This window comes from Streptomyces shenzhenensis (assembly GCF_021462265.1).
GTDB lineage: Bacteria > Actinomycetota > Actinomycetes > Streptomycetales > Streptomycetaceae > Streptomyces > Streptomyces shenzhenensis.
Genome location: NZ_JAJONF010000018.1, coordinates 1 through 112,512, shown reverse-complemented (window position 1 = coordinate 112,512; position 112,512 = coordinate 1). Strand labels below are relative to the sequence as shown.

The 112,512-nt window shown below is 71.8% G+C and carries 109 protein-coding genes (1 of these 109 only partly in view); 65 read left to right on the top strand and 44 right to left on the bottom strand.

Annotation, left to right across the window (positions count from 1 at the left end):
* The 4 genes from LQ326_RS48755 to LQ326_RS23450 all read left to right on the top strand — a co-directional run.
* A protein-coding gene (locus tag LQ326_RS48755; RefSeq protein ID WP_372496930.1) for a helix-turn-helix domain-containing protein crosses the window boundary here: on the top strand, positions 1-158 show its 3' portion. Its footprint begins 130 nt before the window's first position; 158 of the gene's 288 nt are visible here — the last part of the coding sequence; the start codon falls outside the window, past its left edge; its stop codon occupies positions 156-158.
* Entirely contained in the window at positions 155-535 is a 381-nt protein-coding gene (locus LQ326_RS23460) for a hypothetical protein (protein WP_234539440.1), read from the top strand. The genes LQ326_RS48755 and LQ326_RS23460 overlap by 4 nt, the downstream gene beginning before the upstream one ends.
* Complete coding sequence (locus tag LQ326_RS23455; RefSeq protein WP_234539439.1) at positions 525-4,169, top strand: phage tail protein; 3,645 nt, start codon at positions 525-527, stop codon at positions 4,167-4,169. Before LQ326_RS23460 ends, LQ326_RS23455 begins: the two co-directional genes overlap by 11 nt.
* Before the next feature lie 72 nt (positions 4,170-4,241).
* Positions 4,242-4,802 (top strand): hypothetical protein, encoded by a 561-nt coding sequence (locus LQ326_RS23450; RefSeq protein ID WP_234539438.1) that lies wholly within the window; start codon positions 4,242-4,244, stop codon positions 4,800-4,802.
* A 93-nt stretch (positions 4,803-4,895) separates the two neighbouring features.
* On the opposite strand, the gene LQ326_RS23445 is transcribed toward LQ326_RS23450, so the two are convergent.
* The 5 genes from LQ326_RS23445 to LQ326_RS23425 all read right to left on the bottom strand — a co-directional run bounded on the left by LQ326_RS23445 (position 4,896) and on the right by LQ326_RS23425 (position 7,251).
* Positions 4,896-5,099: a hypothetical protein gene (locus LQ326_RS23445; protein ID WP_234539436.1), complete on the bottom strand. Its 204-nt coding sequence runs from the start codon at positions 5,097-5,099 to the stop codon at positions 4,896-4,898.
* Entirely contained in the window at positions 5,096-5,320 is a 225-nt protein-coding gene (locus tag LQ326_RS23440) for a hypothetical protein (RefSeq protein ID WP_234539434.1), read from the bottom strand. Before LQ326_RS23440 ends, LQ326_RS23445 begins: the two co-directional genes overlap by 4 nt.
* Positions 5,317-5,514, bottom strand: coding sequence for a hypothetical protein (locus LQ326_RS23435; protein WP_234539432.1), 198 nt, complete (start codon positions 5,512-5,514; stop codon positions 5,317-5,319). Before LQ326_RS23435 ends, LQ326_RS23440 begins: the two co-directional genes overlap by 4 nt.
* Positions 5,515-5,669: 155 nt before the next feature.
* Entirely contained in the window at positions 5,670-6,509 is an 840-nt protein-coding gene (locus LQ326_RS23430; RefSeq protein ID WP_234539430.1) for a helix-turn-helix domain-containing protein, read from the bottom strand.
* A gap of 10 nt (positions 6,510-6,519) precedes the next feature.
* Complete coding sequence (locus LQ326_RS23425; RefSeq protein ID WP_234539428.1) at positions 6,520-7,251, bottom strand: DUF6879 family protein; 732 nt, start codon at positions 7,249-7,251, stop codon at positions 6,520-6,522.
* 320 nt (positions 7,252-7,571) lie between these two features.
* Here LQ326_RS23425 and LQ326_RS23420 point away from each other — a divergent pair, with 320 nt between their 5' ends.
* Positions 7,572-7,952, top strand: coding sequence for a hypothetical protein (locus LQ326_RS23420; protein WP_234539426.1), 381 nt, complete (start codon positions 7,572-7,574; stop codon positions 7,950-7,952).
* Positions 7,953-8,325: 373 nt separating this feature from the next.
* On the opposite strand, the gene LQ326_RS23415 is transcribed toward LQ326_RS23420, so the two are convergent.
* The 13 genes from LQ326_RS23415 to LQ326_RS23355 form a co-directional block, all read right to left on the bottom strand.
* Positions 8,326-10,404, bottom strand: a complete 2,079-nt coding sequence (locus tag LQ326_RS23415; protein WP_234539424.1) for a cell division protein FtsK — start codon at positions 10,402-10,404, stop codon at positions 8,326-8,328.
* A gap of 94 nt (positions 10,405-10,498) precedes the next feature.
* Positions 10,499-10,699 carry a DUF6257 family protein gene (locus LQ326_RS23410; RefSeq protein WP_234539423.1) on the bottom strand — a complete coding sequence of 67 codons (201 nt, stop codon included), beginning with the start codon at positions 10,697-10,699 and terminating at the stop codon, positions 10,499-10,501.
* Complete coding sequence (locus LQ326_RS23405) at positions 10,699-10,899, bottom strand: hypothetical protein (RefSeq protein ID WP_234539421.1); 201 nt, start codon at positions 10,897-10,899, stop codon at positions 10,699-10,701. The genes LQ326_RS23410 and LQ326_RS23405 overlap by 1 nt, the downstream gene beginning before the upstream one ends.
* Positions 10,900-10,939: 40 nt before the next feature.
* On the bottom strand, positions 10,940-11,158 hold the full coding sequence (locus LQ326_RS23400; RefSeq protein ID WP_234539419.1) for a hypothetical protein: 219 nt from the start codon (positions 11,156-11,158) through the stop codon (positions 10,940-10,942).
* A gap of 87 nt (positions 11,159-11,245) precedes the next feature.
* On the bottom strand, positions 11,246-11,662 hold the full coding sequence (locus LQ326_RS23395; RefSeq protein ID WP_234539416.1) for a hypothetical protein: 417 nt from the start codon (positions 11,660-11,662) through the stop codon (positions 11,246-11,248).
* Positions 11,659-11,835 (bottom strand): hypothetical protein, encoded by a 177-nt coding sequence (locus LQ326_RS23390; protein WP_234539415.1) that lies wholly within the window; start codon positions 11,833-11,835, stop codon positions 11,659-11,661. Before LQ326_RS23390 ends, LQ326_RS23395 begins: the two co-directional genes overlap by 4 nt.
* Positions 11,835-12,974, bottom strand: a complete 1,140-nt coding sequence (locus tag LQ326_RS23385; RefSeq protein ID WP_234539413.1) for a conjugal transfer protein — start codon at positions 12,972-12,974, stop codon at positions 11,835-11,837. The genes LQ326_RS23390 and LQ326_RS23385 overlap by 1 nt, the downstream gene beginning before the upstream one ends.
* A complete protein-coding gene (locus tag LQ326_RS23380; RefSeq protein ID WP_234539411.1) occupies positions 12,971-13,168 on the bottom strand; it encodes a hypothetical protein in 198 nt (65 codons plus the stop codon). The genes LQ326_RS23385 and LQ326_RS23380 overlap by 4 nt, the downstream gene beginning before the upstream one ends.
* Complete coding sequence (locus LQ326_RS23375; protein WP_234539410.1) at positions 13,165-13,545, bottom strand: DUF6907 domain-containing protein; 381 nt, start codon at positions 13,543-13,545, stop codon at positions 13,165-13,167. Before LQ326_RS23375 ends, LQ326_RS23380 begins: the two co-directional genes overlap by 4 nt.
* Positions 13,542-14,060 (bottom strand): hypothetical protein, encoded by a 519-nt coding sequence (locus LQ326_RS23370; protein ID WP_234539409.1) that lies wholly within the window; start codon positions 14,058-14,060, stop codon positions 13,542-13,544. Before LQ326_RS23370 ends, LQ326_RS23375 begins: the two co-directional genes overlap by 4 nt.
* On the bottom strand, positions 14,057-14,203 hold the full coding sequence (locus tag LQ326_RS23365; RefSeq protein WP_234539407.1) for a hypothetical protein: 147 nt from the start codon (positions 14,201-14,203) through the stop codon (positions 14,057-14,059). The genes LQ326_RS23370 and LQ326_RS23365 overlap by 4 nt, the downstream gene beginning before the upstream one ends.
* Positions 14,200-14,427 carry a hypothetical protein gene (locus tag LQ326_RS23360; RefSeq protein WP_234539406.1) on the bottom strand — a complete coding sequence of 76 codons (228 nt, stop codon included), beginning with the start codon at positions 14,425-14,427 and terminating at the stop codon, positions 14,200-14,202. The genes LQ326_RS23365 and LQ326_RS23360 overlap by 4 nt, the downstream gene beginning before the upstream one ends.
* Positions 14,424-14,819: a hypothetical protein gene (locus LQ326_RS23355; RefSeq protein WP_234539405.1), complete on the bottom strand. Its 396-nt coding sequence runs from the start codon at positions 14,817-14,819 to the stop codon at positions 14,424-14,426. Before LQ326_RS23355 ends, LQ326_RS23360 begins: the two co-directional genes overlap by 4 nt.
* 149 nt (positions 14,820-14,968) lie before the next feature.
* On the opposite strand from LQ326_RS23355, the gene LQ326_RS23350 reads away from it, so the two are divergent.
* The 5 genes from LQ326_RS23350 to holA all read left to right on the top strand — a co-directional run bounded on the left by LQ326_RS23350 (position 14,969) and on the right by holA (position 20,854).
* Positions 14,969-17,551, top strand: coding sequence for a ComEC/Rec2 family competence protein (locus tag LQ326_RS23350; protein WP_234539403.1), 2,583 nt, complete (start codon positions 14,969-14,971; stop codon positions 17,549-17,551).
* Positions 17,552-17,564: 13 nt separating this feature from the next.
* Positions 17,565-18,434 carry an arylamine N-acetyltransferase family protein gene (locus LQ326_RS23345; protein WP_234539537.1) on the top strand — a complete coding sequence of 290 codons (870 nt, stop codon included), beginning with the start codon at positions 17,565-17,567 and terminating at the stop codon, positions 18,432-18,434.
* Between the two features lie 174 nt (positions 18,435-18,608).
* On the top strand, positions 18,609-19,490 hold the full coding sequence (locus LQ326_RS23340) for a YceI family protein (RefSeq protein ID WP_234539401.1): 882 nt from the start codon (positions 18,609-18,611) through the stop codon (positions 19,488-19,490).
* Positions 19,491-19,519: 29 nt separating this feature from the next.
* A complete protein-coding gene (locus LQ326_RS23335; RefSeq protein ID WP_234539399.1) occupies positions 19,520-19,765 on the top strand; it encodes a hypothetical protein in 246 nt (81 codons plus the stop codon).
* Positions 19,766-19,861: 96 nt separating this feature from the next.
* On the top strand, positions 19,862-20,854 hold the full coding sequence (holA, locus tag LQ326_RS23330) for a DNA polymerase III subunit delta (RefSeq protein WP_234539397.1): 993 nt from the start codon (positions 19,862-19,864) through the stop codon (positions 20,852-20,854).
* A gap of 236 nt (positions 20,855-21,090) precedes the next feature.
* Here holA and rpsT read toward each other — a convergent pair whose 3' ends face one another.
* Positions 21,091-21,357 carry a 30S ribosomal protein S20 gene (gene rpsT, locus LQ326_RS23325; protein ID WP_181805217.1) on the bottom strand — a complete coding sequence of 89 codons (267 nt, stop codon included), beginning with the start codon at positions 21,355-21,357 and terminating at the stop codon, positions 21,091-21,093.
* Positions 21,358-21,578: 221 nt separating this feature from the next.
* Here rpsT and lepA point away from each other — a divergent pair, with 221 nt between their 5' ends.
* The 5 genes from lepA to LQ326_RS23300 all read left to right on the top strand — a co-directional run bounded on the left by lepA (position 21,579) and on the right by LQ326_RS23300 (position 30,136).
* On the top strand, positions 21,579-23,453 hold the full coding sequence (lepA, locus tag LQ326_RS23320) for a translation elongation factor 4 (protein ID WP_234539395.1): 1,875 nt from the start codon (positions 21,579-21,581) through the stop codon (positions 23,451-23,453).
* 273 nt (positions 23,454-23,726) lie between these two features.
* Complete coding sequence (locus LQ326_RS23315) at positions 23,727-25,601, top strand: AMP-dependent synthetase/ligase (protein ID WP_234539393.1); 1,875 nt, start codon at positions 23,727-23,729, stop codon at positions 25,599-25,601.
* A gap of 507 nt (positions 25,602-26,108) precedes the next feature.
* Positions 26,109-28,121 carry a SpoIIE family protein phosphatase gene (locus LQ326_RS23310; RefSeq protein WP_372496928.1) on the top strand — a complete coding sequence of 671 codons (2,013 nt, stop codon included), beginning with the start codon at positions 26,109-26,111 and terminating at the stop codon, positions 28,119-28,121.
* A gap of 100 nt (positions 28,122-28,221) precedes the next feature.
* Complete coding sequence (gene hemW / locus LQ326_RS23305) at positions 28,222-29,454, top strand: radical SAM family heme chaperone HemW (RefSeq protein ID WP_234539391.1); 1,233 nt, start codon at positions 28,222-28,224, stop codon at positions 29,452-29,454.
* Between the two features lie 103 nt (positions 29,455-29,557).
* The gene (locus LQ326_RS23300) at positions 29,558-30,136 is read left to right on the top strand and encodes a Uma2 family endonuclease (protein ID WP_234539390.1); all 579 of its coding nucleotides are present in this window, start codon (positions 29,558-29,560) and stop codon (positions 30,134-30,136) included.
* Here LQ326_RS23300 and LQ326_RS23295 read toward each other — a convergent pair.
* Together LQ326_RS23295 and LQ326_RS23290 are read right to left on the bottom strand one after the other, a co-directional pair.
* A complete protein-coding gene (locus tag LQ326_RS23295; RefSeq protein ID WP_234539389.1) occupies positions 30,114-30,929 on the bottom strand; it encodes a DUF3097 domain-containing protein in 816 nt (271 codons plus the stop codon). The genes LQ326_RS23300 and LQ326_RS23295 overlap by 23 nt on opposite strands.
* A 34-nt stretch (positions 30,930-30,963) precedes the next feature.
* Entirely contained in the window at positions 30,964-31,686 is a 723-nt protein-coding gene (locus LQ326_RS23290; RefSeq protein ID WP_234539388.1) for an MBL fold metallo-hydrolase, read from the bottom strand.
* 180 nt (positions 31,687-31,866) lie between these two features.
* Here LQ326_RS23290 and hrcA point away from each other — a divergent pair, with 180 nt between their 5' ends.
* The 10 genes from hrcA to LQ326_RS23240 all read left to right on the top strand — a co-directional run bounded on the left by hrcA (position 31,867) and on the right by LQ326_RS23240 (position 43,194).
* The gene (gene hrcA / locus LQ326_RS23285; protein ID WP_181807191.1) at positions 31,867-32,883 is read left to right on the top strand and encodes a heat-inducible transcriptional repressor HrcA; all 1,017 of its coding nucleotides are present in this window, start codon (positions 31,867-31,869) and stop codon (positions 32,881-32,883) included.
* Entirely contained in the window at positions 32,884-34,020 is a 1,137-nt protein-coding gene (gene dnaJ / locus LQ326_RS23280) for a molecular chaperone DnaJ (RefSeq protein ID WP_234539387.1), read from the top strand.
* Between the two features lie 505 nt (positions 34,021-34,525).
* Positions 34,526-35,617 carry a nitronate monooxygenase gene (locus tag LQ326_RS23275; protein ID WP_234539386.1) on the top strand — a complete coding sequence of 364 codons (1,092 nt, stop codon included), beginning with the start codon at positions 34,526-34,528 and terminating at the stop codon, positions 35,615-35,617.
* A complete protein-coding gene (locus LQ326_RS23270; protein WP_234539385.1) occupies positions 35,614-36,372 on the top strand; it encodes a 16S rRNA (uracil(1498)-N(3))-methyltransferase in 759 nt (252 codons plus the stop codon). Before LQ326_RS23275 ends, LQ326_RS23270 begins: the two co-directional genes overlap by 4 nt.
* A 27-nt stretch (positions 36,373-36,399) precedes the next feature.
* Positions 36,400-36,792, top strand: a complete 393-nt coding sequence (locus LQ326_RS23265) for a VOC family protein (RefSeq protein WP_234539384.1) — start codon at positions 36,400-36,402, stop codon at positions 36,790-36,792.
* A gap of 102 nt (positions 36,793-36,894) precedes the next feature.
* On the top strand, positions 36,895-37,503 hold the full coding sequence (locus LQ326_RS23260) for a hypothetical protein (RefSeq protein ID WP_234539383.1): 609 nt from the start codon (positions 36,895-36,897) through the stop codon (positions 37,501-37,503).
* A gap of 46 nt (positions 37,504-37,549) precedes the next feature.
* On the top strand, positions 37,550-40,798 hold the full coding sequence (locus LQ326_RS23255) for a S41 family peptidase (protein WP_234539382.1): 3,249 nt from the start codon (positions 37,550-37,552) through the stop codon (positions 40,796-40,798).
* Between the two features lie 117 nt (positions 40,799-40,915).
* A complete protein-coding gene (locus tag LQ326_RS23250) occupies positions 40,916-41,269 on the top strand; it encodes a histidine triad nucleotide-binding protein (protein WP_234539381.1) in 354 nt (117 codons plus the stop codon).
* Between the two features lie 6 nt (positions 41,270-41,275).
* On the top strand, positions 41,276-42,181 hold the full coding sequence (locus LQ326_RS23245) for a ribonuclease Z (protein ID WP_234539379.1): 906 nt from the start codon (positions 41,276-41,278) through the stop codon (positions 42,179-42,181).
* A 20-nt stretch (positions 42,182-42,201) separates the two neighbouring features.
* On the top strand, positions 42,202-43,194 hold the full coding sequence (locus LQ326_RS23240) for an adenosine deaminase (RefSeq protein ID WP_234539378.1): 993 nt from the start codon (positions 42,202-42,204) through the stop codon (positions 43,192-43,194).
* 65 nt (positions 43,195-43,259) lie between these two features.
* Here the strand turns inward: LQ326_RS23240 and LQ326_RS23235 are convergent, their stop codons facing one another.
* Positions 43,260-44,036, bottom strand: coding sequence for an IclR family transcriptional regulator (locus LQ326_RS23235; protein WP_234539377.1), 777 nt, complete (start codon positions 44,034-44,036; stop codon positions 43,260-43,262).
* A 222-nt stretch (positions 44,037-44,258) separates the two neighbouring features.
* On the opposite strand from LQ326_RS23235, the gene LQ326_RS23230 reads away from it, so the two are divergent.
* Positions 44,259-45,434 carry a carbohydrate kinase family protein gene (locus tag LQ326_RS23230; RefSeq protein WP_234539376.1) on the top strand — a complete coding sequence of 392 codons (1,176 nt, stop codon included), beginning with the start codon at positions 44,259-44,261 and terminating at the stop codon, positions 45,432-45,434.
* Between the two features lie 187 nt (positions 45,435-45,621).
* Here LQ326_RS23230 and LQ326_RS23225 read toward each other — a convergent pair whose 3' ends face one another.
* Positions 45,622-46,311 (bottom strand): FAD binding domain-containing protein, encoded by a 690-nt coding sequence (locus LQ326_RS23225; protein ID WP_234539374.1) that lies wholly within the window; start codon positions 46,309-46,311, stop codon positions 45,622-45,624.
* A gap of 264 nt (positions 46,312-46,575) precedes the next feature.
* On the opposite strand from LQ326_RS23225, the gene LQ326_RS23220 reads away from it, so the two are divergent.
* From LQ326_RS23220 to LQ326_RS23180, 9 genes are all read left to right on the top strand, one after another.
* Positions 46,576-47,643: a PhoH family protein gene (locus tag LQ326_RS23220; RefSeq protein WP_234539373.1), complete on the top strand. Its 1,068-nt coding sequence runs from the start codon at positions 46,576-46,578 to the stop codon at positions 47,641-47,643.
* Positions 47,644-47,657: 14 nt separating this feature from the next.
* Positions 47,658-48,155, top strand: a complete 498-nt coding sequence (ybeY, locus tag LQ326_RS23215; RefSeq protein WP_234539372.1) for an rRNA maturation RNase YbeY — start codon at positions 47,658-47,660, stop codon at positions 48,153-48,155.
* A gap of 15 nt (positions 48,156-48,170) precedes the next feature.
* On the top strand, positions 48,171-49,472 hold the full coding sequence (locus tag LQ326_RS23210; protein WP_234539370.1) for a hemolysin family protein: 1,302 nt from the start codon (positions 48,171-48,173) through the stop codon (positions 49,470-49,472).
* Complete coding sequence (locus LQ326_RS23205) at positions 49,469-49,828, top strand: MmcQ/YjbR family DNA-binding protein (protein ID WP_234539368.1); 360 nt, start codon at positions 49,469-49,471, stop codon at positions 49,826-49,828. Before LQ326_RS23210 ends, LQ326_RS23205 begins: the two co-directional genes overlap by 4 nt.
* Before the next feature lie 119 nt (positions 49,829-49,947).
* Entirely contained in the window at positions 49,948-50,247 is a 300-nt protein-coding gene (locus LQ326_RS23200; RefSeq protein WP_234539367.1) for a hypothetical protein, read from the top strand.
* A 61-nt stretch (positions 50,248-50,308) separates the two neighbouring features.
* A complete protein-coding gene (locus LQ326_RS23195; RefSeq protein ID WP_234539364.1) occupies positions 50,309-50,659 on the top strand; it encodes a cytidine/deoxycytidylate deaminase family protein in 351 nt (116 codons plus the stop codon).
* A 456-nt stretch (positions 50,660-51,115) separates the two neighbouring features.
* The gene (locus tag LQ326_RS23190) at positions 51,116-51,583 is read left to right on the top strand and encodes a hypothetical protein (protein ID WP_234539362.1); all 468 of its coding nucleotides are present in this window, start codon (positions 51,116-51,118) and stop codon (positions 51,581-51,583) included.
* 155 nt (positions 51,584-51,738) lie between these two features.
* A complete protein-coding gene (locus tag LQ326_RS23185) occupies positions 51,739-53,073 on the top strand; it encodes a beta-xylosidase (protein ID WP_234539361.1) in 1,335 nt (444 codons plus the stop codon).
* 91 nt (positions 53,074-53,164) lie between these two features.
* Positions 53,165-54,262, top strand: coding sequence for a WxL protein peptidoglycan domain-containing protein (locus tag LQ326_RS23180; protein ID WP_234539359.1), 1,098 nt, complete (start codon positions 53,165-53,167; stop codon positions 54,260-54,262).
* Here the strand turns inward: LQ326_RS23180 and LQ326_RS23175 are convergent.
* Positions 54,156-54,494: a P-II family nitrogen regulator gene (locus LQ326_RS23175; protein ID WP_234539357.1), complete on the bottom strand. Its 339-nt coding sequence runs from the start codon at positions 54,492-54,494 to the stop codon at positions 54,156-54,158. The genes LQ326_RS23180 and LQ326_RS23175 overlap by 107 nt on opposite strands.
* Entirely contained in the window at positions 54,491-55,801 is a 1,311-nt protein-coding gene (locus tag LQ326_RS23170) for an ammonium transporter (protein ID WP_308402000.1), read from the bottom strand. The genes LQ326_RS23175 and LQ326_RS23170 overlap by 4 nt, the downstream gene beginning before the upstream one ends.
* A gap of 143 nt (positions 55,802-55,944) precedes the next feature.
* On the opposite strand from LQ326_RS23170, the gene era reads away from it, so the two are divergent.
* Positions 55,945-56,913 carry a GTPase Era gene (gene era / locus LQ326_RS23165; protein WP_234539356.1) on the top strand — a complete coding sequence of 323 codons (969 nt, stop codon included), beginning with the start codon at positions 55,945-55,947 and terminating at the stop codon, positions 56,911-56,913.
* 142 nt (positions 56,914-57,055) lie between these two features.
* On the opposite strand, the gene LQ326_RS23160 is transcribed toward era, so the two are convergent.
* Positions 57,056-57,694, bottom strand: a complete 639-nt coding sequence (locus LQ326_RS23160) for a response regulator (protein WP_234539354.1) — start codon at positions 57,692-57,694, stop codon at positions 57,056-57,058.
* Positions 57,691-58,905: a sensor histidine kinase gene (locus LQ326_RS23155; RefSeq protein WP_234539353.1), complete on the bottom strand. Its 1,215-nt coding sequence runs from the start codon at positions 58,903-58,905 to the stop codon at positions 57,691-57,693. The genes LQ326_RS23160 and LQ326_RS23155 overlap by 4 nt, the downstream gene beginning before the upstream one ends.
* Positions 58,906-59,078: 173 nt before the next feature.
* Here LQ326_RS23155 and LQ326_RS23150 point away from each other — a divergent pair, with 173 nt between their 5' ends.
* Together LQ326_RS23150 and LQ326_RS23145 are read left to right on the top strand one after the other, a co-directional pair.
* A complete protein-coding gene (locus tag LQ326_RS23150) occupies positions 59,079-60,167 on the top strand; it encodes an ABC transporter permease (RefSeq protein WP_234539351.1) in 1,089 nt (362 codons plus the stop codon).
* The gene (locus tag LQ326_RS23145) at positions 60,164-60,889 is read left to right on the top strand and encodes an ABC transporter ATP-binding protein (RefSeq protein WP_234539350.1); all 726 of its coding nucleotides are present in this window, start codon (positions 60,164-60,166) and stop codon (positions 60,887-60,889) included. The genes LQ326_RS23150 and LQ326_RS23145 overlap by 4 nt, the downstream gene beginning before the upstream one ends.
* Before the next feature lie 239 nt (positions 60,890-61,128).
* Here the strand turns inward: LQ326_RS23145 and LQ326_RS23140 are convergent, their stop codons facing one another.
* Positions 61,129-61,977: a helix-turn-helix transcriptional regulator gene (locus LQ326_RS23140; protein ID WP_234539348.1), complete on the bottom strand. Its 849-nt coding sequence runs from the start codon at positions 61,975-61,977 to the stop codon at positions 61,129-61,131.
* A 122-nt stretch (positions 61,978-62,099) separates the two neighbouring features.
* Here LQ326_RS23140 and LQ326_RS23135 point away from each other — a divergent pair, with 122 nt between their 5' ends.
* Positions 62,100-62,957 (top strand): NAD-dependent epimerase/dehydratase family protein, encoded by an 858-nt coding sequence (locus LQ326_RS23135; RefSeq protein ID WP_234539346.1) that lies wholly within the window; start codon positions 62,100-62,102, stop codon positions 62,955-62,957.
* A 7-nt stretch (positions 62,958-62,964) separates the two neighbouring features.
* Here the strand turns inward: LQ326_RS23135 and LQ326_RS23130 are convergent, their stop codons facing one another.
* The 4 genes from LQ326_RS23130 to LQ326_RS23115 form a co-directional block, all read right to left on the bottom strand.
* On the bottom strand, positions 62,965-64,221 hold the full coding sequence (locus LQ326_RS23130) for an MFS transporter (protein WP_234539344.1): 1,257 nt from the start codon (positions 64,219-64,221) through the stop codon (positions 62,965-62,967).
* Positions 64,218-65,552, bottom strand: coding sequence for a GH1 family beta-glucosidase (locus tag LQ326_RS23125; RefSeq protein ID WP_234539342.1), 1,335 nt, complete (start codon positions 65,550-65,552; stop codon positions 64,218-64,220). The genes LQ326_RS23130 and LQ326_RS23125 overlap by 4 nt, the downstream gene beginning before the upstream one ends.
* A gap of 71 nt (positions 65,553-65,623) precedes the next feature.
* Entirely contained in the window at positions 65,624-65,890 is a 267-nt protein-coding gene (locus LQ326_RS23120; protein ID WP_234539340.1) for a protealysin inhibitor emfourin, read from the bottom strand.
* Between the two features lie 21 nt (positions 65,891-65,911).
* On the bottom strand, positions 65,912-67,000 hold the full coding sequence (locus LQ326_RS23115; protein ID WP_234539338.1) for a M4 family metallopeptidase: 1,089 nt from the start codon (positions 66,998-67,000) through the stop codon (positions 65,912-65,914).
* A 320-nt stretch (positions 67,001-67,320) separates the two neighbouring features.
* Between LQ326_RS23115 and leuA the strand changes: the two genes are divergently transcribed.
* From leuA to LQ326_RS23090, 5 genes are all read left to right on the top strand, one after another.
* Entirely contained in the window at positions 67,321-69,051 is a 1,731-nt protein-coding gene (leuA, locus tag LQ326_RS23110) for a 2-isopropylmalate synthase (protein WP_234539337.1), read from the top strand.
* A 185-nt stretch (positions 69,052-69,236) separates the two neighbouring features.
* The gene (locus tag LQ326_RS23105; RefSeq protein WP_181808728.1) at positions 69,237-69,932 is read left to right on the top strand and encodes a TerB family tellurite resistance protein; all 696 of its coding nucleotides are present in this window, start codon (positions 69,237-69,239) and stop codon (positions 69,930-69,932) included.
* 456 nt (positions 69,933-70,388) lie between these two features.
* Positions 70,389-71,564 (top strand): sialidase family protein, encoded by a 1,176-nt coding sequence (locus tag LQ326_RS23100; protein WP_372496936.1) that lies wholly within the window; start codon positions 70,389-70,391, stop codon positions 71,562-71,564.
* A 70-nt stretch (positions 71,565-71,634) separates the two neighbouring features.
* Complete coding sequence (locus tag LQ326_RS23095; RefSeq protein WP_181809333.1) at positions 71,635-72,168, top strand: SigE family RNA polymerase sigma factor; 534 nt, start codon at positions 71,635-71,637, stop codon at positions 72,166-72,168.
* Positions 72,165-73,100, top strand: a complete 936-nt coding sequence (locus LQ326_RS23090) for a hypothetical protein (protein WP_234539335.1) — start codon at positions 72,165-72,167, stop codon at positions 73,098-73,100. Before LQ326_RS23095 ends, LQ326_RS23090 begins: the two co-directional genes overlap by 4 nt.
* On the opposite strand, the gene LQ326_RS23085 is transcribed toward LQ326_RS23090, so the two are convergent.
* Positions 73,055-73,354: a hypothetical protein gene (locus LQ326_RS23085; protein WP_234539334.1), complete on the bottom strand. Its 300-nt coding sequence runs from the start codon at positions 73,352-73,354 to the stop codon at positions 73,055-73,057. The two genes, LQ326_RS23090 and LQ326_RS23085, sit on opposite strands and share 46 nt — an antisense overlap.
* Positions 73,355-73,487: 133 nt before the next feature.
* On the opposite strand from LQ326_RS23085, the gene LQ326_RS23080 reads away from it, so the two are divergent.
* From LQ326_RS23080 to LQ326_RS23040, 9 genes are all read left to right on the top strand, one after another.
* Complete coding sequence (locus tag LQ326_RS23080) at positions 73,488-75,092, top strand: ABC transporter substrate-binding protein (RefSeq protein ID WP_234539332.1); 1,605 nt, start codon at positions 73,488-73,490, stop codon at positions 75,090-75,092.
* A gap of 4 nt (positions 75,093-75,096) precedes the next feature.
* Positions 75,097-76,056: an ABC transporter permease gene (locus LQ326_RS23075; RefSeq protein WP_234539330.1), complete on the top strand. Its 960-nt coding sequence runs from the start codon at positions 75,097-75,099 to the stop codon at positions 76,054-76,056.
* Positions 76,053-78,086, top strand: coding sequence for a dipeptide/oligopeptide/nickel ABC transporter permease/ATP-binding protein (locus tag LQ326_RS23070; RefSeq protein ID WP_234539329.1), 2,034 nt, complete (start codon positions 76,053-76,055; stop codon positions 78,084-78,086). Before LQ326_RS23075 ends, LQ326_RS23070 begins: the two co-directional genes overlap by 4 nt.
* A complete protein-coding gene (locus LQ326_RS23065) occupies positions 78,083-79,081 on the top strand; it encodes an oligopeptide/dipeptide ABC transporter ATP-binding protein (RefSeq protein WP_234539327.1) in 999 nt (332 codons plus the stop codon). The genes LQ326_RS23070 and LQ326_RS23065 overlap by 4 nt, the downstream gene beginning before the upstream one ends.
* Positions 79,081-80,007 (top strand): dihydrodipicolinate synthase family protein, encoded by a 927-nt coding sequence (locus LQ326_RS23060; protein ID WP_234539325.1) that lies wholly within the window; start codon positions 79,081-79,083, stop codon positions 80,005-80,007. Before LQ326_RS23065 ends, LQ326_RS23060 begins: the two co-directional genes overlap by 1 nt.
* Before the next feature lie 112 nt (positions 80,008-80,119).
* A complete protein-coding gene (locus LQ326_RS23055; protein WP_234539324.1) occupies positions 80,120-80,335 on the top strand; it encodes a hypothetical protein in 216 nt (71 codons plus the stop codon).
* 144 nt (positions 80,336-80,479) lie between these two features.
* The gene (recO, locus tag LQ326_RS23050) at positions 80,480-81,229 is read left to right on the top strand and encodes a DNA repair protein RecO (RefSeq protein WP_181803750.1); all 750 of its coding nucleotides are present in this window, start codon (positions 80,480-80,482) and stop codon (positions 81,227-81,229) included.
* Between the two features lie 30 nt (positions 81,230-81,259).
* Positions 81,260-82,111, top strand: a complete 852-nt coding sequence (locus tag LQ326_RS23045) for an isoprenyl transferase (protein ID WP_234539322.1) — start codon at positions 81,260-81,262, stop codon at positions 82,109-82,111.
* A 162-nt stretch (positions 82,112-82,273) separates the two neighbouring features.
* Positions 82,274-82,813: a YcxB family protein gene (locus LQ326_RS23040; protein WP_234539321.1), complete on the top strand. Its 540-nt coding sequence runs from the start codon at positions 82,274-82,276 to the stop codon at positions 82,811-82,813.
* A gap of 1 nt (position 82,814) precedes the next feature.
* On the opposite strand, the gene LQ326_RS23035 is transcribed toward LQ326_RS23040, so the two are convergent.
* The 4 genes from LQ326_RS23035 to LQ326_RS23020 all read right to left on the bottom strand — a co-directional run bounded on the left by LQ326_RS23035 (position 82,815) and on the right by LQ326_RS23020 (position 85,933).
* Complete coding sequence (locus LQ326_RS23035) at positions 82,815-83,237, bottom strand: Fur family transcriptional regulator (RefSeq protein WP_234539320.1); 423 nt, start codon at positions 83,235-83,237, stop codon at positions 82,815-82,817.
* 61 nt (positions 83,238-83,298) lie between these two features.
* Entirely contained in the window at positions 83,299-84,201 is a 903-nt protein-coding gene (locus LQ326_RS23030) for a metal ABC transporter permease (RefSeq protein WP_234539318.1), read from the bottom strand.
* The gene (locus LQ326_RS23025; protein ID WP_234539317.1) at positions 84,201-84,962 is read right to left on the bottom strand and encodes a metal ABC transporter ATP-binding protein; all 762 of its coding nucleotides are present in this window, start codon (positions 84,960-84,962) and stop codon (positions 84,201-84,203) included. The genes LQ326_RS23030 and LQ326_RS23025 overlap by 1 nt, the downstream gene beginning before the upstream one ends.
* Positions 84,963-84,976: 14 nt before the next feature.
* Positions 84,977-85,933: a metal ABC transporter substrate-binding protein gene (locus tag LQ326_RS23020; RefSeq protein ID WP_234539316.1), complete on the bottom strand. Its 957-nt coding sequence runs from the start codon at positions 85,931-85,933 to the stop codon at positions 84,977-84,979.
* A 202-nt stretch (positions 85,934-86,135) separates the two neighbouring features.
* Here LQ326_RS23020 and LQ326_RS23015 point away from each other — a divergent pair, with 202 nt between their 5' ends.
* From LQ326_RS23015 to LQ326_RS23005, 3 genes are all read left to right on the top strand, one after another.
* Positions 86,136-87,518: a glycine--tRNA ligase gene (locus LQ326_RS23015; protein ID WP_234539314.1), complete on the top strand. Its 1,383-nt coding sequence runs from the start codon at positions 86,136-86,138 to the stop codon at positions 87,516-87,518.
* 187 nt (positions 87,519-87,705) lie between these two features.
* A complete protein-coding gene (locus tag LQ326_RS23010) occupies positions 87,706-88,728 on the top strand; it encodes an aldo/keto reductase (protein WP_234539312.1) in 1,023 nt (340 codons plus the stop codon).
* A gap of 26 nt (positions 88,729-88,754) precedes the next feature.
* Positions 88,755-89,357, top strand: a complete 603-nt coding sequence (locus LQ326_RS23005; RefSeq protein ID WP_234539310.1) for a TetR/AcrR family transcriptional regulator — start codon at positions 88,755-88,757, stop codon at positions 89,355-89,357.
* 326 nt (positions 89,358-89,683) lie between these two features.
* Here LQ326_RS23005 and LQ326_RS23000 read toward each other — a convergent pair whose 3' ends face one another.
* Positions 89,684-89,902 carry a hypothetical protein gene (locus LQ326_RS23000; RefSeq protein ID WP_181803756.1) on the bottom strand — a complete coding sequence of 73 codons (219 nt, stop codon included), beginning with the start codon at positions 89,900-89,902 and terminating at the stop codon, positions 89,684-89,686.
* 326 nt (positions 89,903-90,228) lie between these two features.
* On the opposite strand from LQ326_RS23000, the gene LQ326_RS22995 reads away from it, so the two are divergent.
* On the top strand, positions 90,229-92,520 hold the full coding sequence (locus LQ326_RS22995; RefSeq protein ID WP_234539309.1) for a SpoIIE family protein phosphatase: 2,292 nt from the start codon (positions 90,229-90,231) through the stop codon (positions 92,518-92,520).
* Positions 92,521-92,547: 27 nt separating this feature from the next.
* On the opposite strand, the gene LQ326_RS22990 is transcribed toward LQ326_RS22995, so the two are convergent.
* Positions 92,548-93,975 (bottom strand): MFS transporter, encoded by a 1,428-nt coding sequence (locus LQ326_RS22990; RefSeq protein ID WP_234539307.1) that lies wholly within the window; start codon positions 93,973-93,975, stop codon positions 92,548-92,550.
* Between the two features lie 101 nt (positions 93,976-94,076).
* Here LQ326_RS22990 and LQ326_RS22985 point away from each other — a divergent pair, with 101 nt between their 5' ends.
* Together LQ326_RS22985 and LQ326_RS22980 are read left to right on the top strand one after the other, a co-directional pair.
* On the top strand, positions 94,077-94,967 hold the full coding sequence (locus tag LQ326_RS22985) for a helix-turn-helix transcriptional regulator (RefSeq protein WP_234539306.1): 891 nt from the start codon (positions 94,077-94,079) through the stop codon (positions 94,965-94,967).
* Between the two features lie 136 nt (positions 94,968-95,103).
* Positions 95,104-95,445: an SCO4225 family membrane protein gene (locus tag LQ326_RS22980; protein ID WP_234539304.1), complete on the top strand. Its 342-nt coding sequence runs from the start codon at positions 95,104-95,106 to the stop codon at positions 95,443-95,445.
* Between the two features lie 140 nt (positions 95,446-95,585).
* Here LQ326_RS22980 and LQ326_RS22975 read toward each other — a convergent pair whose 3' ends face one another.
* Entirely contained in the window at positions 95,586-97,037 is a 1,452-nt protein-coding gene (locus LQ326_RS22975) for an MFS transporter (RefSeq protein WP_234539303.1), read from the bottom strand.
* A gap of 95 nt (positions 97,038-97,132) precedes the next feature.
* On the opposite strand from LQ326_RS22975, the gene dusB reads away from it, so the two are divergent.
* Positions 97,133-98,344, top strand: coding sequence for a tRNA dihydrouridine synthase DusB (gene dusB / locus LQ326_RS22970; RefSeq protein WP_234539301.1), 1,212 nt, complete (start codon positions 97,133-97,135; stop codon positions 98,342-98,344).
* On the opposite strand, the gene LQ326_RS22965 is transcribed toward dusB, so the two are convergent.
* The 3 genes from LQ326_RS22965 to LQ326_RS22955 form a co-directional block, all read right to left on the bottom strand.
* Complete coding sequence (locus LQ326_RS22965) at positions 98,341-100,149, bottom strand: sulfatase-like hydrolase/transferase (protein ID WP_234539532.1); 1,809 nt, start codon at positions 100,147-100,149, stop codon at positions 98,341-98,343. The two genes, dusB and LQ326_RS22965, sit on opposite strands and share 4 nt — an antisense overlap.
* Before the next feature lie 845 nt (positions 100,150-100,994).
* A complete protein-coding gene (locus LQ326_RS22960) occupies positions 100,995-102,932 on the bottom strand; it encodes an amylo-alpha-1,6-glucosidase (protein WP_234539299.1) in 1,938 nt (645 codons plus the stop codon).
* A 64-nt stretch (positions 102,933-102,996) separates the two neighbouring features.
* On the bottom strand, positions 102,997-104,457 hold the full coding sequence (locus tag LQ326_RS22955) for an MGH1-like glycoside hydrolase domain-containing protein (RefSeq protein ID WP_234539297.1): 1,461 nt from the start codon (positions 104,455-104,457) through the stop codon (positions 102,997-102,999).
* Between the two features lie 120 nt (positions 104,458-104,577).
* On the opposite strand from LQ326_RS22955, the gene LQ326_RS22950 reads away from it, so the two are divergent.
* From LQ326_RS22950 to LQ326_RS22940, 3 genes are all read left to right on the top strand, one after another.
* On the top strand, positions 104,578-105,798 hold the full coding sequence (locus LQ326_RS22950; protein ID WP_234539296.1) for an ROK family transcriptional regulator: 1,221 nt from the start codon (positions 104,578-104,580) through the stop codon (positions 105,796-105,798).
* Between the two features lie 420 nt (positions 105,799-106,218).
* A complete protein-coding gene (gene ppdK, locus LQ326_RS22945; RefSeq protein ID WP_234539295.1) occupies positions 106,219-108,939 on the top strand; it encodes a pyruvate, phosphate dikinase in 2,721 nt (906 codons plus the stop codon).
* 259 nt (positions 108,940-109,198) lie between these two features.
* Positions 109,199-109,420 carry a hypothetical protein gene (locus LQ326_RS22940; RefSeq protein ID WP_234539293.1) on the top strand — a complete coding sequence of 74 codons (222 nt, stop codon included), beginning with the start codon at positions 109,199-109,201 and terminating at the stop codon, positions 109,418-109,420.
* 349 nt (positions 109,421-109,769) lie between these two features.
* On the opposite strand, the gene LQ326_RS22935 is transcribed toward LQ326_RS22940, so the two are convergent.
* Entirely contained in the window at positions 109,770-110,498 is a 729-nt protein-coding gene (locus LQ326_RS22935) for a rhomboid family intramembrane serine protease (RefSeq protein ID WP_234539292.1), read from the bottom strand.
* Between the two features lie 174 nt (positions 110,499-110,672).
* Between LQ326_RS22935 and LQ326_RS22930 the strand changes: the two genes are divergently transcribed.
* Together LQ326_RS22930 and LQ326_RS22925 are read left to right on the top strand one after the other, a co-directional pair.
* The gene (locus LQ326_RS22930) at positions 110,673-111,833 is read left to right on the top strand and encodes a lactate 2-monooxygenase (protein ID WP_234539531.1); all 1,161 of its coding nucleotides are present in this window, start codon (positions 110,673-110,675) and stop codon (positions 111,831-111,833) included.
* Between the two features lie 85 nt (positions 111,834-111,918).
* On the top strand, positions 111,919-112,497 hold the full coding sequence (locus LQ326_RS22925) for a YciI family protein (RefSeq protein WP_234539291.1): 579 nt from the start codon (positions 111,919-111,921) through the stop codon (positions 112,495-112,497).
* The last annotated feature ends 15 nt before the right edge of the window (positions 112,498-112,512 follow it).

Sequence of the window (112,512 nt, the reverse complement as noted above, 5' to 3'; positions counted from 1 at the left end):
GCGTGGACCCCAGCACGGTTCGCCGATGGCGGCAGGCGCCTGACTTCCGGGGCGAGGTGGCGCAGCTGCGGATGCGGCTGGTCGGTCACGACCCGGTGGGCGCGCTTGCGGCCCTGTCCGGGCGGTCGGCGGGCGGGGAGCGGGGGGCGGGCGAGTGAGCCGGCGGAAAGCGCGTAAGCCGCGCAGGCAGCGGTCTGAGGGCGCAGGCAAGGTCACCATCCGCATCGAGTGCGGGCCAGGGGCCACCGTCGAGGTGGTGCTGCCCGGCTACACGGGCGACGACTACCGGCAGGCGAAGGAGAAGGCGCAGGCCGGTGACTACCGGGCCCCGGAGATCTGGCGCCTGATCCGGGCGGTGGATGCCGCGGTCGACCACGAGGGCGCCGCACCGCTCGATCCGTCGCTGTGGGGTGACGCCGACTTCCTGAAGGTTCTCGCCTACCTGGGACTCGTCGACAAGGGCGAGTGGGGTGCGGCGGACGATGCCGCGGTGGCGGCGTGGCTCGGCGGGGAGGGGGCCGACGATGGCCGGTGATGAGGTAGAGATCCGTGTCCGGGTGACAGCTGATCAAGCTCACCGTGCCTTCCGGGATCTCAAGACTGAGGCGTCCAACCTGCGGGGATCGCTGATCCCGCTCGCGACCGCCGCCGCGCCGCTCGCGGCCGCCATGGCACCGGTCGCGGCGAAGGCCGCCGGCGCCGGGGTGGCGGTAGCTGCATTCGGAGCCGCGCTGAAGCCGCAGATCACGAACATGGCCGCCGCGGCGAAGGCGCAGGACGCGTACACGACCGCGGTCACCAAGTACGGGGCCGGCAGCAAGCAGGCGTTGCAGGCGCAGCAGTTCATCGCGGACACGCTGAAGGGGATGCCGGCGGCGACGCAGCGGGCGGCCGCCGCCTACTCGAGCCTGCGAGACGAGTTCAAGGCGTTCTCCGACAGCACTGCGAAGTTCACGATGGTCCCGGTCGAGCATTCCTTCGCGGTCCTGGGCCAGCTGATCCCGAAGCTGACGCCCATGGCGGAGTCGGCGGCCGGACAGCTGGACCGGCTGGTGAAGGTGGCCGGCGGTGCGGTCGCCTCGCCCGGGTTGGATGCGCTGGCGGGCAGGCTCGACACGTTCGCGAACCAGTCGCTGAAGGAAGCGACTGACGAGGCGATCCACTTCATGCGGGTGCTGTCGGAGGGGGGTACGTCAGGCCCGCTGAAGACGTTCATGGAGTATGCGGCCAAGGAAGGCCCCGCCGTGCGGGAGACGCTCCGCAACGTCGGGGAGGCGGTCAAGACGCTCGTGGAGGCGTCTTCGGAGGCCGGGCCCGGGATGCTGTCGCTGGTGAACGCGGCGGCCAAGCTGGTGGCCGCGCTGCCGCCCTCTTTGGTGGCGACGATGATGCAGGCCGCGGTCGCGTTGAAGGCGATGCGGCTCGCTGGGGCCGGGTTTGATGTGGCGGCTGCTGGGGTGGCGGTGTTCTCGGCTCGGCTGGCGGCGCTGCGGGCCGTGTCGACGGCTGCCGGTGGTGGTGTCACGGGGTTGAATGCGGCGTTGGCGTCGATGTCGACGAAGGCGAAGATCGGGCTGGCGGCGGGTGCTGTCGGCGCGCTGGTGCTGGCGCTGCATGAGCTGTCGGACAACAAGCCTGCGGTGGCGGTGGATGCGCTGTCGACGTCGCTGAACACGCTGGTGACGACGGGCAAGGTCACGGGTGCGCTGAAGACGAACTTCACGGAGATGTCCGAGTCCATCGCGATGGTGTCGAAGGGCGCCTCGGACAACAAGTTCACTCAATTGATCTCGGACTTCGGGACGTTCGTGGGGATCTCGACGGGGCCGGGGATCTCGGACGCGCGGAAGAACGTGGACGCCTGGGACAAGTCCATGGCGAACCTCGTCAAGTCCGGGAACAGCAAGGAGGCTGCCGCCCAGTACGACCTGCTGAAGAAGGCCTGGGTTGCTGGCGGCGGGGATCTGAAGCGGCTGGGGAAGTTCACCGACGACTACCACAACGCGCTTGCGGACCAGAAGTTCGAGTCGAAGCTGGCTGCCGAGGGCATGGGCTTGTTCGGTGAGCAGGCGCAGAAGACGGCGGCCACGCTCGACCAGCAGAAGGCTTCGGCTGATGGGCTGCGGCAGTCGATCGAGGCACTGAACGACGCCAACCGGGCCAGTCTCGGCGGGATGATCGGGTTCGAGCAGGCCATCGACGACACAGCGAAGGCGGCCAAGGCGAATCACGGCGCTCTGTCGATGACGAACGGCGTGCTGAACCTGAGCAGCCAGAAATCCCGGGACGCGGCCAGCGCGTTGCAGGACCTGGCTGACAAGACCAGCGCTGCGGGCACCGCGCAGCGTGAGGCGGGCGCGAGTTGGGAGACGGTCAACGGGGTCTATGCGCGGGGCCGGGCGAACCTGATCAAGAACGCTGAGGCGATGGGCCTTTCGAAGGATCAGGCGAAGGCGCTTTCCAGTCAGTTGTTGCAGATTCCGGCGGACGTGGTCTCCAAGGTCAGGATGAACACCGAGGACGCCAAGGCTGGGCTGGAGTCGTTCAACGCGGCGCTGAAGCGGACGCCGGGCGCGAAGAGCGTGACGCTGAAGGCTCTGTCCGCGTCGGGCGAGCAGGTGCTGGAGGCGTTCGGTCTGAAGGTGAAGCGCCTTCCGAACGGCAAGGTCAAGGTCACCGCGGCGGCTGGCGGCGCACTGGCGGCGATCAGCAACGTTGCGGGGGCACTGAACTCCCTCGATGGGAAGACCGCGCACACCTACGTCATCCAGGCGACGAAGACGTCGAACGCGGGCACGGTCTACCACGAGGGTGGCAAGTACGCGCGCGGCGGCCTGGTGCGCCGGATGGCCGACGGGGGCGCGATCGAGGGCGGCTCGGGCACGCAGGACGATGTGCCGCTGCTTGCGATGGGCGGTGAGTTCATCGTCAGCAAGAAGCAGACGCAGAAGTATCGCGCCATGCTGGAGGCGATCAACGAGGACCGGGTGCCGCACTTCGCGAAGGGCGGCCTGACGCAGGCGCAGAAGGACGCCCGCGGGCAGTTGCGGGGGCAGTTCGGGATCTCCTCGTTCGGCAGGCTGGCGGGCTACGAGCGGACGCCGTTCGAGCGGTCGCTGGGCGCGCCGTCGGACATGTCGTCGCTGGTGTCGGCGCTCAACAGTGTGGCGGGGCAGATCCGGGCGGCGTTCTCGGGGCATACGGAGTCGTCGCTGCTGCACCGGCTGTCGAGCGTCGGGAAGTCGCTGATCGGCTACGAGAAGCAGCTCAACAGCGTCACCAAGAGCCTCGCGTCGGCGAAGGACAAGCTCAACTCGCTGAAGGACGCCTCGTCGCAGCTCGCGTCGTCGGTGAAGTCCGGGATCCTGTCGTCGGCGAACATCACCGCAGGCGCGGCCGGAACTACGCAGACGGTCGCCTCGATCATGGGCGGCCTCACCCAGTCCCGGGACCAGGCGACCGCGTTCGCGTCCGCGCTGAAGCAGCTCAAGGCCAAGGGCCTCTCGGCCAGCCTGATCCAGCAGATCGGCGAGGCCGGCATCAGCGGCGGCGGCCTGGAGACTGCGGGCGCCCTGCTGGGGGCGTCGTCGTCGGAGATCTCTTCCCTGAACTCGTTGCAGGGGCAGATCAATTCGGCGGCCGGCAGCGCGGGGAAGACGACCGCCGACAGCGTGTACGCGAAAGCGATCAAGGATCAGACGGGCGTGGTCACCAAGCTCACCCACCAGCAGGAGAAGCTCGAAGGGGCCATGGCGTCGCTGGCGAAGACCATGGAGAAGCTGATCAAACAGGCGCTCAAGGGCAAGGCGAGCGGGGGCATCGTCGGGGCGGCCGCGTCGGGCGGCCTGCGGTCGGATCTGACGTGGGTGGGCGAGCACGGCCCGGAGTTGCTGGATCTGCCGGCGGGGGCGCGGGTGTGGTCGAACCCGGATTCGCGGCGGCTGGCGGCCGGGCAGGCGCCGTGGGCGTCGATGCTGAACAGCCCCCGCCGGGCGGGCGGTAGCGCTGCATCAGGCGGGCGTGAGCAGGTGGTCAGGGTGGAGGTGGAGATCGTCCCGCCGCGCGGCGGCGAGCACGGTATTCAGGACGCCTTCCTGAAGATCATTCGTCAGTCCATCCGGCTGCGCGGCGGCAACGTCCAAAGGGTGCTGTCGGGCGGATATCGGTAGCGAGTAGCGAAGGGCGGGAGTCGGCGCCGACGCCTGTGGTGTAAGCGGAGAGAGGGCGCGTCCAGCGCGCGTGTGGGCCCCGGCGCAGGTTCCAGCCGGGGCCCACCGCGTTCAGGGCGCTGCCGTCACCTCGTCGAGGATGGTGAGTATCGCGTCCGGCTTCCGCGTGAGGAGCGGCAGGAAGTCGTCGCCTCGCTGCGCGACAGCGGACTGAGCACGCGGGCCATCGCCAGCGCAACGGGTATCGCCCAGGACACCGTCAGGCGCGACCTCGCGGCAGGTGAACGATTTCGTTCACCTGACTCCGCACAGATCACGGGCACGGACGGCAAGACGTACACCGTCACCCGCGAGCCGGAGGTCATCGACGCCGAGCTGGTCGACGAGCCCTCCCGTCCCGAGCCGCCTAAGACCAAACGGCGCCCACTGCCAGAGGCGTTCACCGACGCCGGCCGCGACCTCACCCGAGCCGCCGAACGTCTCGCCCGGCTCACCGAAGACGACCGGTTCGGAGTTCCTCCGGGAGGCCGTGAACGAGGCGCACAGGCCCGTTCGGGCATGGGTTGGCCCCGGCCGGACGTGCTCGGCCGGGGCCAGGAACCCGCCCACTCCGTTGTCGCCTGGGGAGCGTAGAGCGGGCGGGCGATGGGGTGGCGGCCGCCTGCTCGGGGGAACAGGCGGCCGCCGTACCGGCCCCGGCACGCCGTCTGCGCCGGGACCGGGGCTCTACCAGCGCAGACCGACAGCGTCCGCGAAGTGCTTCCGGATGTAGGGGTTGCTGTGCTTGCCGGTGCCGTGGCCGTCCTTGGCGCTGCGAGTGCACAGCGCGCCGCTGGAGTGCTGGGATGCGCAGAGGCCGGCCGCCCGGTAGCCCTCGCCGCTGGCGTTGGCCACGCGGTCCTTCGTCTCCGGACTGATCGTCGTCTTCATCGCGAGGCACCTTCCGGGAGTTGTTCGGTGAGGCCCAGTTCGAGCGCGCAACTGGGGCACGCGTAAACGTCGATGCTCAGGTCGTGGACGCCGAGGTGCCCCTCGGCCCGGCCGGCCAGGACGGCGCCCTTCGACAGCGGGGCGCGGCAGAAGACGCACGCCCATCCAGAGTGCTGCGCGCGGGTCAGCTTCGTGGCGTCGGGCAGCGTGTAGGGCTTCACGGCTGGTCGGCGAACGGAACCAGGTTGCGGCGCGCACGGCAGCGGGCGCATGCGGAGAGCTTGGCTCCCGGACCGGATCCGGCCTCGACCACCTGGGTCACTCGGACGTCTTCGCCCACGCCCTTGTGCCAGTGACACCAGCCGCTTGCGGTGGGGCTGGTCGGGGGTGTCTCGGCCTGCGTAGTCTCTGGCACGTCGGCGCTCCTCAGCAGCGTTGGCCACGCCCCGGGAGGCTCCGCCGCCTCGCCGGGGTTTCGTCGTACCTGCCGAAGCTAGGGACGGGCGAGAATCGCCGTCCGACATGATTCGAGAATATTCGCCGATCGGTCCGGCTGATTCGCGGTAATGCTCACGCGAGGTCGGAGACCTGCGCTCGCGCCCTCGTGAGCAGGCGGCGGGCGTGCGTCCCGTAGACCGCAGCGTTGGCGAGGGTGTCCCACACCCGCCGGTACACGCCCACGGTGTCGGCGTCGTCCAACCACAGCTCGGCGTGCCAGTCCTCAACGATCACGAGCCGCTCGTCATACAGCCAGAACGCGTTAGCTGGCGGGATCCGCAGCTGCGCGCCGAGGGGCACGATGCCGAGCCGTACGGTCTCCAGGCCGATAACGGACATGAGCCGGTCCATCTGCGCGGCGAGCACCTCGCGGGGCGCTACAGCGGCGTACAGGGCCGCTTCCCACATCAGGATGTGGAACACCCGGTCCGGCTCCCACAGTAGGGATTGGCGGCGGGTACGGGCCCGCACGGCGTCCTCGATGTCCTTCGGGGCCTGCTGGAGTTCGGCGAACCTGGTGAAGACGTGCCGGGCGTAGTCCGGGGTCTGGAGCATCCCAACGACCATCGACCCCTGCCACGCCCGTAGCTCGGTGGACCGTTCGTATTCGATGGTGAGGACGTCCTGTACGGGGCGGTGTCCGGCCCGTAGTTGGCGTCTCCAGGACCGTGTGTGAGTCTCCAGGCCCTGAAGCCGCGCGGTGAGTTCCCCGACCGTCTCCGGGGCGCCTACGGCTTCGGCCCACGCGGTGACGTCGTCGGCGGTCGCGGTCTGCCGTCCGGTCTCCAGCTTCGAGACCTTCGCCTGCGGCCACTCCAGCAGGGCGGCGAGGGCCCGTTGGGTGCGCTGGCCGCGCAGCTCACGGAGCCGACGACCGAGCGCCTCGCGGGCCTGCTGGAAGTCCGTGGTCACACTGGGAAAGTTACCCGCCGAACTGGTCGTACGGCATGGCGAAGTGCCAGGCAGCCTCACGGGCTTGTGCGTAGCGGAGCACCTCGGCGGGCGTTGTGATCAGCTCCACGCCGGTCATCTCGTCTGCGTCGTTGAAGTGGAGCAGAGCGACCACCCGGGCGTCGAACAGCCAGAAGTCCTCACGGGGCAGGCCGAGTGCGTCAGCCCTGCTGCGGGTCAGGACGCGGATGGTCTCGCCGACGGCGGTGTTGCGGCGGGCGTTGTCGAGGAGGTACCGCTGTCCCGGGGTAGGGGGCTCATCGAGAATCCGCACCCGCTCGAACCTCTTGCCGGCCGCGGTCTGCTCGCGCCGGTTGACGCACCACGGGTCGTCCAGGTCCCACGTCACCGGCTGTCCGGCGGCGAACTGCCGGTAGGTGTCTGTCGCCTCGTCCTCGGCGTACCGGCCGCGGGTCTCCAGCCGCCACGCCGAGTGCCGGAGCGTGGTGAACATCCCGCCGAACTCGGCGAAGCTGATCGGCTGCGGCACGTGCACGGTCTCCTTCGGGCCGAAGTTCGCGAGCAGCTCGCGGGGCACGGTCACGGCGGCCTCGCCGTCCGCGAGGTCGAGCTGACCCAGCTCTGCGGGGTCGGTGACCGGGTCGCCCTGGACGACGTACGTGTCCGTGCCGGGCTCGGTGTACAGCGTGGGGCATCCGTCGTTGCCGCTGTTGGTACCGACCTTCCACAGTCGCCTGGTCATTGCGGGTCCCTTCGTCGGTCGAGGTGATTTGATCTGCCGCGCACCGTAGTGGCCGCGGGTTCGTCTGCGACAGGGCGTCAGCCGCGCCGCTCCGTGCCGTGTGGGTGACTTCGTGTCACGAAAAGGCCACAACGCATCCTTGAGGTCATGCGACGGAGCAGCATCCCTCATCTGACTCATCTGTCCTTGGGGGGACCATGCGTGCCAGGACTGCCGCTGCAACAGCCGGTGTCGCTCTCACTCTCATGCTCACGGGCTGCGGCGGCGCGAGCACCGCGCCCAAACAGCCACCGACGACGTCAGCGTCCGCAAGCCCCAGCATGGACCTCGCAGCCAAGGTCCGCGCCTGGGCAAGCGCAGGCGGCACTGACATGCTCAGCACCCTCGCGAAGAGCCTGAGCCAGGTCGACAAGGACTCTCACCCGGTCGACCTGGCAGCGCTCCAAACCAGCTGCGCGCAGCTCACCGCTGATGTCGAGGCGGCGCAGGGGGAGGCCCCAATGCCAGACGAGACGCTGGCTAAGCGCTGGAAGCTCGCGCTCGATCATCTGGGCAAGTCCGCGTCGGCGTGCACGGTGGGCGCGGCCAGCGAAGACCAGGCGTCGTTCGACCTCATGTCCGCCGAGATGTCCATCGGCAACGATCACTTGAACGCCGTGGTGAAGCGAATCAATGAGATCACCGCGAGCACCGACGGCTAGCGGATGCCGGCGTCGTTCGTCCGGCGCCATCCGTTGTGGGCGCGCCGACCGAGACGCAGCCGGAGCCGCCGGCCGTGGCAGCGCGGGCACGTCCGCGGCTTCCCGAACCGCGCGGTCTCGCCCGCACCCTTGCAGCGCCGGCACAGCCCGAACGGCTTCACCGCGCACAACACTGCGTAACCGCCAAGCCAGGCGATCAGGGCTGCGGCCATAGCAAGCCACATGGGGTGTCTCCTCCTGCTGAAGTGGGGGTTTCCCGTTTCCTGGCGGCGCCCCCGCTAGACGCTAGATCGCTGATCACGGGGGCATTGACCCGCTAGCGGGGGTGCTAGACCTAGTGGTGCGGGCTGCTAGGTCTAGCGGTCGTGCTGGGCTACGCGGCGGCCCTGTCGGCGTCACGGCGCGTGATCGCGGCGACCACATCGGCCCGCTTGATACCGCGTCGGTTCTTGCCCTCGCCTTCGTCGGTGGTGCCCCATACCTGATCCGTCTTCACGCCCCACGGCTTCAGCGCGGCAGTGACGTTCTCGCCCTTCCACTCGCCGTACGCATCCGGCCGCAGCTCGGCGAGACGAGCAGCGAGGCGCTCGCACCACACGGCTTTCTCGTCGGCGCCCACGCACTTCAGGACGTCGCCGAGGACGTCCATGCCGCGCGCCTCGGACGGACCCTGGCCGATCGCGTGCCCGGTCACGTTGCCGTACGCCTCGCGGGCCTCGCGGGCACGGGCGACGACGCCCTCGGCGGCCGGGCCGTCGACGAACGCCGAGGCGGCGATGAGCGGGTCGTCGCCCTCGCCGGACATCCAGCAGATGCCGCGGTCGGAGCGGCTGAACATGGTGGCCCGGATGCCGGCCTTGTACGCCCCGGTGCCGAGGACCATGTCGTTGGCGGTGTGGCCCATGACCTTCAGGCAGAACCTGAGGACGGCGTTGGCGCTGATGCCGGGCGGGAGGCTCTTGGCGTCGGGACGCTGGGTGGCGAACATGCCGACGATCCCGAGGGCCGGGCCGCGCTTGGCGATGTCCGTGCAGATGCTCTCCAGCTCGGCGCCGTACTTCTCGTGCTCGAACATCACCTGGCACTCGTCGAAGCCGACCACGATCGGGTGCAGTCCGAGGCTCTTGTCGCTGGCCAGGGCAGGGGTCACCTTCGACTCCGGGCAGCGGGACTTGGGCAGGTGCCGGATCACCTTCGCCCGCCGGGTGAGTTCCTGCTTCAGCTCTCGCATGGCGTGCAGGACGTACTGCAAGTCCTCGTCTTCCTCGCCGGACCGGTAGCGGTGGCAGACCGGTTCGAGGGGGCCGAGGTCGCCGGTGCCCTTGAAGTCGAACGCGAGGACCCACGCCCGCGGGTCGAGAGCGGCGATCAGCAGCAGCAGGCGCAGCAGGAACGTCTTGCCCATGCGAGGGATGGAGCCGACGACGACCGAGGCGAACATGAGGGTGACGAACAGGTCCCGCATCCGCTGGTCGTTGCCGAACACGACCGGCTTGAACAGGTCCACGTCGCCCTCGCGCAGCAGCGGCCACGGCGGCTTCGTGGTCTCGTTCATGGGCTTGTCGCCCACCCACAGGACCAGGCGCCCCTCGTGCTCATCGGGGTCACCGGACGGCCAGACGCAGCCCAGCTTGCGGCGTAGACCGGAGGCGAGGGCCTGCCGCTCTTCCATCACGTCCTCGGGGACCACGCCGTACGGGAGGTCGAGGTCTGCTCGGTAGCCGGGGCCGTCGCGGGTGATCTCCGAGGTGAAGCGCATCCCGTTCATGTCGCCGCCCTTCTTGATGGCGGCCGAGATCTTCGGGTTGCCGATCGAGTCGAGGGCGCGCAGCACGATCGACCCGGTGAGCTTCTGCAGCTCGGTGCGCATCACGGCCGGGCCGATGACCGGGGCGTCCGGCTGCTGGCCGAAGTAGCCGAGGGTCAGCACCCCGCCGGCCGCGAACACGTACAGGTAGGCGGGCGCCATGACGTACAGCCACAGGGCGAAGCCGAGGCCGAACACGCAGGCCACGACGGTGACCAGGCCTCGCAGGCGGACGCGTCCGGCTCGCAGCCGGGACAGGCGCATGTACTCCTCGACGTCCTCGGCGCGGACGGCATAGTCGCGGAGCGGGGCGGCCTCGCGGTCCCACACCCACCGGTTGGTGTCGACCACCAGGCGGGCGGCGCCGCGGGGCGCCATCATGCCGAGCTGCGCTGCGTACCAGGGTGCGCGCAGCCCGTGATACGCCGTGGCGTACCAGGCGTGTCCGGCGGCCCGTTCCATGGTGGCGGCGAGGTCGCGGCGGGAGCGCAGCCACGGGGCGATGATCGGGCGGCGCTTCTCGCTGGTGATGCCGGGGTCGGGGAGCTTGGGGCTGTCGACAGGTACGGGCGCCGGCCGCGCCTCGGTCTGTTCGGTCGGAGTGTCGGCGGCTTCGGTGTTGGGCGGGGCGAGTGTGTCCGTCATGCTGGGGCTCCATGGTTCGTGACGTGCTGCGTTGCGATTCCTGGCCCGGGGCGGCCGGCGGTTCCTAGGCCGATGGCGGCCGCCCCGGGTGGCGCTACCTCTTGGGCTTGGGCTTGGCCTTGCGCTTGAGTGCGTCGTTCTCGATGCGTTCGATGCGGCGCTTCAGGTCGCTGACGTCGACGTTGCCGGTGCCGTCGTCGGCGAGGCCGCGCTTCGCCATCCGCGCCGTGAGCCCTGCGAGGCGCAGCCGCTCGCCGAGCGTGAAGTCCGCGAAGGCCAGGTCGTCGGCGGCCATCAGCCCTCTTCCTTGGCCAGCTCGCGGGCGAGTTCGAGGTGAGTGCGGGCCACGTCGTTGTAGAGGGTGCCGACGGCGGCGAGGTGGTAGCCCTCGGCGTGGCGGGCGCTGCCGCGGGTGAGGTGCTCGGCGGAGTCGGCGAGCCTGCCGGCCTTGGCAAGGGCCTCGGTGGCGGCGGTGAGGTGCTGTTCGCGGTTCATGCTGGTCATCCCTGCTGGTCGGAGTTGCGGAGGCGATCGGTCAGGCGTGCTTCGGGCGCCAGGTGCCGCTGTTCGCGGCGTTCAGCTCGTCCAGGGCCTCGTCGACGGCCTCGCCCATCCGGGCGGCCGCCCCGTACTGGCCGGCGGTCTGCAGGTCGCGCTGGGCGCCCCGGGCGGCGGCCACGTCGGCGGTGATGTCGGTCTTGAGGTGCTCGTCGGTGAGGGTGCCGGGCTTGAAGAAGTGGCGGGCAGAGGACACGGGGTCTCCTTCGGTTGTGGGCCGGACTGTCCGGCCCCACCGCCCGACTCGCTTCCTGGCGGGAAGTGAGTGGGACGGAAGGGCAGGTCAGTCGTTCTTCCGTTTCACGACGGGCCGGATCTTCGACGCGGCCCATCCGGCGGCGAGGATCACCCCCACCAGCGCCACGCCGATGAACGGGGCGTTCGCGGAGACGGCGCCGATGATCCCCAGCAGCGTGCCGCCCATCAGGACGACGACCGCGCACGCGCACGCTGTGCAGACGACGACCACCGCGAGGATCAGGAACGTGACGACGACCAGCCGGAACGTGGCCGGGTCCATGCCCTGCTGCACCGGGGCCTGCACGATGAGCGGCGGCGGGGGCTGTCCGATGGTGAAGTGGACCGGCCGGCCGCGGTCGTCGTACAGGACGTTCGGCGGCCGGTGGTGGGCCGGGGCCCGCTCGGTGGCCGGGACCACGTACTGGCGGTACTGCTCCGGGACGTTGGACGGCTCGGTCATCGCGTCCACCTCCGCACCCGGGGCAGCAGCGCGCGGGGGAGCAGGGCGACGCCGAGGGCGGGCGGGACGGCCTTCACTGCGGCCGCCAGGAGCACGGCGGCGGCGAGGGTGACAAGGGACGGGAACAGGACCCACAGCAGGCCCAGCAGGGCGCCCCACAGGAGTGCGCGCATCAGGCGTATCCGCCTTCCATGTTGTCCGCCTCAGGGGCGGCAGGCTTCTTCGCGGCGGCCCGCGACAGGGCGGTACGGACGTAGGGCTCGGTCACGACCAGACGGCGGTGGCGCTCGACGTGCTCGACGATCTCCCGCGCCTTCGCATCCGGTCCCAGAGCTGAGGCGGCTTCGACCACAGCGGCTTCGAGCGTGACCGGCTCCAGCTCGCCGATAGGGGGGCTGACCTGTTGATGCGCCCGCGCATCAGGCCGGTCGACGGTGTACTCCGGGGGCTGCTCGCCGAGGACCAGGGCGACCGCGACGGGGTCGACGGTCAGCCCGTAGGTAGCGAGGACAACAGCCAGTTCGTGGACGTCCGCATCAGGTCGCGCATCAGCAGCGAACCGGATCGCCTCGGCCGGGTCCATGTCGGCGAAGTGCGCGCGCAGGGCTTCGGTCGCGGATCCCCGTCGGGGCGCGGCGACTGGTGCGACTCCGTCCGTCGGAGTCGCAACGCCGTACATCCCGGCGAGGGCCGCATCCGCGCCTTCCTGGACGCGGACGCGCTGCACGTCGACCAGGCCGGCGCCGAGCTCGGTGTCACCGACGCCCACATACTTCGCGAGACGCCAGTACCGGCGCTTGGCGAGCTTCTGCCGCCACTCGCCGGGGTGCCCGTCGGCCACGGCCCGCTGGTAGGCCAGCTGCCGGGCGATGTCGCCGTTGCGGCGGATCACCTCGGCGTCCACGCCGGTGCGGTAGACGACGATCGAGCGGGCGATCAGGCCCAGCCCTTCGGCGGCGCCCGACATGGCGAGCGGGGTGACCGCGTACACGGCGGCCTCGCGGATGTCGGAGGCGATGGCGATGCCGATGCAGCTGGCCGAGAGCGGGGCGAGCCACATACCGCCCCGGACCACGGCCGGGGATGCCATGCCGAGCATGGTCCGGCCCAGCATGATCAGGGCGAGGATCAGGGTGAGGCCCTCGCCGGCCGCGACGACACCGGCCGCGGTGGCCTGCCGGTGGAACGCGGACACGGCGTTGGTGTAGGTGCCCCAGGCGCCGAACCCGCCGACGACGACGATGACGACGGCGGCCGCGCCGAGGACGAGGGATTGGCCCCAGGTGAGTTCTCTGCGGTTGGTGCTGGTCATTCGCCAACTCCTGGTTCGGAGGCGCGCACCACACGGTGCGCGGCGAGGGTGACGCCTTCACGGTCGCTGCGGTCGTTGGCTTCGAGCAGCGCGGCCATGAGGGCGGTGACGGGCGGGAGGGGCCGGGCCGACCGGGCGGCCGCACGGATGGCGGCGCGCTCGGTCGGGCGGCGGACGTACGAGGTGCGGCTCACTGCTCGCCCCCGTCGGGGATCCGGTCGAGCTGGTCGGCCATGTCGCGCAGCCGGTCGGCGTACCCGTCGAGGGCGGCCGCGAGGTCGTACAGCTGCACCGGGCTGAGGGTCTTGCCAAGAGGGAAGACCGAGACGCCGGCCGTCGGGCCACCCAGCTCGGGGGCGGACGGCGTGGCGAACGGGGACTGCACGATCTCGGCGGCGAGCAGGTCCCGGCCGAGGTAGACGCACTCGGCGAGCGGGCCCGTGTGGATGAGGTCGGCGCGCAGCATTTCGGGGTCGTGGTGACTGTGGCCGGTGCACCAGGCGGGTTCGAGAAGGGTGACGTCCCCGTGGTCGCTGGTGGCCAGGGTGATGGTGCGGGGCTCGGTGCTCACTGGCCTTCACCCCTCGCGCGGTTCTCGGCTCGGCTGAGCTGGTCGGGACGGGTGCGCGGCACGTCGGTCAGCCACGGGAAGGGGCGCATGCCGTCGGCGGCCTTGAACACGCGAATGGCCGCGCCGGCGGGGGCGTCCGGAAGGCCGTACACGCGGCCACCGTCGAGGGAGGCGAGGAGCCGGGCGCCGTGGTGCTCGCACCCGTTGGCGCCTCCGTTGTGCCGGTCGAGGACGGTGACGACGACCGGCCCGTTGCAGCCGGTCGGGTCCTCGGGATGCGCGGCCGGGCAGCGGGGCGCGGCGGGGACATCGGCAGCGCCGCGTACGACCTCGGGGCCGAGGACGCGGAGCAGGATCCGCAGGGTCTCGCGCAGGGCGCCGTAGGCCTCGGGGTACGAGAACCCGGTAGCGCTGCTGTCGCCGTAGTCGGCGAGCAGCGTGCGGGCCACACGGACCGCGGTGGCCAGTTCGCTGGTCTGGGCGGCGAGGGCGGGGATGCTGGCGCAGGGCTTCATCGCCGGTTCCCCTTCCGGAGGACGCCGGTGACACCGGCCTCGGTGATGCGGACGTCGACCCTGCGGGAGATGACCCCGGCGGCGATGAGACGCCGGCCGGGGACGGCCCGCGGGGTGCGGGCCGTCTCGGCGGTGTTCGTCACCGGGCACCCCCGGCGGGGCGGTTGGCGCGGGCGTGGTCGTCGAGGAGGTCGGCGATCTCCCGCATGCGGAACTTCGGGTCCGGGGCCTCGGTGATGAACCGGACCACCAGGTCGTGGAAGGCGTCCCAGTCCGGGCTACCGAGTCCGGCGGCGGTGCCGGCGGCCTGGCCGGCGCGCAGCTGGTCGATGATCCGGTGGGCGGCGGGGCTGAGGGTGGCGTTCATCGGGCGCCCCCGGCGAACGCGGCGATCAGGGCGACGGCGGCGACGTACTCGGCCTTGCGCGGCTTGTACGCGGCGACCAGGCGGGCGACCTGCGCGAGCGTCCAGTGCCCGACGGAGCGGGTCTTACGGGCGCGGCCTCCGGCCACGGTGCGCTTCGTGCGGGCCTGCTCGGCGGGCGTGAGCCCGAGGCGCTTCGCGACGGTACGGAGGCCGTTGGCGACGCCGGTCACGGTGTCCTTGGCGACACCGGAGGCGACGGCGACGGTGGCGAGGCTGCGGGGGCGGCGGTGGCAGCTGGAGGCGAGGCGGCCGGCGGCGGTGCGCTGGCGGAGGGTGGCGCGAAGCGTGCGGCGGTTGGCGCGGCGCTCGCGGCGGATGGCAGACTTCTGCATCAGCGGTCTCCTGGTCTAGTCAGGTAGGTCCGTCAGGCCCTCGATCGGTGCTCCAACACCGTTCGGGGGCCGTTTCTTTGCTCTTTGCTAGATACCCATCTAACTCTCGGAGACCGCCGCTACTCCGACCTCCGGGATCTGGTAAGGCCATGAGGCCCGGGACCGACGGGAGCGACGGCACCGCCCCGGGGCTCCTGACCGTACGCCGGGCCGGACACACCGACTCGAGACCTCGGCTGGAAACCGCGCACGCCGGGGAGGACGCGCGGGCCGACCTGCGGCTGGTGCCGCCCGCGCTGGCCGTCTGGGCGACGGCGGCACTGGCGCTGGACACGCCACCGGGATGGACGGCCGGGACCGCGGTCGTCTGCCTGGTTGCCGGGGCGATCCTGCTGCGGCTCGCCCGGACGCGCACCTGGCGGGGCGCGACGACCGCAGGTGCCGCCTCCGCCCCGCCTGCCTGGCGGCAGGTGTCGGCCGGCGCGCTGCTCCTGTGCGTCGCCGGGGCGGCAGCCTCCGCGGGGCTGCACGGGGCGGACGTGCGCCGCGGACCGGTTCCCGGGCTGGCCCGCGGGTACGCCACCGTGACCGTGGAGGTGGAGCTCACGGGTGACCCCTGGACCGTGAGGCCACGCGTGCGAGGGGACCACGCCACCGCGGCCGCCGTGCTGGTGCGCGGCGAGGTGCGGCGGGTGGAGAGGGGCGACGGGACGGCGGTGACGACACGTTCACCGGTGCTGGTGGTCGTGGACACGGGGGTGCCGGCACCCGGTGGCGGCGGCCGGGCGCGCTGGCTCGGGCTGCTGCCCTCCACGCGGCTGCGGGTGAGCGGGCGGCTGGCGCCGGCCACGGCCGGCGGGGACCGGGTCGCGGCGATGCTGCGCGTACGGAAGCGCCCCGCACCGGCGGTGGTGAGCGAGCCGAGCGGGCCGCAGCGGCTGGCCGGGCGGTTACGGGCCGGGCTGCGGGAGGCGACCGACGGGCTGCCCGAGGACGCGCGGGCGCTGCTGCCCGGCCTGGTCGTCGGGGACACCTCGCGGATCACCCCGGACCTGGACGAGGCGTTCGAGGCGACCGACCTCGCGCACACCCTCGCCGTGTCGGGCAGCAACCTCACCATCCTGCTCGCCCTGCTCATCGGACCGCCGGGACTGGCCCAGCAGACCGAGCGCCGGGGACTGGCCGCACGCCTCGGGCTGTCGCTGCGGGCGACCGCGCTGTTCGCGTCGGCGCTCACGCTCGCCTTCGTCGTCGTGTGCCGGCCGGACCCCAGTGTGCTGCGGGCCGCGGCCTGCGGAGCGGTCGCCCTGCTCGCCCTGGCGACCGGCCGCCGCAGATCCCTGCTCCCGGCCCTGGCGACGGCGGTTGTGCTGCTGGTGCTGTACGACCCCTGGCTGGCCCGCAGTTACGGCTTCCTGCTGTCGGTGCTGGCCACCGGTTCGCTGCTGATGCTGGCGCCCGGGTGGGGCGAGGCGCTGCGGCGCCGCGGGGTGCCGGAGCGGCTGGCCGAAGGGCTGGCGGCGGCCGCGGCGGCCCAGGCGGTGTGCGGGCCGGTGGTCGCGGTGCTGTCCGCGCGGGTGAGTCTGGTGGCGGTGCCCTGCAATCTGCTGGCGGAGCTCGTGGTCGCGCCGGCCACGGTCCTCGGGTTCGGGGCGCTCGCGGCGGCTCCGGTGGCGATGCCGGCGGCCAAGGTGCTGGCGTGGTGCGCGGGTTGGCCCGCCGGGTGGGTCGCGAAGATCGCCCGGACCGGGGCCGGGTTGCCGGGCGCGGGTGTGGACTGGCCCGGGAGCTGGGCGGGGGCGTTGCTGCTGGCCGGGGTGACGGCGCTCGTCCTCCTGCTGGGGCGGCGGTTGCTGCGGCATCCGTGGTGGTGCGGGGTGCTGGGGATGCTGCTCGTGCTGCTGGTGGTACGGCCGGTGCCGCTGACCCGGGTGCTCATGGGCTGGCCGCCGCCCGGCTGGCGGCTGGCGATGTGCGACGTCGGGCAGGGCGACGCGACCGTGCTCGCGGCGGGCGCGGGCACGGCAGTGGTCGTCGACGCCGGGCCCGATCCGGCGCTGGTCGACCACTGCCTGCGAGAACTCGGGATCATCCGGATCCCGCTCGTCGTCCTCACCCACTTCCACGCCGATCATGTCGCGGGGCTGCCCGGGGTGCTGCGCGGGCGGGAGGTCGCGCAGATCGAGACGAGCGGGTTCGAGGAGCCCGCGGACCAGGCCGAGTTCGTCAGAAGGGAGGCTGCCGAGCATCGGGTCCCCCTCACGCGGGCGGTCGCCGGGGAGCGGCGCAGGACCGGGCCGCTGGACTGGCGGGTGCTGTGGCCGCCTCCGGACCCGGCACCGGACCCGGACGGACCCAACGACGCGAGTGTCGCCCTGCTGGTCCGCTCGGCCGGACTGCGGATGCTGCTGCTCGGGGACCTCGAACCCCCGGCTCAGCAGGAGTTGCTGAGATCGCCGGCCGCCGCCGGGCTGGGCCGGGTGGATGTGCTGAAGGTGGCCCATCACGGGTCCGCGTATCAGGATCCGCGGTTGTTGCGGTTGGTGGCGCCGCGGGTCGCGCTCATCTCGTGCGGGGCGGACAACATCTATGGCCATCCGGCACCGGGCACGGTGGCCGAGCTGCGGGCGGTGGGGGCGGTGGTGCTGCGGACCGACCGGGACGGGGCGCTGGCCGTGACCGGCGGTGGCGAGGGAGGGGAGGCGGGGGAACTGCGCGTGGCGCGAGACTGAGAGCATGAACTCGGTGAACCCCGCGCAGATCGACGTCTACCTCCGCCGGCTCGGAGCCGCCCGTCCGGGCCGGCCCACCGCCGAGGTTCTGCGCGAGTTGCATCTGCGGCATCTGCGGGCCGTGCCCTTCGAGAACCTGTCGATCCACCTCGGTGAGGAGATCGTGCTGGAGGAGAAGCGGCTGTTGGACAAGGTGGTGGAGGCGGGACGGGGCGGGTTCTGCTACGAACTCAACGGGGCCTTCTCGGTGTTGCTGGCCGCGCTCGGGTTCGGGGTGACGCCGCTGGCGGCGCGGGTGTACGGGGCGGAGGGGCGGCTGGGGATCCCGTACGACCATCTCGTGCTGCGGGTGCGGACGGTGGACGGCGGCGAGTGGCTCGCCGACGTCGGATTCGGGGCGCACAGCCACTACCCGCTGGCGCTCGCGGAACGGGGCGAGCAGGCCGATCCCGGCGGGACGTTCCAGGTCACGGAGGCCGGGCCGGACGCGGCGGGAGCAGGCGCGGGGGGCGGGGATGGCGGCGGGGACGCGGACCGCGTGGCGGCCGGGGACCTGGACGTGCTGCGCGACGGGCAGCCGCAGTACCGGGTGGAGGTCCGGCCGCGGGTGCTCGGGGACTTCAGGGCCGGGGCGTGGTGGCACAGCACCTCGCCGTCGTCGCACTTCACACAGTCGCTGGTCTGTTCCCGGGTCACTGAGGAGGGCGGGCGGATCACGCTCAGCGGGCGGACGTTGACTCAGACGGCGGCCGACGGGGCGCGTGAGGTACGGGAGGTGGAGCGAGACGACGAGGTGCTCGGGATCTACCGGGAGCGGTTCGGGATCGAGCTGGACTGTGTGCCGGCGGTGCGAAACCCGGGGGAAGTCAACCAGAATGCCTAATTCGGGCGTCACGGAAGATCGCGTTCCTACTGGCGCGTAGCGTGCTACTCGTGCGTAGTTCCGGCGCATGCGTCCTATTCCCGTGATGTGGCGCCGTGTTGCCTCGAAAGCCGCATCAGTGATCGAATGTCTCTCCGGTAACGGTTGGTGGCGAGGCGTACAGGGGTGGCAAGGATGTTCGGCCGCTTGATGGGAAACCGAACGAACCGGGTACAGCGGACGAGCCCTCTCGCGGCGGTGCAGACTCCGCCCGACGCCGGGGTGCTGAGCTGCCGGGTGCTCGACCCGGTCAACGAGCCGGTTGCGAAAGCCGAGTTCGCGGTCAGCGACACCATGGGACGCACGGTGGTCAGCGGGGGCACGGATCCCTACGGGTCGTTCATGACGACCGTGCCGGCCGGGGAGTACCGGCTGGCGGTGTCCGCCGAGGGGTTCACGCCGTACCGGGCCACCGCGCGGGTCGGCGAGAACTGCCTCGCCTCCCTGGGCGATGTCATCCTCCAGGTCGCCCAGCCACCGGAGCTGCCGGCGCCGGGGGACTGGGAGATCGAGCGGACGCATTCCTCGATCGGCTTCACCGCCCGGCACATCGGACTGGCCCGGATCCACGGCCGGTTCAACTCGTTCGCGGGCGCGGTACGGATCGCCGAGCAGATGGAGCGGTCCGCCATGCACGTCGTGATCGACGCCGCGACCATCGACACGGGCGTCCGGATGCGCGACGACCATCTGCGGTCGGCGGACTTCCTGGATATGCAGCGGTTCCCGACGCTGGAGTTCTACAGCGAAAGGTTCGTGCACAGGGGCGGCGCCAGGTGGGCCGTCACCGGGGCGCTGTCCCTGCACGGGGTGACGCGCACGGTCACCCTCGACACGGACTATCTCGGGGTCGGCAACGGCGTGGAGGGCGAGGTGCGCGCCGCCTGCCGGGCCACCACCGAACTTCACCGCGACGACTTCACCGTGAGCTGGCAGACCATGCTGGCGCGCGGGATCGCGGTGGTCGGGCCGAGCATCCGCGTCGACCTGGACGTACAGATCGTCCCGAAGGGCTGAGCCGGCCGGCGGTGCCCGAGAATGGGGCCGTGAGCGATGTGAGACATGTGCTGGTGCTGCCCGACCGGGACACGGCCGAGGAGGCCGCTGAGGCCCTCGGGGAGCGGTTCGGCGTCGACGAGGAGCCGCGGCTGGTGCGGGACGCTCTCGCAGGGGAAGACGACGCCGAGGACGTGCAGTGGCTGGTGCTGCTGCGGGACGAGCAGGGACGGCTGGACCCGGCGGAGCTGGACGAGTTCGCGGGGGAGTGGGACGGGTGGCGGGAGGAGCCGTAGCGGTGCGGGCGGCCGGGACGCGGAAGATGCGGGCGGCCCAGGGCGCGCAAGGCACGGCCGGTCCTGTTGTCAGTGGGCCGTGGGATGCTTGGCGCGATGGCCAAGAAGACTGCTGATGACGATCTGCTTGCCCCGGTGACGCTGGCCGTGGGGCAGGAGGAACTGCTGCTCGACCGTGCCGTGCAGCAGGTGGTGGCCGCCGCCCGGGCCGCCGACGCCGACACGGACGTGCGGGACCTGAACCCCGACCAGTTGCAGCCCGGCACCCTCGCCGAGCTGACCAGCCCGTCGCTCTTCGCGGAGCGCAAGGTCGTGGTCGTGCGCGACGCGCAGGACCTGTCCGCCGACACGGTCAAGGACGTGAAGGCCTACCTCGGGGCGCCCGCCGAGGAGATCACTCTCGTGCTGTTGCACGCGGGCGGCGTCAAAGGCAAAGGGCTGCTCGACGCGGCGCGCAAGGCGGGGGCGCGGGAGGTCGCCTGCCCGAAGATGACCAAACCGGCGGACCGGCTCGCTTTCGTGAAAAGCGAGTTCCGGGCGCTCGGGCGGTCCGCCACGCCCGAGGCCTGCCAGGCGCTCGTCGACGCCATCGGCAGCGATCTGCGTGAGCTGGCGTCGGCCGTGACCCAGCTCGCCGCGGACGTCGAGGGCACCATCGACGAGGCCGTCGTCGGGCGGTACTACACCGGCCGGGCCGAGGCGTCGAGTTTCACCGTGGCCGACCGAGCCGTGGAGGGGCGCACCGCGGAGGCGCTGGAGGCACTGCGCTGGTCGCTGGCGACCGGGGTCGCCCCGGTGATGATCACGAGCGCGCTCGCGCAGGGCGTACGGGCGATCGGGAAGCTGGCGGGGGCGCGGGGCGGACGGCCCGCCGATCTCGCGCGGGAGCTCGGGATGCCGCCGTGGAAGATCGACCGGGTACGGCAGCAGATGCGGGGGTGGACGCCGGACGGGGTCGCGGTGGCCCTGTGCGCCGTCGCCGAGGCGGACGCGGGCGTGAAGGGCGGCGGGGACGATCCCGAGTACGCCCTGGAGAAGGCCGTGGTGACCGTCGCGCGGGCGGCGCGGTCACGAGGGCGGGCGCAGTAAGCGCAGAGCGGGGCGCGCTCAGTAGGGACGGGGCGGGGACGGCCAACCGAGAGGGTGCGCGGGGATGCCGAAAGCCCCGGCGTCCGCCCTGGGGAAGGGCGAGGTGCCGGGGCCTTCGGGTCAGACTGTCGATCGACGCCCGCGTGGCGAACGCAGGCCGCGCGTCGATCCTCGGGTGCCGGTCGGGGGCGGATGAGAGAGGGCCCGCCCGGGTCCTTCCGGCGTCACATCAGATGTCAGCCCTTGATGGAAGCGACCTTGGAAGCAAGCGCCGACTTCTTGTTGGCGGCCTGGTTCTTGTGGATGACGCCCTTCGAGACGGCCTTGTCGAGCGCACGCGCGGCAGCGCGCTGCAGCTCGGTGGCCTTCTCGACGTCACCCGCGGCAGCAGCCTCACGAGCCTTGCGGACCGCGGTCTTCAGGGAGGACTTGACGGCCTTGTTGCGCAGCCGAGCCTTCTCGTTGGTCTTGATCCGCTTGATCTGGGACTTGATGTTCGCCACGAATGAGCCTTTTCAGGTTCTGGTGCGGGGCCGCGAAGGTCCCGTACCGATGATTTCTTGAAGTTGTGCCTCGCGCTGAGAGGGCATGAGACACAGCCGCCCACGTTACCAGCGAGCCGGACAATGGCCCAAACCGGTCCCCGGTCCCTCGCCATGGGACCATGGAGGCTACGTATCGATCCGACCCGAGGCATAAGGCGCCTCAAGAGACAGGACCCTGCGTGCCCGCGACCCCTAACAATGTGCCCGAGCCGAGCCGTACCGCCCCGGCTCTGATCCGCAATTTCTGCATCATCGCGCACATCGACCACGGCAAGTCCACGCTCGCCGACCGGATGCTCCAGCTGACCGGCGTGGTCGAGCAGCGGCAGATGCGTGCTCAGTACCTCGACCGGATGGACATCGAGCGCGAGCGCGGCATCACGATCAAGTCCCAGGCGGTGCGTCTGCCCTGGGCCCCCACGGAGGGCCCGGACCAGGGCAGTACGCACATCCTCAACATGATCGACACCCCGGGGCACGTCGACTTCACCTACGAGGTGTCGCGGTCGCTGGCGGCCTGCGAGGGGACCGTCCTCCTCGTCGACGCCGCCCAGGGGATCGAGGCGCAGACCCTCGCAAACCTCTACCTGGCGATGGAGAACGACCTCACGATCATCCCTGTGCTCAACAAGATCGACCTGCCGGCCGCGCAGCCGGAGAAGTTCGCCGAGGAGCTGGCGAACCTGGTCGGCTGCGAGCCGGACGACGTGCTGCGGGTCTCCGCCAAGACCGGTGTAGGCGTCGACGCGCTGCTCAACAAGGTCGTCAAGGAGATCCCGGCGCCGGTCGGTGTCGCCGACGCGCCCGCGCGCGCCATGATCTTCGACTCGGTGTACGACTCCTACCGCGGTGTCGTGACATACGTCCGTGTCATCGACGGCCAGCTCAACAAGCGTGAGCGGATCAAGATGATGTCGACCGGCGCCACCCACGAACTGCTGGAGATCGGCACCAACTCGCCGGAGATGCTGTCCGCCGACGGACTCGGTGTCGGCGAGGTGGGTTATCTGATCACGGGTGTGAAGGACGTCCGGCAGTCCAAGGTCGGTGACACCGTCACCAGTCAGACCAAGGGCGCCACCGAGGCCCTCGGCGGCTACAAGGACCCGAAGCCGATGGTCTTCTCCGGCCTGTATCCGCTGGACGGCTCCGACTACCCCGAGCTGCGCGAGGCCCTCGACAAGCTCCAGCTCAACGACGCCGCGCTAGTCTACGAGCCGGAGACCTCCGCCGCGCTCGGCTTCGGCTTCCGGGTCGGCTTCCTCGGCCTGCTGCACCTGGACGTGATCCGGGAACGGCTGGAGCGCGAGTTCGGACTCGACCTCATCGCCACCGCGCCGAACGTGGTCTACCGCGTGGTCATGGAGGACCGGACCGAGTACACGGTCACCAACCCGAGCGAGTTCCCCGAGGGGAAGATCAACGAGGTGTACGAGCCCGTCGTACGGGCCACGATCCTCGCGCCGACCGAGTTCATCGGCTCGATCATGGAGCTGTGCCAGACCCGGCGCGGCACCCTGCTCGGCATGGACTACCTGTCCGAGGACCGGGTCGAGATCCGGTACACGCTTCCCCTCGCGGAGATCGTCTTCGACTTCTTCGACCAGTTGAAGTCGAAGACCCGCGGCTACGCCTCGCTGGACTACGAGCCCATCGGTGAGCAGACCGCCAGCCTGGTCAAGGTCGACATCCTGCTGCACGGCGACAAGGTCGACGCGTTCTCGGCGATCACGCACAAGGACGCGGCCTACGCGTACGGCGTGCGGCTCGTCGCCAAGCTGCGCGAGCTCATTCCGCGGCAGGCCTTCGAGGTGCCCATCCAGGCCGCCATCGGCTCCCGGGTGATCGCCCGCGAGACCATCCGCGCCATCCGCAAGGACGTCCTCGCCAAGTGCTACGGCGGCGACATCTCCCGTAAGCGCAAGCTGCTGGAGAAGCAGAAGGAAGGCAAGAAGCGGATGAAGATGGTGGGTTCGGTGGAGGTTCCGCAGGAGGCCTTCATCGCGGTGCTCTCCAGCGATGACAGCACGGGATCGGCCAAGAGCAAGAAGTAACCGCGGACGACAATCCGTGGCGGCCGTAAATCGGGTACAACAGGGGTTCGCCGGGCGAAAGTGCGGCGGACCCCTACGCGTGCGTAGCGTCGCTCTGCGTGGACCATGCGGTGAAACAGACAGGCCGATGCCCCTTACGTACAGGCCGGTCGCGGCTTACTCTGATCCCTGCTCGCTAGTTACTCGCGAGTTAAACAACCAGCGCGAACCCCACCGTGAGTCAACCCCAGCCGCACTGAGCCAGCCGCACCGTCGCGGGCCCCGGAGGATGTCGTGACCGACACACAGACACTGATCGAGAACCGACCGCCGTCCGTGGCGGCCCTCTTCCTGGATCGCGTGGCGGCCACACCGGACGCCGAGGCCTACCGCTACCCGGTGCCCGCGGCCTCCGGTCAGGGCCCTGACGACTGGAAGTCGCTCAGCTGGGCGCAGGCCGCCGAGCGGGTCTACGCGATCGCCGCAGGCCTCATCGAACTCGGCATCGAGCCGGAGCAGCGGGTCGCCCTCGCCTCCTCCACCCGGGTGGAGTGGATCCTGGCCGACCTCGGCATCCTGTGTGCGGGCGCGGCCACCACGACCGTCTACCCGCAGACCAACGCCGACGAGTCGGCGTTCATCCTGTCCGACTCCGCGAGCCGCGTGCTGATCGCGGAGGACGCGGCCCAGCTCGCCAAGGCCGTCGAGAAGCGAGCCGAACTGCCCGAGCTCACCCAGGTCGTCGTCATCGACCCGGCCGGCGTCGAGACCGGCGACTGGGTGATCACCCTCGCCGAACTGGAGCAGCGCGGCGCCAGGTACCTGGAGCAGCACCCCCAGCTGATCAAGGAGCGGGTCGGCGCGATCACCAAGGACCAGCTCGCCACCCTCATCTACACCTCGGGTACCACCGGCCGCCCCAAGGGCGTACGGCTGCCGCAGGACAACTGGTCGTACATGGCGAAGGCGATCGCCGCGACCGGGCTGATCAGCGGCGAGGACGTGCAGTACCTGTGGCTGCCGCTCGCCCACGTCTTCGGCAAGGTGCTCATCTCCGGTCAGATCGAGGTCGGTCACGTCACCGCCGTCGACGGCCGCGTCGACAAGATCATCGAGAATCTGCCGGTCGTGCAGCCGACCTACATGGCCGCCGTGCCGCGCATCTTCGAGAAGGTCTACAACGGTGTCGCCGCGAAGGCCCGAGCGGGCGGCGCCGCCAAGTACAAGATCTTCCAGTGGGCGGCCGACGTCGCCCGCGAGTACGCCAAGGTCACCCAGGACAACTTCCGGCGCACCGGCGCCGCGACCGCGCCCTTCGGGCTCGCCGCCAAGCACAAGGTCGCCGACGGCCTCGTCTACTCCAAGCTGCGGGAGGCGTTCGGCGGGCGGCTGCGGGCCTGCGTCTCCGGGTCGGCCGCGCTGGCGCCCGAGATCGGCTACTTCTTCGCCGGCGCCGGTGTGCACATCCTGGAGGGCTACGGCCTCACCGAGTCCTCCGCCGCGTCCTTCGTGAACCCCGGTGAGGCCTACCGCACCGGCACGGTCGGCAAGCCGCTGCCCGGCTGCGAGGTGCGGATCGCCGACGACGGGGAGATCCTGCTCCGCGGCCCCGGCATCATGCAGGGCTACCACGGACTGCCCGAGAAGACGGCGGAGGTGCTGGAGGCCGACGGCTGGTTCCACACCGGTGACATCGGCGAACTGTCTCCCGACGGCTATCTGCGGATCACCGACCGCAAGAAGGACCTCATCAAAACCTCCGGCGGCAAGTACATCGCGCCTGCCGAGGTCGAGGGACAGTTCAAGGCGGTCTGCCCCTACGTCTCCAACATCCTCGTGCACGGCGCCGACCGGAACTTCTGCACCGCGCTGATCGCCCTCGACGAGGCCGCGATCCTGGAGTGGGCCAAGGAGAACGGCCTGGACGGCAGGTCCTACGCCGATGTGGTGGCCGCGCCGGCGACCGTGGAGATGGTCGACGGGTACGTCAAGCAGCTCAACGAAGGGCTGCAGCGGTGGCAGACCATCAAGAAGTTCCGGCTGCTGCCCCGGGATCTCGATGTGGAGCACGGGGAGATCACGCCGAGCCTGAAGCTGAAGAGGCCGGTTGTGGAGCGGGAGTACAAGCACCTCATCGACGAGATGTACGCGGGGACGCGCGAAGGCTAGCGGTGGGCGGGGGACTGCGTGGCGGCCGCGGGTTCGGCGTGGCTTGTCGCGCGGTTCCCCGCGCCCGTTTGGTCGGGCCGCTGAGCTCTGTTTAGCAGCCGCCCCGGTTCCCGGCTTCTTTTCTTAGCATTGCTACGCCGAGAGGCCTTTGCCCGCAGCATCCAGGGCTGAAAGGCCCTCGGCAGGGGTCGCCGCTCCCTCCGGTAAGCGTCTGTCGTCCCCCCACGGTCATTCGATCAGGCGGCCGTGGCGACACCGGGCCCCCTTTCGTGCGCCGTACGCCTCGGTGCCGAAGTGAATTGACGTGGCCCCGTGATCCCGCCGGTTCCCGTTCCGGGCAGCGGTCATCGCGGTGAGCAGAGGGTGCGTTTCGGATGCTCGGAGTTGTTGCGGTTTCTGTCCGTCTTCGAGCACGCGCCTAGCACTGTTGTCACTCATGACGGCCCACTTTCGTAACTCGGTGCTTATGAGCGCAGCCGGTCTGTCACCCTGTCCGCATCGATCGGGATGTATTCGTCCGAACTGCTCGGGGAGCCGGACATGGGGGCCATATCCACGCCACGGGAGACCGTTTCCCGGGTCTGTGCGGTGACTTCGCACGACGCGGCGCCCGCGTCCGACACCGCGGGCCCGCGCGCGCAGGGGAGCGCGTCCCTGCTCGGAAACCCTCTGGCGGCCCGTTCCGCTCGCCTCCTGGTGCGTGCCTCACTCGACGAGTGGACCGCCTGCGGACTCCTCTTCCCGGAGCAGCAACGGGTCGCCGAGGACGCCTTGGTCGTCGTCAGCGAGCTTGTCACCAACGCCGTCGTGCACGCCGGGACGGACATCGAGGTGGACTGGTGGCTGGAGGAGGGGACGGAGACGGCGTTCCTCGTCGCGGTCACCGACCACCATCCCTCCCGCGCGCCTCGCGACCACGCGGGCGAGACGCCTTACGAGACACCGGAGTTCGGGCGGGGGCTGCGTCTGGTCGCCTCGCTGGCGGAGTCCTGGGGGGTGACGTACCGTACCGGCGCGAAGTCGGTGTGGGCGCGGCTGACCGGCCGGGGCGGCATGCTTCCCGACGAGCAGCAGCTGAAGGTCGCCGAGATCCTCGCGCCCGAGCTGCCCTCGTCCCTGTCCCCGCACGCGGAACCGTTCCCGCACGCGGACTCGGCCGCCGCGGAGGGCGCCGGATGCTCGCATCGCCCCGAGCGCGACCGGGACTGGCTCAACCGGGGTGCGCTGTCCTTCCTCGCCGAGGCCTCCGACCTGCTCGCCGGACAGCTCGACGAGAACCTGGTGGCCGCGCTCACCGGCCAGCTGATCGTGCCGCGGCTCGCCGACTGGTGCGCGGTGTGGCTGGAGGACGAGGCGACCGGCCGCGGCGGCGGCTGGGGCGACCCGGCCGGTGCGGGCGGCCCGCGGCTGGCCCGGGTCTGGCACGGCAGCGAGAACCGCGTCGAGGAACTGCGTGACGCCCTGGAGAAGGACCCGCCGTGCGCGCGCGGCGGGTTACGGTCCGGGCCCGAGCCGTATCCCTGGCCCGGTTCGGCGCTCGGCCCGCAGGGTGTCCTCGGCGCGGCGCTCGCCTACCGGCTGATCGCGGGCGGCCGCCCGCTCGGCACGCTCGTCATCGGACGGTCCGGCCCGGACGGCATCCCCGACGAGATCACGGGGCTCGTGGAGGACTTCGGCCGCCGGGTCGCCCTCGCCATCGGCGCGGCCCGCCAGTACGCCCGCCAGGCCACCATCAGCGCCGTCCTCCAGCGCGGGCTGCTGCCCGGCGCGGTCGCGGAGATCCCGGGCGTGCGCAGCGCGCTCGTCTACGAACCCTGCGACAAGGGTGGCCCCAGCGGCGACTTCTACGACCTCTTCCCGGCCGGCGACGGCCGCTGGTGCTTCGCCGTCGGCGACGTCCAGGGCAAGGGTCCCGAGGCCGCCGTCGTCATCGGTCTCGCCCGGCCCTGGCTGCGGCTCCTGGCCCGCGAGGGGTACCGGGTCGCCGACGTCCTCGACCGGCTCAACCAGCTCCTCCTCGACGACGCCACCGAGGCCGCCGACGCCGCCGCCCGCGCCCTGGTCGCCGGCGGCGGCCGCCCCGTACCGCCCGGCGACGGCCCGCAGACCCGTTTCCTCTCCCTCCTCTATGGCGAACTCATCCCCCTCGACGGCGGCGGCGTCCGCTGCACCCTCGCCTCCGCCGGGCACCCGCTGCCGCTGCTGCTCGGCCCCGACGGCGAGGTCCGCACCGCCGCCCGCCCGCAGACCCTCCTCGGGGTCGTGGAGGACGAGACGTACACCAGCGAGACCATCGAGCTGACGCCCGGCGCCAGCCTGCTGTGCGTGACCGACGGGGTCACCGAGCGGCGCTCCGGCTCCGCCCAGTTCGACGACGGCGACGGGCTCGCGCGGGCGCTGGCCGGCTGCGCGGGGCTGAGCGCCGAGCTGATCGCCGAGCGGATCAGCCGGCTCGTCCACGAGTTCGGCGGCGGCCAGCCAGAGGACGATCTGGCGCTGCTGGTGCTCCAGGCGGAGTGAGCCGCGCGGAGGTGAGCGGCGAGTGAAGCGGCGGGTGGAGCGGAGGGGGCTGAGGGCGAACCGCGCGGAGTGGACGGCGGGGTGCGGGACAATGGAGGACATGCCTTCCGCACTCCCCGACGGCGAGCCCGTCCCCGACCACGGCGCGCTCCCCGCGTCCGCGCTCGCCGGTGCCGCCGCCCGCCCCCTCGGCTTCTACCTGCACGTCCCCTACTGCGCGACCCGCTGCGGCTACTGCGACTTCAACACCTACACGGCGACCGAGCTGCGCGGCACCGGCGGCGTCCTCGCCTCCCGCGACAACTACGCGGACACGTTGACCGACGAGGTCAGGCTGGCGAGGAAGGTCCTGGGCGATGATCCGCGCGAGGTGCGGACCGTGTTCGTCGGGGGCGGTACGCCGACGCTGCTGGCCGCCGCCGATCTCGTACGGATGCTGCACGCGATCCGCGACGAGTTCGGGCTGGCCGCCGACGCGGAGGTCACCACGGAGGCGAACCCGGAGTCCGTCGACCCGGCCTACCTGGCGGCCCTGCGCGAGGGCGGCTTCAACCGGATCTCCTTCGGCATGCAGAGCGCGCGGCAGCACGTGCTGCGGGTCCTCGACCGCACCCACACCCCCGGGCGCCCCGAGGCGTGCGTGGCGGAGGCCCGCGCGGCCGGCTTCGAGCACGTGAACCTCGACCTGATCTACGGCACCCCGGGCGAGTCGGACGACGACTGGCGGGCCTCCCTGGACGCGGCGATCGGTGCCGGGCCCGACCACGTGTCGGCGTACGCTCTGATCGTCGAGGAGGGCACCGGGCTGGCCCGTCGGATCCGCCGTGGCGAGGTCCCGATGACCGACGACGACGTCCACGCCGACCGCTACCTGATCGCCGACTCGGTGCTGGCGGGGGCGGGTTTCGACTGGTACGAGGTGTCCAACTGGGCCACCTCACCGGCGGGCCGCTGTCTGCACAACGAGCTGTACTGGCGGGGCGCGGACTGGTGGGGCGCAGGGCCGGGGGCGCACTCGCACGTGGGGGGCGTGCGGTGGTGGAACGTGAAACACCCGGGGGCGTACGCGGCGGCGCTGGCGTCGGGGCGGTCGCCGGGGGCCGGGCGCGAGGTCCTGTCGGACGAGGACCGGCGGGTGGAGCGGATCCTGCTGGAGCTGCGGCTGCGGGAGGGGGTGCCGCTGGCCCTGCTGAAGGAGGAGGGGCTGAAGGCCTCGCGGCGGGCGCTGGGGGAGGGGCTCCTGGAGGAGGGGCCGTACGACGAGGGGCGGGCCGTGCTGACGCTGCGGGGGCGGCTGCTGGCGGATGCGGTGGTCAGGGATCTGGTGGACTGATCACTCTGGCGAGTGAATCACCACGAAACGACGGTTCGATCCCTAACCTGGTTCGTAGGCTGCCACCGTAGCTGACGGCGGCAGAAACCGGAGGGTCACGGAGATGACCGCTGTGGACGAGCGCGGGATCACGAAGTTCTTCGAGGAGTTCGAGCCTCCCGAGGGCGTCAAAGTCGAGCTTCTCCGGGGGGTAGTCGTGATGATGGCCAGCCCTGACATCGTGCACAACATGATCGTCGCTGATGTGCAGGATCAGATTCCGCGATCGCGGTGGTCCCGCCTTCAGACTCAGGACGTCGACATCCTGAATGAGGCCAGCGAACCGGTGCCGGACCTGGTGGTAGTCGAGCGGGGTCTGCTCCCCGACTCGGGACGGTTGCTGCCGTCCCAGCTGGTCACCATGGTTGTCGAGGTCGTCTCCAAGTCCAGTGTTCATCAGGATTACGTGGTCAAAAGGTCGATTTACGCGGCGGGCAAGGTGCCTGCATATCTCGTTCTCGACCCGATCATGGCGCAGTGTGTCCTGCTGACCAGGCCTGAGGGCCAAGGCGAGGACGCGAACTATCTGACGCAACAGATCACCAAGTTCGGGGACCCGGTGATGCTGGAAGTGCTCGGAGCCGAACTGGACACGAGCGACTTCGGAACCTTTCCCGGCGTCAGGCCCCACCGCTACCCGTGACGAAGTCGATCAGTTCCTCCACCCGCCCCAGCAGCTCCGGTTCCAGGTCCTTGTAGGAGCCCACGCGCGCGAGGATCGCCTGCCACACCGCGCCCGTGTTGTCCGTGGGCCAGCCGAGGGCACGGCAGACGCCCGTCTTCCAGTCCTGGCCGTGCGGGACGCGGGGCCACGCCCCGATACCCAGGGACGACGGCTTCACCGCCTCCCAGATGTCGATGTACGGGTGGCCGACGACCAGGGCGTGGTCGCTGGTGACCGACTGGGCGATGCGCCACTCCTTGGTGCCGGGGAGCAGATGGTCGACGAGGACGCCCAGGCGGGCGTCGGGGCCGGGGGCGAACTCGGTCACGATGGCGGGGAGGTCGTCGACGCCCTCCAGGTACTCCACCACCACGCCCTCGATGCGCAGGTCGTCGCCCCAGACCTTCTCGACCAGTTCCGCGTCGTGGCGGCCCTCCACGTAGATGCGGCCCGCGCGGGCGACACGCGCGCGTGCCCCGGGGACGGCGACCGAACCGGAAGCGGTACGGGAGGGGCGTGCCGGTCCCCCGGACGCGGGGCGTACGAGGGTGACCACCCGGCCCTCCAGGAGGAAGCCGCGCGGCTCCAGCGGGAAGACGCGGTGCTTGCCGAACCGGTCCTCCAGGGTGACCGTGCCCGCCTCGCACCGGATCACCGCGCCGCAGAAACCGGTACCGGGCTCCTCCACCACCAGACCGGGCTCGGCGGCCACCTCCGGCACCGGCTTCGGCTTCTTCCACGGCGGGGTCAGGTCGGCGGAGTACTGGCGCATTCGGATGACGATAGGAGAAGCCGCTTCGGCGCGCCTACGACACGCCGAAACGGGCCGCCAGGGCGTCGCGCTGGGCCCTGACGAACGCCGCGTCGACCACCGCTCCGTGACCCGGCACGTACAGGGCGTTCTCGCCGCCCAGCGAGAGCAGGCGGTCCAGGGCCGCGGGCCACCGGGACGGTACGGCGTCCGGGCCGGCCTGCGGGTCGCCGGACTCCTCCACCAGGTCGCCGCAGAACACCACCTCCGGGTCGCCGGGGACCAGGACCGCGAGGTCGTGGGGGGTGTGGCCGGGGCCCACGTTGGCCAGCAGGGCCTGACGGCCGTCACCCAGGTCGAGGGTCCACTCGCCGGAGACCAGGTGCCGCGGGAGGGGGAGGGCGTCGGCCGCCTCCTCGGCCTCGGGGGCGGGAAGGCCGCACCGGACCGCGTCCAGGCGGAGCTCCTCGCGGTCGTACGCGAGGACGGCCTCCGTGCCCACCGCCGCGTACAGGTCCGCGCCCGCGAAGGCGGCCGCCCCGAAGACGTGGTCGAAGTGGGGGTGGGTGAGCGCGAGATGAGTCACACGGTGGTCGGCCAGCGCCTGTGCCTCCACCCGCAGCCGTGCGCCCTCCGCCAGGCTCGACCCGGCGTCCACCATCAGGACAGTGCCCGCGCCGAGCACCAGAGCCGCCGTGCAGTCCCAGACCGGCAGCCGGCACCGGCCGACCCCGTCGGCCACCCGCTCCCAGCCCAGCTCTTCCCAAGTCACCGTCATGCCGCGACGCTAGCCGTAGAACGCCATGAGTCCCGACCGACCTTGCCCAGTCAGTACCCCACGGCCGTACACTGGGCCGGGGACGCTGGCACTCGCGCTCACAGAGTGCCAGACGAAAGACGCGAAGGACCCGAAGGACCCGAAAGGCCGCGGGACGACTTTCTGGAGGTGTGGCGCCGGATGCTGAGTGAACGCAGGCTTCAGGTATTGCGCGCCATCGTCCAGGACTACGTCGGCACCGAGGAGCCGGTCGGGTCGAAGGCGCTGACCGAACGGCACAACCTCGGGGTCTCCCCGGCGACCGTACGCAACGACATGGCCGCCCTGGAGGACGAGGGATACATCGCCCAGCCGCACACCAGCGCGGGGCGGATCCCCACCGACAAGGGCTACCGGCTGTTCGTCGACAAGCTGGCCGGTGTCAAACCGATGAGCGCGCCCGAGCGGCGGGCCATCCAGAACTTCCTCGACGGCGCCGTCGACCTCGACGACGTGGTGGCGCGGACCGTGCGGCTGCTGGCCCAGCTGACGCGGCAGGTGGCGGTCGTGCAGTATCCGTCGCTGACGCGGTCGACCGTGCGCCACGTTGAACTGCTCGCGCTGGCCCCGGCCCGGCTGATGCTGGTGCTGATCACCGACACCGGGCGGGTCGAGCAGCGGATGGTCGACTGCCCGGCACCCTTCGGGGAAACGTCTCTGGCGGATCTGCGGGCCCGGCTGAACAGCAGGGTCGCGGGGCGCCGGTTCGCGGACGTGCCCCGGCTGGTGGAGGACCTGCCGGAGGCCTTCGAGGTCGAGGACCGCGGCGCGGTCTCGGCGGTGCTCTCCACGCTGCTGGAGACGCTCGTCGAGGAGAACGAGGAGCGGCTGATGATCGGCGGCACCGCCAATCTCACCCGCTTCGGACATGACTTTCCCCTCACCATCCGGCCCGTCCTGGAGGCCCTGGAGGAGCACGTCGTCCTCCTCAAACTCCTGGGCGAGGCGGGGGATTCGGGCATGACCGTACGCATCGGTCACGAGAACGCCTACGAGGGACTCAACTCAACGTCCGTGGTGTCGGTCGGCTACGGTTCGGGCGGCGAGGCAGTCGCCAAACTCGGCGTGGTCGGACCGACCCGCATGGATTACCCGGGAACGATGGGAGCGGTACGAGCGGTGGCACGGTACGTCGGACAGATCCTGGCGGAGTCGTAAGTGGCCACGGACTACTACGCCGTTCTCGGCGTGCGCCGCGACGCGTCGCAGGAAGAGATCAAGAAGGCCTTCCGTCGGCTCGCACGCGAGCTGCACCCGGACGTCAATCCGGATCCGAAGACCCAGGAGCGGTTCAAGGAGATCAACGCCGCCTACGAGGTGCTCTCCGACCCGCAGAAGAAGCAGGTCTACGACCTCGGCGGGGACCCGCTCTCGCAGAGCGGCGGCGCGGGGGCCGGGGGCTTCGGGGCCGGTGGGTTCGGGAACTTCTCGGACATCATGGACGCGTTCTTCGGTACGGCGTCCCAGCGCGGGCCGAGGTCGCGTACGCGGCGCGGCCAGGACGCGATGATCCGGATCGAGGTCGAGCTCGACGAGGCGGCCTTCGGCACGACCAAGGACATCCAGGTCGACACGGCGATCGTCTGCAACACCTGCAACGGTGAGGGCGCGGCGCCGGGCACCTCCGCCCAGACGTGTGACATGTGCCGGGGCCGTGGTGAGGTGTCGCAGGTGACGCGGTCCTTCCTCGGCCAGGTCATGACCTCCCGGCCCTGCCCGCAGTGCCAGGGGTTCGGGACCGTCGTGCCGACGCCGTGCCCCGAGTGCGCCGGCGACGGGCGGGTGCGGTCGCGGCGGACACTGACGGTGAAGATCCCGGCCGGTGTCGACAACGGCACGCGGATCCAGCTCGCCGGTGAGGGCGAGGTCGGCCCCGGCGGCGGTCCCGCCGGTGACCTGTACGTCGAGATCCACGAGCTGCCGCACTCCACGTTCCAGCGGCGCGGGGACGACCTGCACTGCACGGTGACGCTTCCGATGACGGCCGCGTCGCTCGGTACGAAGGTGCCGCTGGAGACGCTGGACGGGATGGAGGAGGTCGACATCCGGCCCGGCACCCAGTCCGGGCAGTCGATTCCGCTGCACGGGCGCGGGGTCACGCATCTGCGGGGCGGGGGCCGGGGTGACCTCATCGTGCATGTCGAGGTGACGACGCCGACGAAGCTGGACCCGGAGCAGGAGCGGTTGCTGCGGGAGCTGGCGAAGCTGCGCGGGGAGGAGCGGCCGCAGGGGCAGTTCCAGCCCGGTCAGCAAGGGTTGTTCAGCCGGCTGAAGGACGCGTTCAACGGGCGTTGAGCGGGTGCCCCCGGCGGGGCGTGCCGTGAAGGGGCTCCGCCCCTTCGACCCCGCCAGGGGGCTCCGCCCCCTGGACCCCCGGCACCTTCGCCCACCCACCACCCGACTCGGTCGGTCGAGAGTGCGAGGCCGCCCCGCGACTCGGTCGCCCGGGAAGCGCCGCCCCTCCCGCTGACCGGTCGGCGGGGAGCCGAGCCCGCGCTCCCGCGATCCGGTGGGGTCGGAGCCGGCCCCGTGCCCCGCGATTCGGCCGGTCGGGAGGCGAGCCCGTGCCCCGTGATCCGGCCGGTCGGGAGGCGAGCCCGTGCCCCGTGATCCGGCCGGTCGGGAGGCGAGCCCGTGCCCCGCGATTCGGCCGGGCGGGAGGCGAGCCCGTGCCCCGCGATTCGGTCGGTCGGGAGGTCAGGTCGTGCCTCCGGTGAGGTCCGGGGTGGGGAGATTTCTGGCATGTGCCAAAGGGGCGGCCCGATTCGGTCTTGTCCGGAGGACGTGACAACATGCCGTCATGTCCTCCGCACTGACCGATCTCTTCCCCATTCCGATCGTGCAGGCCCCCATGGCGGGCGGGATCTCCGTCCCGCAGCTCGCCGCCGCCGTGTCCGAGGCGGGCGGGCTGGGGTTCCTCGCCGCCGGGTACAAGACCGCCGACGGGATGTACCAGGAGATCAAGCAACTGCGGGGGCTCACCGGGCGTCCCTTCGGCGTGAATCTCTTCATGCCGCAGCCGGAGTTCGCCGAGTCCGGGGCCGTGGAGGTGTACGCGCATCAGCTGGCCGGTGAGGCCGCTTGGTACGAGACCGAACTCGGCGACCCGGACAGCGGCCGCGACGACGGGTACGAGGCCAAGCTGGCCGTGCTGTTGGACAACCCGGTGGCCGCGGCCTCGTTCCACTTCGGGGTGCCGACGCGGGATGTGCTGGACTCCCTGCGGCGTGCCGGGACGCTCACGCTGGTCACCGCCACCACCGTCGAGGAGGCCCTCGCCGTGGAGCGGGCCGGGGCCGACGCGGTGATCGCGCAGGGCGTGGAGGCCGGCGGACACCAGGGCACCCACCGGGACGTACCGGAGAACGACGGGTCGGAGATCGGGCTGCTGTCGCTGGTCGCCCAGATCCGGGAGGCCGTGGGGATTCCCGTCGTCGCCGCCGGCGGACTCATGCGCGGCAGCCAGATCGCGGCCGTGCTGGCGGCGGGGGCGAGCGCCGCGCAGCTGGGGACGGCCTTCCTGGCCACCCCGGAATCCGGCGCCGCCGGCCTGCACAAGCGGGCGCTCACCGACCCGCTGTTCACCAGGACCGCGCTGACCCGGGCGTTCACCGGGCGGCCCGCCCGCGGCCTGGTCAACCGGTTCATGCGCGAACACGGCCCGTACGCGCCCGCCGCCTACCCGGAGGTCCACCACCTCACCTCCCCGCTGCGCAAGGCCGCCGCCAAGGCCGGGGACGCGCAGGGCATGGCCCTGTGGGCCGGGCAGGGGCACCGGATGGCCCGTGAGCTGGCCGCCGGGCAGCTGGTGGAGATCCTCGCCGAGGAACTCGCCGTGGCGTCGACAGCGTTGTCGACCAAGTCGGCCGACGGGGAGGACGAGCGACGATGACTGCTCCGGTGTTCGTGCTCGATCCGCTGGTGGTGCCCGGCTCCTTGGGTGGCGAGGTCGTCCTGGACGGCCCCGAGGGGCGGCACGCCGTCTCCGTGAAGCGGCTGCGGCCCGGCGAGGACGTCGTCCTCACCGACGGGCGCGGGCGCTGGGCGGAGGGGGTCGTGCGGGCCGCCAAGGGCAAGGACCGGCTGGTGGTGACGGAACTGGCGAGTGTCCACGAGGAGCCTGTGCCGCAGCCCCGGATCACCGTGGTGCAGGCCCTTCCCAAGGGGGACCGCGGGGAGGTCGCCGTGGAGACCATGACCGAGGTCGGCGTCGACGTGATCGTGCCCTGGCAGGCCGCCCGCTGCATCACCCAGTGGCGGGGCGAGCGGGGGCTGAAGTCGCTGGCCAAGTGGCGCGCCACCGCCCGCGAGGCCGGCAAGCAGTCCCGCCGGGTGCGGTTCCCGGAGGTGGGCGACGCGGTGAGCACCAGACAGGTTGCGACGCTTCTCGCCAAAGCCGACCTCGCCGCCGTGCTGCACTCCGACTTCGAGCACGGCAGCGAGCCGCTGGCGGGCGCCCGGCTGCCCGCCGAGGGCGAGATCGTGCTGGTCGTCGGGCCCGAAGGGGGCATCGCCCGGGACGAGGTGGCGCTGTTCGAGGAGGCGGGGGCGAAGGCGTACACGCTGGGGCCTACCGTGATGCGGACTTCGACCGCCGGAACGGTGGCCGCGGCGCTGCTGCTCGGCCGCACCGGCCGGTGGTCCTGACCCGCACCACACCCTGGGGGACACGCCGTGGAACTCACCCAAGTCCGGCTCCTGGTCACCGACTTCGCCGCCTGTTACCGGTTCTACGCGGAGGTGCTCGGGCTGAACCCGCAGTCGGGGGCGAGCGAGGGGCCGTACGAGAAGTTCAGCCCGCAGGCCGGGTCGGCGGGGATCGCCCTGCAGGAGCGGACGACGATGGCCGCGACACTGGGCGAGTTGGGGGACACGGCGAGCGGGCACCGTTCGCTGGTGGTGCTGCGCCCCGACGACCTCGACGTCTGCTGCGAGCGGATCGTCGCGCGCGGCGCGGTCCTGGTGCACGGACCGGCGCCGATGACGGAACGCATGCGGGCCGCCCACCTCAAGGACCCCGAGGGCAACCTGGTGGAGCTGCAGGAGTGGCTGCTGCCGCGCGCCTGAGGGGCCCGAGGGGCGGGCCACCGGCACGGGGGACCTCTCCGAACACGTGAGTGGCCGTATGTCCCCTACCGTCACGGGCGGGACGGTGGCAGGCTGCCCTCCATGGGGGCATTGAGGCGGATTTGGGGCCGGCCGCGCGGGACCAGGGTGGCGGCCGTGGCAGGGCTCGCGGTGATCGCCGTGGGTGGTGTGGCGGCGTGTCAGCCGAGCGGCCTGAACACCGCGACGGTCGCCTACACCACCGACCGGACCGCCACCGTCGAGCTGGAACGCCAGCACGTCGACGTCAGTTGGCTCACCTGCACCGGCAACTCCGGCTCGTCGGGCTCCTCGACGAAGACCACGAAGACCACCAAGGGCGCGAGCGGAACGAACAGCGCGAACAGCACGAAGGCGCCGTCGGCCGACGAGACCGGCGTCGTCTCCGTCGACTGCCAGGGCCGGACCAAGGACGGCCGGAGCATCACCGTCACCGGCAGGGTGACCAAGGCCGTCAGCGGGGCCTGTGTGCGCGGGAACCTCGTGGCCAAGGTGGGCGGCAAGGAGTGGTTCCGGGTGACCGGACTGGGCAACTGCGACGCCACGCCCGGACCGACGTACGGCACCTACCGGCCGCCCACCTACGGGCAGCGGCCCGGCCCCACCGTGACGGTCACGAAGACCATCTGGTGCCAGGGCGACCCCACGTGCTGGCCGGTGCAGGGCAAGTGATCGAAATGGGCCTCCGGAAACACGCCGCGATGCATAGGCTGAGCGAGTGACTCAGGGTGCAGCGACAGGACCGCGGTCCTACCTCCGATTTCCGCACGTCCACGGCGATCTGGTCGCCTTCACCGCCGAGGACGACGTGTGGCTCGCGCCTCTGGACGGCGGCCGGGCCTGGCGGGTCAGCGCCGACAACGTCCCCGTGACCCTGCCGCGCATCTCGCCCGACGGCACCATGGTCGCCTGGACCTCCACCCGCGACGGCGCCCCCGAGATCCACCTCGCCCCCGTCGACGGCGGCTCCGCCACCCGTCTGACGCACTGGGGGAGTCACCGTACCCAGGTGCGCGGCTGGACCGCCGACGGGCAGGTCCTCGCGATCTCCACCTACGGCCAGGCCAGCCTCCGGCGCAGCTGGGCGCGCACCGTCCCGCTCGACGGCGGCCCGTCCACCGTCCTGCCGTACGGCCCGGTCGGCCATGTCGCCCCCGGTCCGCACACCGTGCTGCTGTCCGCGCCGATGGGGCGGGAGGCGGCCTGGTGGAAGCGGTACCGGGGCGGTACGGCGGGCAAGCTGTGGATCGACCGGGAGGGCGCCGGGGAGTTCGTACGGCTGCACGCGGAGCTGGACGGGAACCTGGAGTACCCCGTGTGGGCCGGCGACCGGATCGCCTTCCTCTCCGACCACGAGGGCACCGGCGCGCTGTACTCCTCCCTGGCCGACGGCTCCGACCTGCGCCGGCACACCCCGCATGGGGGCACCTCCCGCTCGAGCGAAGCCGAGAGTGGGGGAGGTTTCTACGCCCGGCACGCGTCCGGCGACGGCACCCGCGTCGTCTACGCCTCGGCCGGGGAGCTCTGGCTGCTGGACGACCTGGAGGGCGCCGAGCCGCGCCGCCTGGACATCCGGCTCGGCGGGTCCCGGGTGGACCGGCAGCCGTACCCGGTCAACGCGGCCCGCTGGTTCTCCCACGCCTCGCCCGACCACACCGCGCGCGGCAGCGCCGTCCTCGTACGCGGCGGCGTGCACTGGGTGACCCACCGCTCCGGCCCGGCGCGTGCGCTCCTCGCCCAGCCCGGGGTGCGGGCCCGGCTGCCCGTGACCTTCCGCGTGGACACGGAGGAATGGGTGGTGTGGGTGACGGACGCCGAGGGCGACGACGCCCTGGAGTTCGCCCCCGCGACCGGGCTCGCGCCCGGCAGCACGCCGCGCCGGATCGCCGCCGGACAGCTCGGCCGGGTCCTGGACCTCGCCGTCGCCCCCGACGGCGGCCGGGTCGCCGTCGCCGCCCACGACGGACGGCTGCTCCTCGTCGAGCGGGAGACGGGCGAGGTCCGCGAGGTCGACCGCAGCGAGGACGGCGACGTCTCCGGGCTGGCCTTCTCGCCCGACTCCGGCTGGCTCGCCTGGTCCCACCCCGGCGCCGGCGGGCTCTGCCAGCTCCGCATCGCCCACACCACCGACCTCACCGTCACCGAGGCGACCCCGCTGCGGTTCCGGGACTACGACCCGGCCTTCACCCGCGACGGCAAACACCTCGCCTTCCTCTCCACCCGCTCCTTCGACCCGGTCTACGACGAGCACGTCTTCGACCTGGCGTTCGTGGTCGGCGACCGCCCGCACCTGATCACCCTCGCGGCCACCACCCCCTCGCCGTTCGGCCCGCAGCGGCACGGCCGCCCCTTCGAGACCCCCGACAAGGACGAGACCCCGGACGCCGAGGGCACCCCCGCGACCCGCATCGACCTGGAGGGCCTCGCCGACCGGATCGTGCCCTTCCCCGTCGAGGCCGGCCGCTACTCCACGCTCCGTGCCGCCAAGGACGGCGTGCTCTGGCTGCGCCATCCGGTGCGCGGCGTGCTCGGCGCCTCCCGCGCCCACCCCGAGGACCCGGCGCCCAAGACGGAGCTGGAGCGCTACGACCTCGCCCAGCAGCGCATCGAGTACCTCGCCTCCGACGCCGACCACTTCGAGGTCAGCGGCGACGGCAAACGCGTCCTGCTGTGGGCCGACGGCAAGCTCAAGGTCGTACCCAGCGACCGCCGCGCCTCGGGCGACGACGACAGCGACACCAACATCACCGTCGACCTCTCCCGGATCCGGCAGACCGTCGACCCGGCCGCCGAGTGGCGGCAGATGTTCGACGAGACGGGTCGCATCATGCGCGACCAGTTCTGGCGGCCCGACCTCGGCGGCGTCGACTGGAACGGCGTCCTCGACCGCTACCGCCCGCTCGTCGACCGGGTCGCCACCCACGACGACCTCGTCGACCTGCTCTGGGAGGTCCAGGGCGAACTCGGCACCTCGCACGCCTACGTCACCCCGCGCGGCGGCCACGGCCACGGCGCCCGCCAGGGCCTGCTCGGCGCCGACATCTCCCGCCACGACGACGGCAGTTGGCGCATCGACCGGATCCTGCCCGCCGAGACCTCCGACCCCGGCGCCCGCTCCCCGCTCGCCGCCCCCGGCGCCGCGGTACGCCCCGGTGACGCGATCGTGGCCGTCGCGGGCCGCCCCGTCGACCCGGTGACCGGCCCCGGCCCGCTCCTCGTCGGCACGGCCGGCAAGGCGGTCGAACTGACCGTGTCCCCGGCGGGCGGCGGTGAGTTGCGGTACCCGGTGGTCGTGCCGGTCGCGGACGAGGAGCCGCTGCGGTACCACGCGTGGGTGGCCGGCCGGCGGGCCCGCGTGCACGAGCTGTCCGCCGGCCGTCTCGGCTACCTCCACGTCCCCGACATGCAGGCGCCCGGCTGGGCGCAGATCCACCGCGACCTGAGCGTGGAGATGGCGCGCGAGGGCATCGTCGTGGACGTCCGCGAGAACCGCGGCGGGCACACCTCCCAACTGGTCGTGGAGAAGCTGGCCCGGCGGATCGTCGGCTGGGACCTGCCGCGCGGGATGCGGCCGTTCAGCTACCCGAGGGACGCGCCCCGGGGGCCGGTCGTGGTCGTCGCCAACGAGTTCTCCGGTTCGGACGGCGACATCGTCAACGCGGCGATCAAGGCGCTGGGCATCGGCCCGGTGGTCGGCACCCGCACATGGGGCGGCGTGATCGGTATCGACAGCCGCTACCGCCTGGTCGACGACACGCTGGTCACCCAGCCGAAGTACGCGTTCTGGCTGGAGGGCTACGGCTGGGGCGTGGAGAACCACGGCGTCGACCCGGACGTGGAGGTCGTACAGACACCGCAGGACTGGGGCGCGGGGAGAGACCCCCAGCTGGACGAGGCGGTGCGGATAGCGCTGGAGGCCCTGGAGACGGCTCCGGCGAAGACACCGCCCACTCTGCCGGGCGCTTAGGGGCGTGGGGCCGTGCCGGTACGCGGCTGCGCCGCGTGGGCGCGACCGGCCCCCGCCGGACCTATACCCGACGGCGATACGATGCCCCCGGAACTGATCACCGGGCAAGGAGAAGACGTGGCAGGGGAACCCCAGGACGACTGCCTGTTCTGCAAGATCGTCGCGGGGCATGTCCCCGCCACGATCGTCCGGGAGACGGACACCACCGTCGCCTTCCGGGACATCAACCCCCAGGCTCCCACCCATGTCCTGGTGATCCCCAGGGTGCACTACCGGAACGCGGCCGAGCTCGCCGCGGGCGAACCCGTGATCGCCGCCGACATACTGCGGGAGGCCCAGGCCGTCGCCGACGAGGACAAGCTGGAGAGCTACCGCATCGTCTTCAACACCGGCAGCGGCGCCGGCCAGACCGTCTGGCACGCCCACGCCCACGTCATCGGCGGCCGCGGCCTGCAGTGGCCGCCCGGGTAACCCGTCGTGTCCGTACGTGAACTGGTGGTCCTCGGCACCGCCAGCCAGGTCCCCACCCGGCATCGCAACCACAACGGTTACCTGCTGCGCTGGGACGGCGAGGGCATCCTCTTCGACCCGGGCGAGGGCACCCAGCGGCAGATGCTGCGGGCCGGGGTCGCCGCGCACGACCTGAACCGGATCTGCGTCACCCACTTCCACGGCGACCACTCCCTCGGCCTCGCCGGCGTCATCCAGCGCATCAACCTGGACCAGGTCCCGCACCCGGTCACCGCCCACTTCCCACGCTCCGGGCAGCGCTTCTTCGACCGGCTCCGCCACGCCACCGCCTACCGCGAGACCGTCGGCATCACCGAGGCCCCGGTCGACGCGGACGGCGAACTCGCGGTCACCGGGTCGTACCGGCTCGAGGCCCGCCGGCTCTCCCACCCCGTCGAGTCGTACGGCTACCGGCTCACCGAGCCCGACGGCCGCCGCATGCTGCCCGAACGGCTCGCCGCGCACGGCATCAGCGGCCCCGACGTCGGCCGGCTCCAGCGCGCGGGCGTCCTCGGGGACGTCACGCTCGACCAGGTCAGCGAGGTGCGGCGCGGCCAGCGGTTCGCGTTCGTCATGGACACCCGGCTCTGCGACGGCGTGCACGCCCTCGCCCAGGGCTGCGACCTGCTCGTCATCGAGTCGACCTTCCTCGACGAGGACGCCGGACTCGCCGCGGAACACGGCCACCTGACCGCCGGACAGGCGGCGGCCGTCGCCCGCGACGCGCGAGTACGGCACCTCGTGCTGACCCATTTCAGCCAGCGCTACACCGACCCCGACGCCTTCGAACGGCAGGCCCGGGCCGCCGGATACGACGGCGAGCTGACCATCGCCTACGACCTGCTCCGAGTGCCGCTCCCGAAGCGCAGGTGAAGCGGCCGTACGATGCTTTGATGCCCCTCCCGAAAGCAGAACTGCACCTCCACATCGAAGGCACCCTGGAGCCCGAACTGGCGTTCCTGCTGGCCGCCCGCAACGGCGTCGAGTTGCCGTACGCGGACATCGACGCGCTGCGCAAGGCCTACCAGTTCGAGGACCTGCAGTCCTTCCTGAACCTGTACTACGAGCTGATGGTCGTCCTGCGTACCGAGCAGGACTTCGACGACCTCGCCGACGCGTACCTCGCGCGGGCCGCCGCGCAGGGGGTGCGGCACGCCGAGATCTTCTTCGACCCGCAGGCGCACCTCGCGCGGGGGGTGGCCATGGGCACGGTGGTGGAGGGCCTGTGGCGGGCGCTCGGCCGGAGCGCCGAGAGCCACGGGATCTCCACCCGCCTCATCATGTGCTTCCTGCGCGACGAGTCCGCCGAGTCGGCGATGGCGACCCTCGAGGCCGCGAAGCCGTACCTCGACCGGATCACCGGTGTCGGGCTGGACTCGGCCGAGGTCGGGCATCCGCCGGTCAAGTTCCGCGAGGTCTACGCGGCCGCGGCCGCGCTCGGGCTGCGGCGGGTGGCGCACGCCGGTGAGGAGGGGCCGCCGGAGTACATCACCGAGGCGCTGGACCTGCTCGGCGTCGAGCGCGTCGACCACGGGCTGCGCTGCATGGAGGACCCGGAGCTGGTCGCCCGCCTGGTGCGTGAACGGGTCCCGCTGACGCTGTGCCCGCTGTCCAACGTCCGGCTGCGCGCGGTCGACGTGCTCGCCGAGCACCCGCTTCCGGCCATGATCGACGCTGGGCTGCTGTGCACGGTCAACTCCGACGACCCCGCCTACTTCGGCGGTTACGTCGCCGACAACTACCACGCCGTGCGCGACGCCCTGGGTCTGTCCCGGGAGCAGATGCGGGAACTGGCCCGCAACTCCTTCCTCGCGTCCTTCCTGGAGGACGACGAGGAGCTGCGGGCGCGATACCTCGCCGAGGTGGACGCCTTCGAGTTCGGCTAGACCGCGACGTACGGCGCCTACGGCGCGTCCGGCCCCGCTTGTCCGGCGCCGTCCCCGGCGGTCGGTCAGCGCCAGTCGACCGTGCCGCCCGTTGTCGCCGACTCGATCCGCCTCCGGGTTTCCCGCATCACCGCCACGATCTCCGCTTCGTGCCGCGGTGTCAGGCGGGTCACCGGCACCGAGCAGCTGATGGCGTCCTGGGCCGGGGTGTCGTAGCGCAGGGCGAAGCCGAAGCCGGTGATGCCGAGGACGCTTTCCTCACGGTCGACGGAGTAGCCGCGGGTGCGGATCTCGGCGAGGTCGGCGGAGAGGGCGTCGGGGGTCGTGTGGGTGTGGGGGGTCAGGGACCGGTAGGGGCCCTCCGGGAGGCCGGTGTCCGGGCGTTCCGCCAGCAGGGCCTTGCCCAGGGCGCCCGCGTGGGCCGGGAGGCGGCGGCCGACCCTGCTGATCGTGCGCAGGTACTCGTGTGACTCCCGGGTGGCCAGGTAGGCCACGTCCGATCCGTCCAGGCGGGCCAGGTGGACCGTCTCGCCGAGTGCCTCCGAGGCCTCGTCGAGGTAGGGGCGTACGAGGCGCACACGCGGGTCGGAGTCCAGATAGCTGGTGCCGGTCAGCAGCGTGCGGATCCCGATGCCGTAGAGGGAGCCGGTGGTGTCGGTGCGCACCCAGCCGCGGGTGATCAGCGTCTGGAGCAGGGCGTACATCGAGCTGCGCGGGACACCGAGTTCGTCCGCCAGTTCCTGGAGACGCGCCGGGCGGTCGCCGCGGGCGGCGAGGAGCTCCAGCAGCTCCACGGTGCGCGCCGCGGACTTCACCTCGCGGACCCCTGCTGTCTCGGCCATGTGCAGATCGTAGGGGGGCGCGGGTGGTGCGTGCCGTTGACCGGGGGTGCGTGCGCACCCCCAGGCGCCGCTCACCGCCGGCCCCGGCCTCGCGGGAGGGGCCGCACCGGCGACGCCGCGCGGGGTAATGGACGCTCGTTCAGGCGGCCGTACGGTGAGAGCGGCCGCCTCGGCCCCGGCATGGTGCAGACTTGCCGGATCCGCACAGCCAGGGAGCGCACCGTGACCGCGTCCAACGCGTTCGCCGGAGAGGAACCCGAGTACCTCGACGACGACAGGGGAGCAACGACACCGCACCGCGCCGCACAGGTCGACCCGCTGGCCGCCCTGCGCACGCCGGACGACCCGCCCTGGGACGTCTACCTCACCGGCACCGTCTTCCTCGACATCATCTTCACCGGCCTGGACTCCGCGCCGGTGCGCGGCACCGAGTCCTGGGCCCGCGGCATGGGCTCCAGCCCCGGCGGCATCGCGAACATGGCCACCGCCCTCGCCCGCCTCGGCCTGAAGACCTCCCTCGCGGCCGCCTTCGGCGACGACCACTACGGCGAGTACTGCTGGGACGCCCTCGCCCAGGGCGAGGGCATCGACCTCTCCCCGTCCCGGACCGTGCGCGGCTGGCACTCGCCGGTCACCGTCTCCATGGCGTACGAGGGTGAGCGGACCATGGTGTCCCACGGGCACGAGCCGCCCGCCGACACGCTGTTCCGCCAGCAGAACGCACCCGGCCGCCCCGCCCACGCGCGCGCCGCCGTCGCCTCCCTCACGCCGGGCAAACGCAACCCGTGGATCGCCCGCGCGGCCGCCGAGGGCACCCGGATCTTCGGCGACATCGGCTGGGACGACACGGGGGAGTGGGACCTGGCCGCGCTCGCCGATCTCGAACACTGCGAGGCGTTCCTGCCGAACGCGGAGGAGGCCATGCGGTACACCGGCGCGGACTGCCCGCGGGCCGCCGCGCACGCCCTCACCGCGTACGTGCCGCTCGCCGTGGTCACGCTCGGGGGAGAGGGGGCGTACGCGGTCGACAGGCGGACCGGGGAGTCCGCGGAGGTACCGGCGATCGCCGTGGAGGCCCTCGATCCGACCGGGGCGGGCGATGTCTTCGTCGCCGGGTTCGTCACCGGGACGCTGGCCGACTGGCCGCTGGCCGACCGGCTCGCCTTCGCGGGGCTGACGGCGGCGCTGTCCGTCCAGGAGTTCGGCGGCTCCCTGTCGGCTCCCGGCTGGTCGGAGATCGGGGCGTGGTGGCGGAAGGTGCAGTCGGTGTCGGGGCAGGATCCGGCGGCGCTGCGGCGGTACGCGTTCCTGGAGGGGCTGGTGCCGGAGGAGGACCAGGTGAGGCCCTGGCCGTTGCGGAGGGCGGTGCCGACGATCGGGTTCGGGCGGGCGGGATGAGTGTGGAGCCGGGGGAGGGGCGGGTGCGGGTGAGTGGGGGCCGGGGCGGGGGGTTCCGCTTACGGCGCCGGCACGGTGCCTCCCCCAGCCTTCGGCCGGGGGGACCCCCAGCGCCCACCCGTGCCGCCCTGCGGCACGCCTGCCCGCAGCTGGGTTGCCGGGGTGCTGGGCAGGCCTCGGCCGGCTCTTACCCGCCGAGCGCCTCGGCCACCTGCTGACGCACCAGCGCCCGCCCCGCCTCCGACACCCCCGACAGCGCACCGGCGAACAGTTCCGCCACCCCGCCCCCGTCGGCCCCCGCGCTCCCGCCGCTCACCGCATACCCCTCCCGCACCGCGACCCGCAGCACGCCCTGCGGGTCCACCGCCGCGGCGGCGATCGTCGGGACCTGCCCGCCCGCCGGGTCGGGCACCTTCGTGTACGCCCCCTTCACCGGCTCCCGCCAGCGCAGCGACAGCAGGACCGGCGACTTGGCCTGGACCTCCGCGAGGTCCACCTCCGCCACCCCGTCCGCCGTCAGCACCTCGGCCCACGCGTCCAGCACGATCGCCGCCGGCAGCAGATCCCGCAGACTCGACCCGGCGATGTTCCCGCCCACGGTCGCCGCCCGGCGCACCGCCCCCGTGCCGACGCCCTTCGCCGCCCGCCGCAGCACCTCCGGAACCCGGTCGTCCAGCTGGTGGAGAAGGACCGCGCCCCCGAGCACCCCGCTCCCTATCGCCGTCGCCTCCGGTACGTTCCGCAGGGACACCGCGTGTTCCGGGAAGCCGTCCCGCTGCCACACGGCCCATATCAGGGTCGCTCCGCCGACGGGGACCGCGCCCTCGGCCAGGCATTCCCGGGCCTCGGACACCGACGTGGGCAGACGCAGCAGCACGGCTACCTGCTTTCTGTGCGGACAGGTGGCGTGGAGCGAACGCGGCCCCCGACCACGTGGGGCAGTGACGGCACGGATTCTGCCGGGGCGTGCCGGAGCGCATGCAGGGCTCACGGCGGCAGCGGGGGCGCCTTTGCCCGGGAACCTTTCCCTGAGAAAAGGCCTACGGCGTTGTCAGTCCCGCGTCGTACGCTTGATAACGCGAGGCCGCCCTCAGCTACGCGGCCGTGACGAGGAGGAACCGCAGGCCTTAAGCGCCGGCCCATGACTCAGACACCAACAGCTCAGACTCCCGCGCAGCAGCAGGCCCGAGCTCAGTTCGAGGTTCCCGCCCAGCACCCGATGGTCACCGTGCTGGGATCCGGCGACTCCCTGCTACGCGTGATCGAGAAGGCCTTCCCGGCGGCCGACATCCACGTCCGGGGCAATGAGATCAGCGCGGTCGGCGATGCCCGTGAAGTCGCCATCGTCCAGCGCCTGTTCGACGAGATGATGCTGGTGCTCCGCACCGGGCAGCCGATGACGGAGGACGCAGTGGAACGCTCGATCGCCATGCTGCGGGCGAGTGAGAACGGGGAGGGCCCGGAGGAGACCCCGGCCCAGGTTCTGACGCAGAACATCCTGTCCTCGCGCGGCCGCACCATCCGCCCCAAGACCCTCAACCAGAAGCGGTACGTCGACGCGATCGACAAGCACACGATCGTCTTCGGCATCGGCCCCGCCGGTACCGGAAAGACCTACCTGGCCATGGCCAAGGCGGTGCAGGCCCTGCAGTCCAAGCAGGTCAACCGCATCATCCTGACCCGGCCCGCGGTCGAGGCGGGCGAGCGGCTCGGCTTCCTGCCGGGCACGCTCTACGAGAAGATCGACCCGTACCTGCGCCCGCTGTACGACGCACTGCACGACATGCTCGACCCGGACTCGATCCCGCGTCTGATGGCGGCCGGGACGATCGAGGTGGCGCCCCTCGCCTACATGCGCGGCCGCACCCTCAACGACGCCTTCATCATTCTCGACGAGGCCCAGAACACCTCGCCCGAGCAGATGAAGATGTTCCTCACCCGGCTCGGCTTCGAGTCGAAGATCGTGATCACCGGTGACGTGACGCAGGTCGACCTGCCCAACGGCACCAAGAGCGGTCTGCGGCAGGTGCAGGAGATCCTCGAAGGCGTACAGGACGTGCACTTCTCCCGGCTGTCGTCCCACGATGTCGTACGGCACAAGCTGGTGGGCCGTATCGTCGACGCGTACGAGCAGTACGACAGCACGCACGGCACGGAGAACGGCACGCACAAGGGCGGCCGCTCGAAGTCCGCGCACAAGGGGAAGTAGACAAGCACAGCGTCATGTCGATCGACGTCAACAACGAGTCCGGAACCGAGGTCGACGAGCAGGCGATCCTCGACATCGCCCGCTACGCGCTCGCACGGATGCGCATCCACCCGCTCTCCGAGCTCTCGGTGATCGTCGTGGACGCCGACGCCATGGAGCAGTTGCACATCCAGTGGATGGACCTGCCCGGGCCGACGGATGTCATGTCCTTCCCGATGGACGAGCTGCGGCCGCCGTCGAAGGACGAGGACGAGCCGCCGCAGGGGCTGCTCGGTGACATCGTGCTGTGCCCGGAGGTCGCCGCGAAGCAGGGTGCCGAGGCGGAGACCCAGCACTCCATGGACGAGGAGCTCCAGCTGCTCACCGTCCATGGTGTGCTGCACCTGCTCGGCTACGACCACGAGGAGCCCGACGAGAAGGCCGAGATGTTCGGCCTGCAGGCGGCCATCGTGGACGGCTGGCGTGCCGAGCAGGGCCTGACCGGGCCCTCGCCGGCGCCGACGGTCTCGTAGGCGGGTCGTCCTCGTATGAGTCCGCAGATCGTCCTCGGCGCGATCGCGCTGGTGGTCGTCGCCTGGCTGGCCGCCTGCGCCGAGGCCGGTATCGCCCGCGTCTCCAGTTTCCGGGCCGAGGAGGCGGTGAAGTCCGGGCGGCGCGGCAGCGCCAGGCTCGCCGAGCTCGCCGCCGACCCCACCCGCTACCTGAACGTGGCACTGCTGGTCCGCGTCACCTGCGAGATGGCCGCCGCGGCCCTGGTTACCTACGCGTGCCTCCAGGAGATCCCCACCACCTGGCAGGCGCTGCTCGCCGCGATCGGCGTGATGGTGCTCGTGTCGTACGTCGCGGTCGGCGTCTCCCCGCGCACCATCGGCCGCCAGCACCCGCTGAACACGGCCACGGCCGCCGCGTACGTGCTGCTGCCGCTGGCCAGGATCATGGGCCCGGTCCCGTATCTCCTCATCCTCATCGGCAACGCCCTCACCCCCGGCAAGGGCTTCCGCCGCGGCCCGTTCGCCTCCGAGGCCGAGCTGCGTGCCCTGGTCGACCTCGCCGAGCAGGAGTCCCTGATCGAGGACGAGGAGCGCCGGATGGTGCACTCGGTCTTCGAACTGGGCGACACGCTGGTGCGCGAGGTCATGGTCCCGAGGACGGACCTCGTCGTCATCGAGCGGTACAAGACCATCCGCCAGGCCCTCACCCTCGCGCTCCGCTCCGGTTTCTCCCGGATACCCGTCACCGGGGAGAGCGAGGACGACATCGTCGGCATCGTGTATCTGAAGGACCTGGTCCGCAAGACGCACATCAGCCGGGACGCCGAGTCCGACCTGGTCTCCACCGCGATGCGGCCCGCGTTCTTCGTGCCCGACACCAAGAACGCCGGTGACCTGCTGCGCGAGATGCAGAAGGAGCGCAACCACGTCGCCGTCGTCATCGACGAGTACGGCGGCACGGCCGGGATCGTCACCATCGAGGACATCCTGGAGGAGATCGTCGGCGAGATCACCGACGAGTACGACCGTGAGCTCCCGCCCGTCACCGTTCTGGGCGACGACCGCTACCGGGTCACCGCCCGCCTCGACATCACGGACCTCGGCGAGCTGTACGGCCTGGAGGAGTACGACGACGAGGACGTGGAGACGGTGGGCGGACTGCTCGCGAAAGCCCTCGGCAGGGTGCCGATCGCCGGTGCCTCCGCCCAGGTCGAACTCCCCGACGGGCGCAGGCTGGCGCTGACCGCCGAGTCCGCCGCGGGCCGCCGCAACAAGATCGTGACGGTGCTGGTGGAGCCGGTGCCGGTGCCCGACGCCACGGAGGGCGATCCCGAGTGACCCCGGACCAGCTCCGCGCCTTCTGCCTCTCCTTCAACGCGGCCGAGGAGGACTTCCCGTTCAGCCCGGACGTCTCGGTCTTCAAGGTGCTCGGCAAGATGTTCGCGCTGAGCTGGACGGCCGCGGAGCCCCTCAAGGTCAACCTCAAGTGCGACCCCGACGACGCGGTGCGGCTCCGCACCGACCACGAGGGGCTGATCGCGCCGGGGTACCACATGAACAAGCGGCACTGGAACACCGTGACCGTCGACGGCGGCCTGCCCGACCGGCTCGTCAGAGAACTGATCGAGGACTCGTACGACCTTGTCGTCGCCGGCCTGCCGAGAGCGGAGCGGCTGCGGCTGGACCGGCCGTGAAGCCGGTTGCCCGGGGCGGCCGGCGCGGGGTCGGACGTGCCGTATGACCACTGCCCGTCACAGGTCCGCGCCCGCTGCGTCCCAGTGACCTTCGCGTACGGCTCGACGGGAGCGGGGACGTGGAGGTCGAGGGCCGGCTGGTCGGCGGCTGTATCGAGACACTCGCCGACGTCGCCGGGGACGAGTCGCAGCTGGTCTTCGGCGAGGCCTGCGAGGGCAGCGCGCGCGCCTTCTGCCGGCGGCGGCAACCAGGTCGAAGAGGTCGCTATGCCTCGCAGGCAGTCCTCGTGGGACGCGCGCGCCCCCGGCCGCCCCGCCCTCGCGGGCATGTGCGGCCGTTCCTGCCGCCGGTGAACGGTGCGCGGAGGCGGGTGGTGCACGACGGCGTACGGAGTCAGATCGTCCAGACCCTCGGCTGACTCCGTCCGGTGAAGGGGGGAGGAGAGCGGAGCCGGGGCGGGGAGTTCGTATGCTCGGGGCATGACCGACAGCAACGCGCTCGACCCCGAGGACCGCAAGATCGTCGTCCTGGCCCGCTCGGCCCGGGCCCGCAACCAGGTGCCCGAGGGGGCGGCCGTACGGGACTCCACGGGCCGTACGTATGTGGCGGGAACCGTGGAACTGCCCTCGCTGAAGCTGAGCGCGCTGCGGACGGCGGTGGCGATGGCGGTGGCGTCGGGGGCGGAGTCGCTGGAGGCGGCGGCGGTGGTGTCGGGGGCCGAGGAGGTTTCGGCTGAGGACCTGGCCGCGGTGCGGGATCTCGGGGGGCCGGGGACGCCGGTGCTGCTGGCGGGGGCGGACGGGGAGGTCCGGCTCACTGTCTCCGTTTGATCTCTGCCCGCCCGTCCACCCGACTCGCTGCGCTGAGGGGCGAGGCGTTCTCTGACTCCGTCGGGGGAGGGGCGGGAGCGGGTTGACTGAGGGGGCGGAGGAGGGGGACGGGTGCGGCGCCGTCGTGGCTGGTCGCGCAGTTCCCCGCGCCCTTTTGGGGCGCCTGCGCTGGTCCCACCCGAAGGGGCGCGGGGAACTGCGCGGGTACCCCCTCGCGCCCGCAGCCGCCCAGGCACCGCCGCCACACCCTCCCGCAGCCGCCCCGTCACCGTTCGGGGGCCCTCCCCGCACTCGGCCAAATTTCAACCTTGTAGGTCTGTGTCGCTCGCGCATCAATGGGTCACGTAAGTTCCGACGGACCGTCAGATTCGGCCCCGCGGTGTGCCCGCACCCACCCGGACCGGGGTCACCATCCCCACATGGCATTCCCACGCAACGGGAAGGGAACTGATCCCCATGAAACGAATAGCCACCGGTGCGGCACTCGCGGCGGGAACCCTCGCCGCCACGGCGCTGGCCTTCGCACCCTCGGCCGCCGCTGTCACCCCGACCACCGCCACCGTCACCGCCAGCTGCGGCATCTTCGGCGGCGGCGCGGCCACCCTCACCGCCACCCAGAGCGGCACCAGCGCCACCATCACCCTCACCTCCAGCGCCATCAAGGCCCCGCTCGCCCTGTCGGCGAACTCCATCGCCTCCACGCTGACGATGGCCAACTCGGCCGGCAGCAACGTCGTGTTCAGCGGCACCGTCAACCCGGCCATGGCCTCCGGCGACAACGTCACCGTCGGCCCGCTCCCCGGCACCGTGGCCTCCGGCGACACCCTCGACTTCCACGGCGGCTCGCTGAAGATGGTCATCTTCGGCGTCACCGTCACCTGTACGTCCAGCGCCGCCCAGTCCCCGGGCCCGTTCGTCTTCTGAGCCCGCCCACGGGTTCGTTCCGGATGCCGCAGAACCTGATGAACCGTCAGGTTTCTGCGGCATCTCCATTGACTTCTCACGCGCCCTCCACATCAATGGCCCCCTGTCGGCGCAGAGGAGCCGCTGCGCCCGCATCCCTCAGGAGGGGGGCACACATGGGTTCACCCCCAGGATCACGAAGATCCCGACGGTGGCGCTGGATCTCACTGTTCGGGGCGACCGCGCTCGCGGTAACGGCGGGTGGCGCGCTGGCCTGTCCGGCCGGTGCAGCCGGGACGAACGTCGACTTCGCCACGCACTGCATCCCGCCCGCCGTCGCGGGCCTGCCGCCAATCGACGGCACCACCACCGCCAACATCTCGGTGGACAACACCAGCCCCAAGGTCGGCGACACGGTCACCGTGACCTACACCGTGGTCACGCCCGCCGCCAACAACCCCACCGCCCTCGCCCTGCCGGCCGACATCATGACGCCGACCGGGAAGGTGGCGCTGGGCGGCGCGCAGACCGGGGACGTCACGGTGACCGGGCCGAAGAAGAACGATCCGGTGCCCGGGTACGGGACCTTCCCGTCGTTCTCCATGACCGGGACGTTCACGGTCACCTCACCGGGCGCCATCACGCTCTCGCCCGCCGACTACAACATCCACACCAGCTACATCCTGGAGCTGGACACCCCCTGCACGGTCACCAACCCGCCCGCCCCGGTGTCGCAGACCGTCACGGCGACCTCGACCACCCCGGTCAACAACCGTGCCATCAGTCTCGACAAGGCCTCCGGGAACCCCGGTGACAGCGTGACCGTCAGCGGGCAGAACTTCACGCCGGGGGCCACCGTGACGCTGGCCGGGCGGTCCGGCAGCACGCAGACCGCCGACACGGCGACGGCCACCGCGGGCTCCGACGGCTCGTTCAGCGCGCCCCTCGTCGTCAACGACAAGACGACGACGGGGGTCGTGGCGTACGAGGGCAGCGCGTGGAGCGCCGACGCGGGGGCCGGGCCGGCCGCCTATGTCGTCAACGACACCACGCCGGTGCCGGACGGGAGCCAGAAGCTGACGACCACGGTCAAGGCGGGAACCCTGTCCATGTCCCAGGCCGGGGACTCCGTCGCGCTGTCGGCGGTCGACTTCGGGCAGGGCGGGGCGTCCACGGGCAACCTGCAGACCGTCACCGTCAAGGACTTCCGCGGCGGACCGGCCGGCTGGTCGCTCACCGGCAAGGTCACCGACTTCACCGGTCCCGGCGCCAAGATCGACGCCGGGAAGCTGAGCTGGACGCCGAGCTGTGCCACCAAGTCCGGCAGCCCCAGCACCTGTGCGGCCGGTTCGGCGGGCACCGTCGGCAGCTCCGGGGCGACCCTCGCCTCGACGCCGGACGGCACGCTCACCGGCGGTGAGTTCACGGTCGACGCCGGGCTCTCCCTGGACGTACCGGCGTTCACCCCTCCGGGGTCGTACTCCGGGGTCCTGACCCTGACGCTCACCTGAGCCGCCTGCCAACTCCACCGTGGCGACCGGGCTTTCGGCCAGTGAGAGACCCGGTCGCCACCGACCCGCTTCCGACCGGGGGTCCGCACCCATGCGTCGCGTCAAGCCGTATGTCCTCCTCCTGAGCCTGATCCTCGGCGTCCTGTGCACGGCGTCTCCCGCGCGCGCCGCCGACAACGGCAGCTGGTCCGTCTACCCGGTCGCCTCCAGGATCGCCGCGCGGCCGTACTTCTACCTCTCCCTCGCCCCCGGGCAGACGATCACCGACAAGGTGGCCGTCGCCAACAAGACCGGCCGGCCGCTCACCTTCCGGCTCTACGCGGCCGACGCCTACAACACCGCGCGGGACGGCGGCTTCGCCGTCCGGACGGTGCAGGAGAAGATGCGGGGGGTGGGGGCCTGGGCGAGGCCGGGGAAGGCGCGGGTCACCGTGCCGCCGCACCGGACACTCACGGTTCCGTTCACGCTGCGGGTGCCCAAGGGCGCCGAACCCGGTGACCATCCCGGTGCGATCGTCGCACTGGACGAGCGGGTCGACCCGGGGGCGGGTTCCCTGGCGCTCGGCGTGCGGCGGGCCGTCGGCGCCCGCGTCTATCTGCGGGTGAGCGGGCCGACACTCCCGGCCCTCGCCGTCGAGAACGTGCACATCAGCCATCACCAGCCACTCGTCCCCGGTCTCGGCGACAGCACGGCGACGATCTCCTACACCCTGCACAACACCGGGAACGTCACCCTGGATCCGAAGGTGCGGCTGCGCGCGCGGGGCCTGTTCGGCCGTACTCTGCTCAGCCGGGACCTCACCCGGATCCCCTCCGAGCTGCTGCCCGGGGAGCGGGTCAGGCTCACCGCGCGCTGGCGGGACGCACCCCAACTCGACTGGGGCGACGTGACGGTGACGGCCAGCGCGACCGGCACCAGACAGTCGGCGAGCGCGTCGTTCCTCGCGCTGCCGTGGCTGGTGGTGGCGGTGGCGTTCGCCGCCGGCGCGGTGGGCGGTGCGCTGCTCGCCCGGACGCGCCGCAGGGGCGGCAGGCCGTTCGCCCGGACGCGCCGCGGAGGCGGCAGGCCGTACGCCGGACTGTTCAGAGGGCGTCGGGGCCGCGTTCGCCCGTCCGCACCCGTACGACCGTCTCCACCGGCACCGCCCACACCTTCCCGTCCCCGATCTTCCCCGTCTGCGCGGCCTTGACGATCGCCTCGATCACCGGCTCGGTGTCGGCGTCCTCGACGACGACCTCGATGCGGGCCTTGGGGACCAGGTCGACGCGGTACTCGGCGCCCCGGTAGACCTCGGTGTGGCCGTGCTGCCTGCCGTACCCGCTGGCCTCGGTCACGGTCAGGCCGTGCACGCCGAGCTCCTGGAGCGCGGTCTTCACCGCGTCGAGGCGGTAGGGCTTGACGATCGCGGTGATGAGCTTCATGGCTGGCTCTTGACCTTCTGGGCGGTGGGGAGGACGGAGTGGGCGACCGGGGCGCCGTGGCCCAGGACCCCGTGATCGTAAGCCGTCTCGGCGTGCACCGTAAGGTCCAGACCCGTGTGCTCCTGGTCCTCGGCCGCCCGGAAGCCCATCGCCTTGTCGAGCAGCCTGCCGATGCCGTACGTCACGGCGAACGCGTACGCCGCGACGGCCGCCACCGCCACCGCCTGCCTGCCGAGCTGGGCGAGCCCACCGCCGTAGAAGAGGCCCTCGGCGCCATGGGTCATGGCCTTCTCGGCGAACAGGCCGATCAGGAGGGTGCCGACGATGCCGCCGACCAGGTGAACGCCGACGACGTCGAGGGAGTCGTCGTAGTTCAGCTTGAACTTCCAGCTCACGGCGTACGAGCAGAGCACGCCCGCGGCGAGGCCGACGACCAGCGCGCCGAGCAGGGAGACCGAGCCGCAGGACGGGGTGATGGCGACCAGGCCGGCGACCGAGCCGGAGGCGGCGCCCAGGGTGGTGGGGTGGCCGTCGCGCTTCTGCTCGACGAAGAGCCAGCCGAGCAGGCCGGTGCAGCCGGCGGCGAGGGTGTTCAGGAAGACGGCGGCGGCCAGGCCGTTCGCCCCCATCGCCGAACCCGCGTTGAAGCCGAACCAGCCGAACCAGAGCAGACCGGCGCCCATGATCACCATCGGGAGGTTGTGCGGCCGCATCGCGTCCTTCTTGAAACCGAGCCGCGGGCCGAGGACCAGGCACAGGGCGAGGCCGGAGGCGCCGGAGGTGATCTCGACGGGCAGGCCGCCGGCGAAGTCCAGGGCGCCGAGGCGGTGCGCGATCCAGCCACCGGGGCCCCACACCCAGTGCGCGACGGGAACGTATACGAGCAGCGCCCAGACCGGTACAAAGACCAGCCACGCGCCGAACTTCGCCCGGTCCGCGATGGCGCCGCTGATCAGCGCGGCCGTGATGATCGCGAAGGTGAGCTGGAAGGTGGCGAAGAGGAGGGTGGGGACGGTGCCCTGGACGCTGGCCGGCCCGAGGCCGGCCATGCCCGCGTGGGCGAGGTCGCCGAGAAGCCCGGCGCCGACGTCGTCCCCGAAGGCGAGCGTGTATCCGCCCGCCAGCCACACCACCGTCACCAGGGCGATCGACACGAAACTCATCATCAGCATGTTGAGGACGCTCTTCGTGCGGACCATGCCGCCGTAGAACAGGGCCAGACCCGGGGTCATCAGCAGGACCAGGGCGGTGGCGGCGAGCAGCCAGGCGGTGTCACCGGTGTCGGCGTGCGCGGCGGAGAGGAACACGGGCGTCTCCCACGTGGGTCGGGGCTCGTCCGAGGGTCACCGGTCTCCGTTTCCGGTCGCGTACGGCTGTGTTTCCGTGACGTTTCGTTGCCTCGGGGTTACCGAAATCTCACGGTGCGGCGGGGCCTCGTGGATCAGGGAGAATGGGGGCCATGAGCGTTCGCAGCCAGTCAACCGAGCCGTCGGAACCGTCGGAGGCCGTCCACCGGGCGGGCTTCGCCTGTTTCGTCGGGCGCCCCAACGCGGGCAAGTCCACCCTCACGAACGCTCTGGTGGGGCAGAAGGTGGCGATCACCGCGAACCAGCCGCAGACGACGCGGCACACGGTACGGGGGATCGTGCACCGGGAGGACGCCCAGCTGATCCTGGTCGACACCCCCGGCCTCCACAAGCCGCGCACCCTGCTCGGCGAGCGGCTCAACGACGTGGTGCGCACCACCTGGGCCGAGGTGGACGTGATCGGCTTCTGCCTCCCGGCGAACGAGAAGCTCGGTCCGGGCGACCGTTTCATCGCCAAGGAGCTGGCGGGGATCCGCAAGACCCCCAAGGTCGCCGTCGTCACCAAGACCGACCTCGTCGACTCCAAGACCCTCGCCGAGCAGCTGATCGCGATCGACCAGCTCGGCAAGGAGCTGGGCTTCGAGTGGGCCGAGATCGTCCCGGTCTCGGCGGTCGGCGACAAGCAGGTGGGCCTGCTGGCCGACCTGCTCGTGCCGCTGCTCCCCGAGGGCCCCGCCCTCTACCCCGAGGGCGACCTGACCGACGAGCCCGAGCAGGTCATGATCGCCGAGCTGATCCGCGAGGCCGCCCTGGAGGGCGTCCGCGACGAACTGCCGCACTCCATCGCCGTCGTCGTCGAGGAGATGCTCCCCCGCGAGGACCGCCCCGCCGACAAGCCCCTCCTGGACATCCACGCCAACCTGTTCATCGAGCGCCCCAGCCAGAAGGGCATCATCATCGGCCCCAAGGGCAAGCGCCTGAAGGAGGTCGGCATGAAGAGCCGCAAACAGATCGAGGCCCTGCTCGGCACACCCGTCTTCCTGGACCTGCACGTGAAGGTGGCGAAGGACTGGCAGCGGGATCCGAAGCAGCTGCGGCGGCTGGGGTTCTGAGAGGGCGCAGGCGCGTCGGCCGTGCGGTGGTGGCCGTGCGGTGATGCGGTCTTCGGCCTCGGAGATCTATGGAACCGTGGCCGGCGGGCAGACACGATGCTGTGTCTGCTTCGGGGTGGCTGGGCGTTCGCAGGTGCGCGGGTCAGCGGCGGATGACGCCGAGGGCGGTTGCTGTGGCCACGGCGGAGGTGCGGGAGTCGACGCCGAGCTTGGAGTAGATGCGGGCGAGATGGGACTTGACCGTGCCCTCGGTCAGGTGGAGGCGGTTACCGATGGCCTGGTTGGACAGGCCGTCGGCAACCAGGCCGAGGACTTCGCTCTCGCGCCGGGTCAGGGCGGTGCCGGGGGTGCGCAGGCGGTTCATCAGCCGGTCGGCGACGGTGGGCGCGAGTGTGGTGCGGCCTGCGGCTGCGGTGCGAACGGCGGCTGTCAGGTCCTCGGGCGGGGCGTCTTTGAGGAGGTATCCGGTGGCGCCGGCTTCGATGGCGGGCAGGGTGTCGGCGTCGGAGTCGTAGGTGGTGACGATCAGCACGCGGGGGGCTCCGGGGCGGGCGGTGATCCGGGCGGTGGCTTCGGCACCGCCCATGCCTTTGCCGAACTGCAGGTCCATCAGCACGACGTCGATGTCGCCTTCGGCGGCGCGGGTGACGGCGTCCTCGGCGGTGGCGGCTTCGGCCATGACGACGAGGCCGGGCTCGGTTTCCAGCACGGCGCGCAGCCCGGCCCGTACGACGGGGTGGTCGTCGGCCAGGAGGAGGCGGATGGGGGTGTCGTCGCTCACGGTCGGGCCTCGGGCTCGGTCGGCGGGGTGAGGGGCAGGCGGGCGGCCAGGGCGGTGCCGTGGCCGGGGGCGGATCCGATGGTGAGGGTGCCGCCGAGGGCGTGGGCGCGGGCGCGCATGGCGGCCAGTCCGAAGCCGCCGGCCTCGGGGTCGGGGGCGGGCAGGCGGTCGGGGGCGAAACCGCGTCCGTCGTCGACCACGTCGAGGGCGACGTGGTCGCCGAGGTAGCTGAGGGTGACGTCGGCCGTGGTGGCCGCGGCGTGGCGGACGGTGTTGGCCACGGCGGACTGGGCGATGCGCAGCAGGGCGACCTCGTGTGCGGTGGCGAGCGGGGCGGGGTCGCCGGTGAGGTGGAAGTGTGCGGTGAGCCGGTGCCGGGCCGAGGTGGTGGTGCACAGGCGTTCCAAGGCGCCGGCCAGAGTGGTGCCTTCCAGCGTGGGCGGGGTGAGGGCGGCGACGAATCGGCGGGCCTCGGCGAGGTTGTCGACGGCGGCCTGCCGTGCCTGGCCGACGTAGCGGGCCGCGTTCTGTGGTGCCTGGGGCAGGGCGCGTTCGGCGGCGCGCAGCAGCAGCTGGATGCTGGAGAGGCCCTGGGCGAGGGTGTCGTGGATCTCGCGGGCCAGGCGGTCGCGTTCGGCCAGTACGCCGGCGGTGTGCTGGGCACTGGCCAGGTCGGCGCGGGTGGCGGTGAGTTCCTCGATCAGCTGGCGGCGGTGTTCGCTCTCCCGGTACAGGGCCTGATACCCCCACACCACCGCGACGGCGACGGCGGCGCCGAGGGCGGGGCCGATGGCCACGGCGGGGCCGAACGAGTGCTGGTGGGCGGCGAAGCCCGCGATGGCCGTCGCCGCGGTAGCAGCCACGGCCGCCAGTCCGGCACGGCGGGGCAGCAGGTGCAGTTGGAGGAAATAGAGCGGGAAGGCCACCCACACGCCGTCGGGGGACAGGGCGAGCAGCACCAGCCAGCAGGCGCCCACGGCGGCCAGCCACAGCACGGCGGCCCGCCGCGAGCGGCGTACGCCCGGCAGCGTGGGCCCGACCGCGTACACCAGACCGCACGCTGCCGCCGCGGCGACGGTCCACCCGGCGTGGGGCCGGTCGTCGGCCACGGTCCGGACGGCGGCCAGGGCGAGCAGGCCGATGACCAGCAGGTGCAGGCACCAGGCCAGGGCCCGGGTGGTCGGGGTCAGCGCGGGGGCAGCGGAGTTCACAGTGCGCCCAAGGTTACGCAGACCGGCTCCCCCGGGGCCTCCATCGAAAGTTAGAACCCACGTGCCGTCTTTCGGCCCGCCAAGTGCCCTCCTGCGCCGGAGGCGCGTACGGGGGCCCGGCGGCGACGGTGGGGTCATACCGCTTCCACCGCCGGAAAGGACGGGCCAGGGCCGTGTTCGTCGCCTGGAGAGAACTGAAATTCGCCAAGGGGCGCTTCGCCCTGATGGGGACCGTCATCGTGCTGATCACCCTGCTGGTCGGACTGCTGTCCGGGCTGACGGCGGGACTGGCCCGGCAGAACATCTCCGCGATCACGGGATTGCCCGCCGGCAAGATCGCCTTCCAGGCTCCCCATGGCGGGCAGGATCTGTCGTACGCCAACTCCACCGTCACTGAGGCGCAGTGGCGGCAGTGGTCCGAGGCGCCCGGTGTCGAAAGCGCCGAACCGCTGGGAATCACCACGACCAGTGCCACCGCGGGAGACCGGAGCACCGGGGTCTCGGTCTTCGGTGTCGAGCCCGGCTCCCGCCTCGCCCCGGACAGCAACAGGATCTTCGGCAGCGCGGTGGTGCTGTCCACCGCGGCCGCCGACGGCCTCGGCGTGCAGGCCGGTGACTCCCTCACCCTGGCAGGCCGGCAGCTGAAGGTGGCCGCCGTCGAGGGCGACGCCCACTTCAGCCACACCCCGGTGATCTGGACCAGCCTGGACACCTGGCGGAAGAGTGCGCCGCCCACCGGCGACGGGCGGGGTCCGAGGGCCACCGTCATCGCCCTGAACACCACTGTCAGGGCCGATGTGGCCGCCACCGACCACAGGGCCGGCACCAAGACGGTCTCCACCGGCGACTCGCTGTCCGCGATCGGCTCCTACACCTCCGAGAACCGCTCCCTGCAGCTGATGCGCGGCTTCCTGTTCGCCATCTCCGCGCTCGTCATCGGGGCCTTCTTCACCGTGTGGACCATTCAGCGCAGCAGCGACGTCGCCGTCCTCAAGGCCCTGGGCGCCTCCACCGCGGGCCTGCTGACGGACGCCCTCGGCCAGGCCCTGGTCCTGCTCGTCGGCGGCACACTGACCGGCACCGGCGTCGCCGTCGCCCTCGGCGCCCTCGTGTCCGGCTCCGCCGTGCCGTTCCTCCTCACCCCCGCCATCGTCCTGATGCCGGCCGTCGTGATCGTCCTCCTCGGCGCGCTCGGCGCCGCCCTGTCCATCCGCCGCATCGTCTCCGTCGACCCGCTGACCGCCCTGGGGAGCGCCAGATGAGCCTGCGCCTGACCGGCATCACCCTCACCTACCCCGACGGCGACACCCGCCTGACCGCCCTCGACCAGGTCAGCCTGGAGGTTCCCAAGGGCAGCCTGACCGCCGTGGTCGGCCCCTCCGGCTCCGGCAAGTCCAGCCTCCTCGCCGTCGCCGCCACCCTGATCGCGCCCGACACCGGCACCGTCACCGTAGACGGGCAGACCACCACCGCCCTCACCCGCGGCGAGCTGACGGAACTGCGCGGCCACAAGATCGGCATCGTCTTCCAGCAGCCCAACCTGCTGCCCTCCCTCACCGCCGCCGAACAACTCCAGGTCATGGCCCAGATCGACGGCCGCAAACCCCGTACCGCCCACACCCGTGCGATGGAACTCCTCGACGCCGTCGGCCTCGTCGACCAGGCCGGCCGCCGCCCCCACCAGCTCTCCGGCGGCCAGCGCCAGCGCGTCAACATCGCCCGCGCCCTGATGAACGACCCCGCCGTTCTCCTGGTCGACGAGCCCACCAGCGCCCTCGATCACGAACGCGGCGCCGCCGTCCTCGGCCTGATCACCCGCCTCACCCACCAGCGGGCCACTGCCACCGTCCTGGTCACCCACGACCGCAGCCACCTCACCGCCGTCGACCAGATCGCCGAAGTCCACGACGGACGCCTGCGCCTCCCCACCGCGAACGGCCGGCCCGCACGATCCGCGCGCACCGGCAGCACATCACCCGAGTGACGGGACGACCCAGGCCACGGCGCGATGCCGGGGCCTGCGCCGCAGACCGTGTCCGCGCACGGCCGGTCTCCGACCGCCGGTACCCAGCCGAGCCCGGCCCAGCATCCGGACGGGCCCGGCCGCCGCCGTCCACACCGCCTCGTGCGGCACGTGCGGCGGTTCGCACAACAAGCCGTGGCACGGTGCCGTGACCTGACCGCAGGACGGTCAGCCCGGTGTCCTCCTTGTCGGAACAGCGTTCAGGAGCGGCTCGGGGTCATGTCCTGCAGGCCCACCACCTGGAGCAGCCGCAGACGTTCGTGGGACTCCGTGCCCGGGCGGGCGGTGTGGACGACGAGGTGCTGGTGGGTGTCGGCGTTGAGGAGGACCTCGCAGTCCAGTTCCAGCAGGCCGACGGCCGGATGGAGGAAGCGTTTGGTCGTCGCGCGGCGTACCGCCACCTCGTGTTCGGCCCAGAGGCGGGCGAACTCCTCGCTGCCCGCGAGGAGTTCGGCGACGAGGGCGGCGGGGACCGGGTCGGTGGGGCGGGCCGCGGCCACCGCGCGGAGGTTCGCCACGTGTTCGCGAGCCCGCAGCGGGCGGTCCTCGGGCGGGCAGAGCCGGTGGGCCGCCGGGTCCAGGAAGAAGCGGCGGACCAGGTTGCGGTCCCGCGGCGGGCGGGCCAGGACGTCGCCGCTCAGCGCCCGTGACAGGGCGTTCTGGGCCAGGACCTCGCCGCAGTCGGTCGTCACCAGCGCCGGGGTGTCGTGCAGCCGGTCCAGGACCAGGAGGAGGCCGGGGCGGACGTGGGTGCTCGTCGCCTCCCGGCGCGGGGGTTCCTCGCCGGCCAGGTGGAACAGGTGGTCCCGTTCGTCCTCCGTCAGCCGCAGGGCGCGGGCCAGCGCCGTGAGCATCTGGCGGGACGGGCGCGGGCCCCGGGACTGTTCGAGGCGCGTGTAGTAGTCGGCGGACATGCCCGCCAGCGACGCCACCTCCTCGCGCCGCAGCCCCGGGGTACGCCGCCGGGCGCCCGGCGGCAGGCCCACGTCGGACGGGTCCAGGCGGGTGCGGGTGTGGCGCAGGAAGTCGGCGAGTTCGGGACGGTTCACCTCTCCAGGGTGGCCCGGGCCGTCCGGCTTATCCAGGGACTGCCGGTCCCCTGATCGGAAGGTCTCTCCCGGCCGCGCCGGGACCCGGCGAGGGTGGTGGCAACGGAGCGAAGGAGAACACCGTGATCACTCTTGTCACCGGTACGACCGGCCAGGTCGGGCGGCGGTTCGTGCCGCGGCTGATCCAGCAGGCACAGAAGGACGAGCGGGTACGGGTGCTGGTGCGGGACGCGGCCCGTGGGGAGCCGCTGGCCGCACTGGGCGCCGAGGTCGTCGTCGGCGACCTGCGGGACGAGGAGGCGCTCGGCAAGGCCGTCGCCGGGGCGGACGCCGTCGTGAACGTCGCCGCCGCCTTCCGCGGGGTGCCCGACGAGGAGGCCTGGGCCGTCAACCGGGACGCGGCCGTCGCCCTGGGCAGGGCCGCGGTCTCGGCCGGCGTACGACGGTTCGTGCAGGTCAGCACCGGGAACGTGTACGGCACCGGACGCGGCCGCCCGCTGACGGAGGACGACGAGAGCCGGCCCGGCGGTGAGATGTGGGGCGCCTACCCGGAGTCCAAGGCGGCCGCCGAGCGGGAGCTGCTCGCGCTGGCGGGCGGCATGGAGGTGCGGATCGGGCGGCTGCCCTTCGTCTACGGCGAGGGCGACCCCCATCTCGTGAACGTCATGCACTGGGCCGCGCACTGGGCCCCCGCGCAGCGGCTGCAGATGGCCCATCACGCGGACGTCGCGCAGGGGCTGACGCGGCTGCTGTACGCGCCCGCGGTGAACGGCCCGGTCCACAACATCGCCGACGACGCCCCGGTCACCACCGTGGAACTGCACCAGCTCAACGGCGTCGAGGTACCCGCCGACCTGTACACCCGCACCGACCCCGACCCCTGGTTCGGGATCATGTCCAACCAGAAGATCCGTCGGGACCTGGGTTTCCGGCCGATCTACCCGAGCATCTGGACGGCGCGGGACGCCGGCGCCCTGTAGGACCGGATCAGTCGACTCCCCGTATCCGCCCCACCAGCCCCGCCCCCGCCAGCCCGATCACCGCCGCCACCAGGTACAGCACCCGGTAGCCGCCGAGATAGGTGACGATCGGCGCGGCGAGGGCGGGCGCCGCGACCTGCGGCAGGGCGTTGGCCACGTTGATGACGCCGAGGTCCTTGCCGCGGTCCAGGGCCTTCGGCAGGACGTCGGTCATCAGCGCGAAGTCCACGGAGGTGAAGACCCCGAAGCCGACGCCCAGCACCGCCGCGGCCACGATCGCCCCCGGCCAGGTCTGCCACACCGCCAGCAGCGCCGTCGCCACCGCCATCAGCATCCCCGACCAGATCACGAACGGCTTGCGGCGGCCCGTCCGGTCCGACCAGACCCCGCCGACCACGACCGTCGCCATCAGGGTCAGCCCGTTGACGGCGGTCAGGACCAGCACCCCCTGGCCGGGGTCGGCGTGGTGCAGGCGGTCGCGGAGGTAGTAGAGCAGGTACAGCAACACCAGCGCGTTGCTGAGGTTGATCAGGAAGCGGGTCAGCCAGGCCCAGCCCAGGTCCGGATACCGGCGCGGGCTCAGCCAGAAGCCCGCCAGGAAGCCCCGCCAGGACCATTCCGGCCGGTCCGCCGGCGCCAGCCGCAGATCCGGGTGGCGCAGGACGTACGGCAGCACGCCCAGCGCCGTGAACACCGCGCACGCCGCATAGCCCGCCCTGACACCCCCGGCGGCCGTCGCCAGCCCGGTGCCGCCGACCACGCCGAGGATCTGCGCGGCCCCCAGCCAGCCGCCCACCGAACCCCGCTGGAGCCTCGGCACCCGGTCCGGCACCGCCGCCGTCACCGCCGCGAACGCCGCGTTCAGGGTCAGCTGGACCAGGCACCAGCCCAGCATCATCGTCCACATGCCGCCGGCGTCCGCGAGGAGCAGCAGGGACAGTGCCCCGCCCGCCGCACCGGCGACGATCCACGGCGTGCGGCGGCCCCAGCGGGACGTCGTACGGTCCGACAGCGCGCCGAAGACCGGGTTCGCCGCGAGCGACGCCACCGCGCCGACGCCGGTCACCCACGCCAGCATCGTCTCCTTCGACATCCCGGAGCCGGGCGCGAAGTCCTTGGCCTGGGAGGCGAGCAGGATCTGCAGGGGGCCGTACCAGCCCACCCAGATGGCCCCGTTGGCGAGACAGAGCGCCGCCGTCCAGCCCCTCCCGACCCGCTCGGCCGGCTCCGCCAGCGCGGCGCCGGGTTCCCGCAGCGTCGTCATCTCTGCGCCCGCAGGACGTCCCGGTACCAACCGTACGACGACTTCGGCGTCCTCTTCAGGGTCGCGTAGTCGACGTGGACCAGGCCGAAGCGGCGCGCGTACCCCTCGGCCCACTCGAAGTTGTCGAGGAGCGACCAGACGAAGTAGCCGCGCACGTCCACCCCGGCCTCGACGGCCCAGTGCAGGGCCCGGATGTGGCCGTCCAGGTAGGCGATGCGGTCCTGGTCGTCGACGCCCTCGTACGAGCAGCCGTTCTCGGTGACGACGACGGGCGGTAGGCGGTCGCCGTAGCGGTCGCGGAAGGCGGTGAGGAGTTCCGTCAGGCCCTCCGGGACCACCGGCCAGCCGAAGTCCGTCACCGGGACGTCCTCGATCTCCCGCACCGAGAAGGGGAGTTCGGCCGGCATGGTGACTCCGCCGAACTCGATCTCGGTGCCCTGCGGGGCGCCGACCCGGGTCGGGGAGTAGTAGTTCACGCCGTAGAAGTCGACCGGTTCGGCGATCACCTTCAGGTCGGACCCGACGTCCCCGGGCATCAGCTCGCCCATGCCGTCGGGGTAGGCGCCCAGGATGACGGGCTCGGCGAACAGCCGGTTCAGGAGGACGTCGTAGAAGCCGGCCGCCTCCAGGTCGGCGGGCTCCTGCGAGGCCGGCCAGACCGGGCCGTGGGAGTTGGTGATGCCGACGTCGGCGGCGCCGGCCGCGCGCAGCGCACGGACCGCGAGACCGTGGGCGAGGAGTTGGTGGTGGGCCACCGGGAGCGCGTCGAAGAGCAGCTGCCGGCCGGGGGCGTGGGTGCCGAGGGCATGGCCGAGCAGGGTGTGTTCGGCGGGCTCGTTCAGCGTGATCCACTGGGGGACGCGGTCGCCGAGCCGGTCGGCGACCGCACTCACGTGGTCCGCGAACCGGAAGGCGGTGTCCCGCTCCAGCCAGCCCCCCTTCTCGTGCAGGGCCATCGGCAGGTCCCAGTGGAAGAGGGTCGCGACCGGCCGCACGCCCGCCGCGCACAGCTCGTCCACCAGGCGGTCGTAGAAGTCCAGGCCGCCGGCGAAGCGCACCCGGGGCCAGGAGACGGAGAAGCGGTACGCGTCCACGCCGAGGCCGGCCAGGAGCGCCACGTCCTCGCGGTAGCGGTGGTAGTGGTCGCAGGCCACCGCCGCCGTGGAGCCGTCCTTGACGCGGCCCGGCTCCGCCTCGAACACGTCCCACACGGACGCCTCGCGCCGGTCGGCCGCGCCCTCGATCTGGTGCGCCGAGGTCGCGACACCCCAGCGGAAGCCGTCGGGGAACCGGGGGAAGGGAGGGGTCGGATGGACCGCGTCTGTCGCCATGGCCGGGATCATCCTTACCCCCGGTAACATAAGTCAACGCCCGGGCGTGAACTACCCGTTACGGGACCCGGTCACGCCCCTTCCTTCAACACCCGTGAGATCAGTTCGCGTTGCTCCTCGGACAGCTGCGGATCGGCCGCGTACGCCGTCCGCCCGTCCACCGTGATCTCGTACGCGAACCCGTCCGGCACCCCCGGTGGCGGTGTGCCCCGGCCGGTCGCGAGTGCGCGCTCGGCCAGGGCCTGCCACTCAGGGGCGTCGGGCCGGCCCGAGGTGTCCACCTCGGCCCGGCGCTCGATGCCCGCGAACCCGCCCGTGCGCCTCACCTGAATACGCATGGGTCCCTGTGTACAACGGATTCAGGCGGCCTGCACCCCTACCTGGGCCCAGGCCTTGAGGACCGCCTCGCTCTCCTCGCCCCCCGCCTGGTAGCGGGCCCCGGCCGCGGCGACCGTGAGTTTCGCGAAGTCCGCGAACGTGGCGTCCGAGCGCAGTTCGCCGCCGGTGAGGACGTCGTACCAGATCTGCCCCGCCCGCTCCCAGGCGTTGCCGCCGAGGGCGGTGGCGAGCAGGTAGAAGGCGTGGTTGGGGATGCCGGAGTTGATGTGCACACCGCCGTTGTCCCGGCTGGTCTTCACGTAGTGCTGCATGGTCGCCGGCTGCGGGTCCTTGCCGAGGCGGGTGTCGTCGTACGCCGTGCCCGGGGCCTTCATCGAGCGCAGCGCCACGCCGTGCACGCCGGGGGCGAGCAGGCCCTCACCGATCAGCCAGTCGGCGTCACCGGCGCTCTGGCCGAGGGAGTACTGCTTGATGAGCGAGCCGAAGACATCGGAGACCGACTCGTTGAGGGCGCCGGACTGGCCGTAGTACTCCAGGTTCGCGGTGTACTGGGTGACGCCGTGCGTGAGCTCGTGGCCGATGACGTCGACGGAGCTGGTGAAGTCGGTGAAGATCTCGCCGTCGCCGTCGCCGAACACCATCTGGTCGCCGTTCCAGAAGGCGTTGTCGTAGTTGACGTCGTAGTGCACGCTCGCGTTCAGCGGCAGTCCGCTGCCGTCGATGGAGTCGCGCTGGTACGCCTTCAGGTACAGGTCGAAGGTGGCGCCGAGGCCGGCGTAGGCGCGGTTGACGGTGGCGTCCTGACCGGACTCGGAGCCTTCCTGGCGGACCTCGGTGCCGGGGAGGTCGGTGCGGTGCCCGGCGTCGTAGATCGTGCGGTGGGGTGTGCTGCCGGCGGCGGCCGGGGCGGCGGCGGTCGTCAGGGTGCGGACCGCGGTCACGCGGCGGCGGGTGCGGGCGGCGGAGTCGTGCTGCAGGGTGCGCAGCGCCGCGTCGGAGAGCGTCTGGTCCTCGTGCTGGGCGAGGTGGTCCAGGATGTGCGGCGGCACGATCCCGCAGAAGACGGGCGTGCGGCGGATGACGGGCTCAGAGCCCCCGTTGGTCGTCATGCACCGCACCATCGCATCGGGTCACTCGGCTGTCACTACCTGCAACCATGATTGGTGAAATACGGTGACAATTGGCCACGCTCCGTGAAGGGGAGTGGTATGGCGCACGTTTCGTCCTTTTTGTCCCCACGGTCCCGCATACTGATACGGCGCCCCGCGTCCGAAGGGGCTCGGCTAGCATGCGGAGCATCATGCGTTTCGGGCTGCTTCTTCTTAGCTGCCGCGGCGAGGGCCTGTAGTCCAGGTCGACTCCCTCCCCGCGGAGCTTCGCGTTGCGTCGTCGGCCGTCCTTCCGGACACCCACTAGGAGCCCCGTCATCATGGCGAACCGCCAGCAGCCCAGCACCATGCCGATCCACAAGTACGGCCGCTACGACCAGGTGGACATCCCCGACCGCACCTGGCCGGACAAGCGGATCACCGTCGCTCCCCGCTGGCTCTCCACCGACCTGCGCGACGGCAACCAGGCCCTGATCGACCCGATGTCGCCCGAGCGCAAGCGCCGGATGTTCGACCAGCTGGTCAAGATGGGCTACAAGGAGATCGAGGTCGGCTTCCCCGCCTCCGGCCAGACCGACTTCGACTTCGTGCGCTCGATCATCGAGGAAGAGGGCGCGATCCCGGACGACGTCACGATCTCCGTGCTGACCCAGGCCCGCGAGGACCTGATCGAGCGGACCGTGGAGTCGCTGAAGGGCGCCAGGCGGGCCACCGTCCACCTGTACAACGCGACCGCTCCGGTGTTCCGGCGCGTGGTCTTCCGCGGTTCCAAGGACGACATCAAGCAGATCGCCGTCGACGGCACGCGGCTGGTGATGGAGTACGCGGAGAAGCTGCTGGGCCCGGAGGCTGACGGTACGACGTTCGGCTACCAGTACAGCCCCGAGATCTTCACCGACACCGAGCTGGACTTCGCGCTGGAGGTCTGCGAAGCGGTCATGGACGTCTACCAGCCGGGTCCGGGCCGCGAGATCATCCTCAACCTGCCGGCCACGGTGGAGCGGTCGACGCCGTCCACGCACGCCGACCGCTTCGAGTGGATGCACCGCAACCTCTCCCGCCGCGAGCACGTCTGCATCTCCGTCCATCCGCACAACGACCGCGGCACGGCCGTCGCCGCCGCCGAGCTGGCGCTGATGGCGGGCGCCGACCGCGTCGAGGGCTGCCTGTTCGGGCAGGGCGAGCGCACCGGCAACGTCGACCTGGTCACCCTGGGCATGAACCTGTTCTCGCAGGGCGTCGACCCGCAGATCGACTTCTCCGACATCGACGAGATCCGCCGCGTGTGGGAGTACTGCAACCAGATGGAGGTCCACCCGCGCCACCCGTACGTGGGCGACCTGGTCTACACGTCCTTCTCCGGCTCCCACCAGGACGCCATCAAGAAGGGCTTCGACGCCATGGAGGCCGACGCGGCCGCGAAGGGCGTCACCGTCGACGACATCGAGTGGGCGGTGCCGTACCTGCCGATCGACCCGAAGGACGTCGGCCGCTCCTACGAGGCGGTCATCCGGGTCAACTCGCAGTCCGGCAAGGGCGGTGTCGCCTACGTCCTGAAGAACGACCACAAGCTGGACCTGCCGCGCCGGATGCAGATCGAGTTCTCGAAGATCATCCAGGCCAAGACGGACGCCGAGGGCGGCGAGGTCACCGGCGCCGACATCTGGGCGGTCTTCCAGGACGAGTACCTGCCGAACCCGGACAACCCCTGGGGCCGTGTCCAGGTCCGCACGGGTCAGTCGACCACCGACACGGACGGCGTGGACACCCTCACCGTGGAGGCGACCGTCGACGGTGAGAACACCGTGCTGACCGGTTCCGGCAACGGCCCGATCTCCGCGTTCTTCGACGCGCTGCAGGGCCTGGGCATCGACGTACGTCTCCTGGACTACCAGGAGCACACGATGAGCGAGGGCGCCTCCGCGCAGGCCGCCTCCTACATCGAATGCGCGATCGACGGCAAGATCCTGTGGGGTATCGGCATCGACGCGAACACGACGCGTGCGTCGCTGAAGGCGGTCGTCTCCGCCGTCAACCGCGCGGCGCGATAATCACTCTGACCGGCGGTTTCGGGGCCCTGATCAGCTCTCGTGGCGATCAGGGCCCCGTCGTTTCCCGGCCAACTCGACGGGCAGGTCACGGACGGGTCTCGTACGGGGTACTGACTCCGGCTCCTCCCTGTGGCTAACATCACGCCAGCGGTGGCGATGTTGCCACGGCGTTACGGAGGTGCGACGTGCTGCCAGTACGGGGACGAGACTGCCGAACCGCCAGGCATGCCCGCATCCTGGGCACCCGCACCGCATGGACACCCGTCGGCGACGGCGAGTTCTTCTGCCCCGGCTGCGGCGGCGACCGCAACTACCAGCGGCTCACCGGCCGCCGCCGCTTCACGCTGCTCGGCGTGCCGGTGCTGCCGCGCGGCACCACCGGGCCGGTCGTGGAGTGCGCCGCCTGCCGCCACCACTACGGCACCGACGTCCTCGACCACCCCACCACCACCCGCTTCTCGGCGATGCTCCGCGACGCCGTGCACACCGTCGCCCTCGCCGTCCTCGCCGCGGGCGGCACCTGTTCCCGCGCGTCCCTGGAGGCGGCGGCGGGCGCGGTCCGCGCGGCCGGCTTCGAGGAGGCCACGGAGGACCAGCTGAGCGCGCTGGTCGAGGCCGTCGTCGCCGACACCGGGCGGGTCTTCGAACAGCCGTACCGCGCGAGCCTGGCGATAGAGCTGCACGAGGCCCTCGATCCGCTGGCCCCGCACCTCGCCCCCGTGGGCCGCGAGGCGCTGCTCCTCCAGGCGGCCCGGATCGCACTCGCCGACGGCCCCTACACCAACGCCGAACGCGAGGTCCTCGGCACGGTCGGCGCGGCCCTGACCATCTGCGCCGACGACGTGAGCCGCCTGCTGGCGGCGGCCCGCCTGCCCTCCTGAGCCGGCTGCCCGGGGCGCGGCCGCCGGGAGTTCGGATTGCTTCCGGGGCGCGGCCGCCGGGAGTCCGGATCCCCTCCGGCTCGGCGGCCGCCGCGGACCGCCTTGGACCGGGGAGCGCGTGCGGCCGGGCCTGCGCCGGACGCTGGTGGCCGTGCTGAACGCAGCGGCGGGCACGGCCGTCGCCGCGCTGTGCCACGCGGTGCGCCTCCCCTGTCGCGCACCGCCTCGCGCACCGCCACCCAGCGCCGTGCCGACGCCGCGCCGGCGCCGCGCCGGCGACAGCGGCGTGGGCGGCCTCGGCAGCCTCACCGCCGGCCCGCGAGACTCCCCGGCCGCGGTCGAGGCGGCGGCCGCGCCGAATTGACGCTTCGTCAGCCCAATTAACCCTTTTGGGTGTTCTGTGGGTGCGAGGAGGGCGAGGGCAAGGACCATGGGAGGGTGAACCATGTGTCTCCTTTGACCCGTGCGGGCCGGATCTCCCTCGCCGTCGCCCTGCTGCTCGGGGCGTTCACGGTCGGACAGAGGGCCTGGGCGGCCGGCTGCGTGTCCTCCGTACCGTACGTCTCCGGCGAGGGCGGCTACGCCCAGTACCGCATCCCGGCCGTCGTCCGCACCCCGCGCGGCACCCTGCTCGCCTTCGCCGAGGGCCGGCACACCACCACCGGGGACAGCGGTGACATCGACGTCGTGCTGAGACGTTCCACCGACGGCGGCTGCACCTGGGACCCGCTGCGGGTGGTGGCCGCCGGCGACGGGGACACCCGCGGCAACCCGGCGCCGGTGGTGGATCCGAGGAGCGGCCAGGTGGTCCTGGTGACGTCGTACAACGACGGCTCGGTGAACGAGGATCAGATCATGCGCGGCCAGGTCACCGAGGCGCAGAGCCGCCGGGTGTACGTGCAGCGCAGCAGTGACGACGGCCGCCGATTCACCCGCCCGCGCGAGATCACCGCCCGGGTGAAACCCGCCGGCTGGCGCTGGTACGCCACCGGCCCCGGGCACGCGCTCGCGCTCACCCGGGGACCCCACCGCGGCCGCCTGGTCGTCGCCGCCGACCACTCCGCCGCCCCGCGGGCCGGCTCCGCCGACACCGGCCGGGAGGCCAAGTACTACGGCGGTCACGCGATCTACAGCGACGACAGCGGCCTCAGCTGGCACCTGGGCTTCGTCGACGACTCCTACACCGGCCACGACAACGCCAACGAGACCACCGCCGCCCAGCTGCCCGACGGCCGCATCTACTTCAACGCCCGCGACCAGGACGGCATCAGCTCCGGCAACCGCCTGGAGGCCTGGTCGAGCGACGGCGGCGAGCACCTGGACGCCGCCTACACCGTCCAGCCGACCCTCGCCAGGGTCCCCGTGGTCGAGGGCTCGGTCCTCCAGCTCGGCGGGGAGGAAGCGCCGTTGGTCTTCTCGGCCCCCTCGGTGCCGACGGCCCGCAAGGCCATGGCCCTGTGGACCAGCACGGACCAGGGCGTCACCTTCGGCAGGCTCCTCACCCTGTCCGACCGGAAGGCCGCCTACTCCGACCTGGTCCAGGTGGACCGGTCCACGGTGGGCGTGCTGTACGAGACGGGCACGAGGACCGCGTACGACACGATCGAGTTCCGCCGCGTCCCGGCCCCCTGAGCGGTCCGGCCGGGCCCACCGGGCAACCCAATCCCCGGATCCGGTGGTCTGGAGGGCGAGGGGGTGACCGATGCAGGCCGAACTAGAGGCCCAGTTCCAGGAATTCGTCAGAGCGCGGTGGTCGCATCTGGTGCGGACCGCCTATCTGCTCACCGGCGACCCGCACCACGCGGAGGACCTGACCCAGACCGCGCTGGCGAAGGCCTACCGGTCCTGGCGGCGCGTCTCCCGGACCGACCATCCGGAGGCGTACGTCCGCCGCATGCTGGTCAGCTGCAACAGCGACCGGTTCCGCAAGCGCCGGGTCGCCGAGTCGCTGACCGACGCCCCGCCGGAGCGTGCGGGGTACGACGACGCCGTGTCCCGGGCCGACGAGCGCGGCACGCTGCTCGCGGCCCTGGCCGGGCTGCCGCCCCGGCAGCGCGCGGTGGTGGTGCTGCGGTACTGGGAGGACCTGTCCGAGGGAGAGGTCGCCGAGGTGCTCGGCTGTTCCCCCGGCACAGTCAAGAGCCAGGCGTCCAAGGGCCTGGCGAAGTTGCGTACGTTTCCGGGACTCGCGCAGGCCATGAGCCATGCGGCGCCCGCGCAGGGAGGCAGCAGGTGAACGGTCAGAAGCAGGGCGGGGCGGCCGAGCCGGAGTTCGAGGCCCGGGTGCGGGCGCTGCTGGCGGGGGACGCGTCCCTGGTCCGGCCGTCACCGGTGCCGTACCCGGAGATCCGCCGACGGGGCGTGCTGGAGCGGCGGCGGCGCCTGGCCGCGGGCGGGGCGGCGCTGGCGGCCCTGGCGGCGGTGCCGGTCGGCGCGTACGCGCTGGGCGGCGGCAGCACCGCGGCGAGCCCCGCCGGACCCAGCCCCACCGTGCTCACCAGCGCCCGCCCGGCCCCGACCGGCCCGGCCACCCCGACGGCCCCGGCCCGCCCGGCGTCCGCCGCGCACCAGTTGCTGGACGGGATCACCTTCGAGCAGGCCGCCGCCGGACTGGGCAAGTGCCTCGACTACAACAAGGCGCACCGCCTGCCCAGGGACCCGGTCCACACCGACCTCGGCAAGCCGGCCGACTACCGGATCATCCTGGCGATGCGGAGCACCGGCGACTCCAACGCCCCCGGCGACGGCTACTTCGTGGTCGCGGTGCGGGAGAAGCCGGTGCCGGTCCGGCTCATCTGCACCGTGAAGGACGGCGGCGCCTCCGGCCTGAACACCAGCGCCGGGGACCCCTTCGGCGATGCGGGGACGCCCGTGGCCCCGGACATCAACAGCGGCAAGCTGTACCAGCAGTCGGTCATCGACAAGGGCAACTGGAAGTTTCCGTTCCGCTGGGGGATCATCGGCGGCTACCGCGCCTCGGTGGCCACGATGACGGTCTCCTACGGCGGCAGCGCGGGCGAGGCGGTCCTCGACCACGGCTGGTTCGTCGCCACCGGCACCCTGCACCAGCAGGTCACCGCGGCCCCGCACCTGAAGGGCTACGACGCGACGGGCAAGCTCGTCTACGACTCCGACCAGGACACGTCGTACGAGAAGACGCTGCCGTAGTACCGGCCGAGGGCGGCCGGCAGTCCGGGACCGGCCCGGGCCCGGCCGGTGCGCCCGGCGGTGCCCCGGCCGGCCGGCGTCCCGGTGAGCGGCCGGGCCGCCCGGCGCGGGACGGCCCTCGCCTCCTCGGAGGCCAGGGCGCGGGCAGCGCGGGCCGCGACCAGCGCCCGCATGCCGTGGGCCCGGCGACCGGACGCCGGGTCCCGTGCCTTCGCGGCGTCACAGACACCGCCGCCCCCCGACACCGCCGTCACGGTGTCATTGGTCCCACCTCTGACGGTTTACGCCATTCGCGCGCCCTGTCTTGACCGCCCCTGAAGCCTTTCTTATGGTCGCGCTGAAACACCGTACGTCCGACGTCTCCGTTTCCCCCACGCTGGAGGCACCGTGCGCGACGAGGCGATCCACGGCCACGGCCACGGCCGCAGGACGTTCCTGAGACACACCGGCGTGCTGGGCGCGTCAGCCGTCCTGACGGCGTGCGGGCCCAGGTCCACGATCGACCTCGGCGGCGGCTCCGCCCGCACGCTCACGGCCGTGATCGGCTACGGCAACGACGGCAGCTGGGACCCCACCCAGACCGCGTCCGCGTTCGCGATGGCCGCCAACAACCACATCTACGAGGGCCTGGCCGACACCGACCCGATCACCCGCGCCCCCTACCCGGCACTGGCGACCCGGCTGCCCGCCGACGCGCACGCCACCACCTGGCGGTTCACCCTGCGCCCTGGCGCCACCTTCCACGACGGGAAACCGGTCACCGCCGACGACGTGGTCTTCGTCTTCGACCGGATCCTCGACCCCGGCACCCAGACCCTCGCCCAGGGCTTCTTCACGAGCTGGCTCAAGGAGGCCCGCAAGGTCGACGCCCGGACCGTCGACCTGGTCCTCAGGTTCCCCTTCCCGGACGGGATCGCCCGCCTCACCCTCGCCAAGATCATGCCCCGGCACGTGTTCTCCCGGCCCGGCGCCTGGGACGACGCGATCAGGGGACTGGCGATCGGCTCGGGACCGTACCGGCAGACCGGCCACCATCCGAAGTCGAACACCACCTTCGCCGCGTACGACCGCTACAACGGCCCCCGCCCGCCCGCCTTCCGGAGGATGAACTGGCTGACGATCGTCGACGCGGCCTCACGCGTGGCCCGGATCTCGGGGGCCGGCGCCGGAGCGCAGATCTCCGACAACATCCCCTACGCCAACATCCCCCGTCTCGAACAGGGCGGCCTGTCGGTCGGCGGCGGCGCCGGGATGAACAACGCGTTCCTGATGTTCAACACGCGGCACAGACCCTTCGACGACGTCCGGGTCCGCCAGGCCCTGCACTACGCCATCGACAAGGCGAAGATCGTCGAGGTCGCCCTCAAGGGCCACGGAAAACCGGCGAGTTCCTTCCTGAACGAGACCAACCCCGCCTACCGCAGGGCGAAGACGGTCTACGACCACGACCCCGACCGGGCTAAGGCGCTCCTCAGGGCCGCCGGAGTCAGCGGCCTCCACGTCGACGTCCTCGCCGTCAACGTGAGCTGGCTCGTCGACTGCCTGCCCACCATCAAGTCGTCCTGGGACGCGATCGGCGTCGCCACCACCCTGTCCCCGCAGGAGACCACGGCCGTGTTCACCAAGATGGACCAGAAGCAGGACTACCAGGTCGTCGCCGCCGTCTCGAACCCCAACCAGTTCGGCCTCGACGCCGACCTGATCATGCACTACAACTACGGCCCCGAGAACCTCTGGATGGGCTACGCCCGCTGGTCCGACAACGCTGTCGCGAAGCGGCTGTTCAAGGACATGGACGCCGCCACCCGCGAACCGGACCCGGACAAGAAGAAGACGATGATCCAGGAGTACATCGACGTCGTCGCCGAACAGGCCGTCCTCTACCCGGTCGTCCACAACGAGCTGATCACCGCCTGGGACCCGCGCAGAATCACCGGCATCAGGGCCCAGCCCTACCCCGGCATCAACGTCCTCACCGCCAAGTGGGTCTGACGGCATGACCGCCGTCCTGCGTATCCTGCTGCGCCGATGTGCCCTGCTGGTGCCGCTGCTGCTCGGCATCGCCCTGTTCGTGTTCCTGGTGATGCGGTTCTCCGACGTCGACCCGGCGTCCGCGTTCTTCCAGGGCGCCAACCCCACCCCGCGACAGCTCCACGACTTCCGCGCCCGCAACGGCCTCCTCGACCCCCTGCCCCTGCGCTACGTCCGCTTCGTCGGCGGCCTGCTCCACGGCGACCTCGGCACCAGCGCCCTGACCCGCACCCCGGTCCGCGACCAGGTCCTCACCGCCCTGCCGCTCACCCTCCAGCTGACCTTCCTGGGCCTCGCCGTCGCCGTCGTCCTGGCCCTCGCCGGAGGCGTCACAGCGGCCATCCACCGGGACCGCTGGCCGGACCAGATCATCCGCGTCCTCTCCCTGGTCGGGGTCGCCGCCCCCGCCTTCTGGCTGGCGCTGCTGATGATCCAGTACCTGGCCGTCGACCGCGGCTGGTTCCCGTCCGGCGGCTACATCAACCCCGAGGACTCCGTCACCGGGTGGCTGCGGACGATGGCCCTGCCCGCCCTCGCGCTCTCCCTCCCGGTGGCCGCCCAGCTCACCCGGATCGTCCGCACCTCGGTCGTCGAGGAACTCGACAAGGACTACGTCCGCACCGCGATCGGCAGCGGCCTGCCACCCCGTGTCGTGGTCGGCCGCAACGTCCTGCGCAACGCCCTCGTCAACCCCCTGACCGTGCTCGGCCTGCGGGTCGGCTACCTGCTCGGCGGCGCCGTCGTCATCGAGACCGTCTTCGCGCTGCCCGGCATGGGCAAGCTGATGATCGACGCCGTCCAGAACGGCGACCCGGCCGTCGTCCAGGGCGTCGTCCTCACCACCGCGGCCGGCTTCGTCGTCGTCAACCTCGTCATCGACGTCCTCTACCTCCTGGTCAACCCGCGCCTGAGGGAGGCGTCATGACGGCGTTCACCCGTGCGGCCCGCACCATCGCCCTCGCCCGTCCGGGCGTCCGGCTGCGCGGACTGCCGCCGCTGTCGAAGGCGGCCCTCGTCTTCCTCACCGTGATCGTCCTGGTCGCGCTGTCCGCCCCCTTCCTCGCCCCCGACGACCCCCTCGCCCAGCAGGCCCCCGTCGACGGCACCGGCCACCCCTCCGCCGCCCACTGGATGGGCCAGGACAGCCTCGGCCGGGACATCCTCAGCCGCCTGATGTACGGCGCCCGCTGGTCCCTCGCCATCGGCCTCGGCGCGACCGGCCTCGCCCTGGTCGCCGGGGCGCTGCTCGGGGCCCTCGCGGCGACCTCCCGCAAGGCGGTCGACGAGACCCTGATGCGTTGCCTGGACGTGGTGATGGCGTTCCCCGGCATCGCCCTGGCCGCCGTCCTGGTCGCCGTCTTCGGCGGCGGCATCACGGTCCTGATCTGCGCGATCGCCTTCCTGTTCACCCCGCCGGTGGCAAGGGTGGTCCGGGCCAACGTCCTGGACCAGTACGGCGAGGACTACGTGACCGCGGAACGCGTGATCGGCGCCCGCACCACGCACATCGTCGTCCGCCATGTCGCGATCAACTGCCTCGCCCCCGTCCTCGTCTTCTGCACGGTCCAGGTCGCCGAGGCCATCGTCTTCGAGGCGTCCCTGTCCTTCATCGGCGCGGGCGTACGGCCCCCCGACCCGTCCTGGGGCAGCGTCATCGCGGACGGCAAGAACATGGTCCTCACCGGCGGCTGGTGGGCCACCCTCTTCCCCGGCCTGCTGATCCTCCTCACGGTCCTGTCCCTGAACATCCTCTCCGAGGGAGTCTCGGACGCGTGGGCGTCACCGGCGGGGAAGGAGGCGGAGCCGACGGATCCCGTCGAGGCACCCGGGCCGGGGGAGGCGCCGGAGCTGCCTTCACTGGCCGAAGCGGCCGACCGGCTGCGACGGCGTGCCCGGCCTCTGCCCTCCCGGGCGGGACCGCCGGTCCTGTCCGTGGAGAACCTCACGATCTCCTTCCCGGACCGCCACCGGGGCGTGAACATCGTGAACGGCATCAGCTTCGACATCCATCCAGGTGAAGTGCTGGGCCTGGTAGGGGAGTCGGGCTGCGGAAAGTCCCTGACGGCCCTGACGATCATGGGCCTGCAGCCGAAGACGGCCAGGGTGACGGGCGGCATCGATTTCTACGCTGGTGAGGGAACGCGCCCCAAAGGGGCGCGGGGCCGTATTGAATATGCGGCTACCGCCGCGCGGGCGCGACCAGCCACAGCGCACCCGGCCACGGACCTGACCACCCCCCACCGCCGCCTCCTGGGCCACGAAATTGCCATGGTCTACCAGGACGCCCTCTCCTCCCTCAACCCCTCCATGACGGTCAACGCCCAGCTCAAACAGCTGGTGAGACGCGGCGGCCACCACACGCCGGCCGAGTTGCTCTCCCTCGTCGGCCTCGACCCCGGTGCCACGCTCCGCAGCTACCCTCACGAACTCTCCGGCGGTCAGCGCCAGCGCGTCCTGATCGCGATGGCGCTCTCCCGCGACCCCCGTCTGATCATCGCCGACGAACCGACCACCGCCCTGGACGTCACCGTGCAGGCGCAGGTGATGGAACTCCTCCTCCGCCTCCGCGAGGAACTCGGCTTCGCGCTGATCCTCGTCTCCCACGACCTCGCGCTGGTCGCGGACGTCACCGACCGGGTGGTGGTGATGTACGGCGGACAGATCGCCGAGACCGGCGTCACCGCCGAACTGGTGGGCACCCCGGCCCACCACTACACGCGCGGCCTGCTCGGCAGCGTGCTGTCGCTGGAGTCCGGGGCCGAGCGGCTGACCCAGATCAGCGGCGTGGTGCCGTCCCCCGCCGACTTCCCGGCGGGCTGCCGCTTCAGCGACCGCTGCCCGGCGGCGAGCGAGCTCTGCCGTACGACGCCACCGGCTCTCGTCGGCACCCCCGCCCACACCGCGGCCTGCCACCACCCGGCCGCCGACCTGGTGAGCACCGGGGCGGTGACATGAGCGCGGTGGAGCTGACCGGCGTCCACGTGGTCCACCGGGCCCGCGGCGGGGGCGGGTTCGGCCGGGACCGGGTGTACGCGCTGACCGGCGCCGACCTCACCGTGGCACCCGGCGAGACGGTCGGCGTGGTCGGCGAGTCGGGGTGCGGGAAGTCGACGCTGGCGAAGGTGCTGGTCGGCATCCAGCGGCCGACCGCCGGCACGGTCACCGTCCACGGCCGCGACCTGTGGGCGATGCCGCCGGCCGAACGCCGGACGGCCGTCGGCGCGAGCACCGGCATGGTCTTCCAGGACCCGTCGACGGCCCTCAACCGCCGACTGCCCGTCCGCCGTGTCCTGCGCGACCCGCTGGACGTCCACAAGCGCGGCACGAAAGCCGAACGGGAGGACCGGGTACGGGAGTTGATGAGCCTCGTCGGCCTGCCCCGGGCCCTCGCCGAGGCCCTGCCCGGCCAGCTCTCCGGCGGCCAGCGCCAGCGCGTCGCGATCGCCCGCGCCCTCGCCCTGGACCCCACCCTGGTGGTGGCGGACGAGCCGACCAGCGCGCTGGACGTCTCGGTCCGCGCCCAGATCCTCAACCTCCTCCTCGACCTGCGCGAACGCCTCGGCCTCGCCCTGGTCTTCGTCTCCCACGACATCCAGACCGTACGGCGGATGAGCGACCGGGTGATCACCATGTACCTCGGCCGGATCGTCGAGGAAACCCCGGCCGCCGAGGTCACCGGCCACGCCCGGCACCCGTACACCCGGGCCCTGTTCTCGGCCACCCCGGGCCTGCTGAACCCGATCGACCCCATCCCGCTCACCGGCCCGGTCCCCTCCGCGAGACGGCCGCCGTCCGGGTGCCCGTTCCGCACCCGCTGCTGGCGGGCGGACGACGTGTGTGCCCTCCGCATGCCTGACTTCACGGCCGCGTCACGCCCCGGCCACCGCTACCGCTGTCACCATCCGTTGGAGGAGGACCAGCCGAACCACCGCCTGCCCAGGGAGACCTGATGACCCTGCCCGCCCCGCTGACCGGTGTCGTACCGCCCGTCTGCACGCCCCTGACACCGGACCGCGAGGTGGACGCCGCCTCCCTGCGCAGGCTCGTCGACCATCTGACGGCGGCCGGGGTGGACGGCCTGTTCGTCCTCGGCTCGACCTCCGAGGCGGCGTACCTGACGGACCGGCAGCGCCGGCTGGTCACCGAGACGGTGGTCTCCCACGTGGCCGGCCGGCTCCCGGTCCTGGCCGGCGTCATCGACATGACGACCCCCCGGGTCCTGGACCACGTCGCGGCCGTCACCTCGGCGGGCGCGGACGCGGTCGTCGTCACCGCCCCCTTCTACACCCGCACCCATCCCGCCGAGATCGCCCGCCACTTCCGGCTGATCGCCGACCGGTCCCCGGTCCCGGTGATCGCCTACGACATCCCGGTCGCCGTCCACACCAAGCTCCCCGCCGGCCTGGTCCTGGAACTGGCCGCCGACGGGGTGCTGGCCGGGCTGAAGGACTCCAGCGGCGACCTGGCGGCCTTCCGCGAGGTCGTCACCGGCAGCAGGGGCCTGCCCGGCTTCAGCGCCCTGACCGGGTCCGAGCTGACCGTCGACTCGGCCCTCGCGCTGGGCGCCGACGGGGCGGTGCCGGGCCTCGCCAACGTCGACCCGGACGGCTACGTGCGCCTGGTCCGCCTCTGCCGCGCGGGCGACTGGGACCGGGCGCGGGCGGAACAGGAGCGGCTGTGCGGCCTCTTCCGGATGACCGGCGCCGGGGACCCGGCCCGGATGGGCGGCAGCTCGGCGGGGCTCGGGGCGTTCAAGGCGGCGCTGCACCTGCGCGGGGTGATCGACTGCCCGGTCACGGCCGACCCCCAGGTGCCCCTGTCGCGGGAGGAGACCGAGTGCGTGGCGAAGTACCTCGCGGGTGCGGGGCTGATGTAGGAGCCGCCCGGAGCCCGGGACAGACTCCGGCCGAGTCTAGGCACGCAGCGCCACACCGGTGATGCGAAGCGTGAAATTCCCGGGGGCGGGGGAGCCAGGTGAGGTGAACGCGATGAACCTCCCCATCGGCTCCTGCGCCGTCGACACCCGCACCGGACGGCTGGGCATCGTCATGGGCCACGAGGGCCCCTACGTGCAGTTGCGGCCGTACGGGGGAGGCCGGGAGTGGGACGCGCACCCGGACGCCGTACGCGTCGCCACCCAGGCCGAACGGATCGGCGCGGCCACCGCCCACGCCACCGCCCGCAGCCGCGGCAGGACCCCCTGAAGCCTCCTTTGCCCGGCGCCCGCCGCGGGCAGGGCAGAATGGGGCCATGAGCCTGTTCCGCGACGACGGCACCGTGCCGCGCACCCAGAAGCCGGGTGCGGCGGACCGGATCATGCTGTGGCCACGCGGAGGGGCCGGTGCGGCATGAGTCTCTTCCGTGACGACGGCGTCGTGCTGCGTACCCAGAAGCTGGGCGAGGCGGACCGGATCATCACCTTGCTCACCCGTGGGCACGGGCGGGTGCGGGCCGTGGCTCGTGGGGTGCGGCGGACCAAGTCGAAGTTCGGGGCCCGGCTGGAGCCGTTCTCCCATGTCGACGTGCAGTTCTTCGCCCGGGGGAGCGAGCTGGTCGGGCGCGGGCTGCCGCTGTGCACGCAGAGCGAGACCATCGCGCCGTACGGCGGCGGGATCGTCGCCGACTACGCGCGGTACACCGCCGGGACGGCCATGCTGGAGACCGCCGAGCGGTTCACCGACCACGAGGGCGAGCCGGCCGTGCAGCAGTACCTGCTGCTCGTGGGCGCGCTCAGGACCCTCGCCCGCGGGGAGCACGCCCCGCATCTCGTCCTCGACGCCTTCCTGCTGCGCTCCCTGGCCGTCAACGGCTACGCGCCCAGTTTCGACGCCTGCGCCAAGTGCGGCATGCCCGGCCCGAACCGCTTCTTCTCGGTCGGCTCCGGCGGCACCGTCTGCGTCGACTGCCGGGTGCCCGGCAGCGTCGTGCCCTCGCCGCAGACCCTGGTTCTGCTCGGCGCGCTGCTTACGGGAGACTGGGAGACCGCGGACGCGGCCGAGGCACGGTACGTCCGGGAGGGCAGCGGGCTGGTGTCCGCCTATCTGCACTGGCATCTGGAGCGCGGGCTGCGCTCGCTCAGGTACGTAGAGAAGAACTAGCGAGAAAAGCCAGAGGGAGACGAGAAGCACATGGTCGTACGCGGGATCCTGGGACGCCAGCGCCGCGAGTACAGGACGCCGGAACCGCACCCGTCCGGCGCCCGCCCGCCCAAGCTCCCGGGCGAGCTGGTCCCGGACCATGTGGCCATCGTCATGGACGGGAACGGCCGCTGGGCGAAGGAGCGCGGCCTGCCGCGCACCGAGGGCCACAAGGTCGGCGCCGAGCAGGTCCTGGACGTGCTCCAGGGCGCGATCGAGATCGGCGTCCGTAACATCTCCCTGTACGCCTTCTCCACGGAGAACTGGAAGCGCTCGCCCGAAGAGGTCCGCTTCCTGATGAACTTCAACCGCGACTTCATCCGCAAGTCCCGCGACCAGCTCGACGCACTCGGCGTCCGGGTGCGCTGGGCGGGCCGGATGCCCCGGCTGTGGAGGTCGGTCGCCAAGGAACTCCAGGTCGCCCAGGAGCAGACCAAGGACAACGACCTGCTCACCCTGTACTTCTGCATGAACTACGGCGGCCGGGCGGAGATCACCGACGCGGTGCAGGCGATCGCCGAGGAGGTCAGGGCCGGCCGGCTCGACCCGTCGAAGATCACCGAGAAGACCATCCAGAAGCACATGTACTACGCCGACATGCCGGACGTGGACATGTTCCTGCGCCCCAGTGGCGAGCAGCGCACCTCCAACTACCTGATCTGGCAGAGCGCTTACGCCGAGATGGTCTTCCAGGACGTCCTGTGGCCCGACTTCGACCGCCGTGACCTGTGGCGGGCGTGCCTCGAGTTCGCCTCCCGCGACCGGCGGTTCGGCGGGGCCATCCCCAACGAGGAACTGCTGGCCATGGAGGGCCGCACGGAGGAGGAACCGTCGGGCACCTGACGGCCACCCGCCGTTCACGAGGGCCGTCGAGGATGCGGAAGACTCCTCCCCGGCCACCCCCCGTCTCCCGCGTCTGGAACGGCCCTGCCGCAGGTCCTACGACCTGAACGGGCTGGAGAAGCGCTTCGGCCGGAGCTGACCGGCACCGCTACGATCCGTCCCATGGTCATGGACATGGGGCGGGACGCCGGTCAGGGCGTGGTCGAGCTGGCGTACCAGCCGGTCGCGGGGGATTTCCTGGGGGCGCTGCGGGAACGCGAGCGGTTGCGGCGACGGCGGGGGTGGGTGCGGCGCTGGGCCGTCGGTCTTATTGCGTTCGCTTTCGTGCTGAACGCCTCGCTGTCGCTGGCGGGCCGCGACAAACCCGACTGGTTCCTGCTGATCTGGATGCCCCTGGCCGCGGCTCTGCTGCTCTGCACGCCCCGGCTCCAGGCCCGTGCCTTCCTCAAGCTCGCCGTCCGCAACGGCACGTACCGCGCGACCGTGGCGGACGCCGGGCTGACGGTGGCCACCGACAACAGCACGACGTCGGTCAACTGGGTGGCGCAGCCCCGCTACCGGGAGACCGAAGACGCCTTCATCACCTACAGCGACGACAAGAACGCCTCCTGCTTCACCGTGCTGCCCAAGCGCGGCCTCCCGGACCCCGCCGACGCCGACCGGCTGCGCGCGATCCTCGACCGGCACGCCACGCGCGGATAGCTCAGCAGCCCGCCGCGGCCCCGGCGCAGTCCGCGCAGGTGCCGAAGATCTCGACGGTGTGGGCGACGTTGACGTAGCCGTGCTCGGCGGCGACGGCCTCGGCCCATGTCTCCACCGCCGGGCCCTCCACCTCCACCGCCTTGCCGCAGACTCTGCAGACCAGGTGATGGTGGTGCTCGCCCGTGGAGCAGCGGCGGTACACCGACTCGCCGTCGGACGTGCGCAGGACGTCCACCTCGCCGGCGTCGGCGAGGTTCTGGAGCGTGCGGTAGACGGTGGTCAGGCCGACCGAGTCGCCCTTGTGCTTGAGCATGTCGTGCAGTTCCTGCGCGCTGCGGAACTCCTCGACCTCCTCCAGGGCCGCCGCCACGGCTGCCCGCTGACGGGTCGAGCGGCCCTTCACGGGCGGTCCAGCGGTCGTCACCGGTTGCCTCCTCACGTCACTGCCTCTGCCGGGCCATTGTGCCAGCCCGCGCCGAGGGCGTTCAGACGCCGACCTCGTCGGCGGCCCCCCTGGTGGCCGGAATCGCGCACTCCGCCGGATCCCCCGCGGGCTGTCGCGCGGCTGCCGCGCGGGCGCGTCGGCGGGCCAGCGGGGCGGCCAGCAGGCTCAGCGCGACGAACGCGGCGATGGCCAGCAGCACGATCGTCGCACCCGGCGGGACGTACCGGTAGTAGGAGGTGATCGTGCCTCCGACCGTCACCGTCACACCGATCGCGACGGCGATCACGAACGTGGCCGCGAAGCTGCGGCTCAGCTGCTGGGCCGCGGCCACCGGGACGACCATGAGCGCGGAGACCAGCAGCAGGCCCACCACCCGCATCGCGACCGTCACGGTCACCGCCGCCGTGACCGCCGTCAGCAGGTTGAGCGCCCGTACCGGCAGACCGGTGACCCGCGCGAACTCCTCGTCCTGGCTCACCGCGAACAGTTGCCGGCGCAGGCCGAGGGTGACCGCGAGGACGAAGGCCGCCAGCAGGCAGATCGCGGTCACGTCCGACTCGGACACCGTCGACAGCGAGCCGAAGAGGTACGACATCAGGTTGGCGTTGGAGCCGCCCGGCGCGAGGTTGATCAGCATCACCCCGCCGGCCATGCCGCCGTAGAAGAGCATCGCGAGGGCGATGTCGCCGCGGGTACGGCCGTACCAGCGGATCAGTTCCATGACGACGGCGCCGAGGACGGAGACGGCCGTCGCCATCCAGACGGGGGAGGTCGAGAGCAGGAAGCCCAGCCCCACACCGGTCATCGCCACGTGGCCGATGCCGTCGCCCATCAGGGCCTGGCGGCGCTGGACCAGGTAGATGCCGACGGCGGGGGCGGTGATGCCGACCAGGACGGCGGCGAGCAGGGCCCGCTGCATGAAGGCGAAGTTCAGGAAGTCCATCAGCTCAGCAGTCCGGTGCGCAGGGGTGTGTGTCGGTCGTGGGGGTGGACGTGGTCGTGGCCGGGCAGGGCGTGCTGGCCGACGGCGCGCGGGGGCGGGCCGTCGTGCAGGACGCAGCCGTCGCGCAGGACCACGGCGCGGTCGATCAGCGGCTCCAGCGGACCCAGCTCGTGCAGGACGAGGAGGACCGTGGTGCCCTGCCTCACCTGCTCGCGCAGGGTTCCCGCGAGGATCTCCTGGCTGGCCAGGTCGACGCCCGCCATCGGCTCGTCCATGATCAGCAACTCGGGCTCGGCGACCAGTGCGCGGGCGATCAGCACCCGCTGGTGCTGGCCGCCGGAGAGCGCCTCCACGTTGTCCCGGGCCCGGTCCGCCATGCCGACCAGGTCCAGGGCGTGCCGTACGGCCGCGTGGTCGGCCTTGCGGAAGAGGCCGAAGCGGGTGCGGGAGAGGCGGCCGGCGGAGACGACCTCGGTGACCGTGGCCGGGACCCCGCCCGCGGCGGTGGTGCGCTGCGGTACGTACCCGACCCGCGACCAGTCCCTGAAGGTACGGCGGGGGGTGCCGAACAGGGCTATGTCGCCGCCGGCCGGCACCTGGCCGACGATGGTGCGGATCGCGGTCGACTTGCCGGAGCCGTTCGCGCCCAGCAGCGCGACGACCTCACCGCGGTGCACGGCCAGGTCGATGCCACGCAGGACGGGGCGCGAGCCCAGTTCGGCGGTCACGCCGCGCAGCGATATGACGGGCTCGCCGGTCATCTCGTCGTCTCCTGTCACTTGGCGCCCGTTGCCTGCTGGAGCGCCTTGAGGTTGGCTTCCTGGACCGCGAAGTAGTCCCGGCCGCGGGACTTGCCGGTGATGCCCTCGATCGGGTCGAGGACGTCCGTCTTCAGCCCGGCGTCGGCGGCGATGGTCCTGGCGGTCTTGTCGCTGACGAGCGTCTCGTAGAACACAGTGGTGACGCCGTCGGCCTTGGCCATGGTCTCCAGGTCCCGGACGCGGGCCGCGCTCGGCTCCGACTCGGGGTCGAGGCCGTTGATGGCCTCCTCGGTCAGGCCGTAGCGCTCGGCGAGGTAGCCGAAGGCGGCGTGGGTGGTGATGAAGACCTTGGTCCTGGTGTGCGCGAGGCCGTCCTTGAACTGGATGTCGAGGGCGTCGAGCTGCTTGACCAGGGCCGCGGTGTTCTTCCGGTAGTCGGCCGCGTGGTCCGGGTCGGCCTTCTCGAAGGCCTTGCCGACGCCCTGGGCGACCTGGGCGTAGCGCACCGGGTCGAGCCAGATGTGCGGGTCGAGGCCGGTCAGATCCTCGTTCTTCGAGGGGTCGTGGGCGGCCGCGTGCCCGCCGACCTCGTTGCCGTGCTTCTCCAGCGTGGTGAGGGAGGCCGCGTCGATCTTCGTGCCCACGGACGACTGGGCGACCGCGGCGTCGACGGAGGGCTGGAGGTTCTTCAGGTAGAGGACCGCGTCGGACTTCTCGATCCCGATGATCTGCTTCGGGCTGATCTCCAGGTCGTGCGGCTCCTGGCCGGGCTTGGTGAGGCTGGTGACGTGCACGTGGCTGCCGCCGATCCGGTCGGCGAGGAAGGCCATCGGATAGAACGACGCGACGACGTCGAACTTCCCGGTCCGGGCCGCCGTGGCGGCGCCGCCGCAGGCGGTGAGGGCCGTCATGCCGAGTGCGGTGACGGTGGTCGCGGCGGCCGCGGCTGTGAGGCGGCGTCGTATGTTCATGAGAGTCATTTTCAACAAATATGGAAACCATTGTCAACAAGCCCCGGTGGGAGGTCGGTGAGAGGCCGGCGACGAGGGGCCGGTCACAAGGGGTCCGGTAAGGGGAACCGATTTGGTTGAGGGGCAGGACCCGCCGGTACGCTGAAGCATTCGCTGTGAAGCGTCTCGCTTCGTCGCCCGTCGTCGTAATGAAGAGAGCACCGTGGCCGCCGACAAGATCGACACCATCGTCAGCCTGAGCAAGCGCCGAGGCTTCGTATTCCCGTGCAGTGAGATCTACGGCGGCCAGCGCGCCGCCTGGGACTACGGGCCGCTGGGTGTCGAGCTCAAGGAGAACCTGAAGCGCCAGTGGTGGCGCTACATGGTGACGTCGCGCGAGGACGTGGTCGGTATCGACTCGTCCGTCATCCTGGCCTCCGAGGTCTGGGTGGCCTCCGGTCACGTCGCCACCTTCACGGACCCGCTGACCGAGTGCACCGCCTGTCACAAGCGGTTCCGCGCGGACCACCTGGAGGAGGCCTACGAGGCCAAGCACGGCCGCCTCCCGGAGAACGGCCTGGCGGACGTCAACTGCCCGAACTGCGGCAACAAGGGCCAGTTCACCGAGCCCAAGCAGTTCTCGGGTCTGCTCTCCACCCACCTCGGCCCGACCCAGGACAGCGGCTCCGTCGCCTACCTGCGCCCCGAGACCGCCCAGGGTATTTTCACCAACTTCGCCCAGGTGCAGACCACTTCGCGCCGCAAGCCGCCGTTCGGCATCGCGCAGATGGGCAAGTCCTTCCGCAACGAGATCACGCCCGGCAACTTCATCTTCCGCACCCGCGAGTTCGAGCAGATGGAGATGGAGTTCTTCGTCAAGCCGGGCGAGGACGAGAAGTGGCAGGAGTACTGGATGGAGCAGCGCTGGAACTGGTACACCGGCCTGGGCCTGCGCGAGGAGAACATGCGGTGGTACGAGCACCCGAAGGAGAAGCTCTCCCACTACTCCAAGCGCACCGCTGACATCGAGTACCGCTTCCAGTTCGGCGGCAGCGAGTGGGGCGAGCTGGAAGGTGTCGCCAACCGCACCGACTACGACCTCGGCGCCCACTCCAAGGCCTCCGGCCAGGACCTCTCCTACTTCGACCAGGAGGCCGGGGAGCGCTGGACGCCGTACGTCATCGAGCCGGCGGCCGGTGTCGGCCGTGCCATGCTCGCGTTCCTCCTCGACGCGTACGTCGAGGACGAGGCGCCGAACGCCAAGGGCAAGCTGGAGAAGCGCACGGTGCTCCGCCTGGACCACCGCCTGGCCCCGGTCAAGGTCGCGGTCCTGCCGCTGTCCCGCAACCCCGAGCTGTCCCCGAAGGCCAAGGGTCTCGCCCAGGCGCTGCGGCAGAACTGGAACATCGAGTTCGACGACGCGGGTGCGATCGGCCGCCGCTACCGCCGTCAGGACGAGATCGGCACGCCGTACTGCGTGACCGTCGACTTCGACACGCTCGAGGACAACGCGGTCACGGTCCGGGAGCGTGACTCGATGAAGCAGGAGCGGGTTTCCCTGGACCAGATCGAGGGCTACCTCGCCGGCCGCCTGTTGGGCTGCTAGGTCCGCGCCCCTTCCGTCACCTCGCCCGCCCTCCAGCCGACTCGGTCGGCTGGAGGGCGGGCTTTTTTGGGTGGCGGTGTGGTGGGGGGTGAGGGGGCGGCCGGACGGCGCGGCGTGCGGGTCCTCCCGGAGCGGCGATGGAATGACAGATATTGAAATCTGTCATCTGTCATGTCAGGGTGGAGCCATGACGATTCAGACCCGTTCCCTCGGATCCACCGGCCCCCAGGTCTCCGCCCTCGGCCTCGGCTGCATGGGCATGTCGCCGCTGTACGGCGAGGTCGACCGTGCCGAGTCGATCGCCACCGTCCACGCCGCCCTCGACGCGGGCGTCACCCTGCTCGACACCGGCGACTTCTACGCCATGGGCCACAACGAGATGCTGATCGGCGAGGCCCTGCGCACCGCCCCCGCCGCCCTCCGCGAGAAGGCGCTGACCAGCGTCAAGTTCGGCGCCCTGCGCGACCCGGACGGCGGCTGGAACGCTTATGACGGCCGCCCGGCCGCCGTGAAGAACTTCGCCGCCTACTCCCTGCAGCGCCTCGGCGTCGACCACATCGACGTCTACCGGATCGCCCGCGTCGACCCGGAGGTGCCGATCGAGGAGACGGTCGGCGCCATCGCCGAACTGGTCGAGAAGGGGCACGTCCGGCACATCGGCCTCAGCGAGGCGAGCGTGGCGGACATCCGGCGGGCCGCCGCCACCGCGCCCATCTCCGACCTGCAGATCGAGTACGCGATCATCACCCGCGACATCGAGCGGGAGATCCTGCCGACCACCCGTGAGCTGGGCATCGCCATCACCGCGTACGGCGTCCTCTCCCGCGGCCTGATCTCCGGCCACTTCACCCGTGACCGGCAGCTCGGCGCGGGCGACTTCCGGGCCGTCTCGCCGCGCTTCCAGGGCGAGAACCTCCAGCACAACCTCGACCTCGTCGACGCGCTGCGCAAGATCGCCGACGACAAGGGCGTGACCGTCGCGCAGATCGCCATCGCCTGGGTGCTCGCCCAGGGCGCGCGGCACGGCAACGACATCGTGCCGCTCATCGGCGCCCGCACCCGCGAGCGCCTCGCCGAGTCGCTGGGCGCGCTGGACGTCACCCTGGACGAGGCCGACCTCGCGGCGATCGAGGAGGCCGTGCCGGCGGACGCGGCGGCGGGCACCCGCTACCCGGCCACTCAGATGAGCCATCTCGGCACGGAGCACTGACCACGGCGCCAGGTACCGTCTAGGTCATGGCAGCGACGTCCCCGACCCCGACCCCGGCCCTGACCGCCGAGCGCATCCTCGAGGCGACCGAGGAGGTGCTGCGCCGGCACGGCCCGGCCAAGGCGACCGTGGTGGACGTGGCCCGCGCGCTCGGCGTCAGCCACGGCAGTGTCTACCGGCACTTCCGGACCAAGGCGGCGCTGCGGGAAGCGGTGACGAAGAGGTGGCTGGACCGCACCTCGGAGCAGCTGTCCGGCATCGCGGCCGGGGACGGGGACCCGCGGGCCCGGCTGCGGGACTGGCTGCGGGCCCTGTTCGAGGCGAAGCGGCGCAAGGCGGGCGCCGACCCGGAGCTGTTCGCCACCTACATGGTGCTGGCCGACGAGAACGGCCCGGCGGTCACCGAGCACATCGCCGACCTGACCGGCCAGCTGGCCGGGATCATCCGGGACGGGGCCGAAAGGGGTGTCTTCGCGGTGCCCGACCCCGCCGTCGCGGCCCGGGCCGTCTTCCAGGCCACCGGCCGCTTCCACGACCCGGGCTATGCGCGGGAGTGGGAGCGGCCGCAGGCCGAGGCGGACTTCGGGTCGCTGGTGGAGCTGCTGCTGCAGGGCCTCCGCGCACGTTGACGGCCACGGCCGGGAGCGGTGCTTCTTGCCGGGTGCCGGGAGTCGTGGGTGCCGGCGGCCGGGGCGGTACTTCTTGCTGGGTGCTGGGTGCTGGGTGCTGGGTGCTGGGTGCTGGGTGTCGGGTGTCGGGAGTTGCGGGTGCCGGCGGCCGGGAGCGGACTGCGGACCTTCTTGTCGGTCGCCGGGACCCGCAGGGGCCGGCGTGTGGCGGGGGCGGAGCCGGTCAGCGGTCGGCCTTCCGGACGGCGCGGCCGGCAGTGCACCTGCACAGGCGGCGGTAGCGCACCTGCACCGGCGGCGGGCAACGCGCCCGCACCGGTGGGAAGTCATCGCGAGGGCTGGGCGCCCGCGGGGTCCACGGTGGCCTGGTGGGCCTCGGCCAGATGCTCCTGCGCCTTCAGCCAGGGCAGGAACTGCGCGCCCTTGCGCCAGCCGCAGGTGTCGCAGGTGATGGTGCGCTGCACACCCGTGCGCCGCACCCGGACCACGTGTTCCCGGCCGTGCTGGTCCCAGCGGCTGACCTTGCTCTCGTCGATCTGCGACATGACGCCTCCGGAGTCTGGCCCGGTCTGCTGGCCGGCATGTGTCGACGGCGGTCGACGGCAAGGAGTGTGCAGCAAGACCAACATCAACGGGGCTTTCTTCACCGGGTTTTAGCGAGGACGCGCCCGGAGTTCACACAGCGGACCGGACCCGGCCGCGCCGGCCGCGCCGGAGGTCCGGGCGCCCCCGGAGGCCCTTTTGCCCGTTCCCGTCCCAACCGCCGGATCATGAGCCGGACTTGGTGTACCGGCGGAAACCCTGGACAGGGAATTGACCCTGGCTCAAGATGAAGGCGACCTTGTGAAGCGGCCACCGGCACGGAGAGGCGATGCTGCCGGATCCTCAACGTTTCCTGGCCGTTGCCGGCCGCCGGATCGCTCGCGCCGAGGGCGCGGCCGAGGCTGTCCGTGAGCTGTACCGGGTGACGGTCCCGGACCTGGCGGACGGCATGTTCGTCTACCTCGGCGACCGGTCGCCGGACCGGTCGGAGCCGGAGCGCCTGGAGTTGGACGGCGCATCCTCCGAACTCGGCGGCGCCATGGGCGGGATGCCCCCGCAGTCGAGACCGGTGGCACCCGACGGCGCGCTCGCCGCCGTCCTGCGGTGCGGCAGGGCGCGCGGCCGGGGACCCGACGACCCCCGCGGCCCCCACGATCCCGACAACCCCGATGACATGGACAAGGCCCTGCACGAACTCCTGGGGACGGCGGTCCGCCTCCCGCAGGGCAACCGGGTCCTGCTCGCCCCGCTGCGCGCACCCGACGCCGTCGTGGGCGTGGCGGTGTTCCTGCGGCGCCCGGACCGGGAGGACTTCGTGGCGGACGACATCGCCCTGGCCGACGCGCTGTCGGCGCAGACCGCGCTCGGTGTGCGCGAGGACGCCCTCGGCGCCGGGCCGCCCGCCGCGCCGAAGGCCCCGGACGAGGACCGGCTGCGCTACGTCGGCGCCGCCACCCGGCGGATCGCCCGCGGCTTCGAGACCGACGAGATCGTGCTCGGCCTGTGCCGGGCCGCCGTACCGACGTACTCCGACGCGGCCCTCGTCTACCTGCGCGACCCGCTGCCGGTCGGCGACGAACGTCCCAACGGCCCGGCCGTGCTGCGGCTGCGCCGCACCGACCGGCTCAAGGGCCCCGGCGCCGAGGGCCTGGTCTGGCCCGCGGAGACGGTCGACGACGAACAGGACGACCTGGACGCCTCCGACTGGAGCGAGGTGATACCCGGCGGCGCCCTCGCCGAGGTGCTGCGCGGGGTCCGGCCGGTGTTCGCCGACACCCCGCCGACCCGCGCCGCGCTGGGCGAACTCGTCGGCGCCGACAGCGCGTTGAACGGCTGGGTCGGCTCGCACGCCATCCTCGCCCCGCTGCGCGGACGGCGCCGGGTCACCGGCGCGGTCGTCTTCCTGCGCCGGCCCGAGCGCCTGGCGTTCGAACCCGCCGACCTGCTGGTCGCCGCCCAGCTCGCCACCCACACCGCGCTCGGCGTCGACAAGGCCGTGCTGTACAGCAGGGAGGCCTTCATCGCCGACCGGCTCCAGCGCGCCATGCTGCCGCAGACGCTGCCCCGGCCCACCGGCGTCCGCTTGGCCGCCCGCTATCTGCCCGCCGCCGAGACCGCGCGGGTCGGCGGCGACTGGTACGACGCCATCCCGCTGCCCGGCAGCCGGGTGGCGCTGGTCGTGGGCGACGTCATGGGCCACTCCATGACCTCGGCCGCCGTCATGGGCCAGTTGCGCACCACCGCGCTGACCCTGGCCGGCCTCGACCTGCCCCCGCAGGAGGTCCTGCACCACCTCGACGAACAGGCCCAGCGGCTCGGCACCGACCGCATGGCCACCTGCCTGTACGTCGTCTACGACCCGGTCTCGCACCGCATGACCATCGCCAACGCCGGCCATCCGCCGCCCATCCTGCTGTACCCGGGCGGCAAGACGGAGGTCCTCACGGTGCCGCCGGGCGCCCCGATCGGCGTCGGCGGCATCGACTTCGAGGCGGTCGAGCTGGACGCCCCCACCGGCGCCACCCTGCTCCTCTACACCGACGGCCTGGTGGAGTCCCGGCTGCGCGACGTGTGGACCGGCATCGAGCAGTTGCGCGAGAAGCTCGCCGCCACCGCCCAGCTGACCGGACCCGACCGGCCGCCGCCGCTGGAGGCGCTGTGCGACGAGGTGCTCGACATGCTCGGGCCGGGCGACCGGGACGACGACATCGCGCTGCTCGCCGCCCGCTTCGACGGGATCGCGCCGAGCGACGTGGCGTACTGGACGCTGGAACCGGAGGCCGGCGCCCCCGGCCGGGCCCGCCGGCTCACCCGGCAGGCCCTGGCCGGCTGGGGCCTGGAGGACCTCAGCGACACCGCCGAGCTGCTGGTCAGCGAGATCGTCACCAACGCCGTACGGCACGCCTCCCGCCCGATCAGCCTGCGGCTGCTGCACACGGACGTGCTGCGCTGCGAGGTCGGCGACGACGTGCCGCAGCTGCCCAGGCTGCGCCAGGCCAAGGCCACCGACGAACACGGCCGCGGCCTCTACCTGGTGCACCGGCTGGCCCGGCGCTGGGGCACCACGCGCCTGGGCACCGGCAAGATCGTCTGGTTCGAACTGGGCGGGACCGGCGGGTAGCCGCAGGGCCGCGGGAGTGCGGCCCGGTCAGCTCACGGTGCGGGGCAGCCGCAGGCTGAGCAGGCCGGTCAGCACCACCAGGCCCAGCTGTACCAGCAGGGTGACGACCAGGGCGTCCCGCATGCCCTGGTGCGGGACCAGGGAGAGGAAGAGGGTGCCCAGGGTGGCCACGCCGAGGGCGAGCGCGGACTGCTGGGTGGTGACCATCACGCCACTGCCCACCCCGGCCCGCGCGGGCGGCACCTCCGACATCACCAGGCGCAGCACGTTGGGGAGTTGCAGGGCCTGACCGGCGCCGGCGACCGCGACCCCGGGCAGCAGACCGACCAGGTCCAGGTGCGGCCAGTCCCGCACGGCGGCGAGCACGACGAGGACCAGGCCGACCACCTGGATCACGGACCCGGCGGTCACCACCCGGCTGCCGTACCGGGCGATCAGCCGGGGCCCGGCGAGCGAGACGAACAGGAAGGCGACCGCCATCGGCGCGAGCGCCGTTCCGGCCGCGACCGGACCCAGGTGCTCCCCGCTCTGCAGGGCCACGGCGATCACGAACATGAACCCGCTGAACCCGATGGAGAACGGCAGCATCATCGCCAGTCCCCGGCGCAGCGAGGCGAGTTCGAACAGGCTGGGCGGGACCAGCGGCGTACGGCCCGTGCGGTCGGCGCGGCGCTCCACGGCGTAGAACGCGACGGCCACGCCCGGGAACGCGGCCAGCGACAGCCAGGTCCACAGCGGCCAGCCCGCCGCCCGGCCCTCGGTGAGCGGGGCGAGGAGGGTGAGCAGGGAGACGGCGAGCAGCACGGTCCCGGGTCCGTCGACGGGCTCGGGCTTCTGCGACCGGGTCTCCGGGACGAACCGTGCGCCGAGCACCAGGCCGACGACCACGACGGGCACGTTGACCAGGAACACCGACCGCCATCCCGTCCCCGCGATGTCGGCGGCGACCAGGATGCCGCCGAGTATCTGCCCGGCCACCATGGACAGGCCCGCGGTGGCGCCGTACAGGCTCATGGCGCGGGCGCGGCGGCCGCCGCTGGTGGCGGCCTGGATGGTGGCGAGGACCTGCGGGAGCATCGCGGCCGACGCGGCGCCCTGGGCGACCCGGGCGGCCACCAGCGACCAGGCGCTGGGCGCGAGCCCGCACGCCAGCGAGGTCAGCCCGAACGCGGCCATGCCGCCGAGGAAGAGCCGGCGGCGCCCGAACAGGTCGCCGAGCCGGCCGCCGAGCACCAGCAGCACGGCGTAGGCGACGCCGTAGCCGGCGACGACGAGTTCCAGGACCGCCTCGCCCGCGTGCAGGTCGGCGCCGATGGTGGGCAGGGCGACGTTGACGATGAAGAAGTCGATGAGGGGAAGGGCGGCGGCCAGCAGGACGGTGAACAGTCCGGGGCCGCCGAGCGCCGGTGGGACGGAGGGGGACCGTACGGTCGCGGTGGTGGCGGTTTCGGTCATGCACCCGAGCCTGCGGCCTGGCTCAGACTGGTACCAGAGTCTCCTTCTCCTGGTAGCAGAAGTACCTGGCAACAGGATCGGCGGCGCGGCAGTCTGGAGCCATGACGACGACGGCGCAGGAGAAGACGAACCTCCGTCCGACGGCGGCCCCGGCCCGGGGCGCGGACGTCCGGCGGCACGAGCTGGCCGCGTTCCTGCGCAGCCGCCGTGAGCGGATCACCCCGGAGGAGGTGGGTCTGCCGCGCGGCACCCGCCGCCGCACTCCCGGCCTGCGCCGCGAGGAGGTCGCGCAGCTCTCCGCGGTCGGCGTCACCTGGTACACGTGGCTGGAACAGGCCCGGGACATCCAGGTCTCCGTCCAGGTCCTGGACGCCCTCGCCCGCACCCTCCAGCTCGACGGCAGCGAGCGCGCCCACCTCTTCCAGCTGGCCGAAGCCGTCGACCCGACCCCGGCCGCGAGCTGTACGGGCGTCACCCCGGCCCTGCAGGAGATACTCCGCTCCCTGGAACCCCTGCCGGCCTCCGTCCAGAACAGCCGCTACGACATCCTGGCCTACAACCGCACCTACGCCCGCCTGATGGGCGACCTGGACGCGGTCCCGCCCGAGGACCGCAACTCCATGATCCTCGTCTACACCCACCCCGAGTGGCGGCGCTCCATCGTGCACCTGGAGGAGACCCGCCGCCTCATGGCCGCGAAGCTCCGCGCGTCCATGGCCGGCCATCTCACCGAGCCGGCCTGGAAGATGCTGGTCAAACGTCTGATCGCGGAGTCCCCGGAGTTCCGCGAGAACTGGCGGCGCTACGAGGTGATGGATCTGCGCGCCAGGACCAAGGAGTTCCTCAACCCGTACGTCGGCCTCCTCACCCTGGAACACACGGACCTGTTCCTGAACCAGGCGTCCGGGGCGCGGATGGTCACCTACGCCCCGGCGGACGACGGCTCGCGAGAGCGTCTGGAGCAGCTGTACGACCTGGTGTGCACGGGGTAGCCGAACTCCTGGCCGGTCCACGGGAACTCGTTCGCGCGACTGAGTACCCGTACTCAGGACCGGGGCACGGTCCTTCCCCGACGATGACGATGCAGACAGGCAGAGGAACCGACCACCGGCCACGGGGGAGACGACGATGGAATCCGGCCCGGCCCGCACTGTTGTCCGGCTGATGCTCACCAACCGCCTCTCGGTGGCCTACCTCGGCCTGGTCGCCGTCGTCATCGCCAAGGCCGCCGCCGACTCCGCCCACGCGGACGACCACGCCGGCGACTACGCCTGGCTCTGGCCGCCCCTGGTCACCTTCCCGGTGTTCCCGCTGGTCTCGGCGCTCGGCAGGACGGCCTGGCGCGCGGACACCCCGAACTGGTTCTTCGTCACCACGGTCGTCGTCTCGGCCCTGCTGCAGTCCCTGGCCCTGGGCGCCCTGCGCCAGGCCGTCCTCGCCCGGCACCGCCGCTCGCTGCGTTCCTGCTGACGAACAGGGCGGCGGAGACCGGTCCTTTGAGACGCGGCCGGCACGGCTCGCACCGCGCGGCGACTCGCGTTCGCCCCCTGGACCCCCTGGACCCCCTGGACCCCCTGGACCCCCTGGACCCCCTGGACCCCCTGGACCCCCTAGACCCGCTCCGCCGTCCCCACGACGTCGCGGATCTCCGGTGACTCCAGGCGCTGTGCGGCCCGTTCGGCGGTGGCGCGGGCCCAGCGGCCGTTGGTCATCGCTCCCAGGAGCAGGACCGCGAGGCCGCAGCCGACCAGGATCCACCAGCCGGGGCGGGCGGCGGTCACGAACTTGTCGGCGTACGACGACGAGCCGATCCCGGAGGCCAGGACCGCGCCGATCACCGCGACGCCGAGGGTCTGGCCCAGCTGGCGGCTGGTGGAGGCGACCGCGGCGGCGACGCCGGCCTGGGCCCTCGGCATGCCCGACACCGCCGTGTTGGTGATCGGGGCGTTCACGAAGCCGAAGCCGATGCCGAACAGGAGGTAGCCGACGAAAAGGGTGCTGTTCGAGGTCTCCGCCTGGAACGCGGCGAAGAGGACGGCGCTGGCGGTCATCGCGATGCCCGCGATCACCAGCGGCAGGCGCGGCCCCCGGCTGCCCACCAGGCGGCCCGCCAGCGGCGCGCACAGGAACAGCGGGACCGCCATCGGCAGCATCCACAGGCCCGCGTGCAGGGCGTCGAGACGGCGCACGTTCTGCAGGTAGAGCGTGGACAGGAACAGGAAGCCGCCGAGCGAGGCGAACGCGCTGATCGCGATCACGGTCGCGCCGCTGAACGGCGCGGAGCGGAAGAAACGCAGGTCGATGAGGGGTTCTTCGCGTCGCGGCTCGTACCACAGGAGGGCCAGCAGGGCGGCGAGGGCCACCGCGGCGAAGGGGAGGACCGTGCCCGTGCCCGCCGTCGGTGCCTCGATGATCGAGTAGGTCAGCGAGCCGAACAGGGCGATGACCAGGACCTGGCCCACCGGGTCGGGGCGGCGGGCCTTCGGTGCCCGGGACTCCGGCACGAAGCGCAGCGTCAGCAGGACGGCCGCAAGGCCCACCGGGAGGTTGACCCAGAAGATCGCGCGCCAGCTGACCGACTCCACGAGCAGGCCGCCGACCAGCGGGCCGGCGGCCATGGATATGCCGATCACCGCGCCCCACGCCCCGATCGCGCGGGCCCGCTCGCGCGGGTTGGTGAAGGTGTTGGTGATGATCGACATGGCGACCGGGTTGAGCATCGAACCACCGACCGCCTGGACCATGCGGAAGGCGATCAGCGAGTCGAGGTTCGGCGCGAGGGAGCAGAGCAGCGAGCCGGTCGAGAAGACGACCAGGCCGGTCATGAAGACCTTCTTGCGGCCGATCCGGTCGCCGGTGGAACCGGCGAGCATCAGGAGCGAGGCCAGGACCAGCGTGTACGCGTCGATCGTCCACTGCAGCCCCGCCGTCGAGGCGTGCAGCTCGCGCTGCATGGACGGCAGGCCGACATTCAGCGCGGTCGTGTCGAGACTCACGACGAGCAGGCTCGTGCAGCAGATCGCCAGGACGAGCATCCGGCGGTGGGGACTGAGCTCGGGCATGGTTCCCATCGTACGCCCGTTTCGATAGTGCGTCTAACTAATGAGTGCTGTGCGATCACGGCCGAGCACCGCGCGGCGTACGGGACAATGGGGGAATGCCCGAGCCCACGTCCCCCCTCCAGATCGGCCCGCACACCGTCCGGACGCCGGTCGTCCTCGCCCCCATGGCGGGGATCACCAACGCGCCCTTCCGGACCCTGTGCCGAGACTTCGCCGAAGGTGAACCCTTCACCGGAGGCGAGGCGAAGGACGGAGCCAGCGGTCTCAAGGGGCTGTTCGTCAGCGAGATGATCACGACGCGGGCGCTGGTCGAGCGCAATGAGAAGACCATGCAGCTGATCCGCTTCGACGAGAGCGAGAAGCCCCGGTCCATCCAGCTGTACGGCGTCGACCCGGCCACCGTCGGCAAGGCCGTCCGCATGATCGCGGAGGAGGGCCTGGCCGACCACATCGACCTGAACTTCGGCTGCCCGGTCCCGAAGGTGACGCGCAAGGGCGGCGGGTCGGCCCTGCCGTACAAGCGGAACCTGCTGCGCGCCATCCTGCGCGAGGCGGTGAGCGGTGCCGGTGAGCTCCCGGTCACCATGAAGATGCGCAAGGGCATCGACGACGACCACATCACCTACCTCGACGCCGGCCGGATCGCCGTCGAGGAGGGCGTCACCGCGATCGCCCTGCACGGCCGCACCGCCGCCCAGCACTACGGCGGCACCGCCGACTGGGAGGCGATCGCCCGGCTGAAGGAGCACGTCCCGGAGATCCCCGTGCTCGGCAACGGCGACATCTGGTCGGCCGAGGACGCGCTGCGGATGGTCCGGGAGACGGGCTGCGACGGCGTGGTCGTGGGGCGCGGCTGCCTGGGGCGGCCGTGGCTCTTCGCCGACCTGGTCGCCGCCTTCGAGGGCCGGGGGCAGGCCGGTGCCGGAGGCACTGACGGACACGGTGCCCGGCCGTCCCTGCGCCAGGTCGCCGAGGTCATGGTCCGGCACGCCACCCTGCTCGGCGAGTGGCTCGGCGACGAGTCCAAGGGCGTGGTCGACTTCCGCAAGCACGTCGCCTGGTACCTCAAGGGCTTCGCGGTCGGCAGCGAGATGCGGCGGCGCCTCGCGGTCACCTCGTCCCTGGCGGAGCTCCGCGCCGGCCTGGACGAACTCGACCTCGACCAGGCCTGGCCCGTCGGCGCCGACGGGCCCCGCGGCCGTACGTCCGGCAACAACCGGGTGGTGCTGCCGGACGGCTGGCTGAAGGACCCGTACGACTGCGCGGGCATCAGCGAGGACGCGGAACTGGATACGTCCGGGGGCTAGTTGGACTTCGGGTGCGGGGTGGAGCCGTATGCCGTCAGGAACTTGTCGCGGAACGCGCTCATCTTCCACACCGGGGCGTCGTGCGCCGGGCGCAGACCGTCGGTCCAGTTCCAGGAGCTGATCGCGTCCAGCACCTTCGGGTCCTTGGCGACGATCGAGACCGGTACGTCACGGCTGGCGTGGTTGCCGCTGACCCGGGCGATCGGCTGGTGGTCGCCGAGGAAGACGAGCACCGTGTTGTCGTTGCCGTAGCGCTGCAGCCACTGGGTGAGCGCGGTCACCGTGTACTGCACCGACTTGCCGTACTCCTGCCGGGACTTGGTGGTGTCGGCGATGACGTCCGACGCCTTGTTGCCGGCCTTCTCGATGGCGTTGAAGACCGAACCGTCGCCCAGTTGGTCCCACGGCACCATCTTCGGGATCGGCGCCCACGGCTGGTGGCTGGAGGTCAGGATCAGGAACGACATCCGGGACTTGCCGTCGGCCGGCTTCTTGCTGTGCACCCGCTCCTGGAACTGCTGGAGGGCGTACTGGTCGGGCATGGTCGACCAGCTGAACTTCGGTCCCTTGTAGCCGAGCTGGAAGGCGTTGTAGACCTTGTCGAGGCCGTAGAAGCTCTGCTCCGGCCAGCCCTTCTGGATGCCCGGCATCACACCGACCGTGTCGAAGTCACCGGTCTTCTTGAACGCCTTGGTCAGGCTGAGGTGATCGCTGGCCATGACCGTCCGGTACCGCTGCTGGTTGCTGACCCACAGCCCCGACATGGTGGTGGAGTGCCCGAGCCAGCTGCTGCCGCCGTAGGTCGCCGACGTCAGCCAGCCGCTCTTCGCCGCGTAACCGGCCTTCTCCAGCATCGCGGTCTGCGCGTCCAGCGTCTTGTCGACGCCGGGCGCCTCGATGGGGTCCTCGATCGCGCTGCGGCCGTAGCTCTCGATGAACGTGAAGACGACGTCCTTGCCGCGCAGGGCCGGCACCAGCTGGTCGCCCGGGGTGTTCCCGAAGGCGTCCACCTTGGCCACCTTCCGGAAGTCCGCCTCGTCCTTCAGCGTCTGCTGGACGGTCCGCACCTGCGTCTTCAGCACGGCGGTCGCCTTCTGCGCGGCGAGCGGCGACCCGGCGACCGACAGCCCGAGCGCGTTGCAGGTGATCCACACCGTGCCGACGATCAGGGTGCCCCGGGTGGCCCGGCCGCGCTGCCGGGCGAGCTGGTTGGAGACCCGTACGGTGGCCAGCGCGACCACCCCGATCAGCAGGAAGATCAGCAGGACGGCGCCCACGGTGATCGCCAGCTCGACGGTGGAGCCGAGGGTGTCCGCCAGGTAGCTGCGGGCGTCGGGCAGCAGCGACCAGTCCAGGATGATGTTGAAGGGCCGGCCCAGGTAGTCGACGAACCCCATGTTGAACATGTCGATGACGGCCAGCGCCCCGACCACCGCCCCGGCCAGCGCCGACAGAATCAGCCGGGCCCGGCGCGGCAGGCTCAGCAGCACCACCGCGCCCATGACCGCCTCGGCCGGGATCCGTACGAACGTGACCGTCTTCAGCCCGCTGAGCGTGTTCGGCATCAGCAGACAGGCGTAGACGAGCAGGGCGGACAGGGTGGTGACCGCGATCGACAGCACCCGGGCCGCGGTGGGGTGCGACGTGCGCCAGCGCTGCCATATCCGCGGCCGCCGAGCGGGGGTGGCCGCCTCGGGAACCGGTACGGGAAGGGCCCCGGCCCCGGCAGCCGACGCAACATCCCCCTTGCCCCCGGCCTCCGCCGCGATGACAGGCCCGGCCTCGGTCTCGGTCTCGGCCTCCATCTCGGGCTCGGTCTCTGCTTCGGTGACGGGCCCGGTCTTCGGCTCGGCCTCGGGCCGGGCCTCTGCTTCGGTGACGGGCCCGGTCTCCGTCTCGGGCTTGGTGTCGGCGCGGGGCCCGGCTGCTGCCCCGGGTATGGAGTCGGAAGCCGACGCGGCTTCGGCGTCGGACGCCGTGCCGGCCTCGGCATGGGCGCGGGGCCCCGCTGCTGACCCGGGTACGGGTCCGGAAGCCGACGCGGTTTCGGTTTCCACCTCGGACTCCGCTTCGGCCACGGCGTCGGACTCCGCTTTGACCCCGGCCGCGGCCTTGGCGCCGCCTCCGGGCTTGGCTTCGGTGTCGTCTCCGGGTTTGGCTTCGGTCTCGGCTTTGGTGTCGTCTCCGGGTTTGGCTTCGGACTCAGCCTCGGTTTCGGCCACGGGCTCGGCTTCGGACCTTGCCCCCGCTTCGGGCTCTGCTTTTGCGGGCTCGGCCTTCCCGGCGGCCACTGTCTCCGCGGGCTCGGCTTTCCCGGCAGCCTCTGTCTCCGCCTCCGCGGGCTCAGCCTCGGACTCCCCGGCCGTACTTGGTGACTGGCGTGTGCTCGTGTGCTGAGGCAACCCGGAGGTCCTTCCGTGCGCGACCCGTGAAACGGAAACGGCGGGTCGACGCTGGGGAGGCCTGGACCCGACAACTTCCCGTACGGCTCGCACCTGGCCCCTGTTCAGGGCCTCCGGCAAACACCGGGCAAACCGCTACCAAGCAGCGCCCCAAGCCCGCGCCCCCGAAGGGGCGCGGGACTGTGCCGACACGCGGTTCCGCCGCGCGGGCGCGGCAAGCTCCCCCCGGCCCGCGGCCCGGACGCGACCTACGCCCCGCCCACGGCGGTGAGCAGCGCCAGCGGAGCCGTCGCCGACCGCGACTCCCGCACGCACGCGTGCGGATACGGCACCGGCTCCGGATGCGTGTCCCTCCCGTACCCGGCCAGCACCTCCGGCAACCGGTGCCCGCCCGCCGTGGCCGCGTCCACCAGCCCGTGCGCCACGGCCCGCGCCTCGTCGTGCAGCCCGTAGCGGGCCAGCCCCAGCGCGATCAGCGCGTTGTCGTGCGGCCACACCGACCCGCGGTGGTACGACAGAGGGTGGTACGCCGCCTGCCCCGCGGCCAGCGTCCGCACCCCCCACCCCGAGAAGAAGTCCGGCTCCAGCAACCGCCGCCCGACCACCTCCCCGTACTCCTTGTCCAGCAGCCCGGACCACAGCAGATGCCCGGCGTCCGAGGCGAGCGCGTCGACCTGGCGCCCCTCCCCGTCCAGCGCCAGCGCGGGGAAGGACGCCTCCCGCATCCAGAAGTCCTGCTGGAACCGGTCCCGCAGATCACCGGCGGCCTGCTCCAGGAGCGCCGCGTACGTCTCGTCGGCCCACACCGTCCGCGCCACCCACGCGGTCCGGCGCAGCGCGTCGTACGCGTACCCCTGCGCGCCCGCCGCCATCACGGTCCCCACCGGCCTGCTGCCGTCGGCGTAGCAGATCGCGCCGGGGGAGTCCTTCCAGTTCTGGTTGGCGAGGCCGCCCTTGTCCGCGCGGTAGACGAGATAGCCGCGTGAGGTCAGCCCACCGTGGTCGAGCATCCAGCCGACGGCCGCGCGCGCGTTGCGTTCGAGCCGCCGGGCCATGCCCAGGTCCCCGGTCCGCTCCACGTACGCGCCCAGCAGGATCAGGAACAGCGGTGTCGCGTCGACCGAGCCGTAGTAACGCCCGTACGGCACCTGCCCGAAGTGGGCCAGCTCGCCGTGCCGTACCTCGTGGACGATCTTCCCGGGCTGGGCCACGGAGTGCGCGCCGGTCTCGGTGGCCTGGGTGGCGGCGAGGGCGGGGAGGGTGGCCGCGGCCAGGTGCGGGCGGTAGGGGAGGGCGAACAGGGAGGTGAGGAGGGCGTCGCGGCCGAGCAGGGTGAGGAACCAGGGGGCCCCGGCGGCCGGAACCCTGAGCTCCTCGCCGTCCGGGCCGGTGGCCGGCACCTGGAGGGTGGCGAGGTCGCACAGGCCGCGGGCGCAGGCCGCCGCCAGCTCCGGCCAGCCGGTCGGGAAGGCCACGCCCTGGACGAACTGTCCTTCCAGCGCGAGGAGCTGTTCGTTCAGCGCGGCCGGGTCACGGGGCACCCGGAGCGCCCGTTTGTCGCCGTGCGGGCGTGCCATCACCCGTACCAGCAGTTCGGCCGTGCCGTGCGGCCCGAGTTCCAGCGTCCAGACCATCCGGCGGGCGCCGGTCCCGGTCTCCTCCACGCCGTCGGGGGCCGGCTCGGCGGTGATCGTCGTGGAGGACCGCCACTCGCCCCGGCGGTAGCCGAACTCCAGCCCGTCGTCGAGGACCTGGCGGGAGCGGACGGCGCCGGGCTTGGTGTAGGTGCGGTGGTCGGCCCGGAGTTCGAACTGGTCGGTGAAGTCGGCGTCGGCGGTGATCGCGAGCCGGATCGTGGTCGGCACCGGGCGGTTGCTGGTGACCCGCAGGGACTCCACGAACGAGCCGTCGCCGACCGCCTGTGCACGGAAGAGCGTGTGCGCGGGCGGTTCCTGGCGGCCGCCGCGCGGGACCAGGACACAGTGCGTGCCGTCCCCGTCGGCGACCGGGGTGAGCACCTCGGGCAGCGCCCCGTCGACCGTCAGCTGCCAGCGGCTGAGGTGCCGGGCGTCCCGTACGAATAACCCGTCCGGGGAACCGCCGCCCCGCACGCCGCTGATGTCGCCGCGGTCGTCCACGGCCGCGAACGTCGTGCCGTGCACGAGCAGATGATGCCGGTCCGTCATCCCCGGTCCCCTCCTTCGTCCCTCTGGTCGAACGTGCGGTGTCCGTCGAGGACACCCCGTTTTGTCAGCTCTTGTCCAGGTTTTGACGATCGTTGTGTGGTTCGTCGTACGGCCCGGCGTGCGGTGCGTGCCGCTGGTGGTGCAGGTCCAGCGCGAGCGCCGCCGTCCAGCTGAACCCGGTCGCGCCGCACGCCTCACCGGTGAACGGGTCGACGTACTCGGCGAACCCGCTCGCGTCGGCCGTCCGTACGACCGCCTCGCCGAGCGCGTTTGCCCGCTCCCGTTCGCCGTGCTCGCGCAGCCCCCGCTCCAGCAGCCAGCCGGTGTTGGACCAGGCGGGCCCGCGCCAGTAGCGGTGCGGGTCGAAGGCCTCGCCGAGCAGGTCGTAACTGGGCACCAGGCGGGTGCCGGTGCCGAAGTGCGGGCCGTCCAGCGTGCGCACGAGCGCGGCGACGATCTCCCGGGGCAGCGTGGGCAGGAGCAGCGGGATCAGCCCGGAGACGCCGCGCTCGGGGATCAGCCCGCCGCCCTTGCCGTCCGCGCCGTCCCGCAGGTCCCGGCAGAGGAACATCTCCCGCTCGGGATCCCACAGCCGCTCCACCAGCGCCGCCGTCAGCCGCTGGGCCCGCGCGTGCCGGGCCGTGCCGGGCGCGCCCAGCTCCCGCGCGATCCGCGCGAGGGCGTGCTCGGAGGCGATGAGCAGCGCGTTGAACGCGGGGTCCTCGACGGCGAAGTCCCTCGCCCGGTCCGCGTATCCGGCGTCGCGGTAGTCGGCCGCCAGCCGCACGTACCGCCCGTAGTCGAGATCCGTCGGCCGGTCCTCGGCGGCGCCGTGGTCCAGGTCGGCGCGGCGGAAGGAGCGCGCCGGGGCCGGGGCGACCCGGGCCAGCGGGGCGTCCCAGCAGGGGCTGTTGTCCATGCCCTGCTCCCAGGGGTGGACGACGGACGCCAGCCCGCCCCCGCCCAGGTCGCGCCGGTGCAGCAGGTAGCGGTGCCAGGCGGCGAGCCGTGGGTAGACACCGGACAGGAAGCCCCGTGCACGCGACAGACCCGGGTCGGCGAGGTGCACCAGCCAGGCCGCCAGCGCGTGCACCGGTGGCTGCACGATCCCGGAGGTCTGTACGGTGCGCGGGGCGCCCGCAGCGCGCCCCGCGGTCGAGGAGCGCCAGAAGTCGGGGCTCGGGAAGTACGCGTCGAGCGGCACGGAGGGGTTGAACACGATGTGCGGGATCCGCCCGTCCCCCCACTGGGCGGCCAGCAGCGTCTCCAGCTCCGTCTGCGCGCGCAGCGGCGACAGGTGCCTGAGGCCGATCGCGATGAACGCCGAGTCCCATGACCACTGGTGCGGATACAGGCTCCGGGAGGGCACGGTCGAACTGCCGGTCCAGTTGTCGTCGAGCACCTGTGCGGCTCTGACGTGCAGGGACCGTCCTCCCCTCGCGCCGTCGGCGGCGAGGGCGGGCGGCGGATCGTATGCAATGCCGCGATCGAGCGCATGGGTGGTGAGCTGGGCAGTGCGATCCACTCGGGACTCCCCGAAGACGTCCGGCCGACCGGGTTTGGCTGTGGCTACCGTAGGGTTACGTCTATTTAACACGCAAAACTCAATATGTAATGCAAGCTTGAGAAACACAAGGGGGTGCGCATGACCGGACGTCCCGGCAGGACCGGCAAGGGCGGCGGACAGGCGAGCGCCGGCGATCTGCTCGAACTGGTGCGTAACGGACGGGCCGTGACCCGTGGCGCGCTCCAGCAGGCGACCGGCCTCTCCCGCGCGACCGTCGGCCACCGCCTGGACCGTCTGTTCCGCGCCGGCTGGCTGCGCGAGGGCGCCGGCGGCCCGGTCGACTCCCCGCTGGGCGGACGCCCCTCCATCACCCTCGAATTCGACGACTCGCACGCGGTCGTCCTCGCCGCCGACCTGGAGACCCGCCACGCCCGCGCCGCCGTGCTCTCGCTCACCGGCGAGATCCTCGCCGAGCACTCCGGCACCCTGGTCATCCAGGACGGCCCGGACGCCGTGCTCGGCGAACTCGGCCGCTGGTTCGCCGAGCTGCTGGAGAAGGCCGGCCACGCCGCCACGGAGGTGTGCGGGATCGGCCTCGCGGTGCCGGGGCCGGTCGACATGGAGACCGGCCGGGTGGTCCAGCCGCCGATCATGCCGGGCTGGGACGGCTACGACATCAGGGGCCGCCTGGCCAGGGCGTTCACGGAGCACACGGGCGCCCTGCCCGTTCCGGTCCTGGTGGACAACGACGCGAACCTGCTGGCGTACGGGGAGCAGCGCACCGGCTACCCGGACTGCTCGGCGTTCGTCCTCGTGAAAGTCTCGACGGGTATCGGCGCCGGGGTCGTGGTGGACGGCTCGATCTACCGGGGCATCGACGGCGGCGCCGGGGACATCGGCCACATCCGGGTGGGCGCCGAGGCGCAGTGCCGCTGCGGTTCGTACGGCTGCCTCGCCGCGGTGGCCAGCGGCGGTGCCGTGGCCCGGCGGCTGGCGGCGGCCGGGGTGCCCGCGGCCTCCGGCTCGGACGTGCGCGACCTGCTCGCCTCGGGCCACCCGGAGGCGGCCGCCCTGGCGCGGGAGGCCGGCCGCCTGGTCGGGGACGTGCTGGCGACGGTCGTGACCCTGCTCAACCCGGGCGTCCTGATGATCGCGGGCGACCTGGCGGGCACCCCGTTCCTCACCGGCGTGCGTGAACTCCTCTACCAGCGGGCACTGCCCCGCTCCACCGCTCATCTGGACGTCGTGACCTCGAAGCTCGGGGAGCGGGCCGGGCTTATCGGGGCCGGGGCGCTGGTCGTGGAGCACCTGTACGCGCCGGCGCGGGTGGAGGAGCGGTTGCTGGCGCTGGGCGTGTGACCGGCGTGTTTCGAGCGCGTCCCGGTGTCCGCGGCCCCGTCCGGATGGTGAACTCCGGCGGTCTGTGACAGCGTGATTCTCGCCACCCTTGATAAGGGTAGCGCTCAGATGAGCGGATCATGGGCGACTGCACTTCTCCAAAGGGTGGCACTGGGTGCCACCCTTTGATCGTTCATCGATCGAAATCAGATGTGCGGGATGTCCGCTCACCTGAGCGGAATGGTGCGGAGTTGAGCGGTCTTGTGTTCAAGAAATGAAAACATAAGCCGGTCTTCGCTTGCCAAGCTTTGACTTTCGATCCGGTGGCGGACGGCTGGTTACGAGCGCATGACACGCAAGTAGACGTACCCAGGAGCCTTTGATCTGGGTATGTTCCTGGCCGTCAGGGCAGCCACCGAGTCTTCCAGGGAGTCGAGACCCGTGTCGGAAAACAAAGAACCCCACGCGGCGAAGTTCGTTTACGACTTCACCGAGGGAAACAAGGACCTCAAGGACCTCCTGGGCGGCAAGGGCGCGAACCTCGCCGAGATGACCAATCTGGGGCTTCCCGTTCCCCCCGGCTTCACGATCACGACAGAAGCCTGCAAGGTCTACCTGGGCAGCGGCGAGGAGCCGACGGCACTGCGTGACGAGGTGAGTGCGCACCTCGACGCCCTCGAAGAGCGGATGGGCAAGAAGCTCGGCCAGGCCGACAACCCGCTCCTGGTCTCGGTCCGCTCCGGCGCCAAGTTCTCCATGCCCGGCATGATGGACACGGTCCTGAACATCGGCCTCTCCGACAAGTCCGTGCAGGGTCTCGCCAAGCAGGCCGGCGACGACCGCTTCGCCTGGGACTCCTACCGCCGCCTCATCCAGATGTTCGGCAAGACGGTCCTCGGCGTCGACGGCGAGCTCTTCGAGGAGGCCCTGGACGCGGCGAAGGAGGCCAAGCAGGTCACCGTCGACACCGACCTGGAGGCCGCCGACCTCAAGAAGCTCGTCACCAAGTTCAAGAGGATCGTCAAGACCGAGGCCGGCCGGGAGTTCCCGCAGGACCCGCGCGAGCAGATGGACCTCGCGATCAAGGCGGTCTTCGAGTCCTGGAACACCGACCGGGCCAAGCTCTACCGCCGACAGGAGCGCATCCCCGGCGACCTCGGCACCGCCGTCAACGTCTGCTCCATGGTCTTCGGCAACCTCGGCCCCGACTCCGGCACGGGCGTCGCCTTCACCCGCGACCCCGCCTCCGGCCACCAGGGCGTCTACGGCGACTACCTCCAGAACGCCCAGGGCGAGGACGTGGTCGCGGGCATCCGCAACACGGTCCCGCTGGCCGAGCTGGAGAACATCGACAAGAAGTCGTACGACCAGCTGATGCAGATCATGGAGACGCTGGAGAACCACTACAAAGACCTCTGCGACATCGAGTTCACGATCGAGCGCGGTCAGCTGTGGATGCTCCAGACCCGGGTCGGCAAGCGCACCGCGGGCGCGGCCTTCCGGATCGCGACCCAGCTGGTGGACCAGGGCCTGATCGACGAGACCGAGGCCCTCCAGCGGGTGACGGGCGCCCAGCTCGCCCAGCTGATGTTCCCCCGCTTCGACGAGCAGGCCAAGGCCCAGCAGGTCGGCCGTGGCATCGCGGCCTCGCCGGGCGCGGCGGTGGGCAAGGCGGTCTTCGACTCGTACACGGCGGTGAAGTGGTCCCGCTCGGGCGAGAAGGTCATCCTGGTCCGCCGTGAGACCAACCCCGACGACCTCGACGGCATGATCGCCGCCGAGGGCATCCTGACCTCGCGGGGCGGCAAGACCTCCCACGCCGCAGTGGTCGCACGCGGCATGGGCAAGACCTGCGTGTGCGGCGCCGAGGACCTGGAGGTCGACACCAAGCGCCGGCGGATGACCGTCCCCGGCGGTCACGTGGTCGAAGAGGGCGACGTGATCTCCATCGACGGCTCGTCCGGCAAGGTCTACCTGGGTGAGGTACCGGTCGTACCCTCCCCGGTCGTCGAGTACTTCGAGGGCCGGATGCACGCGGGCGCCCAGGACGCCGACGAACTGGTCGAGGCCGTCCACCGCATCATGGCCTTCGCGGACCGCAAGCGCCGGCTGCGCGTGCGCGCCAACGCCGACAACGCCGAGGACGCCCTGCGGGCCCGCCGCTTCGGCGCCCAGGGCATCGGCCTGTGCCGTACCGAGCACATGTTCCTCGGCGACCGCCGCGAACTGGTGGAACGTCTGATCCTGGCGGACACCGAGGAGGACCGCGAGGAGGCCCTCAGCGCTCTTCTCCCCCTCCAGAAGCAGGACTTCGTCGAGCTCTTCTCGGCGATGGACGGCCTGCCGGTCACGGTCCGCCTCCTCGACCCGCCGCTGCACGAGTTCCTCCCGGACATCACGGAACTCTCGGTCCGCGTGGCCCTCGCCGAGTCCCGCCAGGAACCCCACGAGAACGAACTGCGCCTCCTCCAGGCGGTCCACCGCCTGCACGAGCAGAACCCCATGCTCGGCCTGCGCGGCGTGCGCCTCGGCCTGGTCATCCCCGGCCTGTTCACGATGCAGGTCCGGGCCATCGCCGAGGCCGCCGCCGAACGCAAGAACGCCAAGTGCGACCCGCGCGCCGAGATCATGATCCCGCTGGTCGGCACGGTCCAGGAGCTGGAGATCGTCCGCGAGGAGGCCGACCAGGTCATCGCGGAGGTGGAGGCGGCGACGGGAACGAACCTGAAGCTGTCGATCGGCACCATGATCGAACTCCCGCGGGCGGCCCTGACGGCGGCCCAGATCGCGGAAGCGGCGGAGTTCTTCTCGTTCGGCACGAACGACCTGACCCAGACGGTCTGGGGCTTCTCCCGCGACGACGTGGAGGCCTCGTTCTTCACCGCCTACCTGGAGAAGGGCATCTTCGGAGTCTCCCCCTTCGAGACGATCGACCGGGACGGCGTCGGCTCCCTGGTGGCGGCCGCGGCGAAGGCCGGCCGCGCCACCCGCCCGGACCTGAAGCTGGGCGTCTGCGGCGAACACGGCGGTGACCCGGAGTCGGTCCACTTCTTCCACGAGGTAGGCCTGGACTACGTCTCCTGCAGCCCGTTCCGCATCCCGGTGGCCCGCCTGGAGGCGGGCCGCGCGGCCACCCAGTCGGAGGGCAGCGACCACCGCTGATCCCGCCGGGGTCCCGTGAACCCCGGGTCCGCCGTCCGTCCCCGACCCTCAAGACCGATGGACGGCGGGCCCGGCACGCAAGAGGAGGGGCGGCACCCCATGTGCGGGGGTGCCGCCCCTTCGTGTGCCGCGGTGCAAGTATTTGGCGGGCTTCATCGAGGATTGAAACAGCAGGTCAGGGGTGTGATGCCGGGGTTTTCCGGTGGATCTGTGCCGATGGCCACAGCGGACGGGGCACAACGTGGGTTCATACTGAGTCATGACTAAGCCCGCGGCACCGAAGCGTCATCTGCCCACCAGTCCCTTCAAGGCCCCGGTCGCACCGGCTCCCAAGCACTTCGCGATGGGGGACCAGGTCACGCATGACGTGTACGGCCTCGGCCGGGTCATCGGCGTCGAGGACGGAATCGCCGCACTCGTGGATTTCGGCTCGGCGCAGATGCGGATCCTGAGCCCGTACGCCAAGATGACCAAGCTCTAGGACCGACGTGCCTGGGGACCTGTAACGAAAGGCAGACCTCTCATCGACGCCACCTCGCTGTTCTCCGCTCTGGAAGGGCAACCCCGCCGTTCCACCGCGGTGTCGCCGCCTCCGACGACGCAGCCCTTCCACGCCCCGGACTTCGGAGAGGACGAGTTCCTCTGGTCCGGGGACGCACCGGAGCCCGACCCGGGCACGCCGGCGCAGCGGCCCGCGGCCGCGTAGTCCGTTCAGTCGTTCAGCTGTTCAGCCGTCCAGTCCTGTTCACGGCCGTCCAGGCGAACCCCGGCGCCGTTCCGGCACCGGCCCGTCGCCGCCCGGCCGTGAACCTGGGCGCACGCCCGGCCGGTCAGAGCAGGCCGAGGTCGTCCAGCTCCTTGTAGAGACCGGCGCGCGGCGAGCCGGGACCCGGCTGTGCGGTGCCGCCGGAGGCGGTGCGCGGGGCGATGTCGCCGGCGGCCGCCCGCGGCGCGCGGCGGTCGCGGAAGAGCCAGGCTCCGACCAGGCCCCCCAGCAGCCCGCCGAGGTGACCGAGCCAGCTCACGCCCGGGGTGCCGGGAACGGCCACGGTCAGCAGGTAGGCGAAGGACGCGCCCATGACGATCCCGATCAGCGTGTCGATCAGGTGCCGGTCGAAGAGGCCCCGTACGACGACGTAACCGAAGTATCCGAAGATCAGGCCGCTGGCGCCGACCGTCGCCACGTCGCCGTGCTCGAAGAACCACACGACCAGGCCGCTGCTCAGCGCGATCAGCAGGGTCAGTCCGAGGAACCGCGCCACGCCCCGGTAGGCGGCGAGGAAGCCGAAGACGAACAGCGGGCCGGAGTTGCTCTCGATGTGCGCCCAGCTCCAGTGCAGCAGCGGCGCCACCAGGACGTCGGGCAGGGTGCCGACGTCGCCGGAGACCACCGCGTAGTGCCGGGAGAGGGCGTAGTGGTCGGAGTAGTTGGCCAACTGCACCAGCCAGACGACCGCGAGCAGGCCGAACATCACGAAGAACGCCTTCCGCGCCTCCGCGATCATCTGCTCGGGACCCATCGGCACCGGTGCGGGCCGGTCCTTCTTCAGCACACCCATGGCAGGCTCCCCCTCGAACGGCCGTCGCGTCCCCACCACGGCGCACTGTACGACAGCCCGGTGACAGGAGCCGAGCCGGAATCCTGCGCCCGGAAGCCGTTGTGCGCCATTCTCCCCTTGTGGATCAGCAGGGCCCGCACCCCGCGGTGCTCCCTCGTGCAGAAGGGCCGGATCATGGCGTTCGCCGACTACCAGAACGAGATCTACCTCGACGGGCTGCGCGGAGTGGTGCCGCGGTTCCCGATGTCGTACGCCGACCTGGAGCCGCTGGCCCAGGCCGCGTTGCCCCCGTCGGTGCGCTCCTACGTCGCGGGCGGCGCCGGTGACGAGCGCACGCAGCGGGCCAATGTCAGCGCGTTCGAGCGCTGGGGGCTGGTGCCGCGCATGCTAGTGGGGGCCGTGGAGCGGGACCTGTCCGTCGACCTGTTCGGGATACGGCTGCCCTCGCCGCTGTTCATGGCCCCGGTCGGGGTGATCGGGCTGTGCGCGCAGGACGGCCACGGCGACCTCGCCGTCGCCCGCGCCGCCGCCCGCACCGGCGTACCGATGGTCGCCTCGACGCTGACCGTCGACCCGCTGGAGCAGGTGGCCGGCGAGTCCGGCTCCACCCCGGCGTTCTTCCAGCTCTACACCCCCACCGACCGGGAGCTGGCCGAGAGCCTGGTGCACCGGGCCGAGAAGGCCGGGTACAAGGGGATCGTGGTCACCCTGGACACCTGGATCACCGGCTGGCGGCCCCGCGACCTGAGCACCAGCAACTTCCCGCAACTGCGGGGGAACTGCCTGGCCAACTACACCAGCGACCCCGTCTTCCGCGCCCGCCTCGGCAAGAACCCCGAGGACGACCCGCAGGCCGCCGTCGCGCTCTGGGCGGGGATCTTCGGCAACCCGCTCACCTGGAACGACCTGCCCTGGCTGCGGTCGATCACCGAGCTGCCGCTGATCCTCAAGGGCATCTGCCACCCCGAGGACGTCCGCCGTGCCAAGGACGCCGGCGTGGACGGGATCTACTGCTCCAACCACGGCGGCCGCCAGGCCAACGGCGGCCTGCCCGCCCTCGACGCGCTGCCGGGGGTGGTCGAGGCAGCCGACGGCCTGCCCGTCCTGTTCGACTCCGGCGTCCGCACGGGCGCCGACATCGTCAAGGCGATCGCGCTGGGTGCGACGGCGGTGGGCGTCGGCCGCCCGTACGCCTATGGTCTCGCCTACGGCGGTGAGCCCGGCCTCGTCCACGTCCTGCGGGCGCTGCTCGCCGAGGCCGACCTGCTCATGGCCGTCGACGGCTACCCGACCCTCGCCGACCTCACCCCCGAGACCCTGCGCCGCGTCGCCTGACCCGTACGGCAGCGCCACCGCCGGGCGGAACCGTCGCGGAAACCGTGTTGAGGCGCTGTGGCGTCCTGCGGAAGGCTCCCTGTGCATGGAGTTCTTCTGTTACCACCGTGACCGTGCCGGCTCCGTGGCGTTGCGTGCGGAGTCGGTGGAGGACCACTGGGCCTACATGGACCGCTTCGAGGCCGGGCTGATCGCTCGGGGACCGGCGTTCGACGCGGGCGGTGAGGTGCCGGCCGGGAGTGTGCACATCGTCGACCTGCCCGGCCCCGCCGCCGCCCGCGCGTTCGCCTTCGACGAGCCCAACTACCAGGCCGGCGTGTACCGGGACGTGCTGCTGCGGCGGTGGCGCAACCTGCTGGGGCGCACCATGTGGGAGTTCCCCGGCGGCCGCACCGGCGGCAACCGCTACCTGGTGCTCGGCCTCGGGCCGGTGCCGGGGCGGGCCACTGCCGACGGTGCCGTCACCTGTCCCGGCCTTCCGCCCGGCACCGACCACGACGACCTGATCGCCTTCGGCCCGCTGCTGTCCGACGACGGCGCCACCTGGGTCGGCACGGCGGCCCTGGTGCGGGCCCTGGACCGGGAGCGGGCGGCGGGTGTGCTGGGCCCGGTGCGGTACGCGGGCGTCGAGGTGTACGAGTGGGAGTTCGGCGGCCGCCGGTGACGACGTGAACCGCGC

Excerpts from the sequence above, each read along its gene's own strand:
- LQ326_RS23395 (WP_234539416.1), bottom strand. The coding sequence starts at position 11,662 with ATGACCGAGCCGTCCAACGTCCCGGAGCAGTACCGCCAGTACGTGGTC.
- LQ326_RS23190 (WP_234539362.1), top strand. The coding sequence starts at position 51,116 with ATGAAACGAATAGCCACCGGTGCGGCACTCGCGGCGGGAACCCTCGCC.
- LQ326_RS23270 (WP_234539385.1), top strand. The coding sequence starts at position 35,614 with ATGACTGCTCCGGTGTTCGTGCTCGATCCGCTGGTGGTGCCCGGCTCC.
- LQ326_RS23240 (WP_234539378.1), top strand. The coding sequence starts at position 42,202 with ATGCCCCTCCCGAAAGCAGAACTGCACCTCCACATCGAAGGCACCCTG.
- LQ326_RS22940 (WP_234539293.1), top strand. The coding sequence starts at position 109,199 with ATGACTAAGCCCGCGGCACCGAAGCGTCATCTGCCCACCAGTCCCTTC.
- LQ326_RS22960 (WP_234539299.1), bottom strand. The coding sequence starts at position 102,932 with ATGACGGACCGGCATCATCTGCTCGTGCACGGCACGACGTTCGCGGCC.
- LQ326_RS23390 (WP_234539415.1), bottom strand. The coding sequence starts at position 11,835 with ATGCGCGCACTCCTGTGGGGCGCCCTGCTGGGCCTGCTGTGGGTCCTG.
- dusB (WP_234539301.1), top strand. The coding sequence starts at position 97,133 with ATGCCCGAGCCCACGTCCCCCCTCCAGATCGGCCCGCACACCGTCCGG.
- LQ326_RS23350 (WP_234539403.1), top strand. The coding sequence starts at position 14,969 with ATGAGGCCCGGGACCGACGGGAGCGACGGCACCGCCCCGGGGCTCCTG.
- LQ326_RS22995 (WP_234539309.1), top strand. The coding sequence starts at position 90,229 with ATGCTGCCGGATCCTCAACGTTTCCTGGCCGTTGCCGGCCGCCGGATC.
- LQ326_RS23005 (WP_234539310.1), top strand. The coding sequence starts at position 88,755 with ATGGCAGCGACGTCCCCGACCCCGACCCCGGCCCTGACCGCCGAGCGC.
- hrcA (WP_181807191.1), top strand. The coding sequence starts at position 31,867 with ATGCTGAGTGAACGCAGGCTTCAGGTATTGCGCGCCATCGTCCAGGAC.
- LQ326_RS23295 (WP_234539389.1), bottom strand. The coding sequence starts at position 30,929 with ATGCGCCAGTACTCCGCCGACCTGACCCCGCCGTGGAAGAAGCCGAAG.
- LQ326_RS23040 (WP_234539321.1), top strand. The coding sequence starts at position 82,274 with ATGGTCATGGACATGGGGCGGGACGCCGGTCAGGGCGTGGTCGAGCTG.
- LQ326_RS23290 (WP_234539388.1), bottom strand. The coding sequence starts at position 31,686 with ATGACGGTGACTTGGGAAGAGCTGGGCTGGGAGCGGGTGGCCGACGGG.
- LQ326_RS23260 (WP_234539383.1), top strand. The coding sequence starts at position 36,895 with ATGGGGGCATTGAGGCGGATTTGGGGCCGGCCGCGCGGGACCAGGGTG.
- LQ326_RS23385 (WP_234539413.1), bottom strand. The coding sequence starts at position 12,974 with ATGACCAGCACCAACCGCAGAGAACTCACCTGGGGCCAATCCCTCGTC.
- LQ326_RS23425 (WP_234539428.1), bottom strand. The coding sequence starts at position 7,251 with ATGACCAGGCGACTGTGGAAGGTCGGTACCAACAGCGGCAACGACGGA.
- LQ326_RS23445 (WP_234539436.1), bottom strand. The coding sequence starts at position 5,099 with ATGAAGACGACGATCAGTCCGGAGACGAAGGACCGCGTGGCCAACGCC.
- LQ326_RS23415 (WP_234539424.1), bottom strand. The coding sequence starts at position 10,404 with ATGACGGACACACTCGCCCCGCCCAACACCGAAGCCGCCGACACTCCG.
- LQ326_RS23025 (WP_234539317.1), bottom strand. The coding sequence starts at position 84,962 with ATGACCGGCGAGCCCGTCATATCGCTGCGCGGCGTGACCGCCGAACTG.
- LQ326_RS22925 (WP_234539291.1), top strand. The coding sequence starts at position 111,919 with ATGGAGTTCTTCTGTTACCACCGTGACCGTGCCGGCTCCGTGGCGTTG.
- LQ326_RS23115 (WP_234539338.1), bottom strand. The coding sequence starts at position 67,000 with ATGACGACCAACGGGGGCTCTGAGCCCGTCATCCGCCGCACGCCCGTC.
- LQ326_RS23075 (WP_234539330.1), top strand. The coding sequence starts at position 75,097 with ATGACCGCCGTCCTGCGTATCCTGCTGCGCCGATGTGCCCTGCTGGTG.
- LQ326_RS23360 (WP_234539406.1), bottom strand. The coding sequence starts at position 14,427 with ATGAACGCCACCCTCAGCCCCGCCGCCCACCGGATCATCGACCAGCTG.
- LQ326_RS22950 (WP_234539296.1), top strand. The coding sequence starts at position 104,578 with ATGACCGGACGTCCCGGCAGGACCGGCAAGGGCGGCGGACAGGCGAGC.
- LQ326_RS22935 (WP_234539292.1), bottom strand. The coding sequence starts at position 110,498 with ATGGGTGTGCTGAAGAAGGACCGGCCCGCACCGGTGCCGATGGGTCCC.
- leuA (WP_234539337.1), top strand. The coding sequence starts at position 67,321 with ATGGCGAACCGCCAGCAGCCCAGCACCATGCCGATCCACAAGTACGGC.
- LQ326_RS23070 (WP_234539329.1), top strand. The coding sequence starts at position 76,053 with ATGACGGCGTTCACCCGTGCGGCCCGCACCATCGCCCTCGCCCGTCCG.
- LQ326_RS23065 (WP_234539327.1), top strand. The coding sequence starts at position 78,083 with ATGAGCGCGGTGGAGCTGACCGGCGTCCACGTGGTCCACCGGGCCCGC.
- LQ326_RS23340 (WP_234539401.1), top strand. The coding sequence starts at position 18,609 with ATGTTCGGCCGCTTGATGGGAAACCGAACGAACCGGGTACAGCGGACG.
- LQ326_RS23185 (WP_234539361.1), top strand. The coding sequence starts at position 51,739 with ATGGGTTCACCCCCAGGATCACGAAGATCCCGACGGTGGCGCTGGATC.
- LQ326_RS22965 (WP_234539532.1), bottom strand. The coding sequence starts at position 100,149 with ATGGAGGCCGAGACCGAGACCGAGGCCGGGCCTGTCATCGCGGCGGAG.
- LQ326_RS23055 (WP_234539324.1), top strand. The coding sequence starts at position 80,120 with ATGAACCTCCCCATCGGCTCCTGCGCCGTCGACACCCGCACCGGACGG.
- LQ326_RS23405 (WP_234539421.1), bottom strand. The coding sequence starts at position 10,899 with ATGAACCGCGAACAGCACCTCACCGCCGCCACCGAGGCCCTTGCCAAG.
- LQ326_RS22930 (WP_234539531.1), top strand. The coding sequence starts at position 110,673 with ATGGCGTTCGCCGACTACCAGAACGAGATCTACCTCGACGGGCTGCGC.
- LQ326_RS22975 (WP_234539303.1), bottom strand. The coding sequence starts at position 97,037 with ATGCCCGAGCTCAGTCCCCACCGCCGGATGCTCGTCCTGGCGATCTGC.
- LQ326_RS23045 (WP_234539322.1), top strand. The coding sequence starts at position 81,260 with ATGGTCGTACGCGGGATCCTGGGACGCCAGCGCCGCGAGTACAGGACG.
- recO (WP_181803750.1), top strand. The coding sequence starts at position 80,480 with ATGAGTCTCTTCCGTGACGACGGCGTCGTGCTGCGTACCCAGAAGCTG.
- LQ326_RS23145 (WP_234539350.1), top strand. The coding sequence starts at position 60,164 with ATGAGCCTGCGCCTGACCGGCATCACCCTCACCTACCCCGACGGCGAC.
- LQ326_RS23195 (WP_234539364.1), top strand. The coding sequence starts at position 50,309 with ATGACCGACAGCAACGCGCTCGACCCCGAGGACCGCAAGATCGTCGTC.
- LQ326_RS23420 (WP_234539426.1), top strand. The coding sequence starts at position 7,572 with ATGGACCTCGCAGCCAAGGTCCGCGCCTGGGCAAGCGCAGGCGGCACT.
- LQ326_RS23275 (WP_234539386.1), top strand. The coding sequence starts at position 34,526 with ATGTCCTCCGCACTGACCGATCTCTTCCCCATTCCGATCGTGCAGGCC.
- LQ326_RS23120 (WP_234539340.1), bottom strand. The coding sequence starts at position 65,890 with ATGCGTATTCAGGTGAGGCGCACGGGCGGGTTCGCGGGCATCGAGCGC.
- LQ326_RS23095 (WP_181809333.1), top strand. The coding sequence starts at position 71,635 with ATGCAGGCCGAACTAGAGGCCCAGTTCCAGGAATTCGTCAGAGCGCGG.
- LQ326_RS23000 (WP_181803756.1), bottom strand. The coding sequence starts at position 89,902 with ATGTCGCAGATCGACGAGAGCAAGGTCAGCCGCTGGGACCAGCACGGC.
- LQ326_RS23060 (WP_234539325.1), top strand. The coding sequence starts at position 79,081 with ATGACCCTGCCCGCCCCGCTGACCGGTGTCGTACCGCCCGTCTGCACG.
- holA (WP_234539397.1), top strand. The coding sequence starts at position 19,862 with ATGGCCAAGAAGACTGCTGATGACGATCTGCTTGCCCCGGTGACGCTG.
- ybeY (WP_234539372.1), top strand. The coding sequence starts at position 47,658 with ATGTCGATCGACGTCAACAACGAGTCCGGAACCGAGGTCGACGAGCAG.
- LQ326_RS23020 (WP_234539316.1), bottom strand. The coding sequence starts at position 85,933 with ATGAACATACGACGCCGCCTCACAGCCGCGGCCGCCGCGACCACCGTC.
- LQ326_RS23300 (WP_234539390.1), top strand. The coding sequence starts at position 29,558 with ATGACCGCTGTGGACGAGCGCGGGATCACGAAGTTCTTCGAGGAGTTC.
- LQ326_RS22980 (WP_234539304.1), top strand. The coding sequence starts at position 95,104 with ATGGAATCCGGCCCGGCCCGCACTGTTGTCCGGCTGATGCTCACCAAC.
- LQ326_RS22990 (WP_234539307.1), bottom strand. The coding sequence starts at position 93,975 with ATGACCGAAACCGCCACCACCGCGACCGTACGGTCCCCCTCCGTCCCA.
- LQ326_RS23355 (WP_234539405.1), bottom strand. The coding sequence starts at position 14,819 with ATGCAGAAGTCTGCCATCCGCCGCGAGCGCCGCGCCAACCGCCGCACG.
- LQ326_RS23370 (WP_234539409.1), bottom strand. The coding sequence starts at position 14,060 with ATGAAGCCCTGCGCCAGCATCCCCGCCCTCGCCGCCCAGACCAGCGAA.
- LQ326_RS23220 (WP_234539373.1), top strand. The coding sequence starts at position 46,576 with ATGACTCAGACACCAACAGCTCAGACTCCCGCGCAGCAGCAGGCCCGA.
- LQ326_RS23130 (WP_234539344.1), bottom strand. The coding sequence starts at position 64,221 with ATGACGACGCTGCGGGAACCCGGCGCCGCGCTGGCGGAGCCGGCCGAG.
- LQ326_RS23125 (WP_234539342.1), bottom strand. The coding sequence starts at position 65,552 with ATGGCGACAGACGCGGTCCATCCGACCCCTCCCTTCCCCCGGTTCCCC.
- hemW (WP_234539391.1), top strand. The coding sequence starts at position 28,222 with ATGCCTTCCGCACTCCCCGACGGCGAGCCCGTCCCCGACCACGGCGCG.
- LQ326_RS23235 (WP_234539377.1), bottom strand. The coding sequence starts at position 44,036 with ATGGCCGAGACAGCAGGGGTCCGCGAGGTGAAGTCCGCGGCGCGCACC.
- era (WP_234539356.1), top strand. The coding sequence starts at position 55,945 with ATGGGGGCCATGAGCGTTCGCAGCCAGTCAACCGAGCCGTCGGAACCG.
- LQ326_RS23175 (WP_234539357.1), bottom strand. The coding sequence starts at position 54,494 with ATGAAGCTCATCACCGCGATCGTCAAGCCCTACCGCCTCGACGCGGTG.
- LQ326_RS23010 (WP_234539312.1), top strand. The coding sequence starts at position 87,706 with ATGACGATTCAGACCCGTTCCCTCGGATCCACCGGCCCCCAGGTCTCC.
- LQ326_RS23455 (WP_234539439.1), top strand. The coding sequence starts at position 525 with ATGGCCGGTGATGAGGTAGAGATCCGTGTCCGGGTGACAGCTGATCAA.
- LQ326_RS23210 (WP_234539370.1), top strand. The coding sequence starts at position 48,171 with ATGAGTCCGCAGATCGTCCTCGGCGCGATCGCGCTGGTGGTCGTCGCC.
- LQ326_RS23180 (WP_234539359.1), top strand. The coding sequence starts at position 53,165 with ATGCGTCGCGTCAAGCCGTATGTCCTCCTCCTGAGCCTGATCCTCGGC.
- LQ326_RS23030 (WP_234539318.1), bottom strand. The coding sequence starts at position 84,201 with ATGGACTTCCTGAACTTCGCCTTCATGCAGCGGGCCCTGCTCGCCGCC.
- LQ326_RS23410 (WP_234539423.1), bottom strand. The coding sequence starts at position 10,699 with ATGGCCGCCGACGACCTGGCCTTCGCGGACTTCACGCTCGGCGAGCGG.
- LQ326_RS22985 (WP_234539306.1), top strand. The coding sequence starts at position 94,077 with ATGACGACGACGGCGCAGGAGAAGACGAACCTCCGTCCGACGGCGGCC.
- LQ326_RS23310 (WP_372496928.1), top strand. The coding sequence starts at position 26,109 with ATGTATTCGTCCGAACTGCTCGGGGAGCCGGACATGGGGGCCATATCC.